The sequence below is a fragment of the Caulobacter sp. genome (genome assembly GCF_965279145.1).
Taxonomy (GTDB): Bacteria; Pseudomonadota; Alphaproteobacteria; order Caulobacterales; family Caulobacteraceae; genus Caulobacter.
Map to the genome: position 1 here is coordinate 1,242,226 of NZ_OZ257139.1, position 112,628 is coordinate 1,354,853.

The 112,628-nt window shown below is 67.9% G+C and carries 98 protein-coding genes, 1 tRNA gene, 4 pseudogenes and 1 riboswitch (2 of these 104 only partly in view); of the genes and pseudogenes, 50 read left to right on the forward strand and 53 right to left on the reverse strand.

What is annotated here, in order from left to right:
* On the forward strand, positions 1-543 hold the 3' portion of the coding sequence (locus ACQY9P_RS05770) for an N-acyl-D-amino-acid deacylase family protein (protein ID WP_421736219.1). 984 nt of this gene lie to the left of the window's left edge; only the last 543 of its 1,527 coding nucleotides appear in the window; its start codon lies off the left edge, out of view; its stop codon occupies positions 541-543.
* A gap of 10 nt (positions 544-553) precedes the next feature.
* Here the strand turns inward: ACQY9P_RS05770 and gyrB are convergent, their stop codons facing one another.
* The 4 genes from gyrB to dnaN all read right to left on the reverse strand — a co-directional run bounded on the left by gyrB (position 554) and on the right by dnaN (position 6,444).
* A complete protein-coding gene (gene gyrB / locus ACQY9P_RS05775; RefSeq protein WP_421736218.1) occupies positions 554-3,046 on the reverse strand; it encodes a DNA topoisomerase (ATP-hydrolyzing) subunit B in 2,493 nt (830 codons plus the stop codon).
* Positions 3,043-4,206: a DNA replication/repair protein RecF gene (gene recF, locus ACQY9P_RS05780; RefSeq protein WP_421736217.1), complete on the reverse strand. Its 1,164-nt coding sequence runs from the start codon at positions 4,204-4,206 to the stop codon at positions 3,043-3,045. Before recF ends, gyrB begins: the two co-directional genes overlap by 4 nt.
* A 747-nt stretch (positions 4,207-4,953) precedes the next feature.
* Complete coding sequence (locus ACQY9P_RS05785) at positions 4,954-5,313, reverse strand: hypothetical protein (RefSeq protein ID WP_421736216.1); 360 nt, start codon at positions 5,311-5,313, stop codon at positions 4,954-4,956.
* 12 nt (positions 5,314-5,325) lie between these two features.
* A complete protein-coding gene (gene dnaN, locus ACQY9P_RS05790) occupies positions 5,326-6,444 on the reverse strand; it encodes a DNA polymerase III subunit beta (protein WP_421736215.1) in 1,119 nt (372 codons plus the stop codon).
* Between the two features lie 174 nt (positions 6,445-6,618).
* Here dnaN and ACQY9P_RS05795 point away from each other — a divergent pair, with 174 nt between their 5' ends.
* Positions 6,619-6,876 (forward strand): DUF2061 domain-containing protein, encoded by a 258-nt coding sequence (locus ACQY9P_RS05795; protein ID WP_421736214.1) that lies wholly within the window; start codon positions 6,619-6,621, stop codon positions 6,874-6,876.
* Here ACQY9P_RS05795 and grpE read toward each other — a convergent pair.
* Together grpE and hrcA are read right to left on the reverse strand one after the other, a co-directional pair.
* Positions 6,816-7,448, reverse strand: a complete 633-nt coding sequence (gene grpE, locus ACQY9P_RS05800; protein WP_421736213.1) for a nucleotide exchange factor GrpE — start codon at positions 7,446-7,448, stop codon at positions 6,816-6,818. The two genes, ACQY9P_RS05795 and grpE, sit on opposite strands and share 61 nt — an antisense overlap.
* 10 nt (positions 7,449-7,458) lie before the next feature.
* Positions 7,459-8,523 carry a heat-inducible transcriptional repressor HrcA gene (gene hrcA, locus ACQY9P_RS05805; RefSeq protein WP_421736212.1) on the reverse strand — a complete coding sequence of 355 codons (1,065 nt, stop codon included), beginning with the start codon at positions 8,521-8,523 and terminating at the stop codon, positions 7,459-7,461.
* 131 nt (positions 8,524-8,654) lie between these two features.
* On the opposite strand from hrcA, the gene rph reads away from it, so the two are divergent.
* Positions 8,655-9,371 carry a ribonuclease PH gene (rph, locus tag ACQY9P_RS05810; protein ID WP_421736211.1) on the forward strand — a complete coding sequence of 239 codons (717 nt, stop codon included), beginning with the start codon at positions 8,655-8,657 and terminating at the stop codon, positions 9,369-9,371.
* 251 nt (positions 9,372-9,622) lie between these two features.
* Entirely contained in the window at positions 9,623-10,612 is a 990-nt protein-coding gene (locus ACQY9P_RS05815) for a S1C family serine protease (RefSeq protein WP_421736210.1), read from the forward strand.
* 133 nt (positions 10,613-10,745) lie between these two features.
* Here ACQY9P_RS05815 and ACQY9P_RS05820 read toward each other — a convergent pair.
* Positions 10,746-10,824 (reverse strand): annotated as a pseudogene (locus tag ACQY9P_RS05820) (integrase); the annotation flags it as partial.
* Positions 10,825-10,934: 110 nt separating this feature from the next.
* Here ACQY9P_RS05820 and ACQY9P_RS05825 point away from each other — a divergent pair.
* The 4 genes from ACQY9P_RS05825 to ACQY9P_RS05840 all read left to right on the forward strand — a co-directional run bounded on the left by ACQY9P_RS05825 (position 10,935) and on the right by ACQY9P_RS05840 (position 14,269).
* A complete protein-coding gene (locus tag ACQY9P_RS05825; protein ID WP_421736209.1) occupies positions 10,935-11,963 on the forward strand; it encodes a helix-turn-helix domain-containing protein in 1,029 nt (342 codons plus the stop codon).
* 127 nt (positions 11,964-12,090) lie between these two features.
* A complete protein-coding gene (locus ACQY9P_RS05830; RefSeq protein ID WP_421736208.1) occupies positions 12,091-12,723 on the forward strand; it encodes a GNAT family N-acetyltransferase in 633 nt (210 codons plus the stop codon).
* Positions 12,720-13,571 (forward strand): hypothetical protein, encoded by an 852-nt coding sequence (locus tag ACQY9P_RS05835; RefSeq protein WP_421736207.1) that lies wholly within the window; start codon positions 12,720-12,722, stop codon positions 13,569-13,571. Before ACQY9P_RS05830 ends, ACQY9P_RS05835 begins: the two co-directional genes overlap by 4 nt.
* Positions 13,568-14,269, forward strand: coding sequence for an HAD family hydrolase (locus ACQY9P_RS05840; RefSeq protein WP_421736206.1), 702 nt, complete (start codon positions 13,568-13,570; stop codon positions 14,267-14,269). The genes ACQY9P_RS05835 and ACQY9P_RS05840 overlap by 4 nt, the downstream gene beginning before the upstream one ends.
* Positions 14,270-14,480: 211 nt before the next feature.
* On the opposite strand, the gene ACQY9P_RS05845 is transcribed toward ACQY9P_RS05840, so the two are convergent.
* Entirely contained in the window at positions 14,481-15,203 is a 723-nt protein-coding gene (locus ACQY9P_RS05845; RefSeq protein WP_421736205.1) for an N-formylglutamate amidohydrolase, read from the reverse strand.
* Between the two features lie 74 nt (positions 15,204-15,277).
* On the opposite strand from ACQY9P_RS05845, the gene ACQY9P_RS05850 reads away from it, so the two are divergent.
* Complete coding sequence (locus tag ACQY9P_RS05850) at positions 15,278-16,207, forward strand: transglutaminase family protein (RefSeq protein WP_421736204.1); 930 nt, start codon at positions 15,278-15,280, stop codon at positions 16,205-16,207.
* A 102-nt stretch (positions 16,208-16,309) separates the two neighbouring features.
* Positions 16,310-17,188 carry a transglutaminase-like domain-containing protein gene (locus ACQY9P_RS05855; RefSeq protein ID WP_421736203.1) on the forward strand — a complete coding sequence of 293 codons (879 nt, stop codon included), beginning with the start codon at positions 16,310-16,312 and terminating at the stop codon, positions 17,186-17,188.
* A gap of 3 nt (positions 17,189-17,191) precedes the next feature.
* Here ACQY9P_RS05855 and ACQY9P_RS05860 read toward each other — a convergent pair whose 3' ends face one another.
* The 4 genes from ACQY9P_RS05860 to ACQY9P_RS05875 form a co-directional block, all read right to left on the reverse strand.
* Positions 17,192-17,416 carry a helix-turn-helix domain-containing protein gene (locus tag ACQY9P_RS05860; RefSeq protein ID WP_108490621.1) on the reverse strand — a complete coding sequence of 75 codons (225 nt, stop codon included), beginning with the start codon at positions 17,414-17,416 and terminating at the stop codon, positions 17,192-17,194.
* A 19-nt stretch (positions 17,417-17,435) separates the two neighbouring features.
* Entirely contained in the window at positions 17,436-17,969 is a 534-nt protein-coding gene (locus tag ACQY9P_RS05865; protein WP_421736201.1) for a DUF2975 domain-containing protein, read from the reverse strand.
* 71 nt (positions 17,970-18,040) lie between these two features.
* A complete protein-coding gene (locus ACQY9P_RS05870; protein WP_421736200.1) occupies positions 18,041-18,157 on the reverse strand; it encodes a hypothetical protein in 117 nt (38 codons plus the stop codon).
* A 141-nt stretch (positions 18,158-18,298) separates the two neighbouring features.
* Complete coding sequence (locus tag ACQY9P_RS05875; RefSeq protein ID WP_421736199.1) at positions 18,299-18,892, reverse strand: glutathione S-transferase family protein; 594 nt, start codon at positions 18,890-18,892, stop codon at positions 18,299-18,301.
* A gap of 25 nt (positions 18,893-18,917) precedes the next feature.
* Between ACQY9P_RS05875 and rdgB the strand changes: the two genes are divergently transcribed.
* The 8 genes and pseudogenes from rdgB to ACQY9P_RS05915 all read left to right on the forward strand — a co-directional run bounded on the left by rdgB (position 18,918) and on the right by ACQY9P_RS05915 (position 26,275).
* Positions 18,918-19,520, forward strand: a complete 603-nt coding sequence (gene rdgB, locus ACQY9P_RS05880; protein WP_421736198.1) for an RdgB/HAM1 family non-canonical purine NTP pyrophosphatase — start codon at positions 18,918-18,920, stop codon at positions 19,518-19,520.
* Positions 19,517-19,609 (forward strand): annotated as a pseudogene (locus ACQY9P_RS05885) (hypothetical protein); the annotation flags it as partial. The gene rdgB and the pseudogene ACQY9P_RS05885, both read left to right, overlap by 4 nt.
* 48 nt (positions 19,610-19,657) lie before the next feature.
* Positions 19,658-20,806, forward strand: coding sequence for a radical SAM family heme chaperone HemW (gene hemW / locus ACQY9P_RS05890; protein WP_421736197.1), 1,149 nt, complete (start codon positions 19,658-19,660; stop codon positions 20,804-20,806).
* Between the two features lie 50 nt (positions 20,807-20,856).
* Positions 20,857-21,744 (forward strand): 16S rRNA (cytidine(1402)-2'-O)-methyltransferase, encoded by an 888-nt coding sequence (rsmI, locus tag ACQY9P_RS05895; protein WP_421736196.1) that lies wholly within the window; start codon positions 20,857-20,859, stop codon positions 21,742-21,744.
* Positions 21,741-22,115 carry a YraN family protein gene (locus ACQY9P_RS05900; protein ID WP_421736195.1) on the forward strand — a complete coding sequence of 125 codons (375 nt, stop codon included), beginning with the start codon at positions 21,741-21,743 and terminating at the stop codon, positions 22,113-22,115. Before rsmI ends, ACQY9P_RS05900 begins: the two co-directional genes overlap by 4 nt.
* Entirely contained in the window at positions 22,115-22,930 is an 816-nt protein-coding gene (locus ACQY9P_RS05905) for a SirB1 family protein (RefSeq protein WP_421738249.1), read from the forward strand. Before ACQY9P_RS05900 ends, ACQY9P_RS05905 begins: the two co-directional genes overlap by 1 nt.
* A 76-nt stretch (positions 22,931-23,006) precedes the next feature.
* Complete coding sequence (locus ACQY9P_RS05910; RefSeq protein ID WP_421736194.1) at positions 23,007-24,542, forward strand: response regulator; 1,536 nt, start codon at positions 23,007-23,009, stop codon at positions 24,540-24,542.
* Between the two features lie 35 nt (positions 24,543-24,577).
* Positions 24,578-26,275 (forward strand): AmpG family muropeptide MFS transporter, encoded by a 1,698-nt coding sequence (locus ACQY9P_RS05915; protein ID WP_421736192.1) that lies wholly within the window; start codon positions 24,578-24,580, stop codon positions 26,273-26,275.
* 122 nt (positions 26,276-26,397) lie between these two features.
* Here ACQY9P_RS05915 and ACQY9P_RS05920 read toward each other — a convergent pair whose 3' ends face one another.
* Complete coding sequence (locus ACQY9P_RS05920) at positions 26,398-27,228, reverse strand: S1 family peptidase (RefSeq protein ID WP_421736191.1); 831 nt, start codon at positions 27,226-27,228, stop codon at positions 26,398-26,400.
* A 25-nt stretch (positions 27,229-27,253) separates the two neighbouring features.
* Complete coding sequence (locus tag ACQY9P_RS05925) at positions 27,254-27,682, reverse strand: DUF350 domain-containing protein (RefSeq protein WP_421736190.1); 429 nt, start codon at positions 27,680-27,682, stop codon at positions 27,254-27,256.
* Between the two features lie 76 nt (positions 27,683-27,758).
* On the opposite strand from ACQY9P_RS05925, the pseudogene ACQY9P_RS05930 reads away from it, so the two are divergent.
* Positions 27,759-27,865, forward strand: a pseudogene (locus ACQY9P_RS05930) (hypothetical protein); the annotation flags it as partial.
* A 17-nt stretch (positions 27,866-27,882) separates the two neighbouring features.
* On the opposite strand, the gene rlmN reads toward ACQY9P_RS05930, so the two are convergent.
* Positions 27,883-29,082 (reverse strand): 23S rRNA (adenine(2503)-C(2))-methyltransferase RlmN, encoded by a 1,200-nt coding sequence (rlmN, locus tag ACQY9P_RS05935; RefSeq protein WP_421736189.1) that lies wholly within the window; start codon positions 29,080-29,082, stop codon positions 27,883-27,885.
* Positions 29,083-29,331: 249 nt separating this feature from the next.
* Here rlmN and ACQY9P_RS05940 point away from each other — a divergent pair, with 249 nt between their 5' ends.
* Positions 29,332-30,582, forward strand: a complete 1,251-nt coding sequence (locus ACQY9P_RS05940) for a UbiH/UbiF/VisC/COQ6 family ubiquinone biosynthesis hydroxylase (RefSeq protein WP_421736188.1) — start codon at positions 29,332-29,334, stop codon at positions 30,580-30,582.
* An 8-nt stretch (positions 30,583-30,590) separates the two neighbouring features.
* Here ACQY9P_RS05940 and ACQY9P_RS05945 read toward each other — a convergent pair whose 3' ends face one another.
* The 4 genes from ACQY9P_RS05945 to ACQY9P_RS05960 all read right to left on the reverse strand — a co-directional run bounded on the left by ACQY9P_RS05945 (position 30,591) and on the right by ACQY9P_RS05960 (position 33,026).
* Complete coding sequence (locus ACQY9P_RS05945; protein WP_421736187.1) at positions 30,591-30,797, reverse strand: Trm112 family protein; 207 nt, start codon at positions 30,795-30,797, stop codon at positions 30,591-30,593.
* A gap of 42 nt (positions 30,798-30,839) precedes the next feature.
* The gene (locus tag ACQY9P_RS05950; RefSeq protein ID WP_421736186.1) at positions 30,840-31,520 is read right to left on the reverse strand and encodes an LON peptidase substrate-binding domain-containing protein; all 681 of its coding nucleotides are present in this window, start codon (positions 31,518-31,520) and stop codon (positions 30,840-30,842) included.
* Positions 31,521-31,530: 10 nt separating this feature from the next.
* Positions 31,531-32,439 carry a tetratricopeptide repeat protein gene (locus ACQY9P_RS05955; protein WP_421736185.1) on the reverse strand — a complete coding sequence of 303 codons (909 nt, stop codon included), beginning with the start codon at positions 32,437-32,439 and terminating at the stop codon, positions 31,531-31,533.
* An 80-nt stretch (positions 32,440-32,519) separates the two neighbouring features.
* Complete coding sequence (locus ACQY9P_RS05960) at positions 32,520-33,026, reverse strand: prolyl-tRNA synthetase associated domain-containing protein (protein ID WP_421736184.1); 507 nt, start codon at positions 33,024-33,026, stop codon at positions 32,520-32,522.
* A gap of 167 nt (positions 33,027-33,193) precedes the next feature.
* On the opposite strand from ACQY9P_RS05960, the gene ACQY9P_RS05965 reads away from it, so the two are divergent.
* Positions 33,194-33,937 (forward strand): DUF6065 family protein, encoded by a 744-nt coding sequence (locus ACQY9P_RS05965; protein ID WP_421736183.1) that lies wholly within the window; start codon positions 33,194-33,196, stop codon positions 33,935-33,937.
* Positions 33,938-33,959: 22 nt separating this feature from the next.
* Here the strand turns inward: ACQY9P_RS05965 and glmM are convergent, their stop codons facing one another.
* Positions 33,960-35,306: a phosphoglucosamine mutase gene (gene glmM, locus ACQY9P_RS05970; RefSeq protein WP_421736182.1), complete on the reverse strand. Its 1,347-nt coding sequence runs from the start codon at positions 35,304-35,306 to the stop codon at positions 33,960-33,962.
* A gap of 155 nt (positions 35,307-35,461) precedes the next feature.
* Here glmM and glmS point away from each other — a divergent pair, with 155 nt between their 5' ends.
* Positions 35,462-37,282 (forward strand): glutamine--fructose-6-phosphate transaminase (isomerizing), encoded by a 1,821-nt coding sequence (glmS, locus tag ACQY9P_RS05975; RefSeq protein WP_421736181.1) that lies wholly within the window; start codon positions 35,462-35,464, stop codon positions 37,280-37,282.
* Between the two features lie 133 nt (positions 37,283-37,415).
* Here the strand turns inward: glmS and ACQY9P_RS05980 are convergent, their stop codons facing one another.
* Entirely contained in the window at positions 37,416-38,591 is a 1,176-nt protein-coding gene (locus tag ACQY9P_RS05980; protein ID WP_421736180.1) for a class I SAM-dependent methyltransferase, read from the reverse strand.
* Between the two features lie 49 nt (positions 38,592-38,640).
* On the opposite strand from ACQY9P_RS05980, the gene ACQY9P_RS05985 reads away from it, so the two are divergent.
* Positions 38,641-39,102, forward strand: a complete 462-nt coding sequence (locus tag ACQY9P_RS05985; protein WP_421738248.1) for an SAM-dependent methyltransferase — start codon at positions 38,641-38,643, stop codon at positions 39,100-39,102.
* A gap of 3 nt (positions 39,103-39,105) precedes the next feature.
* Here ACQY9P_RS05985 and ACQY9P_RS05990 read toward each other — a convergent pair whose 3' ends face one another.
* The 3 genes from ACQY9P_RS05990 to ACQY9P_RS06000 are packed head-to-tail and all read right to left on the reverse strand — an operon-like array spanning position 39,106 to position 40,721.
* Positions 39,106-39,651 carry a DUF1003 domain-containing protein gene (locus ACQY9P_RS05990; RefSeq protein ID WP_421736179.1) on the reverse strand — a complete coding sequence of 182 codons (546 nt, stop codon included), beginning with the start codon at positions 39,649-39,651 and terminating at the stop codon, positions 39,106-39,108.
* Positions 39,652-39,688: 37 nt separating this feature from the next.
* Positions 39,689-40,324 carry a lysoplasmalogenase family protein gene (locus ACQY9P_RS05995; protein WP_421736177.1) on the reverse strand — a complete coding sequence of 212 codons (636 nt, stop codon included), beginning with the start codon at positions 40,322-40,324 and terminating at the stop codon, positions 39,689-39,691.
* Positions 40,317-40,721 carry a YkvA family protein gene (locus tag ACQY9P_RS06000; protein ID WP_421736175.1) on the reverse strand — a complete coding sequence of 135 codons (405 nt, stop codon included), beginning with the start codon at positions 40,719-40,721 and terminating at the stop codon, positions 40,317-40,319. The genes ACQY9P_RS05995 and ACQY9P_RS06000 overlap by 8 nt, the downstream gene beginning before the upstream one ends.
* 54 nt (positions 40,722-40,775) lie before the next feature.
* Between ACQY9P_RS06000 and ACQY9P_RS06005 the strand changes: the two genes are divergently transcribed.
* On the forward strand, positions 40,776-41,558 hold the full coding sequence (locus ACQY9P_RS06005) for an SDR family NAD(P)-dependent oxidoreductase (RefSeq protein ID WP_421736174.1): 783 nt from the start codon (positions 40,776-40,778) through the stop codon (positions 41,556-41,558).
* Between the two features lie 127 nt (positions 41,559-41,685).
* Here ACQY9P_RS06005 and ACQY9P_RS06010 read toward each other — a convergent pair whose 3' ends face one another.
* From ACQY9P_RS06010 to ACQY9P_RS06020, 3 genes are all read right to left on the reverse strand, one after another.
* Complete coding sequence (locus ACQY9P_RS06010) at positions 41,686-42,279, reverse strand: CC0125/CC1285 family lipoprotein (RefSeq protein WP_421736173.1); 594 nt, start codon at positions 42,277-42,279, stop codon at positions 41,686-41,688.
* Between the two features lie 95 nt (positions 42,280-42,374).
* A complete protein-coding gene (locus tag ACQY9P_RS06015; protein ID WP_421736172.1) occupies positions 42,375-43,004 on the reverse strand; it encodes a LysE family translocator in 630 nt (209 codons plus the stop codon).
* A gap of 42 nt (positions 43,005-43,046) precedes the next feature.
* Complete coding sequence (locus ACQY9P_RS06020) at positions 43,047-43,451, reverse strand: MAPEG family protein (protein WP_421736171.1); 405 nt, start codon at positions 43,449-43,451, stop codon at positions 43,047-43,049.
* A 188-nt stretch (positions 43,452-43,639) separates the two neighbouring features.
* Between ACQY9P_RS06020 and ACQY9P_RS06025 the strand changes: the two genes are divergently transcribed.
* Complete coding sequence (locus ACQY9P_RS06025; RefSeq protein WP_421736170.1) at positions 43,640-43,840, forward strand: KTSC domain-containing protein; 201 nt, start codon at positions 43,640-43,642, stop codon at positions 43,838-43,840.
* Between the two features lie 74 nt (positions 43,841-43,914).
* Here the strand turns inward: ACQY9P_RS06025 and ACQY9P_RS06030 are convergent, their stop codons facing one another.
* The 3 genes from ACQY9P_RS06030 to ACQY9P_RS06040 all read right to left on the reverse strand — a co-directional run bounded on the left by ACQY9P_RS06030 (position 43,915) and on the right by ACQY9P_RS06040 (position 47,553).
* Entirely contained in the window at positions 43,915-45,138 is a 1,224-nt protein-coding gene (locus tag ACQY9P_RS06030) for an argininosuccinate synthase (RefSeq protein WP_421736169.1), read from the reverse strand.
* A gap of 72 nt (positions 45,139-45,210) precedes the next feature.
* Positions 45,211-45,573: a hypothetical protein gene (locus ACQY9P_RS06035; protein ID WP_421736168.1), complete on the reverse strand. Its 363-nt coding sequence runs from the start codon at positions 45,571-45,573 to the stop codon at positions 45,211-45,213.
* Between the two features lie 3 nt (positions 45,574-45,576).
* On the reverse strand, positions 45,577-47,553 hold the full coding sequence (locus ACQY9P_RS06040) for a potassium transporter Kup (RefSeq protein WP_421736167.1): 1,977 nt from the start codon (positions 47,551-47,553) through the stop codon (positions 45,577-45,579).
* 184 nt (positions 47,554-47,737) lie between these two features.
* Here ACQY9P_RS06040 and ACQY9P_RS06045 point away from each other — a divergent pair, with 184 nt between their 5' ends.
* The 3 genes from ACQY9P_RS06045 (at position 47,738) to ACQY9P_RS06055 (ending at position 49,903) form a co-directional block, all read left to right on the forward strand.
* Complete coding sequence (locus ACQY9P_RS06045; protein ID WP_421736166.1) at positions 47,738-48,163, forward strand: Rrf2 family transcriptional regulator; 426 nt, start codon at positions 47,738-47,740, stop codon at positions 48,161-48,163.
* 153 nt (positions 48,164-48,316) lie between these two features.
* A complete protein-coding gene (locus ACQY9P_RS06050) occupies positions 48,317-48,922 on the forward strand; it encodes a flavodoxin family protein (protein ID WP_421736165.1) in 606 nt (201 codons plus the stop codon).
* A 180-nt stretch (positions 48,923-49,102) separates the two neighbouring features.
* The gene (locus ACQY9P_RS06055) at positions 49,103-49,903 is read left to right on the forward strand and encodes an SDR family NAD(P)-dependent oxidoreductase (protein WP_421736164.1); all 801 of its coding nucleotides are present in this window, start codon (positions 49,103-49,105) and stop codon (positions 49,901-49,903) included.
* 132 nt (positions 49,904-50,035) lie between these two features.
* Here the strand turns inward: ACQY9P_RS06055 and ACQY9P_RS06060 are convergent, their stop codons facing one another.
* Positions 50,036-50,731: a MarC family protein gene (locus ACQY9P_RS06060; protein ID WP_421736163.1), complete on the reverse strand. Its 696-nt coding sequence runs from the start codon at positions 50,729-50,731 to the stop codon at positions 50,036-50,038.
* Between the two features lie 96 nt (positions 50,732-50,827).
* Here ACQY9P_RS06060 and pyrF point away from each other — a divergent pair, with 96 nt between their 5' ends.
* Complete coding sequence (pyrF, locus tag ACQY9P_RS06065) at positions 50,828-51,517, forward strand: orotidine-5'-phosphate decarboxylase (RefSeq protein WP_421738247.1); 690 nt, start codon at positions 50,828-50,830, stop codon at positions 51,515-51,517.
* A 135-nt stretch (positions 51,518-51,652) separates the two neighbouring features.
* Here the strand turns inward: pyrF and ggt are convergent, their stop codons facing one another.
* The 4 genes and pseudogenes from ggt to ACQY9P_RS06085 all read right to left on the reverse strand — a co-directional run bounded on the left by ggt (position 51,653) and on the right by ACQY9P_RS06085 (position 54,955).
* Positions 51,653-53,344, reverse strand: coding sequence for a gamma-glutamyltransferase (gene ggt, locus ACQY9P_RS06070; RefSeq protein WP_421736162.1), 1,692 nt, complete (start codon positions 53,342-53,344; stop codon positions 51,653-51,655).
* A gap of 126 nt (positions 53,345-53,470) precedes the next feature.
* Positions 53,471-53,586 (reverse strand): annotated as a pseudogene (locus tag ACQY9P_RS06075) (hypothetical protein); the annotation flags it as partial.
* A gap of 328 nt (positions 53,587-53,914) precedes the next feature.
* A complete protein-coding gene (locus ACQY9P_RS06080; RefSeq protein ID WP_421736161.1) occupies positions 53,915-54,889 on the reverse strand; it encodes a hypothetical protein in 975 nt (324 codons plus the stop codon).
* Positions 54,862-54,955: transfer RNA gene (locus tag ACQY9P_RS06085), tRNA-OTHER, on the reverse strand. Before ACQY9P_RS06085 ends, ACQY9P_RS06080 begins: the two co-directional genes overlap by 28 nt.
* A gap of 196 nt (positions 54,956-55,151) precedes the next feature.
* On the opposite strand from ACQY9P_RS06085, the gene ACQY9P_RS06090 reads away from it, so the two are divergent.
* Both ACQY9P_RS06090 and ACQY9P_RS06095 read left to right on the forward strand, forming a co-directional pair.
* Positions 55,152-55,409, forward strand: coding sequence for a hypothetical protein (locus ACQY9P_RS06090; protein WP_421736160.1), 258 nt, complete (start codon positions 55,152-55,154; stop codon positions 55,407-55,409).
* Between the two features lie 103 nt (positions 55,410-55,512).
* Entirely contained in the window at positions 55,513-56,118 is a 606-nt protein-coding gene (locus ACQY9P_RS06095) for a hypothetical protein (protein ID WP_421736159.1), read from the forward strand.
* 198 nt (positions 56,119-56,316) lie between these two features.
* Here ACQY9P_RS06095 and ACQY9P_RS06100 read toward each other — a convergent pair whose 3' ends face one another.
* Positions 56,317-56,532: a DUF1674 domain-containing protein gene (locus ACQY9P_RS06100; protein ID WP_421736158.1), complete on the reverse strand. Its 216-nt coding sequence runs from the start codon at positions 56,530-56,532 to the stop codon at positions 56,317-56,319.
* Between the two features lie 79 nt (positions 56,533-56,611).
* On the opposite strand from ACQY9P_RS06100, the gene ACQY9P_RS06105 reads away from it, so the two are divergent.
* From ACQY9P_RS06105 to ACQY9P_RS06115, 3 genes are all read left to right on the forward strand, one after another.
* A complete protein-coding gene (locus ACQY9P_RS06105) occupies positions 56,612-57,895 on the forward strand; it encodes an RsmB/NOP family class I SAM-dependent RNA methyltransferase (protein ID WP_421736157.1) in 1,284 nt (427 codons plus the stop codon).
* Between the two features lie 104 nt (positions 57,896-57,999).
* Positions 58,000-58,662: a ribulose-phosphate 3-epimerase gene (gene rpe, locus ACQY9P_RS06110; RefSeq protein WP_421736156.1), complete on the forward strand. Its 663-nt coding sequence runs from the start codon at positions 58,000-58,002 to the stop codon at positions 58,660-58,662.
* Positions 58,663-58,670: 8 nt separating this feature from the next.
* Positions 58,671-60,398: a heparinase II/III family protein gene (locus tag ACQY9P_RS06115; RefSeq protein WP_421736155.1), complete on the forward strand. Its 1,728-nt coding sequence runs from the start codon at positions 58,671-58,673 to the stop codon at positions 60,396-60,398.
* A 9-nt stretch (positions 60,399-60,407) separates the two neighbouring features.
* On the opposite strand, the gene ACQY9P_RS06120 is transcribed toward ACQY9P_RS06115, so the two are convergent.
* Complete coding sequence (locus ACQY9P_RS06120; protein WP_421736154.1) at positions 60,408-62,387, reverse strand: oleate hydratase; 1,980 nt, start codon at positions 62,385-62,387, stop codon at positions 60,408-60,410.
* 1,064 nt (positions 62,388-63,451) lie between these two features.
* Positions 63,452-63,532, forward strand: a riboswitch (ZMP/ZTP riboswitch).
* A gap of 32 nt (positions 63,533-63,564) precedes the next feature.
* Here ACQY9P_RS06120 and purH point away from each other — a divergent pair.
* Together purH and ACQY9P_RS06130 are read left to right on the forward strand one after the other, a co-directional pair.
* On the forward strand, positions 63,565-65,154 hold the full coding sequence (gene purH / locus ACQY9P_RS06125) for a bifunctional phosphoribosylaminoimidazolecarboxamide formyltransferase/IMP cyclohydrolase (RefSeq protein WP_421736153.1): 1,590 nt from the start codon (positions 63,565-63,567) through the stop codon (positions 65,152-65,154).
* A 168-nt stretch (positions 65,155-65,322) separates the two neighbouring features.
* Entirely contained in the window at positions 65,323-66,081 is a 759-nt protein-coding gene (locus tag ACQY9P_RS06130) for a dienelactone hydrolase family protein (protein WP_421736152.1), read from the forward strand.
* On the opposite strand, the gene ACQY9P_RS06135 is transcribed toward ACQY9P_RS06130, so the two are convergent.
* The 4 genes from ACQY9P_RS06135 to ACQY9P_RS06150 all read right to left on the reverse strand — a co-directional run bounded on the left by ACQY9P_RS06135 (position 66,078) and on the right by ACQY9P_RS06150 (position 75,044).
* Positions 66,078-67,268 (reverse strand): DUF418 domain-containing protein, encoded by a 1,191-nt coding sequence (locus ACQY9P_RS06135; protein ID WP_421736151.1) that lies wholly within the window; start codon positions 67,266-67,268, stop codon positions 66,078-66,080. The two genes, ACQY9P_RS06130 and ACQY9P_RS06135, sit on opposite strands and share 4 nt — an antisense overlap.
* Before the next feature lie 78 nt (positions 67,269-67,346).
* Complete coding sequence (locus tag ACQY9P_RS06140; RefSeq protein WP_421736150.1) at positions 67,347-68,663, reverse strand: MFS transporter; 1,317 nt, start codon at positions 68,661-68,663, stop codon at positions 67,347-67,349.
* 92 nt (positions 68,664-68,755) lie between these two features.
* Positions 68,756-73,624, reverse strand: coding sequence for an NAD-glutamate dehydrogenase (locus tag ACQY9P_RS06145; protein WP_421736149.1), 4,869 nt, complete (start codon positions 73,622-73,624; stop codon positions 68,756-68,758).
* Between the two features lie 289 nt (positions 73,625-73,913).
* Complete coding sequence (locus ACQY9P_RS06150; RefSeq protein ID WP_421736148.1) at positions 73,914-75,044, reverse strand: AI-2E family transporter; 1,131 nt, start codon at positions 75,042-75,044, stop codon at positions 73,914-73,916.
* Between the two features lie 97 nt (positions 75,045-75,141).
* Between ACQY9P_RS06150 and ACQY9P_RS06155 the strand changes: the two genes are divergently transcribed.
* Positions 75,142-76,674 (forward strand): helicase HerA-like domain-containing protein, encoded by a 1,533-nt coding sequence (locus ACQY9P_RS06155; RefSeq protein WP_421736147.1) that lies wholly within the window; start codon positions 75,142-75,144, stop codon positions 76,672-76,674.
* On the opposite strand, the gene ACQY9P_RS06160 is transcribed toward ACQY9P_RS06155, so the two are convergent.
* Positions 76,671-76,988: a response regulator gene (locus ACQY9P_RS06160; protein WP_421736146.1), complete on the reverse strand. Its 318-nt coding sequence runs from the start codon at positions 76,986-76,988 to the stop codon at positions 76,671-76,673. The genes ACQY9P_RS06155 and ACQY9P_RS06160 overlap by 4 nt on opposite strands.
* Before the next feature lie 46 nt (positions 76,989-77,034).
* A complete protein-coding gene (locus ACQY9P_RS06165; RefSeq protein ID WP_421736145.1) occupies positions 77,035-79,464 on the reverse strand; it encodes a bifunctional diguanylate cyclase/phosphodiesterase in 2,430 nt (809 codons plus the stop codon).
* A gap of 557 nt (positions 79,465-80,021) precedes the next feature.
* Here ACQY9P_RS06165 and ACQY9P_RS06170 point away from each other — a divergent pair.
* The 5 genes from ACQY9P_RS06170 to ACQY9P_RS06190 all read left to right on the forward strand — a co-directional run bounded on the left by ACQY9P_RS06170 (position 80,022) and on the right by ACQY9P_RS06190 (position 87,676).
* On the forward strand, positions 80,022-81,164 hold the full coding sequence (locus ACQY9P_RS06170; protein WP_421736144.1) for a glycosyltransferase: 1,143 nt from the start codon (positions 80,022-80,024) through the stop codon (positions 81,162-81,164).
* Between the two features lie 448 nt (positions 81,165-81,612).
* Positions 81,613-82,284 carry a sugar transferase gene (locus ACQY9P_RS06175; protein ID WP_421736143.1) on the forward strand — a complete coding sequence of 224 codons (672 nt, stop codon included), beginning with the start codon at positions 81,613-81,615 and terminating at the stop codon, positions 82,282-82,284.
* 194 nt (positions 82,285-82,478) lie between these two features.
* Entirely contained in the window at positions 82,479-83,780 is a 1,302-nt protein-coding gene (locus tag ACQY9P_RS06180; RefSeq protein WP_421736142.1) for a lipopolysaccharide biosynthesis protein, read from the forward strand.
* Between the two features lie 8 nt (positions 83,781-83,788).
* On the forward strand, positions 83,789-86,476 hold the full coding sequence (locus tag ACQY9P_RS06185) for an FAD-dependent oxidoreductase (RefSeq protein WP_421736141.1): 2,688 nt from the start codon (positions 83,789-83,791) through the stop codon (positions 86,474-86,476).
* Positions 86,477-87,676 (forward strand): glycosyltransferase, encoded by a 1,200-nt coding sequence (locus ACQY9P_RS06190; protein ID WP_421736140.1) that lies wholly within the window; start codon positions 86,477-86,479, stop codon positions 87,674-87,676.
* Positions 87,677-87,720: 44 nt separating this feature from the next.
* Here the strand turns inward: ACQY9P_RS06190 and ACQY9P_RS06195 are convergent, their stop codons facing one another.
* Together ACQY9P_RS06195 and ACQY9P_RS06200 are read right to left on the reverse strand one after the other, a co-directional pair.
* A complete protein-coding gene (locus ACQY9P_RS06195) occupies positions 87,721-89,475 on the reverse strand; it encodes a heparinase II/III domain-containing protein (RefSeq protein WP_421736139.1) in 1,755 nt (584 codons plus the stop codon).
* Entirely contained in the window at positions 89,472-90,611 is a 1,140-nt protein-coding gene (locus ACQY9P_RS06200) for a glycosyltransferase family 4 protein (RefSeq protein WP_421736138.1), read from the reverse strand. Before ACQY9P_RS06200 ends, ACQY9P_RS06195 begins: the two co-directional genes overlap by 4 nt.
* Before the next feature lie 223 nt (positions 90,612-90,834).
* On the opposite strand from ACQY9P_RS06200, the gene ACQY9P_RS06205 reads away from it, so the two are divergent.
* Positions 90,835-92,139 (forward strand): lipopolysaccharide biosynthesis protein, encoded by a 1,305-nt coding sequence (locus ACQY9P_RS06205; protein WP_421736137.1) that lies wholly within the window; start codon positions 90,835-90,837, stop codon positions 92,137-92,139.
* Positions 92,140-92,361: 222 nt separating this feature from the next.
* Here ACQY9P_RS06205 and ACQY9P_RS06210 read toward each other — a convergent pair whose 3' ends face one another.
* The gene (locus tag ACQY9P_RS06210; protein ID WP_421736136.1) at positions 92,362-94,494 is read right to left on the reverse strand and encodes a GumC family protein; all 2,133 of its coding nucleotides are present in this window, start codon (positions 94,492-94,494) and stop codon (positions 92,362-92,364) included.
* Between the two features lie 313 nt (positions 94,495-94,807).
* Between ACQY9P_RS06210 and ACQY9P_RS06215 the strand changes: the two genes are divergently transcribed.
* On the forward strand, positions 94,808-96,070 hold the full coding sequence (locus ACQY9P_RS06215) for a nucleotide sugar dehydrogenase (protein WP_421736135.1): 1,263 nt from the start codon (positions 94,808-94,810) through the stop codon (positions 96,068-96,070).
* Positions 96,071-96,318: 248 nt separating this feature from the next.
* Positions 96,319-97,563 carry a glycosyltransferase gene (locus ACQY9P_RS06220; protein WP_421736134.1) on the forward strand — a complete coding sequence of 415 codons (1,245 nt, stop codon included), beginning with the start codon at positions 96,319-96,321 and terminating at the stop codon, positions 97,561-97,563.
* A gap of 56 nt (positions 97,564-97,619) precedes the next feature.
* Here the strand turns inward: ACQY9P_RS06220 and ACQY9P_RS06225 are convergent, their stop codons facing one another.
* Both ACQY9P_RS06225 and ACQY9P_RS06230 read right to left on the reverse strand, forming a co-directional pair.
* Positions 97,620-98,933, reverse strand: a complete 1,314-nt coding sequence (locus tag ACQY9P_RS06225) for a Gfo/Idh/MocA family protein (RefSeq protein WP_421736122.1) — start codon at positions 98,931-98,933, stop codon at positions 97,620-97,622.
* Entirely contained in the window at positions 98,930-100,048 is a 1,119-nt protein-coding gene (locus ACQY9P_RS06230; RefSeq protein ID WP_421736123.1) for a glycosyltransferase family 4 protein, read from the reverse strand. The genes ACQY9P_RS06225 and ACQY9P_RS06230 overlap by 4 nt, the downstream gene beginning before the upstream one ends.
* 191 nt (positions 100,049-100,239) lie before the next feature.
* Here ACQY9P_RS06230 and ACQY9P_RS06235 point away from each other — a divergent pair, with 191 nt between their 5' ends.
* The 5 genes from ACQY9P_RS06235 (at position 100,240) to ACQY9P_RS06255 (ending at position 106,244) form a co-directional block, all read left to right on the forward strand.
* Positions 100,240-101,577 carry an O-antigen ligase family protein gene (locus ACQY9P_RS06235; protein WP_421736124.1) on the forward strand — a complete coding sequence of 446 codons (1,338 nt, stop codon included), beginning with the start codon at positions 100,240-100,242 and terminating at the stop codon, positions 101,575-101,577.
* Positions 101,578-101,694: 117 nt separating this feature from the next.
* Positions 101,695-102,693 carry an NAD-dependent epimerase/dehydratase family protein gene (locus ACQY9P_RS06240; protein ID WP_421736125.1) on the forward strand — a complete coding sequence of 333 codons (999 nt, stop codon included), beginning with the start codon at positions 101,695-101,697 and terminating at the stop codon, positions 102,691-102,693.
* The gene (locus ACQY9P_RS06245; protein WP_421736126.1) at positions 102,690-103,784 is read left to right on the forward strand and encodes a glycosyltransferase family 4 protein; all 1,095 of its coding nucleotides are present in this window, start codon (positions 102,690-102,692) and stop codon (positions 103,782-103,784) included. Before ACQY9P_RS06240 ends, ACQY9P_RS06245 begins: the two co-directional genes overlap by 4 nt.
* A gap of 47 nt (positions 103,785-103,831) precedes the next feature.
* Complete coding sequence (locus ACQY9P_RS06250) at positions 103,832-106,012, forward strand: GumC family protein (RefSeq protein ID WP_421736127.1); 2,181 nt, start codon at positions 103,832-103,834, stop codon at positions 106,010-106,012.
* A 4-nt stretch (positions 106,013-106,016) separates the two neighbouring features.
* Positions 106,017-106,244, forward strand: a complete 228-nt coding sequence (locus ACQY9P_RS06255) for a hypothetical protein (protein WP_421736133.1) — start codon at positions 106,017-106,019, stop codon at positions 106,242-106,244.
* Positions 106,245-106,274: 30 nt separating this feature from the next.
* Here ACQY9P_RS06255 and ACQY9P_RS06260 read toward each other — a convergent pair whose 3' ends face one another.
* From ACQY9P_RS06260 to ACQY9P_RS06280, 5 genes are all read right to left on the reverse strand, one after another.
* Positions 106,275-107,381: an endonuclease/exonuclease/phosphatase family protein gene (locus tag ACQY9P_RS06260; protein WP_421736132.1), complete on the reverse strand. Its 1,107-nt coding sequence runs from the start codon at positions 107,379-107,381 to the stop codon at positions 106,275-106,277.
* Positions 107,382-107,752: 371 nt separating this feature from the next.
* Positions 107,753-108,850 carry an acyltransferase family protein gene (locus tag ACQY9P_RS06265; RefSeq protein WP_421736131.1) on the reverse strand — a complete coding sequence of 366 codons (1,098 nt, stop codon included), beginning with the start codon at positions 108,848-108,850 and terminating at the stop codon, positions 107,753-107,755.
* Between the two features lie 118 nt (positions 108,851-108,968).
* A complete protein-coding gene (locus ACQY9P_RS06270) occupies positions 108,969-109,892 on the reverse strand; it encodes a glycosyltransferase family 2 protein (RefSeq protein WP_421736129.1) in 924 nt (307 codons plus the stop codon).
* A 4-nt stretch (positions 109,893-109,896) separates the two neighbouring features.
* A complete protein-coding gene (locus tag ACQY9P_RS06275) occupies positions 109,897-112,077 on the reverse strand; it encodes a GumC family protein (protein WP_421736127.1) in 2,181 nt (726 codons plus the stop codon).
* Positions 112,078-112,124: 47 nt separating this feature from the next.
* Positions 112,125-112,628, reverse strand: the final stretch of a protein-coding gene (locus ACQY9P_RS06280) for a glycosyltransferase family 4 protein (protein ID WP_421736126.1). It continues 591 nt past the right edge of the window; the window shows 504 of its 1,095 coding nt (coding positions 592-1,095); the start codon falls outside the window, past its right edge — the gene reads right to left on this strand; the stop codon is at positions 112,125-112,127.

Here is a 112,628-nt window from a genome sequence, read left to right on the forward strand (position 1 = left end):
AAGACCATCGCCGACATCGCCGCCGAGCGGCAAGCCGATCCCGCCGAGACCTATCTGGCCCTGACCCGGCAGGCGGAGGCCTTTCACCTGGCCCATCCGGAGGTCGATCACGTCGACGCCGTGATCGGCACGGCCATGACCGGCTCCGACATCGACGCCTTCATCGGCTGGGACCATGCCGTGATCTGCTCGGACGGCATGACCCACGGCCTGCATCCGCGCGGCTTCGGGGCCTTCGCCAAGATCCTGCGGGTCTATGTCCGCGAGAAAAAGATCCTGACCCTGGAGCAGGCCGTCCACAAGATGACCGCCCAGACGGCGGCCCAGCTGGGTATCGCGGGGCGCGGGACGATCGTGGCGGGGAACTTCGCCGATCTGGTGCTGCTGGATCCCGACACCGTCGCCGACCGCTCCGACGTCGCCCATCCCAACGCCCTGGCCACGGGCGTGGCCAAGGTCTGGGTCAACGGCGTGATCGTGTTCCAGGACGGCCACGCCACCGGCGCGCGACCCGGATCGGTCGTGCGGCGGGCTGGCTCCTGAACCTCAGTCGCTAGACGTCGACCTCGGCGTCCAGCGCGTTCTCCTGGATGAATTCGCGGCGCGGCTCGACCAGATCGCCCATCAGGCGGCTGAACATGTCGTCGGCGTCGTCGGCGTGGTTGACCTTCACCTGCAGCAGGGTGCGGGCCTCGGCGTCGAGGGTGGTTTCCCACAGCTGGTCGGGGTTCATCTCGCCCAGGCCCTTGTAGCGCTGGATGGACAGGCCCTTGCGGCCGGCGTCCATCACCGCGCCCACCAGGTCCATCGGACCACGGACAGTCGTCGACTTGTCCTTGCGACGGAACACCGCGCGGCCGCTGAAGATCTCGGCCAGGGCCCCGGCGCGCTCGGCCAGGCGGCGGGCGTCGGCGGCGTTCAGCAGGCCATCGTCCAGCACCACGCTCTCGGTAACACCGCGACGCACGCGCTTGAACACAAAGGCCGTGTCGCCGCGTTCGCCGGTCCACAGGCCATCGCCCTCCTCGGCATAGAGGTCGAGACGCGCGGCGGCGGCGGTGATGTCGGGGGTCTCGCTGAGCAGGCCGGCCAGGGCCGTCTGCTCCACGGCGAAGGCCGGCGCCCGGGCGGCGAGGCGGTCGATATTGCCCTTGGCCTGACGGCACAGCTGCACCAGGGCCAGCAGGTCCTTGCCCGTGCGGCGTTCGCCCGAGGGCAGGTCCAGTTCGGCCCCGTCGACGCCCTCGTCGATCAGGAAGGCGTCCATCTCGCTGTCGTCCTTCAGATAGCGCGAGGACTTGCCCTTGGCGGCTTTGTAGAGCGGCGGCTGGGCGATGTAGATATAGCCGCGCTCGATCAGCTCGCGCATCTGGCGATAGAAGAAGGTCAGCAGCAGGGTGCGGATGTGGGCGCCGTCGACGTCGGCGTCGGTCATCAGCACGATCTTGTGGTAGCGCACCTTGTCGGCGTTGAAGTCGTCGCTGCCAATGCCCGCGCCCAAGGCCGTGATCAGGGTGCCGATCTGGTCCGACGACAGCATCTTGTCGAAGCGGGCGCGTTCCACGTTGAGGATCTTGCCGCGCAGGGGCAGCACCGCCTGGTTGTCGCGGTTGCGGGCCTGCTTGGCGGAACCGCCGGCCGAGTCACCCTCGACGATGAAGATTTCGGACTTGGCCGGATCGCGCTCGGCGCAGTCGGCCAGCTTGCCGGGCAGGCTGGTGATGTCGAGCGCGCTCTTGCGGCGGGTCAGTTCGCGGGCCTTGCGGGCGGCTTCACGGGCGGCGGCGGCCTCGGCGATCTTGGAGACGATGGCCTTGGCTTCGGTCGGATGCTCCTCGAACCAGGTGGCCAGACCCTCCTGCACCAGGCCCTCGACGGCCGGGCGCACTTCGGACGAGACCAGCTTGTCCTTGGTCTGCGAGCTGAACTTGGGATCGGGCACCTTGACCGACAGCACGCAGGTCAGGCCTTCGCGGGCGTCCTCGCCGCCGACGCTGACCTTTTCCTTCTTCGTGATGCCCGAGCTCTCGGCGTAGTTGGTGATGATCCGGGTCAGGGCGCCGCGGAAGGCCGAAAGGTGCGTGCCGCCATCCCGCTGCGGGATGTTGTTGGTGAAGCACAGCATGTGCTCGTGGTAGCTGTCGTTCCACCACAGGGCCAGGTCGACCTCGACCTTGTCCTTGCGGCCGCGAATGACGATCGGCATCTTCAGCAGCGGCGTCTTGGCCTTGTCGAGGTGGCGCACGAAGGCCTCGATGCCGCCCTCGTAGTGCAGCTTTTCTTCCCACGGCTCGGCGTCGCGCAGGTCGCGGAAATAGATCGTCACGCCCGAGTTCAGGAACGCCAGCTCGCGCAGGCGGTGCTCCAGCGTCTTGCGGTCGAAATCGATGAACGCGAAGGTGTCCTTCGACGGGAAGAAGGTCACTTCGGTGCCGGTCAGGGTGGTTCCGGCCTTGGGGCCGTCCGACCGCAACGGGGAATCGCCGGTCTGGGCCAGCGAGGTCACGGCGTCGCCGCGCTCGAAGCGCATCTGATAGCTGAAGCCGTTGCGGTGGATCTTCAGCTCCAGCCAGTCGCTGAGCGCGTTGACCACCGAGACGCCCACGCCGTGCAGACCGCCGGAGACCTTGTAGCTGTTCTGGTCGAACTTACCGCCGGCGTGCAGCTGGGTCATGATGACCTCGGCCGCCGAAACGCCTTCGCCTTCGTGGATGTCGACCGGGATGCCGCGACCGTCGTCGGTGACCGTCACCGAGCCGTCGGCGTTGAGGATGACTTCCACCTTGGTGGCGTGACCGGCCAGAGCCTCGTCGATGGCGTTGTCGACCACCTCATAGACCATGTGGTGCAGGCCAGAGCCGTCGTCGGTGTCGCCGATATACATGCCGGGGCGCTTGCGCACCGCGTCCAAGCCCTTCAGCACCTTGATCGAGTCGGCGTCGTATTCGCCGCCCATCACTTCGGGAGCCGCCATCTGCGAGCCGTCGGCGGTGGTCAGACGGTCGCCCGAATTGTCTTCAGCGGGGCCTTTGGTCTCTTCGGTCATACGTCTTCCAAAGCGGTCAGGCCGGCGTCGCACACGCGAACACCAAGAGCCCGACCTTTGAGGTGGTCGAACAGCGACTCGTCCGTGCCGGTCAGGAAGGCCTGGAGCTTGAGCGCCGTGATTTCGTCAGCCAGAGCGGCTCGCCGGGTGAGGTCGAGATGCGCGGCGACTTCGTCGAGCAATACTATAGGATTCGGCGCGGATTCCGCACGCGAAAGTCGCGCCGCCTGGGCCAAAACCAGGTTCAGAATCAGCGCTTTCTGCTCTCCGGTCGAGCATTCCGCCGCCGGACGGTCCTTCTCGACATGCAGGATGTCCAGATCGCCCCGATGCGGGCCGGTCAGGGCCCGGCCGGCGGCCCCGTCGCGGGGCCGGGCGGCGGCCAGGGCGGTGGCCAGGCGAAGCTCGATCTCGGCGAACTCCACGCCATCCAGCGCCAGCTTTTCCCATTCGCCGGTCAGGGAAAGCCGGGCCTGGGGAAAGGGCCGGTCGCCGCGCCCGTCGATCTCGGCCTGCAGGGCGACCAGAGTGCGGGCGCGGGCCTCCGCCATCAGGGCGCCGGCCTCGGCGAGGCGCGCTTCCAGGGCGGTCAGCCACACGGGATCGGCCGGCGCGCCGCTCTCGAAGGCGTCGGTCAGCAGGCGCATCCGCTCGCGCTGGGCCTTGTCATAGGCGTTGGCGTGGCTGGCGTGGGCGGGTTCGGCGGCGAACACCAGGCGGTCGAAGAACTTGCGGCGTTCGGAGGCGGCTTCCAGGAACAGTCGGTCCTGGGCCGGCGTCAGCCAGATCGGACGAATGTGGTCGGTCAGCCGGCCGGGCGGCACGGTCTCGCCATCGATGCGCACCAGCCGGCGGGTCGCGCCGCCCACCTCGACGCCCGCGCCCAGCTGCACCGGCTCGTCCTCTCCCGCCTCGACCAGGGCCGACACGGCCCACGGCCGCCCCGTCGCCTCGCCGGGCAGCCGCCGGCCCACCTCGGCCAGGCTGGAGCCGCGCAGGCCCTTGCCGGGCGACAGCAGGCTGATGGCCTCCAGCAGGTTGGTCTTGCCGGCGCCGTTGGCTCCGAACAGATAGACGCTGGCCCCGCCCGTCTCGAGGCGGGCGTGCGCGTAGGACCTAAAGTCGGTCAGGGTCAGGGTGTTGATCGCGGCCGACGCCATGGGTGGGTTCTTACGGCAGGTTGGCGGTGGCGTCACGTTGGCTCCCTTCCCTCAAGCCAGACGCCCTTCCCCCATCCAAGGGGGAAGGGAGAAGACACAGGCTCTCAGCCTCACGCGATCTCTCGCTGAAGGGATGGAAAGGGTCGCGGAGCGTCCGGACCACGTCCGGATGGGTTTGAAAAAATACCGTTTCGACGAAGCCGTTCGCTCCGCGTGACCGTTCTGGCGAAAGCGCTTCCGGCCCGGCGGTGTTATCGCCTCACCCTCGACGCCCCCGACGGGCAGGCGGGAGAGCGACTCCCCCCTGGACCGCGAGACCTTTCAGCCCGCCTGTTGCTCGCTCGACCCTCGAAGCCACGTCGTTTTAGTTTTCCACGGCCGACCGCCGCCAGAGAACAACGAGGTTGACGGCCCGGAACGCAAGACGCTCCTCCCGCCATCGATTGAGCTTCCCGCTCGATCACCCCCCGCCGCCGCATCGGTCGCTGGCCTTGCGCCCTTTCCTCGCGACGAGGTGGCTACAGAATACGGGAGGTTTGAGCGCGGCTGCGTCGATTGTCTGGATGCTCGTACAGGTCCTCCCCCTAGCGGGGGAGGTGTCGGCGAAGCCGACGGAGGGGGAAGTCCTGCCAAATCAGTGCGGCGCTCCCCCACCGGCCTCCGGCCGCCTCCCCCTTCAGGGGGAGGATTTGCAGCTCTATCCCCGTTCCCATCCGTGGACGGCGCGATCGCTATCCCCTTGCTCGCCTACCCGAAATACCGCCGCGCGATCTCGATATTGTCCTTCTGCCAGACTCCGGCCGCGCCCATCAGCACGCGCATCATGTTGGTCTGGAAGGTGGCGCGCGCCTCGTCGCGGTCGACAAGCGGGTCGACCGGCCCGTCGAACCGGGCGTCGGCCGCGATCGCGCGGTAGACGGCGTAGTTCATGGCGATCAGGTCGATGCGGTGCTCGGCCCCGCCGATGACCGCCTCGACCTGCTGGTGCCGGTCAGACCAGGTGGCGCAGCCGTCGAAGTCCGTCGCCGCCCACAGGGCCAGCATGTTGTCGAACAGCTCGGCGAACAGGTCTTCGCGCAGCCCCTGAGTCATCCGTTCGGGGGTCATCCGTCCGGCGGATCAGACCCGCAGCGGCATCAGCACGTATTTCACGCCCGGATCGGTCGGATCGACCACCAGCGTGGGGCTGGCCGGGTCGGCGAAGCGGAACTCGGCGATGGGACCGCCGATCTGGCCGCAGACGTCCAGCAGATAGCGGGCGTTGAAGCCGATCTCGAAGGGCTCGCCGTCGTAGTCGACCTCGACCTCTTCGACGGCCTGGCCGGCTTCCATGTTGCGGACGGTCAGGGTGATGCGGCCCGGCTCGATGGCCAGCTTCACCGAGCGGCTCTTCTCGGCCGAGATGGTGGCCACGCGGTCGACGGCCTTGGCGAACAGGTCGTTGTCCAGCGTCAGGATCTTGGCGTTGTCGCGCGGGATCACGCGCAGATAGTCGGGGAAGGCGCCGTCGATCACCTTGGAGGTCAGGGCCGCGCGGCCGAACTCGAAGCGCACCTTCTGGGGGCTGACCTGCAGGTCGACCTGCTCGCCGGCCGATTCCATCAGGCGGCGGGCCTCGGCGATGGTCTTGCGGGGCACGATGATGCCGGGCAGGCCGGCCGCGCCCTCGGGCGCGTCCATCTCGGCCAGGGCCAGGCGGTGACCGTCGGTGGCGACGGCGCGCAGCTTGACCACGCCGCCTTCGTTGACCGTGTGGAGATAGAGCCCGTTCAGATAGTAGCGGGTCTCCTCGGTGGAGATCGCGAACCGGGTCTTGTCGATCAGCCGGATCAGCTCGTTGGTGTCGACCGCGATGCGGGCCGACAGGCCGTCGCTGCTCATCACCGGGAAGTCGCCGGCCGGCAGGACCGGCAGGTTGAAGCGCGAACGGCCGGCCTGGATCACCAGGCGGGGGTCATCGCCGCTGAAGCTGAGCGAGACGTCCGAGCCGTCGGGCAGCTTGCGGACGATTTCGTACAGGGTGTGGGCGGGCGCGGTGATCTGGCCGGGCACGTCGATCTGGGCCAGGCCCTCGTCGATGATCTCCATGTCCAGGTCAGTGGCCGAGAAGCTGAGCGTGTCGCGATCGGCCGAAAGCAGGATGTTCGACAGGATCGGGATGGTGTTGCGGCGCTCGACGACGCTCTGCACATGCCCCAGCGCCTTCAGCAGCGCCGCCCGTTCGATCGTAAGCTTCATATTCAGGTCCAGGTTCCAGAGCCGCCGCCGCTGGAGAATCCCCTGCGCGGCCCCGTCATGATTGGACGGACGACATTAGCGAAATCGCGCGCTTGGGGAAGAGGGCCGAACCCCTTGCGGACACGGAAACCGCGCCTATCTTTTGAGAATCATTCTCAACAAGGAGCGCACGCCATGCGCCTCGCCCTCAAGACCCTGACCTACGCCTCGATGCACCTGACCGTGGCGGTGGCCGTCGCCTACGCCCTGACCCGCGACTGGCGCGTGGCCCTGGCGGTGGGGATCGTCGAACCGCTGGTCCAGACGGTGTTCTTCAACCTGCACGAACGGGCTTGGTCACGCGCCGACAGGGCGCGCGACCAGAAGCGCCGTCAGGACTTGATGTCGACCGAACCGCCCGAGCCGTCGGCGTCCGCGCTGGCGCCCGCATAGGGGTTGGCCCCGCCGGACGAAGCCTCGGCCGAACCGGGCGCCGTCGAGCCCTTGGCCGCCACGGCGACCATGGCCGGACGGATCAGGCGGCCCATCAGCTCATAGCCGGCTTGCAGGAACTGGATGACGCCGCCGGCCGCGACCTCGGTCGAGGGCTGCTCCATCACCGCCTGGTGCAGGTGGGGGTCGAACTTCTCGCCCTTGGCCGGCTCGATCTTCTTGAGGCCATTGCGTTCGAAGGCCGCCAGAAGCTCCTTCTCGGTCATCTCGACGCCGATGATGTAGTTGGTCACCGCCGGGTCCTGCGAGTTGCGCGGGCTCATCGCCGTGGCGCGCGACAGGTTGTCGGCCGCGCCCAGCAGGTCGCGGGCGAACTTCTGGATCGCATAAGCGCGGGCGTCGTTCATCTCGCGCTCGGCCCGGCGCTTGGTATTTTCGACATCGGCGGCATAGCGCAGCGCCTGATCCTTCAGGGCCGCGACTTCCAGCTTCAGGGCCTCGATTTCCTGGGCGGCGTCCTCACCTTCCAGGGCCACGATATCTTCAGTCGGCGTCGCTTGATCGTCGCTCATCACCTAGTCCTTATCCGTCCATCATCCGGCCGAGCACGCGGGCGGTATAGTCCACCAGCGGGATCACCCGGGCATAGTTGAGTCTGGTGGGCCCAATCACGCCGATCGCGCCCAAAACCTTGCGTTGGCCCGTCATATAGGGCGCCGCGATCACGGAGGAACCCGAAAGCGAAAAGAGTCGCGTTTCGGCCCCGATGAAAATGCGCACCCCCTGGGCTTCGCGCACATCATCCAGCAGGCCGATCAGCTGTCCCTTCTGCTCCAGATCGTCGAACAGCATCCGGACGCGCTCCAGATCCTCGCGGGCGCCGGCGGCGTCCAGAAGGTTGGCCTGGCCGCGCACGATCAGGGCGCGGGCGTCGCCCTCGCCCCCGCCCCACGCCGCCAGCCCGTCCTCGACCAAACGCGCCGCCGTCTCGTCCAGTTGCCGACGGGCGGTTTCCAGTTCGGCCCGGACCTCGTCCTTGGCCTCGCTCAGCGTGCGGCCGCGCAGCCGGCTGTTGAGAAAATTGGACGCCTCCTGGAAGGCCGACGGCGTCATGCCCGCGGCGCGCTTCATCAGGCGGTTCTCGACCGTGCCGTCCTCGAAGACCATCACCGCCAGGGCCTGGTCGCCGCCCAGGGCCACGAACTCGACGTGCTTGACCCCGCCCTCGCGGACGGGCGTGACCACGATGCTGGCCCCGCCGGCCAGACCCGACAGGATCGAGCCGGCTTCCGCCAGCGCCTCCTCGAACGAACGGCCGCGCGAGAACAGCCGCGCCTCGATGGCCTGGCGCTCCTCCTGGCCCACATCGCCGACCTCCAGAAAGCCGTCGACGAACATCCGCAGGCCCGCGTGGGTGGGCATCCGCCCGGCGCTGGTGTGGGGGGCGTCCAGCAGGCCCAACTGCGCCAGGTCCTGCATGGTGTTGCGGATCGAGGCCGGCGACAGCGGCAGGCCTCCGCGCGACAGGGTGCGCGACCCCACCGGCTCGCCGGTCTCCAGATAGGACTCCACCACCCGACGAAAGATGTCGCGGGCCCGGGCGTCCAACTCCGTCAGACCGGGGGTGCGACCGAACAACTGCGTCATGGCGTGACGTCAATGACCTCGCTAAGCGACAAAAGCGGCGGACCCTCTTTCAAGTTCCCGTCGCGGATAGGATAAGCGGCCCCTTCTCGCATTCAAAGCCCCTCATACTTTCAAGACATCCGGAGTCAGCCATGCGTCCTTCAAGCCGCGCCCCCGACCAGTTGCGCGCCATCACGCTGGAGACGGGCGTCAACCGCTACGCCGAAGGCTCGTGCCTGATCAGCTTTGGCCACACCAAGGTGCTGGTCACCGCCAGCGTCGAGGAAAGCATCCCCGGCTGGATGCGCGGCAAGGGCCAGGGCTGGGTCACCGCCGAGTACGGCATGCTGCCCCGCGCCACCCACACCCGCGGCCGCCGCGAGGCCGCCGCCGGCAAGCAGACCGGCCGCACCCAGGAAATTCAGCGCCTGATCGGCCGCAGCCTGCGCGCCGTGGTCGACATGAAGGCCCTGGGCGAGCGCCAGATCAGCCTGGACTGCGACGTCATCCAGGCCGACGGCGGCACCCGCACCGCCGCCATCACCGGCGCCTGGGTCGCCCTGCGCATCGCCACGCAATATCTTCTGGACGAAGGCGTCATCAAGACCGACCCGATCATCGGCCAGGTCGCCGCCGTCTCGTGCGGCGTGTTCGCCGATACCCCGGTGCTGGACCTCGACTATGAGGAAGACAGCAACGCCGAGGCCGACAGCAACTTCGTCCTGACCGACGGCGGCGACATCGTCGAGATCCAGGCCACCGGCGAAAAGCGCGGCTTCACCCGCGCCGAGTTCGAGGCCCTGTACGGCCTGGCCGAAAAGGGCATCGGCGAGCTGTTCGCGCTGCAGCGCGCGGCGATCGGGAAGTAACTTTGCTGACTTAAATCTCCGTTCTCCCGGCGAAGGCCGGGGCCCAGATTCAGCCTGAGCGTCTGGGGATCACGCGCCTTCCGCCCTCGCTGGAAGTCGCGGCCTCCCTGGGTTCGATCTGGGTCCCGGCCTTCGCCGGGAAGACGGATGGAGCGTTAGGCGCCCACGCGCCAAAACACCCCCGCGACGCCCCGCCCTCTTGCCGCGGCGCCCGACGAGCCCCAGATTCCAATCCAGAGCAGGAGATTGGAATGCCCTCACCGTTCCCCCCTCCTTTTAGGGGCCATGAAGTCGAAGCCCGACTGCGGCCCTCCGCCGAGGCCTATCCGTTCGACCTGGACCGCGCCCTGGCGTCCGTCGTCGCCCTGGAGGCGCGGGTTCCGTCCGACGCCTATACCGCCGCCATCCTTGGCATCGAGCGCATCGGCAACGGCGTGGTGATCAGCCCCACGGGCCTGGTCCTGACCATGGCCTATCTGATCACCGAAGCGCGCGAGGTGATGCTGACCCTTAATGACGGCCGCCGCGTCTCGGCCCGGGTGCTGGGCTTTGACCCGCGCACCGGCCTGGGCCTGGTCCAGGCCCAACAGCCGCTGGACCTGCCGGTGATGCCGATCGGCTCGTCCAAGGACCTGACCGCCGGCTCGGCGGTGATCGCCGCCGGGGCCGGCGGCCGCGACCACGCCTCGGCCGGCCAGATCGTCACCCGCATGCCCTTCGCCGGCTATTGGGAATATCTGCTGGACGACGCCATCATGGCCGAGCCCGCCCACCCGCACTGGAGCGGCGCGGCCCTGATCGGCCCCAAGGGCGACCTGGTGGGCCTGGGCTATCTGAACCTGGAGACGCGCGGCCGCGACGGCTCGGCCAAGCCGATCAACATGTATGTGCCGGCCGAGCTGCTGCCGCCGATCCTCGACGACCTGGCCCACGGCCGCCAGCCCCACGCGCCGCGCCCGTGGCTGGGCGTCTTCGCCCAGGAGATCGGGACCCATGTCGTGGTCGTCGGCGTCTCGCCCAAAGGGCCCGCCGCCCGCGCCGAACTGCGCGCCGGCGACGTGATCCTGGCCGTCGACGGCCACCCGGTCTCCGACCTCACCGAATTCTACACCCGCCTCTGGGCCCTGGGCCCCGCCGGCGCGACCGTGCCGCTGCGGGTGCTGCGCGAACACGACGCGTTCGAGGTGGACGTGCGGTCGATGGATCGCGGGGCGTTGCTGAAGACGGGGCGGCGTGGGTGACAGGGCGTCGGTTGGGCGGCCCTGTCAGGTGTGCTTGAGCTTACAGGCGTCAAGACGCGCATCAAGGCCGCTATCGAGCCGACGGTCGGGAGGCGCGGCGAGCCCTCGCACCACGTGGTGAATTGGCGCCTTGGAGGTCGATCTGCTCGGACATCTCCAGCGCGTCGCCGACCTGTAACAACCGTGCTGTCGAGCTTCCTGTGTCCGAGTAGACGTTAGCGCGCCCGCAAGTTGGCGCGAGCTGGCGGCGCCGCGCCCTGACCCTTCTTCCAGACGGGACGCCGGACTGGACAAAGCGCCGCTTTTCGAGTTGAGGCGATGCATGAGCCAAGAGAATCCAGAAGAGAAAGTCCAAGGTTCGTTCTTTGACTCGCGCGGCATGTCGACCCGCGAGGCCGCGGTGGGCTGGGCCCAGGCCCTTAACGTGATGTTCGACGTCCGGATCGGCGAGGGCGTAGACCACTTCCAAGGCCAGGCCGGCGGCTATGCGCTAGATCAGCTGCTCCTCGGACGCAGTCGGTCAACTGCCCAGGCCTTCGACCGGTCTCGCTATCGCACCGCCCGTGACGGGCTTTCGAACTATCTGCTGCAGTTCTACGTCGAGGGCTCCTGCGGGCAGCGCAACAGCGCATCGGAGGCCTGGACCAGGCCTGGGGATTTGCTGATCATCGACCTTGCCCAGCCGCTGGCCACCGCGACCAGCGACTTCGAGAACCTCAACCTCTTCATTCCCAGGCGTTTGCTGGCGCCCCTGCTCACAGCCCCGGATACCCTCCACCTGACTGTGCTGCGCCGGGAAGAGCCGCTCGTTGCGCTGCTGCTGGGGCACCTGCAGATGCTGATCGAACTGGCCCCGTCCCTGACGCGCAGCCAGGCCGCCAAGCTGGTGCGCCCCACCGTGGAGTTGGCCGCGGCCACGATCAATGGCCAGATCGATGACACCCTGGCGACGAGCGCCAACCAGTCTCTGCTGGAACAGATTTGCCACTCCCTCGAAACCCAGCTGACAGACCGCTCCCTTACGGCCGAAACTGTCGCCGGCCGGTTCGGCATATCCGAGCGCAAACTCTACTACCTGTTCAAGGAGTTGGGCGGATTTTCCGGCTATGTCCGCCAGCGCCGGCTGCACGCGGTGCGCGCGCGGCTGGCCGAGCCGGAGGCCGGGCCCGAGACGATCGCCAGCATATCCGAGGTCTACGGCTTCACCCATCGGTCCAGCTTCGTCTCGGCGTTCCGCGGCCTCTATGGCATGACGCCACGCGAATTCCGCGGCTTGGCGGCCGCACGCGCGCCCATGCTCGACGCCGGCTCGCCCGCCGACTGGCGGCGCTGGATCGCCGAGCTGCGCTAGACCGCACAAATCGCCCGGTGAAATTGCGCTCCGCCGTACATTGAGCCGCAGGCGCCCGGCGTTCACTTTCCTTTCCCCCAGAGCTCCTTTCCTTCCACGCCTGAACAAGCGTTCAAGGCAAAGATCGATGAGCATTTCCGGGTCCAAAACCTATGCCAGCCGTGATGGCGTTTGCCTGTGCGACTGGGACAATGACGCCCGGAACGACTACGCCCGGCTGGTGTCGGACCCCCGCGTGATGGCCTTCATTTCGGATGGCAAGCCTCGGTCGTTCGAGCAGGCCGCCGGCGAGGTAGACGCCTTCAATCTGGAACTTCAGACGCGCGGCTGGTCACGCTGGGCGGTGAGGCGCGAGGAAACCGGCGAGTTTCTTGGCTATTCGGGGTTCGCGCAGAAGGAATACGGCATCAATTTCGGCCAGCGCTTTTTTCCCAAGCTGTGGCGCTCAAGGGCGCCGATGGCGGCGGCGCATCTGGCCCTGGAGTACGGGTTCCTGAAGCTGGGCTTCGATCAAATCCATACCTTGACCAACCTGAACCACACGATGGCGATCCGGCTGAACCGCAATTATCTGGGCGTCGACGATGACTATGGCGTCGTCTGCGACACGTCGTTTGGTCCTCACCTGCGCATTGACGTCACCCGCGCCATGTTCCTGTCCGGGCTGCAGCGTAACCGTCAGCGGATCTTCGCCCGTGCGGTCAGCGCCGCTGGGCAAGACGCGACCCCAGACTTCAGTCCCCCGGCGACCTTGGCATGACGCGCACGCCCCCCGAGGTTCCGGTAAGCCGCCTGTGCGACCTGGAGACGTGGCGCGCCGGAGCAAGCCCGCCCCTATGGTATTGGCCGCTCGGGATCGCCCTGGCGGCCAGCCGGCTGGCGCTGGCGATCCTGGCCGCGCCGCTGGCCATGGCGTTGCCCCCCAGCGCTTCCTCGCGGCTGTTTCCTCTGATCCGCCGGGCGATGGGCGTGCGCGTCATCACCAACCTCCCCCGCGAAGAGGTCGTCCGCCTGACAGACGGCTGCGTGGTGGCCCTCAACCATGTCAGCGTGTTCGATCTGCTGGCGGTGTGCGGTCAGCCCCAGGCCTGTATCGCAATTGGCCAGGACGGCGGCGCGCTGGGCCGGGCGAGCGTCATGCCGCTGGCGCGCGGCTCGGGCGCTCAACTGTGGCGTGTCGCCGACCGCAAGGCGCTGGCCCGCCACATCGCGGCTTGGCGCAAGCATCCCTCCGGAACCAGCCTCTACGTGTCGCCGGAAGAGACCATCGGCAACCAGCAGGGCCTGTTCCAGTTCCAGCCGAGCTTTCTGGGCCGCGGGTTCCCGGTCGTACCGACGGCCCTGCGCCTGAGCACGCCCTTTGGCCTGAACGCCGATCCGCTGTTGTCGTCCAAGCCGGCCAACTTCCTGCGCTTGCTGGCCATGCCGGCCGTGACGTTCAAGCTGGACTACCTGCCCCGGCTGGCGCGCGCGCCGGACGAGTCCAGAATCGCCTTCGCCAAGCGCGTCCAGCAGGCGATCGCCGACCGTCTGGGCGCCGCCGCCACCGACTGGCGGCCACAGGACAAGCACGCGCTGCGCGCTCGACTGAGGGGTGGCGAGACATGAACCGCCCGCTCTCGGGCTACAATGTCATCTTCGACTATGACCAAACCCTGGTTCCCGAAGAGAGCTTGCAGGAAGTGCTCAAGCTCAGTCTTCGCCGTCGCCGCGATGGTGAGGCCAGACTGGCGGCCCTGCAGGCCCGCTCGCAGCGGTTCATGGCCGGCGCCGCGCGCCCGGAGGATCCACTGATACTGCTGGGGGCCCTGTTGTCGATCCGGCGAGAAGCGATCGACGACTATATCGCCGGGGCGCTGGATCGGATCACGCCGTTCCGCCCCCTGTTCCGGTCGCTGCGCGACCAGGGGGCGCGGCTGTTCATTGTTTCGGCGGCATTCCACGACTGGCTGGGACCGATCGGGGCCGCCTGCGGCTTTCCCGCCGAGGCCATCGCCGCCAACCGCCTGCGCTGGATCGGAAGGCAGGCGATCGGGGTGGACGACTGGGCTCTGCTGACGTCCGTCGACAAGACCGCCCTGGTTCGGCGATGGCGGCGTCGGGGCGCGATGAGCGGACCCACGGTGATGGTCGGCGACGGGGCCAGCGACTTGGCCATCCACGCCCGCGGCCTGGCCCAAGGCTTCGTCTCCGCCAGCCACTACGCCCATGGCGTGACCGCCAACGGAGACCTCGCGCGGCGCGCATCGACGATCGAGGATCTGGAGCCCATGATCGTGGACCTCCTAGTTCGCATCTCCCGATAGAGCTCATCGATCATAAGCCGCCCGGGCGTGCTGGCCCTACGGGTCGCGCGAGTTGACGCGCCCGCCCAAGCGCTGGTTCGGCTGACCTGGCGAGTCTTCTCCAACGTCGTCGATCCGCCGATAGTCGGTCACCGTCCGCCTTCCGGAGGGAAATTGAAGTCCGACGACCACTCATCCTCGCTGATCTCCGAGTCCGGCGTCCGGCAAGGCGTCAAATTGCCCCCACCGCCTCCGCCAGCCTCGGCGCCAGCCACTCGGCCATCTCCCGCTGCCCGGCCTCGTCGGCCAGCAGGTCCTGGCGGACCTCCAGTTCCAGATAGTCGAGGCCGCGCGGGTCGGCGTGGAGGGGGATGGTGTTGTCGGTGTCGTCCATGGCGTAGGGGGCGTTGTCGCCGACCAGGTCGCCCCCAAGGGGACCCAAGTCGGCGCGCAGCCGCGCCAGCACCGCCGACGAGAACGGCGAGTCGTTACGATGCAGGACGCCCAGCGTCCACGGACGGTCGACGCCGCCCATCGACGGGGTGAAGCTGTGCAGGGCGACCAGCACGGTCGGGCGGCCGGCCCGGGCGTCGAGCGTCGCGGCGATGGCGTCCTGATAGGGCTGGTAGATCTCGGCCATGCGGGCCGCGACGGCTTGCGGGATAAGGTCGCGGTTGCCGGGGATGGGCGTGCCGTCGCTGACCGCCGGCATGGCGCCCGGCGCCCCCGGGCGGCGGTTGCAGTCGACGACCAGGCGCGAATAGGCCTGCGCTATGAAGGTGGCGTCCAGCAGGGCCGAAAGGCGCTGGCCCAGCGCCGCGACGCCGATATCCCAGGCGATGTGGCGGTCCAGGGCGTCGCCGGTCAGGCCCAGCTGGCCCAGCGCCCGGGGGATCGTGCGGCCGGCATGGTCTCCCAGAAGCAGAAAGGGCGACGGGGCGCCTTCATTGAGCACAATGACCGGGTGCGGATCACCTGCGACAAGAAGGCGGCTCGACCCCGCGCTCGAATCCACGCCACTTGTGGTCAATGCCTGTGCTTTCGGTCCGCCACCTCACGCGCTACCGGTATCGCAATCCCGTGGCGTTCGGCGACCATCGCATGATGTTGCGGCCGCGCGAAGGTTGCGATCAGCGACTGCTGTCTTCCGAACTGGTGATCGCGCCGACACCCGTCCAGCTGCGCTATGTGCAGGACGTGCTGGGCAACTGGATCGGTGTGGCCCGCTTCAACGGCCGGTCCAGCGAGCTGAGCTTCGAGAGCCAGTTCACCCTGGACCACACGCCCCTGCCCGCCTTCGGCGACGTGCCCGGCCATATCGACGCCTGGGACGCCGGCCGGCCGTTCGCCTATTCCAGCGACGACCTGCCCGACCTTTTGCAGTCGATCACGCCGCAGCACGAGGACCCCGACGGCGTGCTGACGCGCTGGGCCCTGGGCTTCGTGCGGCCGACCGGTGAGACCAGCCTGCAACACCTGCTGGCCGAGATGACCCAGGCGATCTATGCCGACTTCCGATACGGCAAGCGCTTCGAGCACGGGGTGCAGACGCCGCTGACCACCCTGGAGAACCGGGGCGGCACCTGCCGCGACTTCGCCGTGCTGATGATCGAGGCCGTGCGCCGCCTGGGCCTGGCCGCCCAGTTCGTGTCCGGCTACATCCACAGCCCCTCGCGCAAGCAGGCCGCGGCCGAGCGGACGGGCGGCGGCCACACCCATGCCTGGCTGCGGGTCTATCTGCCGTCGTGCGGCTGGGTGGAGTTCGACCCCACCAACGGCATCGTCGGCAATACCGACCTGATCCGCGTGGCCGTGGTGCGCGATCCGCGCCAGGCCCCGCCGGTGCATGGCACCTGGGCGGGCTTTCCGACCGACTATCTGGGCATGGACGTCGAGGTCGACGTGACCAGCCTGGACGGCGAGGACTATCAGGCGCCGTCCTTCAGCGCCTTCGGCTGATCGCGCCGCATCCTCCGGGCCGTTCGCGCGTTGACGTCGAACCCTCCCCCTAATTCCGGCCTCGCCCGCTCGGCGCCCCGGCTCCCTCGCGAGACGACGACGATGCTCATCCGCTACGGCTACGAGATCACGGTCCACTGCCAGCAACCCACCGCCATGGTGACGCTGCTGGGCCTGAGGGACGGGCGCGAGGCCGATGTGCGGATCGCCGAATCCTTCTTCACCACGCCGTCGATCGACACCGCCACCTATCGCGACATGTTCGACAATCCCTGCCGCCGCTTCGTGGCCCCGACCGGCCTGCTGACCCTGTGGAGCGACAGCGTCATCGAGGACAGCGGCGCGGTCGATCCCTATGCGCCCGACGCCCAGTTGCACGACGTGGCCGACCTGCCCGACGCCTGCCTCGTCTATCTGATGGGCAGCCGCTATTGCGAGACCGACCGCCTCAGCCAGATCGCCTGGGACCGCTTTGGCCATATCGAGAAAGGCTGGGCGCGGGTGCAGGCGGTGTGCGACTTCGTGCACGACCACATCACCTTCGACTACAAGACCGCCAGCTCCACCCGCACCGCCTATGAGGTGTATGAGGGCCGCATCGGCGTGTGCCGCGACTATTCCCACCTGGCCGTGGCCCTGTGCCGCTGCCTGAACATCCCGACCCGCTATGTGAACGGCTATCTGGGCGACATCGGCGTGCCGCGCGTCGACCCGATGGATTTCAGCGCCTGGATGGAGGTGTATCTGGGCGGCCGATGGTGGGCCTTCGACCCCCGCAACAACATCCCGCGCATCGGCCGGATCGTGGTGGCCCACGGCCGCGACGCCGCCGACGTGGCGATGCTGACCTCGTTCGGACCGCACCAGCTGAACGGCTTCCGGGTGTGGGCCTATGAGACCGAGGCGGCCAGCCTGCCGGGCCATGTCACCGACACCACCGGCGCGCGGGGCCGCGAGGTTCGGGCGCTGTCGCCGCTGTAGGGCCTAGTCGTCGCTGTCGGGCGGGCCCGACTCGAAGGTCAGCAGGTCGCCCGGCTGGCAGTCCAGCTCGCGGCACAGAGCGTCCAGGGTCGAGAACCGCACCGCGCGGGCCTTGCCGGTCTTGAGGATCGACAGGTTGGCGATCGTCACGCCGACGCGGTCGGACAGCTCGGTCAGCGACATGCGGCGCTCCAGCAGCACGCGGTCGAGGTTCACGCGGACGGGCATGGGCTGGTTCTCCGCGGGATCAGATGGTGAGTTCGGCTTCGCGGCGAAGGCGGGCGCCCTCGCGGAAGACCTCGGCCAGCACGAACACCACCAGGACCGAGAACCAGGCGGTGAGCGTGAACGAGTCGTCGATGACCTTGTTGTTCGGGGCCAGCCAGTGGGCCATGCCCGAGAAGATGTAGCGGCCCACTTCCAGGCCGGCCAGGATCAGGCCCACCACCCGCAGGCGGCGCACATTGTCGGGGTGGAACGGGTCGCCGGCGGTCAGGGTGGCGAAGATCCGGCGCAGGCGCTCGACGATCACCATCCAGCCGCCCAGCAGCAGGGCCCAGGCCGCCAGGGCCCCGGCGAACAGCGGGCCGTCGCGGGTGACGGTCTCGACCGCGTCGCTGATCGGCATGATCTTGGCCAGCAGCTCCGGATTGAAGCTGAAGAGCAGCGCCACCAGGGTGAACAGCGACAGCAGGCTGACGAAGATCCACAGACCCACGTAGATGACGTCGAGAATGATCTTCAGAAAGCTCGAAACCGAGCCGGGCCCCAAGGCGCGCATGGCTGCTTCCCCCTCGCCCTCCCCAGGGCGATCCTTGAACCTGCCCCGCGTCCTGGCGAGGCTTCAAGCCCCTACAGAGTCTGGACCACGAAGGTGATCGCCGAGACCGGAACGCCCACGATGAGGGCGGCGGTGATCAGGGTCATCAGGACCTTGTCGGCGATCTGGAACAGCTTTGCGGCGGGCATCGAGGTGGATCCGTTGAGGTGGCCGGACGACGTCGGAAGATCGGCGTCGTCCATGCTCAACAGATAGGCGGCGATTTGGGTTCCAACAATGCTGAATATCGATAAACGATATTAAACTTTAGCAATGATGGCGCGATGGCATCAGGTGAGTTGCACGGAAGTCACAACCATCGAGTCCCGCCGGCTCGCGGCCTCGAACCAGGCGGCCAGAGCGGGGCGGCCATCACGCCAGTCCAGCACCTGGCGGGCGTCGAAATAGGACAGCTGGGCGGCGACGGCGATCTGCGCGATCGTCCATTGATCGGGGGTGAAACCCGCAACCTCCAGCAGGTCGAGACCGGCGACGATGGCTTTCAGCTGGCGCTCGATCAGCTCGGGCCGCTGGTCATCGGCCGGCCGCATGCGCTCGCGCACCACGGCGATGGCGGCCGAGCCCATGCCGTCGGCCAGGGCTTGCAGGGTCAGGGCGCGCCGGCGGTCCTGGCCCGAAGCCGGGATCAGGCCCGCGCCGCCCGCGGCGTCGAGATGGTCGCAGATCACCGCGGAGTCGAAGAGGATCTCGCCGTCGTCGAGGATCAGGGTCGGCACCTGGCTGAGCGGATTGATCGCGCGCAGGCTCTCGTCGGTGAACGGGGCGACGGTCTCGAGCGTGATCGCAGCGGTCAGGCCGTTTTCGTGAGCCACGACGCGAACCTTGCGCGCAAACGGCGACAAGGCGGAGTAAAGGAGCCGCATTGATGATTTCCTCAAGGAGCCGACGATGGCGCTGAGACTGGAGCCTGGGCTTAAGCTCGTAGTGGCCACGCACAATCCCGGCAAGGTCCCCGAGATCGCCGCCCTGCTGGATGGCCGGTTCGAACTGGTCTCCGCCGGCGCCCTGGGCCTGCCCGAACCGGAAGAAACCGAACAGACCTTCGTCGGCAACGCCCTGCTCAAGGCCCGCCACGCCGCCGACCTGTCGGGGATGATCGCCCTGGCCGACGACTCGGGGCTGTCGGTCGCGGCGCTGGACGGCTCGCCCGGCGTCTATTCGGCGCGCTGGGCCGGCCCCGGCAAGGATTTCGCCCTGGCGATGGCCAAGGTCGAGGAACGGCTGGAAGAGACCGGCTCGGACGACCGCGGCGCCTGGTTCACCTCGGCTCTGGCCGTGGCCTGGCCCCATGGCCCGTCGGTGGTGGTGCAGGGCGAGGTCCACGGGACCCTGGCCTTCCCGCCGCGCGGAACGCAAGGCTTCGGCTACGATCCGATCTTCGTGCCCCAGGGCTTTGACACCACCTTCGGCGAGATGGAGCCAGCCGCCAAGGACGCCATGAGCCACCGGGCCCGCGCGTTCGAGAAACTGAAGGCGGCGTTGTTTGAGTGACACTGCAAAAACCTTGTCATCCCGGCCGCAGCGACGCGGAGAGCCGGGACCCAGGGGCAACCGCGATGCGCAGGCACCTGGGTCCCGGACAGCGCTACGCGCTTCCGGGATGACAAGGGAGGGGAACGGGCGCTTCCATGGCTGAGCTCCTTCCCCTCGGCGTCTACATCCACTGGCCCTACTGCGCGCGCATCTGCCCCTATTGCGACTTCAACGTCGTGCGCGACCGGGGGCGGAGCGCCGAGCAGGCGCAGCTGGCCGACGCCACCGTCGCCGACCTGGTGGCCCAGCGCGCCCTGACCGGACAGCGCCGGCTGCTGTCGATCTTCTTCGGCGGCGGCACGCCATCCTTGATGGATCCCGCCCAGGTCTCCCGCGTGATCGAGACGGCCAAAAGCCTGTGGAGCGCGGCCGACGATCTGGAGATCAGCCTGGAGGCCAATCCCACCGACGCCGAGGCCGGCCGCTTCGAGGCGCTGGCGGACGCCGGCGTGGCCCGGCTGTCTCTGGGCGTCCAGTCGCTACACGACGACGCCCTGGCCCTGCTGGGCCGCAACCACGACGCCGGATCGGCCCGGCGGGCGATCGCCGTGGCGGCCCGCGCCTTTCCGCGCCTGTCGATCGACCTGATCTATGCCCGCCCCGGCCAGACCGTGGAGGCCTGGCGCGCCGAGCTGGAAGAGGCCCTGGCCATGGGCCCCGAGCACGTCTCACCCTACCAGCTGACCATCGAGACCGGCACCGCCTTCGACCGCGCCGTCGGACGCGGCAGGCTGGTGGTCCCCGACGAGGATCGAGCCCACGACCTGTTCGAGACCACCCAGGCTGTTCTGGAAGCGGCGGGCTTCGACGCCTACGAGGTCTCCAACCACGCCCGGGGCGAGGCGGCGCGCTCGCGCCACAACCTCGTCTACTGGCGCGGCCACGACTATGTCGGCGTCGGCCCCGGCGCCCATGGGCGACTTACCCTGCCCGAGGGCCGCGTCGCCACCACCGCCCATCGCAAGATCGCCGACTATGTCGCCGCCGTGCGAGACACCGGCGTCGGCTTCGAATGCGAGGTCCTGACCCCCACCGACGCCGCCGAGGAGCGGCTGCTGCTGGGCCTGCGGATCGACGACGGCGTGGCCTTCGACGAGGTGGCGATCCTGGGTCTGGCGCCCGACGCCGGCAAGGTGCGCCGCCATGTCGAGCTGGGCCTGCTGGTCGATGATCCGCGCCGCTTGCGCGCCACCCGCGCCGGGCGTCTGGTGCTGGACCGGCTGACAGGCGCGCTCGCGACCTGATAGGAGTGGCCGCGAACCCATTTCGCGCATCGCGCGGTCAGGATCTCTTTTTGAGCCGTCTTCTCGCCCCGCCCCAGCTGTCCGACGCCCCGCTGGCGCCGGGCCTCTATCTGGTGGCGACGCCGATCGGCAATCTGCGCGACATCACCCTGCGGGCGCTGGACACCCTGCACGGCTGCGACGTGCTGCTGGCCGAGGACACCCGGGTCTCGGGCAAGCTTCTGGCCGCCTATTCGATCTCCAAGCGCCTGGAACGCTATGACGAGCACGTCGCCGACCGGGTGACGCCGAAGATCCTGGAGCGCCTGGCGGCCGGCGAGCGGGTGGCCATGGTGTCGGACGCCGGCACGCCGATGGTCTCCGACCCCGGCTTCCGCCTGGCCCGGGAAGCCATCGCGGCCGGCCATCAGGTGTTTCCGATCCCCGGCGCGTCGGCGGCCCTGGCGGCCCTGACCCTGGGCGGCCTGCCCACCGACCGCTTCCTGTTCGCCGGTTTCCCGCCGCCCAAGAGCGCCGCCCGCAAGACGTTCTTCGAGGAACTGGCGCCGGTGCGCGCCACCCTGATCTTCTACGAAGGCGCCTCGCGGGTGGCCGACAGCCTGGCCGACATGGCCGCCGTGTTTGGCCCGCGCGAGGCCGCCGTGGCCCGCGAGCTGACCAAGCTCTACGAGACCTGCATCCGCGGTCCGCTGGACGTGCTGGCCGCCGACCCGCGCTTCGAAAGCCCCAAGGGCGAGATCGTCATCCTGGTGGGCCCCGGCTCGGAGGCCCCGATCCAGGCCGGCGACGCCGAGAGCGCCCTGCGCGAGGCCATGGCCCGGCTGCCGCTGGGCGAAGCGGCCTCCGAGGTCGCCAAGGCCCTGGGCCTGCCGCGCCGCGATCTCTACCGCCAGGCCCTGGCCCTGAAGGACGCGGCCAGCGCGGGCGACGCGGGATGACCGCCGCCCGCCGGACCCGGGGCGCCGCGGCGCGCCTGTCCGGCCGACGCGCCGAGGTGCTGGCCGCCGCCTGGCTGATGCTGAAGGGCTATCGCATCCTGGGTTTCCGCCTGCCCACACCGCTGGGCGAGATCGACCTGCTGGCCCAGCGCGGCAAGGTCCTGGCCGTGGTCGAGGTCAAGCGCCGCGCCACGCTCGACGCCGCCCTCGACGCGGTGACCGCCGAGCAGCGGGCCCGCCTGCGCCGCGCCGCCGCCCATATCGTCCAGCATCGCACCGCCCTGCGGAACGCTTCGGTGCGCCTGGACCTTATCGCCTTGGCGCCAGGCCGCCGTCCGCGCCATCTGCGCGACGCCTGGACGGAGGCATGATGACCCGGGACGAGGCCGAAGCGATCCTGACCCGGCTGGGCGAAGGTCCCGACGCCGGCTTTCAGCTGTTCGAGGCGGCCTTGGCCTGCGCCGTCCACGATGATCCCGATCGCGACCCGCAGCCGGCCCTGGCCCTGGCCCGGCAGGCCGCCGAGCGCCTGGCTCAGCGGCTCAAGACCGAGTCCCCCGAAGAGGCCGTGGCCGAGGCCCTGGCCGGCGATCTGCAGCTGACCGGCGACCTGATCACCTACGACCACCCCGACAACGCCGACGTCATCGCCGTCGCCCAGCGCCGCAAGGGCCTGCCGGTGGCCCTGGGCGTCTTCTACCTGCACGCGGCCCGGATGACCGGCGTCGAACTGCACGGCGTCGACTTTCCCGGCCACTTCCTGCTGCGCATCGAGACCGAGGAGGGGCCGCTGGCCCTGGACCCCTTCAGCGAGGGTCGGGTGGTGTTGCCGTCGGAACTGTCGCGCCGCGCCCTGCGGACCGGCCTGATGCCCGACGTCGCCGCCAAGCTGGAACTCTTGATGGCTCCGATCTCCGACCGGGCCGTGCTGATCCGCCTGCAGAACAACATCTTCGCCCGCGCCCAGCAGGCCCGCGACTGGCCCCGCGCCGAGCGCTCGGCGCTGCGGCGGGCCCTGCTCAACCCGTCCGACCACCGCCCCTGGCTGGACGTCGCCGCCGCCCGCGAGGGCCAGGGCGCCCTGGCGGGCGCGCTGCAGGCCCTGACCCGCGCCCAGATCCTCGACGGCGGGGCCGCGATCGCGGCGCGGGCGGCGCGGGAGCGGGTGCGGCTTCGGCTGAACTGAGGCGGGTCGCATCCGCGTGCGCGTCAGCCGGCGTCTTTGACCGGCCGTTAAGTCGTACACGCTAGGGTCGCTGCCCATGACCACTCCCCGCGCCCCCGCCGGCATCACGCCTGAACAGCTCGGCACGCTGAGCCACGAGTTCCGCACCCCCCTGAACGGCGTGCTGGGCATGGCCCGTCTGCTGGAGGGCACCCGTCTGACGGCCGAGCAGCGGTCGTATGTCACCGCCCTGCGCGAGAGCGGCGATCACCTGCTGTCGCTGGTCAATGACGTTCTGGACTTCGCCCGCCTGGGCGCCACGGACATCGAGCTGACGCCCGCGCCGACGGACCTCGAGGGCCTGCTGCGCCAGGTGGCCGAACTGATGAGCCCCCGGGCCCACGAGAAGGGCGTCGAGATCGCCTGGGCCGTGTCGCCCGACCTGCCGATCGTGCTGGCCGACGAGGGCCGCCTGCGGCAGATCCTGCTGAACTACGCCGGCAACGCCGTGAAGTTCACCGAGGCCGGCGGCGTGTTGCTGAGCGCCACGGCGACGTCCGAAGGCCGCGTGCGACTTTCCGTGACCGACACCGGGCCAGGCGTGTCGCCCGACGCTCGCGACAGGATCTTCAAGGCCTTTGTCCAGACCGACGCGACGCACCACACCCAGCTGGGCGGGGCGGGCCTGGGCCTGGCCATCGTGGCGCGGCTGGCCCGCGCCATGAACGGCGAGGTCGGGGTCGGCGGCGAGGTCGGCCAGGGCGCCGACTTCTGGTTCGAGGCCCCGTTCGAGATCGCTTCGCACGCCTCCGCTGACCGGCCGCTGGCCGGCAAGTCCGTGGCCGTCGCCTCGCCCAACGCCATCGTCCGCATCGCCACCGCCCGCCAGGTCGAGGCCGCCGGCGGCCGGGCCTTCGTCGCCGCCGACGTGGCCTCGGCGCTGAAGCTGGCTCCCGCCGACGCCGTGCTGCTGCACGACGCGGCCCTGGCCGGCCCGCGCGGAGCGCTGAAGCCGCCGACCGACCGCCCGGCCGTGGTGCTGCTGACGCCCGACCAGCGCGGCCGCATCGACCGGCTGAAAAGCGCCGGCTTCAGCGGCTATCTGATCAAGCCCCTGCGCGCCGCCTCGATCGTCGCCCAGGTGCTGCAGGCCACCACCCAGAGCCCGCTGCGGGCCGAGCGTCCGGCCGAGGACGACCGCATCGCCGACGCCCTGGCGCCGGGCGTGCGCGTGCTGCTGGCCGAGGACAATCCGATCAACGCCCTGCTGGCCCGCACCCTGCTGGAACGCGAGGGCTGCAAGGTCGATCGCGTGGCCGGCGGCGACCAGGCCGTCGCGGCCCTGTCCAGCAACAGCTACGACCTGATCCTGATGGACCTGCGGATGCCGGGCCTGAACGGCGTGGACGCCACCCGCGAGCTGCGCGCCCGGGGCGTCACCGCCCCGATCGTGGCCCTGACCGCCGACGCCTTCGACGAGGACCGCCGCCTGTGCCTGGGGGCCGGCATGAACGACTTCCTGGTCAAGCCGCTGACCCACGGCGCCCTGCGCGACATGCTGACCCGCTGGACCGGCCCCGCCGCGCCCGGCGTCTGGACGAAAGCCGCGACGCGGGCCAAGGTCGCCGGCTAGTCGGCGGGCCTGTCACCGCCTGGGCGGGGGACGACATGACCGACGACACTCAGGCCGCGCCGAAGAAGACGCTGCTCCAGACCCTGGCCTTCTTCGGCGAGCGTCGCAGCCTGGTGATGCTGGGCCTGGGGTTCAGTTCCGGCCTGCCCTACATGCTGATCTTCGACACCCTGTCGCTGTGGCTGCGCGACGCGGGCCTGTCGCTGGCGGTGATCGGCTTCTTCAGCCTGGCGACGCTGTCGTTCTCGTTCAAGTTCCTGTGGGCCCCGCTGATCGACCGCGCCAAGGTGCCGGTGCTGCACAGGCTGGTGGGCCATCGCCGCGCCTGGATGCTGGTCTGCCAGGCGGTGATCATCCTGGGCCTGCTGGCCATATCCGGGGTCAATCCGGCCGCGAACCTGCCGCTGATGGCCGCCATCGCCGTGATCGTCGGCTTCGCCACCGCCAGCCAGGACATCGTCATCGACGCCTGGCGGATCGAGGCGGTCGATGTCGAGCAGCAGGGCCCGATGGCCGTGGCCGTGCAGTGGGGCTATCGCGGCGCCATGGTCATGGCCGGCGCCGTGCCGCTGCTGCTGGCCGAGCGCTTCGGCTGGAACATCTCCTACCTGGCCATGGCCGTCGCCATGTCGATCGGGGTGATCTCCACGCTGCTGGCCCCGCGCGAGGCGGCCCACGCCATTCGGCCGATCCACACCGACGGCGTCGCCCAGCCCAAGGCCCTGGAAGTGGGCGAATGGCTGCTGCGGCTGGCCATCCTGGTGGTCGGCGCCCTGATCGTCGGCTCGGGCCTGTCGGGCGACGCCAGCCTGCTGTCCAAGTTCGTGGGCGGCGAGGCGCTGGAGGCGGCCTGGAAGGCCAAGCCCAACGGCGTCTGGCTGCAGCTGGCCGGGGTGGCCGTCGGCATCGGCGTGATCCTGGTCGCCGCCTGGCCGATCCCGAAGGTGAAGACCAAGCCCGGCGTCTATCTGTCGACCGCCCTGGGCTCGCCGCTGCTGGAGTTCATGACCCGCTTTTCGGGCGTGGCCGGCCTGATCCTGGCGACCATCTGCGTCTATCGGGTCTCGGACTTCGTGCTCAACATCATGAATCCGTTCTACCGCGACATGGGCTTCTCGCTCACCGAGATCGCCGAGATCCGCAAGGTGTTCGGCATCATCGCCTCGATGATCGGCGTGTTCCTGGGCGGGGTGATCGTGGCCCGCTTTGGCCTGATGCGGGCCCTGATCATCGGGGCCTTCGCCCAGCCGATCAGCAACCTGTTCTTCGCCTGGCTGGCCATGAGCGGCCACAATGTGCCGGTGCTGTTCTGGGCCATCTGCATCGACAACATGGCCGGCGGCGTCGCCGGCACGGCGCTGATCGCCTACATGTCCAGCCTGACCACCGCCGGCTTCACGGCCACGCAGTACGCGCTGTTTTCCTCGCTCTACGCCCTGCCCGGAAAGCTGATCGCCTCGCAGTCGGGACGGCTGGTCGAGGCCTCGGCCATCGCGGCCGAACATGGCGGCCCGATCGGCGCGCTGAAGGGCCTGTTCACGCGCCTGCCGCCGGAGAGCTTCACCGCCGCCGGCGCCAAGCTGGGCGTCAGCGCCCCGGCCATGGCGGCGGGCTATACGGCCTTCTTCATCTACACGGCCCTGATCGGGGTGGTGGCCATCGTGCTGTCGTTCATGGTGGCGGCGCGGCAGGGGGATATCGGCAAGGCGGCGGCGGAAGAGGCGGCGGTTTAAATCCTCCCCCTGAAGGGGGAGGCGGCCGTCAGGCCGGTGGGGGAAGTGCGCAATGACTCAGCAGTACTTCCCCCACCGTCGCCTGCGGCGACACCTCCCCCGTTAGGGGGAGGACCTTGCGATCAAACTCCCAGGCACACCACCTGCGCCACGCGCAGATCCCGCCGCAAACCATCCGCGACGCGGCCATAGTTCTCGGTGGTGATCGCCTCGCCCATGGCGGTGTCGGCGCCGTGGCGGCGGCGGGGGCCCAGCAGGGTCTTCAGGGTCTCGGGCGCCGTGGTGTAGATGCGGCCGCGACGCGGGCTCTCGGCCACGGTCACCCCAATCACCCGGCCGGCATTGTCGAGCGCGGGCGCGCCCGAAAGACCGGCCAGGGTGCCCTTGAGATTATCGGTGCGGCCGACCTCGGCCCAGACCAGCACCGGCTCGGTGCGGGCGCCGCGACCATGCACGACCAGGTTCTCGCGGCCCAGCAGGCGCGAGGCGGCCTCGCCCGGATGGCCCTGCGGGAAGCCCGGATGATAGGCGCGGGCGCCGCGACGAAGCGGCTCGTTCAGGCCCAGCGGCACGGCCGGCGCCCCGCCCTCGGTGGTCAGGATGGCCGCATCGGCGCGCGGGTCGATGGTGATGCGCGCGGCCACGCCGCGTCCGTCGGCCACGACGATGGCGGCCGACTTGCAGCCGTCGACCACATGGCGGGCCGTCAGCCAGGTGCCGTCATCGCCCACCGAGAAGGCGGTGCCCGATCCCGGCTCGGGCTTGGCCGGCACCTGCACCACGATGGCGGGGTCGAACGGTGAGGCCGGGCCCAGCGGCAGGCCCTCCTCGCCCGGCACCGGCGGCGGCGGCGGCGGGGCGTCGGAGCGCTCCTGCCGGCCGACCGCGACGATCAGCAGGGCGCTGACGGCGGCGGCATAGACCAGCCAGTCGGGAAGCTTGGGGAAATGCACGGGACGTCGCCCTCGCTTTTCCGGATCAACCGGCCACGGCGGCGGCGAGGATCAGGGCGGTGGCCAGCTTGGCGCCCACCAGCAGGGCGGCGGCGGCGACCTCGCCCTCATGGATGCGCTCGGGCAGGCCCTGCAGGACCATGTCGGTGACGCGGAACACCAGCAGCTGCACGGCGATGGTGGCCGCGCCCCAGATGACGATCTCGATCACCGAGGTCGAGGCCATCAGCGACACCGCCAGCGGAATGGCCAAGCCCACCATCACCCCGCCCAGCGACAGGGCGGCGGCGGAATTGCCCTCGCGGATCAGCTTGATCTCGCGATGCGGGGTCAGCATCGCATACAGCGTGGTGCCGATGATCAGCATGAACAGCGTCACGCCGGCGTGCAGCAGGGTGACGGGGAACCCCGTGGCGAAGGCCTGGACCTCGGGCGACTGAAGCTGGGACGGCATGAACGCGATAACCCCCGGAACTGATGGGTGATGACTATCACGGGTTTGGGAGGGTGCGTAGAGGGGGCTTGGCGGCCAGCGCCATGCGTCCTTCGAGGCTCGCCTTCGGCTCGCGCCTCAGGATGAGGACGGTTCTGAATCCCTCATCCTGAGGCGCCCGCGCAGCGGGCCTCGAAGGACGCACGGTTCGAGCCGCTTGCTTACGCCCCCTCGTCCTCGTCATCATCCAGCACACCCGCCATGGCCGCCATCGACAGCTGGCGCAGGGCCGAGGCGCGGACCTTCTCGCTCTCGCTCTTCAGCTGGCCGCAGGCGGCGAGGATGTCGCGGCCGCGCGGCGTGCGGATCGGCGAGGAATAGCCGGCCTTGTTGACGATGGCGGCGAAGGCCTCGATCGCGGCCCAGTCCGAGCACTGGTAGTCGCTGCCGGGCCACGGGTTGAACGGGATCAGGTTGATCTTGGCCGGAATGCCCTTGATCAGCTTGATCAGGGCGCGGGCCTCGTCCGGGCTGTCATTGACGCCCTTCAGCATCACATATTCGAACGTCACCCGGCGGGCGTTGCTGATGCCTGGATAGGCGCGAATGCCGGCGATCAGCTGCTCCAGCGGATACTTCTTGTTCAGCGGCACCAGCACGTCGCGCAGGGCGTCATTGGTGGCGTGCAGGCTGATGGCCAGCATCGCTTGCGTCTTCTCGCCCAGGGCCTGGAGCTGGGGCACCACGCCCGAGGTCGAGACCGTGATGCGGCGACGCGAGATGCCGATGCCCTCGTTGTCGCTGATGATCTCGATGGCGTCGGCGACCGAGCCCATGTTGTAGAGCGGCTCGCCCATGCCCATGAACACGATGTTGGACAGCAGGCGATCGTCCTTGTCGGACGGCCACTCGGCCAGGTCGTCCTTGGCCACCTGCACCTGGGCGACGATCTCGGCGGCGGTCAGGTTGCGCACCAGGGCCTGGGTGCCGGTGTGGCAGAAGCTGCAGTTGAGTGTGCAGCCCACCTGGCTGGAGACGCACAGGGCGCCGGCCCGGCCGACCGACGGGATATAGACCGCCTCGACCTCGATACCGGGGGCCATGCGGATCAGCCACTTGCGGGTGCCGTCCTTGGACACCTGGCGCTCGACGATCTCGGGCCGCGCGATGGTGAACACCTCGGCCAGCCGGGCGCGGGTTTCCTTGGCGACGTCGGTCATCATCGCGAAGTCGGTGACCCCGCGATGGTGGATCCAGCGGAACACCTGCGTAGCCCGCATCTTGGCCTTGCCGTGCTCGGCGACGCCCGACTCGGTCAGGGCGGCGATCATCTGCGGCCGGGTCAGGCCCGACAGGTTGATCAGCGGCTTGGGGGCAGGCGCCGCGCCGGAGACGCGCGACAGATCAAGGGTGACGCTCAAGGGGCGGTCCGGGGTCGGGGATTTATGGGGTCGGGGGCGGGATATAGCACTTGGCGGGGGTTTTTCCAAAATCAGGCTCCCTTCCCCCTTGATGGGGGAAGGGTTGGGGATGGGGGTGACTGCTGAGCTGGCCGCAAAGCGCCGCGCTCACGATCATCCGCCGTATCACCCCCACCCCTGCCCCTCCCCCATCAAGGGGGAGGGGTGACAAGACTAGACACCCTCCCCGCTCAGGCCCATATCCGCCTCATGCGCACGCACGACGCCGATGTGATCATCGCGGGAGCCGGCATGGCCGGTTCGACCCTGGCTCTGGCCCTGGCTTCGGGGGGGCTGAAACCCCTGCTGGTCGACCCCCAGCCGTTCGAGGCCCAGCTGGCCCCGACCTTCGACGGGCGCTCCTCGGCCATCGCCTATTCCAGCTTCCGCCAGTGGCGCGCGATCGGCGCGGGCGAGGCGCTGGAGCCTCACGCCCAGCGGATCGAGCAGATCCTGGTCACCGACGGCCGCACGCCCGGCGCCGCCGCGCGGGGCGCCTCGCCGGCCTTCCTGCGCTTTGATTCCAGCGAGATCGCCGACCGCTCGGACGGCGAGCCCCTGGGCTATCTGATCGAGAACCGCCAGATCCGCGCCGCCCTCTCCCAGGCCGTGACCGACAAGGCCATTCCGGTGATCGCGCCGATGGCCGCCAAGGGTCTTGAGGTCGACGCCGCCGGCGCCCGCATCACCCTGGCCGACGGCCGGGTGCTATCGGCCCCCCTGGCGGTCAGCGCCGAAGGGCGCGGCTCCGTCCTGCGCAAGGCGGCCGGGATCGGCGACATCGGCTGGGGCTATGGCCAGAGCGGCGTGGTCGCCACCGTGAAGATGCAGCGCCCGCACGAGGGCGTGGCCCACGAATATTTCCTGCCCAGCGGCCCGTTCGCCATCCTGCCCCTGACCGACAACCGCGCCAGCCTGGTGTGGACCGAGAGCACCGCCCGGGCCGAGGCCCTGCGCGGTGCGCGGCCCGAAGCCTTCCACGCCCACCTGATGCGGCGCTTCGGCGAGTTCCTGGGCGATGTCGAGATCGTCGGGCCGATCTTCGTCTATCCGCTGTCGCTGCTGCTGGCCGAGCGCATGGTCGCCCCGCGCCTGGCCCTGATCGGCGACGCCGCCCATGGCGTGCACCCGATCGCCGGCCAGGGCCTGAACCTGGGCCTCAAGGACGCTGCGGCCCTGGCCGAAGTGCTGGTCGAGGCGATGCGCGGCGGCGAGGATATCGGCTCGGACGTGGTGCTGGAGCGCTACGCCCGCTGGCGGCGGTTCGACACCGTGACCAACGCCCTGGCCTTCGACGGCTTCGTGCGCCTGTTCTCGAACGACAACCCGATCCTGCGTCTGGCGCGGGGCATCGGCCTGGCGGCGGTCAACCGCATCGCCCCGGCGCGGCGGTTCTTCATGCACGAGGCCGGCGGCGCGGTGGGCGACCTGCCCAGGCTGCTGCGCGGGCAGGCGATCTAGCCTCGCGGCTACTCGCCGTCTTCCAGCGCGCGGGCTTCTTCCGGCAGCATGATCGGCACGCCGTCACGGATCGGATAGGCCAGCTTGGCCGTGCGGCTGACCAGTTCGCCGCGCGCGCGGTTGTAGTCGAGCGACGCGCGGGTGACGGGGCAGACCAGAACCTCAAGCAGGCGCGGATCGATCTCGGCGGGCGGCGGTGTGGGGGTCGCGGTCATGCGTCATCTCTACCGGCGAGCCTTCCCTCTGGATAGAGGGGGCTACTGAATGGAGGGGGGATCGTCGTCGTCGCCGACGGCCGCGTCGATCTCCAGCAGGGCCACCAGGGTTTCGCGGCGGTCGGCCATGGTGGGGGCCTCCAGCAGGGCCTGCTTTTCCATGGCGTCGAACGGCAGGGCCATGGCCAGGCTGTTGATCAGGGCGTCGGACGGCGCGGACTCGGCGCTGGTCCAGTCGATGGCCAGGCCGCGATGGTCCAGATAGCGGCGCAGGGCGGCCAGCAGCACCTTGGGATCCATCGGCGGCGCGCTGCTCTCGGAATCCTCGCGCAGGTCGGCCTCGAAGGCGGTGAAGTCGGCGCGCACCTGGCGATAGGGCGTGCGAACGGGCAGTTCCTCGCCCGCGCGGAAACGGCAGACGCCGGTCAGGGTGATCAGATAGCGGCCGTCGCTGGTCTCGGCGAAGCTGGTCACCCGCCCGGCGCAGCCGATCGGGGCCAGGCCCGGATGATGGTCCTCCCCGCTCCCGCCGCCCAGGGTGTGGCGGGTCTGGATCATGCCGATCATCCGCTCGCCCGACATGACGTCGTCCAGCATGTTGAGATAGCGCGGCTCGAAGATGTTGAGCGGCAGCTGCCCGCCGGGCAGCAGCAGCACCCCGTCGAGCGGGAACACCGGGATCACCAGCGGCAGGTCGCTGATCCTTCGAAAGGCTCCCGGCATGGGCATGTCCCTAGCTGAACAGGATGGAGGACAGGCGCTTGCGGCCCGCCTTGGCGACTTCAGACATGGCGCCGGCGGCCTCGAACACGGTCAGCAGCTGCTTGCGGGCCGCCTCGTCGTTCCAGGCGCGGTCGCGGGCGATGATCGCCAGCAGGTGGTCGGACGCCGCCTGCAGATGACCGGCGCCGGCCAGGGCCTTGGCCAGCTCGAAACGGGCCTCGTGGTCGTCGGGATCGGCGGCCAGGCGCGCTTCGAACGGGGCGGTCTCCGATGGGGCGTCGGCGGCCAGGGCGAGGGCGGCGCGCACGCTTTCCAGCTGGGCGTCCTTGGCGCCCACCGGGGCCATGGCGGCCACCTCGGCGGCGCGTTCCAGATCACCGCCGTCCAGATAGCAGCGGGCCAGACCGCCCAGCGCCTTGACGTTTTCCGGGTCCATCCGCAGGGCCTCGGCATAGGCCTGAGCCGCGCCGCCCAGGTCGCCCAGGTCCAGCGACTCCTGGCCCATGGCCAGCAGCGCATCCAGATCGCTGGGAGCCGGCGGGCCGGAGATGCGGGCGATGAAGGCCTTGATCTCGCTCTCGGGCACCGCGCCCTGGAAGCCGTCGACCGGCTGGCCGTTGACGAAGGCATAGACGGTGGGGATCGACTGCACGCGCAGCTGGCCCGAATAGCCGGGGTTCTTGTCGACATCGATCTTGACCAGCTTGACCGCGCCGCCGGCGGCGGCGACGTGCTTTTCGAGCGCCGGGGTCAGCGTACGGCACGGGCCGCACCAGGTGGCCCAGAAGTCGACGATGACCGGCTGGGTCTTCGACGCCTCGATGACGTCGGCCATGAAGCTGGCGTCCGTGCCGTCCTTGATGTGCGCGCTTTTCCCGCCGGCTTGAATGGGGGCGGGCTTTTCGCCGATCAGGCTCATCGGAAGTCTCTCATGCAGGCGGAAACGCGGTAACGGGGAAGATGGTCCCTCGAGGCGACAACCGCAATCGGGGGGAATGCTTAAGACGCGACGACCATCGCCTCGAAGTCGACGATCATCGGCTCGACCCCCAGGGCGGCCAGGAAGGCGCGCAGGCCCGCCTGGCTGACCGCCGTGGTGGCGTCATTGCCCAGCGGGTGGAAATTGACCGGGTCGGCTTTCGCCAGGGCCGCGTCGAGCACGAAACGGACGCGATGCTCGGTGTCGTTGATCAGCCCGAAGGCGGTGACCGATCCAGGCCTCACGCCCAGCGTCTCCACCATCAGCGCTTCCGGCCCGAACGACAGCCGGCCCGAGCCGATCACGTGGTGCAGGCGCTTCAGATCGATCACCGTCTCGCCCAGGGCCGAGATCAGCCACAGCTGGCCCCTGGCGTCCTTGAGGAACAGGTTCTTGGTGTGGCCGCCGGGCATGGCGGCCTTGATCTCCAGCCCTTCCTCCACGCGGAACACCGGCGGGTGATCGAGGGTGGAATGGGCGACGCCATGGGCGTCGAAAAAGGCGAACAGGTCAGCGCGGGTCTTCATGGGAGGGTTTTAGGGGGAGATGACGCAACGTTGAATACCCCCTGATCCGTCTCCCCGGCCTTCGCCGGGGAGACGGAGGGGGCTGGACTGGGCGTTCGGGAAACTGGACGACGTCGCCTCGCGAGCGCTAAGCAGACTCAAGGGTCAGGAACAGGAAGACAATCGGCATGGAACTGGAGTGCTATCCCACCGAGAACCGCCCGCCCGAGATCGTGCCCGGTCGCCCGCAGCGCGCCTGGATGGATCACTTCGCCGACCGCCACCCCTATCGCTGCCTGCCGCTGTCGATGGCCAACACCTCGGGCTGGGAAATCCTGTGCCCGGTCGGCTTCTCGATGACCTGGGACGGCGGCGCCCACCAGAACTGCATCACCTTCCGGCCCGACCATCCCTATCCGGGCTTTACCGATTTCGTGAAGTCGCACTTCTCGCGCGGTACGGTGACCTTCCACACCGGCTATCTGTTCCGCACCCCGCCGGGCTGGTCGACCCTGACCATGGGTCCGCCCAACCACATCAAGGACGGCATTCAGCCCTTGGCCGGCCTGGTCGAGACCGACTGGCTGCCCTTCCCGTTCACGATGAACTGGCTGTTCACCCGCCCCGGCACGGTGCGGTTCGAGAAGGGCGAGCCCTTCTGCTTCATCATGCTGATCCAGGACAAGGCGATGGACAACGTCCAGCCGGTGATCCGCTCGATGAACAGCAACCAGGACCTGCGCCGCCAGTACGACGCCTGGGCCGACAAACGCACCGAGTTCAACAGCCTGATCTTCAAGCGCGACCCCGAGGCCACCAAGGAGGCCTGGCAGCGCTACTATTTCAAGGGCGAATACCCCGAGGAAGTGCAGGCCGAGGCCCCCAGCCACCACGTCAACAAGCGCCGGCTGAAGGCGCCCAAGGTGGGGTGAAGGCGGGCGCCGCCGGGCGCCGCTAGGCCGCCTTCACGGCCGAGACGATCGACTTGACCACCTTCTTGACCAGGGCCGGATCGTCGCCCTCGGCCATGATCCGGATCAGCGGTTCGGTGCCGGAGGGCCGCACGACGATGCGGCCCGAGCCGTTCAGCTGGGCCTCGCCGTCGGCGATGGCCTCCTTGACGCTCTTGGCCTCCAGCGGCTTGCCGCCGGCGAAGCGGACATTTTCGAGAAGCTGCGGCACCGGCTCGAACTGACGGCCCAGGGCGCTCATCGGCCGCTGCGTCTCGATCATCACCGCCAGCACCTGCAGCGCGGCGATCAGGCCGTCGCCCGTGGTCGAGAAGTCCGACAGGATCACGTGGCCCGACTGCTCGCCGCCCAGGTTGAAGCCACCCTCGCGCATCCGGGCCATCACGTAGCGGTCGCCGACGCTGGTGCGCTCCAGATTGAGCCCCTTGTCGGCCAGGAAGCGCTCCAGACCCAGGTTCGACATGACGGTGGCCACCACGCCGCCGGCCTTCAGCGTACCGGCCTTGGCATAGGCGGCGGCGATGATCGCCATGATCTGGTCGCCGTCGACGACCACGCCCTTCTCGTCGCAGATCACCAGCCGGTCGGCGTCGCCGTCCAGGGCGATGCCGATATCGGCGCGATACTCGCGCACAAGCTTGGCCATGGCCTCGGGATGGGTCGAGCCGCAGTCGGCGTTGATGTTGGTTCCGTTGGGCGCGATGCCCACCGGGAAGACCTCGGCGCCCAGCTCATACAGCGCCTGGGGCGCCACCTTGTAGGCCGCCCCGTGGGCGCAATCGATGACGATGCGCAGACCCGCCAGGCTCATGTTGCGCGGGAAGGTCGCCTTGACGATCTCGATGTAACGGGCCTGGGCGTCATCGACGCGCTGCACGCGGCCCAGGCCGCGCGGCGGGGCCAGGCCCTCCTGCAGGCCCTCGTCCATCAGGGCCTCGATCTTCAGCTCCTGGGCGTCCGACAGCTTGTAGCCGTCGGGACCGAACAGCTTGATGCCGTTGTCGGCGAAATCATTGTGGCTGGCGCTGATCATCACGCCCAGATCGGCGCGCATCGAGCGGGTCATCATCGCCACGGCCGGGGTGGGCAGAGGACCGAATAGCCGCACGTCCATGCCCACGCTGGCGAAACCGGCGACCAGGGCTGGCTCGATCATGTAGCCCGACAGCCGGGTGTCCTTGCCGATCACCACCAGATGGCGGCGGTCGTCCTGAGACCGAAACAGCTTGCCGGCGGCGAGGCCGACCCGAAGCGCGACCTCGGCGGTCATCGGATGCTGGTTGGCCTGGCCGCGGATGCCGTCGGTGCCGAAATAGGCGCGCTTGCTCATGGTCGTCTTCTGGTCTCGATTTAGCCGTGCTGGAACGCGAAACGATCCGAAATGCAGATTTATGAGGGACGGGTCTGCACGAATGCTAAAGCCCGACCTCGAAATCCCGCGGTAGCAATAGTCCCACCGCCGCGTTCTACAAAGGATCATGGCCCATGTGCGGCATCATCGGCATCGTCGGAACCAGCCCCGTCTCGGTCCGGCTGATCGACAGCCTCAAGCGGCTGGAATATCGCGGCTATGACTCGGCCGGCGTCGCCGCCGTCGTCAACGGCAAGGTCGAGCGCCGCCGGGCCCAGGGCAAGATCAGGAACCTCGAGGCCGTGCTGGCCGAACAGCCCCTGGTCGCCCAGAACGGCATCGGCCACGTGCGCTGGGCCACGCACGGGGCGCCCAATGTCAAGAACGCCCACCCCCACACCGCCGGCCGGGTGACGCTGGTCCACAACGGCATCATCGAGAACTTCGCCGAGCTGAAGGCCGAGCTGGCCGCCGCCGGCCGGGTGTTCGAGAGCGACACCGACACCGAGGTCATCGCCCACCTGATCGACGCCGAGCTGGCGACGGGCCTTGAGCCGCTGGACGCCTTCAAGGCCACGCTGGACCGCCTGACGGGCGCCTACGCCCTGGCCGTCCTGGTCGAGGGGGCCGACAACCTGATCCTAGGCGCGCGCCGGGGCAGCCCCCTGGTGGTCGGCGAGGGTGACGGCGAGATGTTCCTGGGCTCCGACGCCCTGGCCGTGGGCCCCTTCACCAACCGGGTCACCTATCTGGAAGAGGGCGACTACGTCGCGCTGGACCACACCTCGGCGCGGATCTTCGACGCGTCAGGCGCGGCCGTGACACGGCCGGTCAAGGTCGTCGCCACCTCGGCCGTGATGCTGGAAAAGGGCAACTACCGGCACTTCATGGAAAAGGAGATCCATGACCAGCCGGAGGGCTGCCAACGCACCATCGCGGCCTATGTCGACGCCCTGACCGCCCGCAGCGCCATGCCGGGCGATATCGACTTCAAGGCCCTGGAGCGCATCCAGATCGTCGCCTGCGGCACCTCCTATATCGCCGGGGTCATCGGCAAGTACCTGATCGAGCAGTTGGCCGACCTGCCGGTGGACGTCGAGATCGCCTCGGAGTTCCGCTATCGCCAGCCGGCCCTTCGGCCGGGCTCGCTGGTGATCGCCATGTCGCAGTCGGGCGAGACCGCCGACACCCTGGCCGCCCTGCGCTATTGCCAGGCCCGGGGCATGAAGAGCGCCGTGGTGGTCAACGCCCAGGAATCGACCATGGCCCGTGAGGTCGACGTGGTCTGGCCGATCCATTGCGGCGTCGAGATCGGCGTGGCCTCGACCAAGGCCTTCACCGCCCAGGTCAGCGTGATGATCGCCCTGGCCGTGGCCGCCGCCAAGGCGCGCGGTCGCATCGACGACGCCGAGGAGCAGCGCCTGGTCCGGGTGATGCTGGAAGCCCCGCGCCTGATCGCCGAGGCCATCGGCCTGGAAGACGCCCTCAAGGAGATCGCCGTCGACATCGCCAAGGCCCGCGACGTGCTGTTCCTAGGGCGCGGCCCGATGTCGGCCCTGGCCCTGGAAGGCGCGCTGAAGTTGAAGGAGATCAGCTATATCCACGCCGAGGGTTATGCCGCCGGCGAGCTGAAGCACGGCCCGATCGCCCTGGTCGACGACCAGACCCCGATCATCATTCTGGCGCCCTATGACAGCTGGTTTGAAAAGTCGGCCTCGAACATGAGCGAGGTCATGGCGCGCGGCGGCCAGGTGGTGTTCATCACCGACCCCGAAGGCGCCAAGCACGCCCCGGCCGGCGCGCGGGTGGTGGTCACCGCCCCGGCCAGCGACCCGCTGGTCTCGGCCCTGGTGATGTCGGCCCCGATCCAGCTGCTGGCCTATCACGTGGCGGTGGTGAAGGGCGCGGATGTGGATCAGCCCCGGAACCTGGCCAAGTCGGTGACGGTGGAATAGGGGCTCCAGATCCTCTCCCTGTGGGAGAGGGGTCGCCCGAAGGGCGACGGAGAGGGGATGCCATGAACATCTAGCGACTTCCCCCTCCGGCGCTTCGCGCCACCTCCCCCGCTAGGGGGAGGATCCAGGCCTCCTAAGCCATATAATCCCGCGTCAGCGGCGCCCCGTCCCGCCGCTTCGCCAGCTGGATCTGGAACACCATGTGGCCGCCGTGCCGGAAGCCCATCTCGGCGCCGGCCAGATAGAACTCCCACATCCGCCGGAACCGGGCGTCGAACAGCGCCGGGATCTCCGGGTCGGCCATGAACCGCAGCCGCCAGTGCTTCAGCGTCTCGGCATAGTGCAGGCGCAGGATCTCGATATCGGTAATCCACAGGCCCGCGTCCTCGATCGCCCTGACGATCTCCGACAGGCCCGGGATGTAACCACCCGGGAAGATGTACTTGTTGGTGAAGGCGTTGGTCGCGCCCGGCCCCGAGGCCCGGCCGATCGAATGGATCAGCGCCACGCCATCGTCAGCCAGCAGCCGCTTGATCGTCTGGAAATAGGTGGCGAACTGCGGCGCGCCGACATGCTCCAGCATCCCGACCGAGACGATGCGGTCGAAGGTCTCGTCCAGGTCGCGATAGTCGGTGAGCCGGAACTCGACCTGGTCCTCCAGCCCCGCATCGGCCACCCGTTCGCGGGCCAGGGACAGCTGCTCGGTCGACAGCGTCACCCCGGTCATCCGGGCCCCATGGTCCCTGGCCAGGGTCATCGACAGCCCGCCCCAGCCCGAGCCGATGTCCAGGGTCTTCATGCCGGGCTGGATCAGCAGCTTCTTGCCGATATGGGCCTTCTTGGCGACCTGGGCCTCTTCCAGCGTCATGTCGGGACGCTCGAAATAGGCGCAGGAATACTGCATGTCGGCGTCGAGGAAGCGCCGGTAAAGGGCGTTGGAGACGTCGTAGTGGTGAGCCACATTGCGGCGCGAGGCCACGCGGTCATTGACCTGCTGCACGCGCCGCTTGATCGCCTTGCGAGTCCGCGTCGCCCATGAGCCCCGGCCCTTGAGGCCCCGCGAACCGCCCTCGCCAACGATGCGCAAAAGGTCCCACATCGAGCCCTGTTCGAGCACGATGTCGCCGTCCATGTAGCCTTCGCCCAGGCCCAGGCCGGGATTGGCGACCAGCCTTCGCAGGCCCCGGCCGTTCAGCCGCATCACCACCGGCGGGCCCGTACCGTCGCCCGCCTTGAGAACGCGCCCCCCGGGCAGATGCGCCGTGAGGTCGCCGGTCCTGATCATCTTGCGCAGGAGAGCTTCGATCATGATCCCGATTATGGGTATCCTGGCCGCCAAGGAAAGCCGGGAGGAAAACATGGCCTTCACAATGACGCCGGTTGGCCGGGTCGAGGGCGGTCGCGATGTTCCCGAGGATGACGACTGGGGCGCCAGCCGCGCCCGGATCGCTCTTGACCCGGAGCAGTTCGACGGCGAGGCGCTGATGGGGCTCGAAGCCTTCAGCCACGCCGAGGTGATCTATGTCTTCGACCGCGTCACCGACGCCCAGATCGTCACCGGCGCCCGCCATCCGCGCGGCAACACGGACTGGCCCAGGATCGGCATCTTCGCCCAGCGCGGCAAGAACCGGCCCAACCGCATCGGCGTCACCGTCTGCCGCATCGTGGCGGTGGATGGCCTGAACCTGGAGGTCGAGGGTCTGGACGCCATCGACGGCACGCCGGTTCTGGACATCAAGCCCGTGATGGCCGGCTTCGCACCACGGGGCGAGCACCGCGAGCCCGACTGGTCGCGGCAGATCATGGAACGCTACTGGTAGCCCTCAGTCTTCCGCCTCGAGGTCGCGAACCTCCAGGGCGCTGAGGATTTGCTCGGGATCAACCGGCCGGGCCATGGCGTCGGTCTCCGCATCCGTCCGATCCCGGATGGACGGCGAGTCCTGGCGCAGGGCCTCCAGCAGTTCGACGATCTTGGCGGTCTTCTTGTCGGCGACGATGGCCATCTCCAGTGTCAGCTGCGCGCGGCGCTCCGACAGCTGGTCGCTGCGCCTCTGGGTGACCAGGATCAGCACCGCGACGAACAGGGCCGCCAGGGTGGCGCTCAGCTCCAGCCAGGCGAAGGCCGCGCCATGCACGCCTTCCGGAGAGCGGCGGGCGTACAGGATCCAGGCCGCCACCCCGGCCGCCAGAGACAGGGCGAACAGCGGACGGCCCAGCAGGTCGGTGACGCGGTCGATGCCGTGCTGAAGTCCGGAAGACCCCTCGTGGTGCTGGCGGTGCAGGGCGGCCAGCGAGTCGACCGACGCCTCGACATGCTGGTCAAGGTTCTCGTCCGCCGGGGGTTTTCTCTCGACCTGGGCTTGGCTCATGCCTCGAAAACGCGCGCGCCGGCCGGACGATCCCGGCTCAGGCCCCCAGCATGCCCCAGCAGATCCCGACCTGGCCGCCCCAGTAGAGGAACCAGATGGCCCAGGCGGTCAGTCGCGGCGAGCCGAAGAGCTTGGCCCCCTTGAACAGGTCCAGCGACAGGATGGCGTCGGAGGCCATGAAGGCCAGCGCCCCCGCCGTGGCGGGCCAGAAGCGCAGCGGCAGCAGCAGGGCGGCCAAAACCATGCAGACGATGGCCGCGACATAGGCGAGCACCGCAAGACGCAGCGGCCCCAGCGACGCCCAAAGGGCGCGCAGCATCAGGCCCGCCGCCGCCACCACCGCCAGGGCGCTGATCCAGAACACCGTGTCCGGCGACGCGCCATGGGCGCCCAGCAGCGGAACATAGATCCCGTGACCGATCAGGAACGCGGCCAAGCCAAAGGGCAGCCAGCGCTTGGGGTCCCCGGCCAGGAAGGCGTCGCCCAGAGTGCAGAAGGCCAGGGCGATGGCCAGCAGCGGCGAGCCGCCTTCCAGATAGGCGATGACCGCCAGCGCGCCGACCGCGCCGCACTTGACCAGGGCGCGCGGGGCCGACGGGGGGCGTTCGACGAAGATCAGGCCGTAGGCCAGGGCGCAGGCGGCCGACAGCCCCCAGAGCCAGGGCTCACTCATCGGCGGACAGCTTGGCCAGGAACGCCTTGGCGGCGTCCTTGTGGCGGGGCTTGAGGTTCTTGCCGACGATGGCAATGACGGCGGCGATCACGGCGGCGTCGTCGGTCAGACCCAGGGCCGGCAGCACGTCGGGGATCACGTCGGTGGGCAGGACGAAATAGGCCAGGGCCGCCATCATCATGCCCTTGGCCGCCGTAGGGGTGGTCGGATCGCGGGCGCACCACCACACCGACAGGGCGTCGGCGGCGAACGGGATCTTCGCGGCGGCCTTGCGGATCTTGGGCAGGAAGCCGCGTTCGACGCGCTCCTCGTTCAGCTTCACCGTCGCCGGAACCAGGGCCTTGGACGGATCGAGGATCTGGTTGACGTCGGGGGACGGTTTGGCGTCGGCGCTCATCGGTCTAAACCTTCTGCAACAGCGAACTTAAACGCAAACCTCGAGGGAACGTCCATGAAACTCGACAACACCGTCGCCGCCGTCGTCACCGGAGGCGCTTCGGGCCTCGGCGAAGCCACCGCCCGCGCCCTGGCCGCCCAGGGCGTCAAGGTCGCCATCTTCGACATGAACGAGGCCACCGGAGAAGCCGTCGCCAAGGATATCGGCGGCGTGTTCTGCAAGGTCAATGTCACGTCCGACGCCGATGTCGACGCCGGCTTCGAAAAGGCCCGCGCCGCCCACGGCCAGGAGCGCATCCTGGTCAACTGCGCCGGCACCGGCAACGCGGCCAAGACCGCCAGCCGCGACAAGGCCACCGGCGAGACCAAGCACTTCCCGCTCGACGCCTTCGACCGCATCATCCAGATCAACCTGGTCGGCACGTTCCGCTGCATCGCCAAGTCGGCCAAGGGCATGCTGGACCTGGCGCCGCTGGAAGACGGCCTGCGCGGCGCGATCGTCAACACCGCCTCGGTCGCGGCCGAGGACGGCCAGATGGGCCAGGCGGCCTATTCGGCGTCCAAGGGCGGCGTTGTGGGCATGACCCTGCCGATCGCCCGCGACCTGATGAGCGAGGGCATCCGCGTCAACTGCATCCTGCCGGGCATCTTCAACACCCCGCTGATGAACAATGCGCCCGAAGCCGTGAAGGCGGGCCTCGCCGCCTCGGTGCCGTTCCCCAAGCGCCTGGGCAACCCCGAGGAATACGCCCACCTGGCCCTGACGATGATCACCAACGACTATTTCAACGGCGAGGACGTGCGCCTCGACGGCGGCATCCGCATGGCGCCGCGCTAGACCGCATAAAAAAGCCCTCCCCCTTGATGGGGGAGGGTTGGGTGGGGGTGACCTCGGCCGTGCAGCTGAACCGCCGCATCACCCCCATCCCCGGCCCTTCCCCCATCGAGGGGGAAGGGAGATGTTTCTACTTCTTCGGCGCCGGCATCACGATGCTGCTGGCCAGGTTGCTCATGATCTCGCGGGCGTCATAGGCGCGCGGGTCGCCCTCGGGCTTCTTGCCCTTGTGCATGACGATCTCGGCCCCGGCCTCGAACTTCTCGATGGTCCGCACCTCGGCGCGGTCGGCGAAGAAGGGGTCACCCCAGAAGGGGTCCCAGCTGCGCCAGCCATAGGACGGGCCGAAATAGCGCCAGGACGGACGCCAGTAGCCGTAGGGATAGCCATAGCCAAAGCCGGGGCGCGCGAACGGATCGGCGTCGACCACGGTGCGCGCCGTGCGGTCGGTGCGGCGGTCGGCGGTCTCGAACCAGTCATAGCCCTGCTGGGTTGTCAGCTCGGCGGCGCGATACAGCAGATAGCGTTCGACCGTCTCGCGGGCCGTCAGGCTGTTGCCGGCGAACGACACGCGATAGCGGTCGGCCTCCAGGCGCTGTTCGGAAAAGCCACCGGTGACCGCGCCGGAGACGGCCTTCGGCTGGTAGGGGGTAGCGGTGGCGCAGGCCGACAGACCGGCCGCGAGGGCCAGGGCGCCGACCAGGGCGAGTTTCTTGAGGGACATTTGCGGCGCTCCTTGACGCAGAGTCGTGGGCCTAGATCTTAACTCTGGCGACGCTTTGTGGTTTCGCCAAGGCCCGTTTGATTTCCGTCCTGAAATCAGCCGCGCGAAACGATCAGGATCGCGGCCGAAATCAGCAGTCCCCCGACCAGGAACGCAAAGCCCCGGCGAAAGCCCGGCTCGTTCATGCGGGTGGACAGCGCCGCCCCGCCCAGACCGTAGGAACTCATGCTGATCAGGTCCATGCCGATGGTGGCGCAGGCGAACATCAGCAGCTGCGGGGCCAGGGGCCGCTTCACGTCGATGAACGGCGGCAGGACGGCGGTGAAGAACAGGATGGCCTTGGGATTGGCGATCTGCACCATGAATCCATCGACAAAGGCCGAGCGCCCGGCCCGCACCACCGCCTTGGCGTGGCTCTCGGCGTTCCTGATCCCGGCCAGGATCGACTTCAGCCCCAGCCAGACCAGATAGGCCGCGCCGGCCAGCGCCAGGATGTGGAAGGCGGCCGGGAAGGCGATGATCAGCGCCCCCAGGCCCAGGGCCGAGCCGGCGAACCACACCAGGGTGCCGCAGTTCATGCCCAGCACCGAGACCAGCGCCGCTCGCTTGCCGCGCTCCATGCCGGTGGCGATGGCGAACAGGTTGGCGGGCCCCGGCGTGATGGCCATGACGAACATCGTGGCCAGGAAGGCGCCGTAGCGGGCGGGATCGACGGGCAGGGTCATGGTGACGCTATAGGATGAGCCCCGCCCGTCGCAAAGGCGCGATCAGGCACCGACCACCGCCAGCATCCAGATCGCCCGTCCCAGGGCGCCAAACAGCAGCACCGCCGTCGCCAGGGCCTGGATCATGAAGCCCAGCTCGCGCTTTTCCGGCGCCTGGGCGTAGCCGAGGGCGTAGATCACGCGGCCGACGATCCAGATCACGCCCAGGATGGCGGCGACCATGTCGTTCCAGTAGATCGCGAACAGCCAGATCGACGGCAGAAAGATCGGCAGCCATTCCAGCGTATTGGCCTGAACGCGGATGTGGCGCTCCAGCTCCGGATCGCCGGTCATGGCCGGAGCGTGGATGCCGCTTTTCTTGCGCGCGCCGCCAACCCTCATGCCCATCCAGACATAGGCGAGCAGCGCCAGCAGCGTGACGATCGTGACCCAGGAATGCGGATGCATCTTCGGTGGTTCTCCCCTTTTTCGCGAACCGCTTTTGCGCCAGCGCAAGGCCGGTTCGTCGTGAAGGGGCTAGAGCATCATCAATCGCCGCGCGAGGCCAGAGCCCAGCCGCCCCCGGTCAGGGAACCGGATCGGGCGCCCGCTCGCTTTAGCGGCGACACGACCCTTTCGCGCGGAGGCTTCGAGCCATGCGAGTTCAGTCCACGGCGATCACCGAGATCGATTACCGCCCCGAACACGGCAAGCTGTTCGTCACGTTCCATGACGGCGACGAATACGTCTATGTCGGCGTGCCCGAGCGGATCAGCCAAGCCTTCGCGCGCTCGGCCTCGAAGGGCCGGTTCTTCCAGCGCGTGATCCGGGATCGCTATCCCTACAACCGGGTGTGACGGGAGCGGAATGAGAAAGGGCGCCGCGAGCTCAGCCCGCGACGCCCTTCCGATTTCAGCTCAGAAACCTGATCCTAGCGCTTGTCGCGCTTGGCCAGCACGCGCAGGCGCAGGGCGTTGAGCTTGATGAAGCCGCCGGCGTCGCGGTGATCGTAGGCGACCTTGCCTTCCTCGAACGTCACCAGGTCCTGATCGTACAGGCTGTAGGGGCTGGTGCGGCCGATGATCGAGACATTGCCCTTGTAGAGCTTGACGCGAACCTGACCGGTGACCTTGGCCTGGCTGTAGTCGATGGCCGCCTGAAGCATCTCGCGCTCGGGGGCGAACCAGAAGCCGTTGTAAACGAGCGATGCGTATTTCGGCATCAGCTCGTCCTTCAGGTGCATGGCGCCGCGATCCAGGGTGATGCTCTCAATGCCGCGGTGGGCGGCCAGCAGGATGGTGCCGCCCGGGGTCTCATAGACGCCGCGCGACTTCATGCCGACGAAGCGGTTTTCCACCAGATCGAGGCGGCCGATGCCGTTGTCGTGGCCCAGTTCGTTGAGCTTGGTCAGGATCGTGGCGGGCGACATGGCCACGCCGTCGATGGCCACCGCGTCGCCGCGCTCGAAGTCGATCGTGAAGACGTGCGGCTTGTCGGGCGCGTCCTCGGGCGAGATCGTGCGCATGTGCACGAACTCGGGGGCCTCGACGGCGGGGTCCTCCAGGACCTTACCTTCCGACGAGCTATGCAGCAGGTTGGCGTCGACGCTGAAGGGCGCTTCGCCGCGCTTGTCCTTGGCGATCTGGATCTGGTGCTTCTCGGCGAAGTCCAGCAGGGCCTCGCGCGACTTGAAGTCCCACTCGCGCCACGGGGCGATCACGTGGATGTCGGGCTCGAGCGCGTAATAGCCCAGCTCGAAGCGCACCTGGTCGTTGCCCTTGCCGGTCGCGCCGTGGCTGACGGCGTCGGCGCCGACCTTGCGGGCGATCTCGATCTGCTTCTTGGCGATCAGCGGGCGGGCGATCGAGGTGCCCAGCAGGTACTGGCCCTCATACACCGTGTTGGCGCGGAACATCGGGAAGACGTAGTCGCGCACGAACTCTTCGCGCACATCCTCGATGAAGATGTTTTCCGGCTTCACGCCCGCCGCCAGCGCCTTGGCGCGGGCCGGCTCGATCTCTTCGCCCTGGCCCAGGTCGGCGGTGAAGGTCACCACCTCGGCGCCGTACTCGGTCTGCAGCCACTTGAGGATGATCGAGGTGTCGAGGCCGCCAGAATAGGCGAGCACGACCTTCTTCACGGGCTGTTTGGCCATGAGCGGGGATCCTTGGTCGAAAACACGAAAAGTTCGGCGCGTTCAACGGCGCCGGGGGCGGCGGGTCAAGCTTTAAAGCCTGCCCTCGTCCTGTAACGTTCTGATGGCGAAGCGCAGATGCAGCAGCTGGGCCAGGGCCAGCACCGCCGCCAGGGTGGCCCTGACGCACAGCAGCATCAGCGCCTCCAGCCCCTCGACCTTGAAGGTGGCCCCCGACAGGGTGAAGGCGAAGATCAGCGCGATCGAGACCAGCGGGATCAGCAGCAGCCCCGCCGTGCGCGGCGCGCGCCAGGTGGCCTGGCCGTTCAGGCCCCACTGCATGGGCACCGCCACGCCCTTGGGAATGCGCTTGAAGGCGCCCAGGGCGGTGGAGGCGATGATCGCCATGGCGGCGATCGACAGGCCGTCGCCGATGACGCGCAGAGCGGTGCTCATCGCCTAGACCGTCACCTGCGCGCCCAGCTCGACCACGCGGCCGGGCGGGATCTTGAAGAAGTCGGTCGGGTTGGCGGCGTTCTTCATCAGGAAGATGAACACCCGGTCCTGCCACAGCGGCATGCCGCTGTTGGCCGACGGCACGATCGAACGACGGCCCAGGAAGAAGCTGGTGGCCATGATGTCGAACTTCAGGCCCTGCTTGCGGCAGACGGCCAGGGCCTTGGGCAGGTTGGGGCTTTCCATGAAGCCGTAGGTGATGACCACCTTCTTGAAGTCGTCATTGACCTTCTCGATGAACACCCGGTCGTCCTCGGCGACGCGCGGGGTCTCGGCGGTGCGGACGGTCAGCACCACGTTGCGCTCGTGCAGAACCTTGTTGTGCTTGAGGTTGTGCATCAGGGCCACGGGCGTCATGTCCGGATCCGAGGTCAGGAAGATGGCCGTGCCGGGGGCGCGATAGGGCGCGCGGGCGCGGAGGATCTCCATCAGGTCGACCAGGGGCACGCTGTCGCGGCGGGTCTTGTCGGCCAGGATCTGCGAGCCGCGCACCCAGGTGGCCATGATCGTGAACAGCGCCGCGCCGATCAGCACGGGCAGCCAGCCGCCGGTGAAGAAGCGCAGGGCGTTGGCGCTGAGGAAGGTCAGGTCCAGGGCCATGAACGGGATGATGAAGCACAGGGCCACCGGCAGGCTCCAGTTCCACAGGCGGCGCATGACGATGAAGGCCATCCAGGTGGTCACCACCATGGTGCCGGTCACGGCGAGGCCATAGGCGTGGGCCAGGGCCGACGAGGTCTGGAAGGTGAACATGATCGCCATGACGCCGACCAGCAGCATGGTGTTGAGCTGCGGCACGAAGATCTGGCCCGACTGGGTCTCGGAGGTGCGGCGCACGTCCAGGCGCGGCAGCAGGCCCAGCTGGATGGCCTGCTGGGTCAGCGAGAAGGCGCCGGTGATCACCGCCTGGCTGGCGATGACGGTGGCGGCGCCGGCCAGCAACACCAGCGGCAGGCGCAGGAATTCCGGCGCCATCTCGAAGAACCAGTTCAGTTCGGGGAACGGCACGCCGGCCTTTTCGGCGGCGTCGAAGGTGGCGAGGGCGAAGGCGCCCTGGCCCAGATAGTTCACGGCCAGACACGGCAGGACGAAGAACAGCCAGGCCGACTGGATGGGGCGCTTGCCGAAATGGCCCATGTCGGCCGACAGGGCCTCGGCCCCGGTCACGGTCAGGAACACCGCGCCCAGCACCACGAAGCCGGTCAAGCCATGGCCCGCCAGGAACTGCACCGCGTAATAGGGGCTGATCGCCTTGAAGATCCCGGGATTGTCCAGCAGATGATAGGCGCCCAGGGCGAACATCACGCCGAACCACAGGGCGCAGATCGGGCCGAACAGGGCGCCGACCTTGGCCGTGCCGCGGCTCTGGATGAAGAACAGGCCCAGCAGCATGACCGTCGCGATCAGCAGCACCACCTGATTGGTGACGCCGTGCTCCAGGGCCGGAATGGTGCGCAGGCCCTCGACGGCCGACAGCACCGACATGGCCGGGGTGATCACCGCGTCGCCGTAGAACAGGGCCGCGCCGGCCACGCCCAGGCCGAAGATCAGCATGGTGCGGCGACCGACGGCGTGTTGCGCCAGGGCCATCAGCGACAGCACCCCGCCCTCGCCCTTGTTGTCGGCGCGCATGATGAAGAACACGTACTTGATCGTGACGATCAGGATCAGCGCCCACAGAGCCAGCGACACCACGCCATAGATCTCGCCGCGCGTGACCCCGTCATGCGAGGCCGCCGCCAGGGCTTCCTTGAAGGCGTAGAGCGGGCTGGTGCCGATATCGCCGAACACGATGCCGACCGAGCCCAGCGCAAGCGCCAGGAAGCCGTGACCCTTGGGGCCATGGCCGTTCTGATGCGGGATGTCGGAAGAGGCGGGGGCGCAATCCGGGGTCGGCGCGCTGGAGGCTTCGGAAGCCATTCAATGTCTCCGGGCGCGCCCACTCGCAAAATGCGCTGAGCGGACCCATATCGATCAAGCGCGGCGCGATACACCCAATCCGATCCGGGTTCAATCGTCACGCTGCGTCCGCGCTACCAGTCAAATGGGCCCAAGGCGAGTTTTTGATTGAACGCCCGCATATCGCCCTTAGGTTCCTGACGAGATGTCCGACAGTCAAAAGTTTCCCGTGGCGGCTCACGCCCTCGCCTATCTGGCGCACAAGCAGGCCTTTTCGGCCGATCGTGCGGTGGCGAGCGCCGAGCTGGCCGCCTCCGTGCCGACCAATCCGGTCGTGGTGCGACGGGTCACCGCCATGCTGGGCAAGGCCGGCCTGATCGGGGCCCGCGCCGGCGCCAATGGCGGGGCCTGGCTGCTGAAGCCGGCCAGCGAGATCACCCTCGACGTCGTGCTGCGGGCCGTGAACGGCTGCGCCCACCTCGGCGTGGCTCCTCCGGGGGTCAAGGGCTGTCCCGTCGGCGAGAAGATCCCCGACGCCGTCCGCGCCGCCATCACCGCCGCCGACACCGCCGCCGCCGAACGCCTGGGCCAGATCACCGTGGCCGACCTGCTGGGCGACGCGTCGCACTAATTTCCTTCTTCCCTTGTGGGAGAAGGGATTTATCACAACTGAACCGCGCCCCAGAAAAACTGCACCAGCTTTTGTTGCCGATCCCCCTGGCGAAACCGGATGGCGATATTAGGTAACCGCTACAGGTTCAGTTTCTAAACAGGGGATATCCCAATGACCACCGTCGCCATCGTCTATCATTCGGGTTACGGCCACACCGCCGTCCTGGCCGACAAGGTCGCCCAGGGCGTCCGCGACGCCGGCCAGACCGCCGTGCTGCTGCCCATCGAAAGCGCCGCCCAGGACTTCGCCCCGCTGATCGAGCAGGCCTCCAAGGCCGACGCCATCATCTTCGGCGCCCCCACCTACATGGGCGACGTCTCGGGCGTGTTCAAAGTGTTCGCCGACGCCACCGCCGGCGTCTTCTTCACCGGCGGCTGGAAGGACAAGCTGGCCGCGGGCTTCACCAACTCGCACAGCTTCGCCGGCGACAAGGGCCACGCCCTGGAAAGCCTGACCATCCTGGCCGCCCAGCACGGCATGAACTGGATCAATCTGGGCCTGGCCCCGCCGAACGTGACCGCCGCCGAGCGCGGCCCCGACACGATCAACCGCGTCGGCTCGTTCATCGGCCTGGCCGCCCAGTCGGACAACGCCTCGCCCGAGATCACCCCGCCGGCCGGCGACCGCGAGACCGCCCGCCTGCTGGGCGAACGCGTCGCAAAGGCCGCCCTGCGCTGGGCCAAGGGCGCCGACGCGGCGCTGGACAAGGCGGCCTAAAGTATCTGGCTCGTCGCCCCTCCCCGACGAGCGAGCCGTCACGCAGCGCGAGCCCGCGCCGTGACCCGAAGGGGCGCCGATCCCCCCGGCGCCCCTTCCCCCCTTTCCGGGTTCTCTTGAACCAAATCGCCCGCCGTGCTGGTCTCCCGCGACGTTTCGCTTTCGTATTGGACACCTCGCATGGCCCGCCGTCTCGCCCTGGTCACCGGCGCCTCCGCCGGCATCGGCGCCGCCTTCGCCCGTATCCTGGCCAGCCACGGCTATGACGTGGCCCTGACCGCGCGCCGCGCCGACCGCCTGGAGGCCCTGGCCGCCGAGATCCGCCTGCGCTACGGCGTCGAGGCCTACGCCATCCCCGCCGACCTGGCCGATCCGGCCGGGGTCGACACGGTGCTGGCCGGGGTCGAGGCCCAGGGCCGCGTCGTCGACGCCCTGATCAACAACGCCGGCTACGGCCTGCCCGGGACCTATGCGACCACCGCCTGGGCCGACCAGGGCAAGTTCCTGCAGGTGATGCTGACCTCGGTCTGCGAGCTGACCCACAAGGTGCTGCCGGGCATGGTCGAGCGGCGGTTCGGCCGCATCGTCAATGTCGCCTCGCTGGCGGGCCTGGTCCCCGGCGCGGCCGGCCACACCCTGTATGCGGCGACCAAGGGCTTCCTGGTCAAGTTCTCGCAGAGCCTGCACCTGGAGAACCTGTCGACCGGCGTGCACGTCAGCGCCCTGTGCCCGGGCTTCACCTATTCGGAATTCCACGACGTCAACGGCACCCGCGCCCAGGTCAGCCAGTCGCTGCCCGAGTGGCTGTGGCTGGGCGCCGACGAGGTGGCCGCCACCGGCTACGAGGCCGTCGAGGCCAACCGCCCGGTCTGCGTCCCCGGCGCGCCCAACAAGACCATCGCGGCGATCGCCAAGGTGCTGCCCGACGACTGGGCCCTGGCCCTGATGGCCAACCAGGGCGGACGGTTCAGGAAGGTCTGATTCTCTCATCCTCCCCCTTTTGGGGGAGGGGGACCGCCGAACGGCGGTGGAGGGGGCTCAGCGGGCAAGGCGTCTGCCTCTTGCCCCCTCCGCGCTGCGCGCTCCTCCCCCGGAAGGGGGAAGATGAAACGCCTACTTCGCTTCGGCGTACGGCGCCTTGGCGTCCTGACGCACCAGGCCGCGCGTGGCGTCGCCGACGCCGATCAGCACGAACTGCACCGCCAGGGCGCACAGGATCAGGCCCAGCACCCGCACCACGATGCTCATGCCGATCCGGCCCAGCACCTTGCTGATCAGGGGCGAGGCCCAGAACACCGCCACCAGCACCAGCGACACCGCCGAGATCACCCCCACGCCCAAACCCAGGCCCGCCCAGCCGAACGGCTTGGCCTCGGCGGCGTAGATGATCACCGTCGAGATCGCGCCCGGCCCGATCAGCAGCGGCATGGCGAACGGCACGATCAGGCGCTCGAAGCGCTTCTGGGCGTAGACCCGCGCCGACTGGCCCTCGATACCCTCGGCCGCGTCGGCGAACATGGTGGTGAAGTCGTCGCGCAGCATGTCGAGGCCCAGGATGAACAGGATCACCCCGCCGGCGATGCGGAAGGCCGGCATCGAGATGCCGAAGAAGGCCAGCAGACCCACGCCGGTGAAATAGAAGAAGATCAGGAAGGCGGCGACGAACAGGCCGATATAGACGGCCACCATCCGCCGGCCCGCCGCGGCCGCGCCCAGGGTGGCGGCGGCGAACAGCGGCACATTGCCGATCGGGTCGATCAGGGCGAACAGCGCGACGAAGAAGTTGACGGCGAGTTTGGCCTCGGTCATTCGACGTCCTTACCTTTCAAAGCGCCCGATCAAGCCCTTTCCTAGGGTGATCGCCCGCGCGCGCCAACCCCTGGGGCCCCGACCATGACAGAGACCATGACCGCCGACCCGCGCCTGATCGTCCCGCTGGACCTGCCCACCGTCGATGAGGCCCGCGACATGGTCGAGCGGCTGGGCGACGCGGTCAGCTTCTACAAGATCGGGCTGGAACTCTTGGCCACCGGCGGCATGGGCCTGGCCGGCGAGCTGAAGAAGAGCGGCAAGTCGGTGTTCCTCGACTGGAAACTGCACGACATCGGCGCGACCGTGGAGCGCTCGGCCCGCGTGCTGGCGCAAGCCGGCTGCGACCTGCTGACCGTCCACGCCGAGCCGCAGGTGATGCGCGCCGCCGTGCTGGCGCGCGGAAGCTCCGACCTGAAGATCCTGGCCGTCACCGTGCTGACCAGCCTGACCGACGCCGACCTCAATGAGATGGGCTACGCCTTCGGGGCCCGCGACCTGGTCGAGCGCCGCATCCGCCAGGCGCTCGACTGCGGCGTCGACGGCGTGGTCTCAAGTCCCCATGAAGCGTCTTTGGCCCGCGAGATCGCCGGGCCCGACTTCCTGGTGGTGACGCCCGGCGTGCGCCCCTTCTGGTCGGCCAAGAACGACCAGGCCCGCGCCGCGACGCCCGAAGCCGCCCTCCGCGCCGGCGCCAGCCACCTGGTCTGCGGCCGCCCGATCACCGCCGCCAACGACCCGCGCGAAGCGGCCCTGAAGGTGGTCGCGGAGATGGCGGGGGTTTGACTTCACCCCTCCCCCTTGATGGGGCAGGGGCAGGGGTGGGGGTGATACGGCGGATGATCTTGAGCGCAGCGCTCTACGGCCAGCTCAGCAGTCACCCCCATCCCCGACCCTTCCCCCATCAAGGGGGAAGGGAGATCATTTCACCACCAGCGCCACGCCCCGCGCCCTGGGATCGGCCACTGGACCCGGCGTGCGGCCCACCACCTGGATGGCTTCGATGTCGCCATTGTAGTCCTGGGTCTCGGCCACATAGCCCCGCGCCGCCAGCGCTGACTTCAGCGTCTCCGACGGCGGAGCATAGGGCTCGAAGAAGATCGTGTTTTCCGGCAGCAGCTGATGGTGGAAGCGCGGCTGCTTCTGGGCGTCCGCCAGGGACAGGCCGTGATCATAGACGTCGGCCAGCACCTGGAACACCGAGGTGAAGATCCGCGAGCCGCCCGGCGTGCCGATCACCATCGCAACCTTGCCGTCCTTGGTCAGGATCGTCGGCGTCATCGACGACAGCGGCCGCTTGCCCGGCGCGATGGCGTTGGCCGCGCCGCCCACCACGCCGAACATGTTGGGCGCGCCGGGCTTGGCCGAGAAGTCGTCCATCTCATCATTGAGCAGGAAGCCCGCCCCCTCGACCACCACGCCCGAGCCGAACCAGCCGTTGAGGGTGTAGGTGTTGGACACCGCATTTCCCCATCGATCGACGATCGAGAAGTGCGTCGTCTGCGGCTTTTCCAGCCCCGGAACCACCGCCTTGGTCGGCGAGGGTTTGGCCGGGTCGATCTCGCCCGCGCGGCGGGCCACATAGGCCGGGGCGATCAGGGCCGCGACCGGAACCTTCACAAAGTCCGGATCGCCCAGATATTCGGCCCGGTCGGCGAACACCCGCTTTTCGATCTCCGAGACCAGATGCATGTATTGCGGACTGTTCAGCGCCACGCCCTCGAACAGCTTGCCGGCGTCCTGCTTCATCAGCAGCAGCTGCATCAGGGCGATCCCGCCCGAGCTGGGCGGCGGGCCGGTGATCACGCCATAGCCGCGCCAGTCGGCCCGCAACGGCTCGCGCCACACCGCCTTGTAGGCCGCCAGATCGGCCTTGGTGATCAGCCCTTTCACCGGGCCGCGCGCCATCTGGGCCACGATCAGGTCGGCGGTCTGGCCTTCATAGAAGGCCTTGTCGCCGTCCCTGGCGATGCGGGTCAGGGTGTCGGCCAGGGCCGGCTGGCGGAACATCTGGCCCGCCTTCAGCCCGCCGAAATGGGCCTCGAAATTGGTCTGGGCCAGCGGTCCGCGACTGCCGTCCAGAATGCCGATCAGCTGCGGCGTCACCATAAAGCCGTCGCGGGCATAGCCGATGGCGGGCGCCAGCACGGTGGCCCAGGGCAGCTTGCCGAACCGCTTGTGGGCCACGGCCATGCCGCGCACCGTGCCCGGCGTACCGACGGCCAGATTGCCATACATCGACCGCTCGGCCACCGGCTCGCCATCGGCGCCCAGGAACATGTCGGCCCGCGCGGCGGCGGGTGCGGTCTCGCGGTAGTCGAGGAAATAGGGCTTGCCGTCGACCAGCAGGGTCATGAACCCGCCCCCGCCCAGATTGCCGGCCTCGGGATAGGTCACGGCCAGGGCGAAGGCCGTAGCCACCGCCGCATCGACCGCGTTGCCGCCGGCCTTCAGGACCTGCTGGGCGGCCAGGGCGCCGTAGCGGTCAGGCGAGGCGACCGCGCCGGCGGTAAGGGCGGGTTGCGGCTTGGCGGCGGGCTTGGCGAGCGCCGGCGGCGCGGCGAACACGAAGGCGGCGGCGAGCGCCGCGCAGAACCGGGCGAACAGACGCAAGACAACGGCCTCCCTCGTATGAGACCCCGACGTTAGTCGATACTGGCCGCGCTAGAAGCCCTGGCGACGAAACACGCCGCGAATTTCGGAGGGCAGGACGGAATGGAGCACATCCCCACAATCAACCGTCATTCCCGCCCTTGTGGCGGGAACCCCTGGTTCAGCTGAACCGTGAGCCGCCAGCGAAGTGCGCGCGCACTTCGCCCCTCCCGCACCTGCGGCGGACAGAGGGGTTCCCGCCACCTGGCTTGCCCTCGGGCCGGTAAAGCCGGTCCCGGGGGGCGGGAATGACGGTGATGTATTGTATGGGCGCAAGCCCGCCTTCGCCCTCCGCGAAGGGAGCCATCCTTACATCTCACGGCGAGACGATCGCCGGACTGTAGAGGTCTCTCAAGGACCGGTCTTCGACCGGCCGCGCGCGGCGGCCCGGAGGGCCGTCCTTGACAGACCTCTACAGTCCGGCACGCTACAGCCTCCAAGAGATGTAAGGATGAGCGGGACGCGAGGCGTCCGCTTTCTGAATAGGAGCGAACGTCAGCTCCCGACCCTTAGCGGACATTCGGAGGTTGCTCAAATGGACCAGTCCGCAGGCTGAGCCCAGATGATGACGGATTTAGGCGTCTGTTGCTGAAGCTCCTCAACGAGATGGCCGGGGATCTCCAACCCAGCTTTGCGCTTCGGTGGTACCTTCGAAAAACCCTGTTGAGCTAAGAACCTCAACACCGCTTCACGTCGATCACCTGGGTCCATGCCCCAGACGCTGACGGAGCGGCGCTTTCTTGCATGCTCAACGAGCTCGTTCGGCTTCTTGGTGTCGCCCAGAGATACCCAGACGACGTCCTTCAAAAACCGCTCGATGTCCAAAGACGAGAACAGCAGCGCGTCCAGTTCGGCCACAAGGTGGTGAGCCGCGTTAATCAGGGACGCAACCTCCTTGAATGTTGCCGGACGCATAGCGTCATACCCACCTAGGAGCATCTCGACGTCGAGACCACTAAACCGAGCCGAAATTTCCGCTCGGCTGGACCGCAGCACCTCGAGATGCCGCTCGGGTGCATCCCGATCCGCTTCAGCGTGGGCGCTCCGATTTCGCCAAGCCACCATCAAGAACACTATTGCTAGTGGGATGGGGTCGAGGCTCTTGAATTGCCGCTCAGCGGCTTGCAGCTTCGCAAAAATGCTTAAGCCTGCAGAGTCTAGTTCCTTCCGAAACTCGGCTGATTGCACCAGCGCCGGTTTACGCACCGCATCGCGAAGATATACATCCACCGAATCAACGGCGCGGATCAGCGCCATGTCCAAAATCAACCGCCGGCTCCGCTTGGCTGAGCTTACGGCATCCTTTGGCGACCACACCGTTCGGAGATCTTTGGGAACTTCAGTCACGACGCCGCGCTCGACCCCATCCAGGCCTACTAACGCCGTAATAATCAAATGATTGGCATGGCCGAGGAGGCTCTTGAACGCGCTTCTGGGTTGGCTGCGCGCGAGGTAAAGCGTCATGCGGTCCTCAACTGTGGTGCGCTCGGCGCGTTTTGAACGCACATCATCCGCTCTAAGAAAGCCGAAGCTTGATGAAGGCGGCTGCTCTACCACTTGAGCTACGAGCGCGGGCCAAACGTTGCGGCACAACCTGGTATTGTCAAGACGGTGACAGCTCAGCCTAAACGCTGGAACACCCCTCGTAGCGTCCGCCTCCCACCCTTCAGGGATGTTCGTTGCGACGGCTTGTGAGCGGCTTAGCTGCGATTAAGCTATCGGCATGACGGACGTTAGACACGTACGGGCGCGATGGCCCGATCCAGAAGTGCCCAAAGGTTCGCCGGAATGGCTGCTCGACGAACGAGGCGATGCGGTCACGAGAACGATCGAGTTCTTCGTTGATGGCAGGATCACACGCAACAGCATCGAGATCGAGGAACGCGGGGGCGTGCGACGCCCCTCACTCATCGACACCTCCCTGGCCGAGGGTTTCGACGGCGTCGATCTTGAACCCATCGCGAGCGACGAGTTCGAAAATGCTTGGGTCCTAGGCAAGGACACGCCCTTCTGGAACGTCCGTTAGCCACCCCTTGTTGACATTCGAAAGGTCCGCTGCCGGGCACCCTCATTCGTTGCGTTATTGATGGCGGGCGTCAGCAGGCGTTCCTAAAGCGGCATTTGCCGGGATGTCTCCGAGCGCCGTATTAGCTTACGTTCGGCCGATGATCTGGTCCCCGCCCAAGGAACGTTCGACGACACTTCTCAACGCCGTCCGTGTTTTGAGGATTTTCTCGCGCCTCGTTGAAATGAAGCGTTCCCTAGAGGCGGCCAGTCCAGATCCCAGGTTAAATTTCTGGAATATTCAGTACGGCGGGTTGATGAACCTGAGCGTGATCGAATGGTGCAAACTCTTCGGTAGCGACAATAATAACGACCTTCACTGGAAGAACGTTTACGCCAATCGCATCGACGATTTCCGAAGCCGAATGATCAAAGCAAGCGGCGTTTCGCCCTCGGTTTGGACGGCTTACCACAGTCACCTTAAAAGTTGGCGTGACCAAGAATTCGCGCACCAGGATATTGATGCGCCACCTCGCGAGAATTACCCCCATTTCGATATTGCTCTGGCCGTAGCGCGCTTCTACCACGCTGAACTCATCGCCGAATTGGACGACCTGAAGGTGTCGTCACTGCCGAAAGACTTGGACCAATGGCGAAAACGCTATCGGGCAGAGTTCGACCTCGCGGCCCCCGTTGCACTTGCCTCAACTGCTCACTTGGCGAGACGTTAAGAACGGGACTGCCTGCGCGGCATCGAGCGAGCGCTAAATGCGGACTGTGGGCTCGGACATCCGTGCATGGTGGAGCGCAGCGAAGCTCGAAGCAACCTCCGCGTCCCACCCTTCTCAGACCCTCGCCCTGTCCGGTTTCGGGCGGCCGCCTGATTTCCGTTCCCGCCTTCGAGAGCAGAGACGCCCGGGCGCCCTCCCTCAGAAATCCACCGCCACGCCCTTGCGCTCCCAGTCGCCGAAGCGGGTCGGCTCGGGGCCGTCGCGGCCGCCTTTTTCTTCGGCCATGGCCACGGCCTGCGCGGCGGCGCGGCGGGCGGCGGCTTCTTCCAGCGCGCGGCGGGCGGCCGGGGTCAGCGCTTTGTCGGGCGCGGCGCCCAGGGCCTCTGGAATCGGGGTGTTTTCGATCTCGGACATGGCGGTTTCATAGCATGAAGCCTGCGCCAAATCATCCAAGCCCCTTGCGCTCCGTCGCGTCACAAGGCACGGCGGAGCGGTGACTCAAGAACTCAATGACGGCCTGCCCGCCCGGGAAGCCGCGCTTACCCTCATCGACGCGGCCCTGTCGCGTCGCGGCGGCATCGACGAAGCCGCTTCCGCCCACGGTTTCCGCTTCCTGGAGCCGCGCGAGCGCGCCTTCGCCCGCGCCCTGGCCATGGCCGCCCTGCGCCGCCTGGGACCGATCGACCGCGCCCTGTCGGCCAAGCTTCAGAAGGAGCCGCCGCCGCGCGTGCGCAACCTGCTGCGCCTGGGCGCCGTGCAGGCCTTCTATCTGGAGGTGCCGGCCTTCGCCGCCGTCGCCACCAGCGTCGAGATGGCCGGGGCCAACAAGGCCAGCCGGCCGTTCAAGGGCCTGGTCAACGCGGTGCTGCGCGGCCTGTTGCGCGACGGTCCGCCGTCGGATGATCCCGAACACCTGGCCCCGCCGTGGCTGATCTCGCGCTGGACCAGCGCCTGGGGCGTTGAAACGGCGCGCGCCGTCGCCTCCGAGATCGCCAAGGAACCGGCCACCGACCTGTCGCTGAAGGACCCCGCCCTGGCCGAGTCCTGGGCCGAGCGGCTCGAGGGCGAGGTGCTGCCCGGCGGAACCCTGCGCCTGGCGCGCAAGGGCGACGTCGCCGCCTGGCCGGGCTTCGAGGAAGGCGGCTGGTGGGTGCAGGACGCCGCCGCCGCCGTTCCCGCTCGCCTGCTGAACGTGAAAGCCGGCGAGACCGTCGTCGACCTGTGCGCCGCGCCGGGCGGCAAGAGCCTGCAGTTGGCCGCCGCCGGGGCCGTCGTCACCGCCGTCGACCGCTCGGCCGCCCGGCTGGAGCGCTTGAGCGACAATTTCCGGCGCATGAACCTGACCGCCGAGGTCGTGGCCGCCGACGCCGGGGCGTGGGACGACACCCGCACCTTCGACGCCGTGCTGCTGGACGCCCCCTGCTCGGCCACCGGCACCTTCCGCCGCCATCCCGACGTGCTGTGGGCCGCGCGGCCCGGCGACGTGGCCAGCCTCGCCAATGTCCAGGCCCGGCTGCTGGACGCCGCCGCCGACAAGACCAAGGTCGGCGGTCGCCTGGTCTATTGCGTCTGCTCGCTGGAGCCCGAGGAGGGCGAGGCCCAGGTCGAGGCCTTCCTGGCCCGCCGGCCCGACATGCGGCTGGACCCGATCACCTCGGGCGAGGCCGGCGCGCCCGCCGCCAGCCTGACGGCGCGCGGGACGCTGCGCCTGCTGCCGCATCAGCTGGAAGGCGGCCAGGACGGCTTCTTCGCGGCGCGGTTCGTGCGAGCCTCCTAAATCCGTTCTTCCCGGCCTTCGCCGGGGAGAACGGGGTTTGAAACGGGGGCGCGAAGCGAGCGCCCCGCCTTGTCCCACGCCGCGACCCCGGTTAAGCCAAGGGCATGACCGCCGCACCGCTCATCGCCCCATCCATCCTCGCCTCCGACTTCGCCAAGCTCGGAGCCGAGGTCGCCGCCATCGAGGCGGCCGGCGCCGACTGGGTGCATGTCGACGTGATGGACGGCCACTTCGTGCCCAACATCACGCTGGGCCCCGACATCGTCAAAGCCATCCGGCCGCACGCCAAGATCCCGTTCGACGTGCACCTGATGATCAGCCCGGCGGATCCCTATCTCGAGGCGTTTCGCGCCGCCGGGGCCGACATCATCAGCATCCACCCCGAAGCCGGGCCGCACCTGCACCGCTCGCTGAAGCGCATTCGCGAGCTGGGGGCCAAGGCGGGGGTGGTGTTCAATCCCTCGACCAGCCTCGACCATGTCGAGTGGATCCTCGAAGACGTCGACCTGCTGCTGGTCATGTCGGTGAACCCGGGCTTCGGCGGCCAGAGCTTCATTCCCGGCCAGCTGCGCAAGGTCGAGGCCCTGCGCAAGATGGTCGACAGGGCCGGCCTCGACATCATCATCGAGGTCGACGGGGGCGTCACCCCGGCCACCGCCCCGCAGTGCGTCGCCGCCGGCGCCACGGCGCTGGTGGCGGGCTCGGCGGTGTTCAAGGGCGGCCCCGACGCCTATGCCGACAACATCCGCGCGCTCAAGGGCGGCTGAACAGCCCGATGGTCGTCGAACGCTTCGCTCGCGGCTTGAAAGCACTTCCCGCCCCGCCGCGCCCCGGCGTCCTGGCGCGCGCGATCGGCGCCAATATCAAGGCCCATGTCGAGCGCGAGTGGTTCGGCTCGCCGCCGCACCGGCTCATGCTGTCGACGCCGCGCCCCCGGGGCCTGGCCGCCCATCCGCATGACCCCCGGCCGGTCAATGTCGAGCATGGCCGCAAGATCCTGTCGGGCGTCATGACCCTGTCGGGCGGGGCCCTGCGCATGGGCGAGGCCGGCGACCCGTTCGACACCCCCAGCCCCAGCCGCCGCTTCGCCGTGGCCCTGCACCGCTTCGACTGGCTGCCCGACCTGGCCGCCGTCGGCCCCGAGGGCGCGCGCCGCGCCCTGCGGCTGATCGACGACTGGCGCCGCGTGTTCGGCCGCTGGAACGCCTTTTCCTGGAGCGGCGAGTGCCTGGAGCGGCGGGTGTTCCACCTGGCCTGCGCCGCCCGCGCCCTGGCCGCCGGGGGGTCGGACGCCGAGGTCGCCGACCTGACCATGGACCTGGCCCGCCAGGCCCGCCAGCTGCTCAAGGCCTCCGACGCGCCCGACCGCGCGCTGGAACGCGCCGTCGCCGCCGCCATCGCCGGCTGCGTGCTGGCCGACCGGCCGGGCGATGGCCTGATCGACGCGGCCCTCAAGGTCATCAAGGCCCGGATCGACCTGATCGTGCTGCCCGACGGCGGCCACGCCAGCCGCTCGCCCGAGGCCGGGCTGGAACTGCTGTTCGACCTGATGACCCTGGACGACGCCCTGGGCCAGCGCGGCCGGCCGTCGCCCGAGACCGTCACCCGCGCCATCGACCGCCTGGCCAGCGCCGCGCGGTTCTTCACCCTGGCCGACGGCGAGCTGGCCGCCTTTCACGGGGGCGAGGCCGTCTCGGGCCGCCGCATCGCCGCCGCCCTGGCCCATGATGACGGCGGCCCCCGCCCGCCCGACCAAGCGCCGCACAGCGGCTATCAGAAGATGCAGGGCGCCAGCATCCAGGTGATGGCCGACGCCGGCCCGCCCCCGGTCGGCCCGCTCAGCCGCGCCGCCTGCGCCCAGCCGGCCGCCATCGAGATCGTCTGCGGCAAGGACCGGCTGATCACCAGCTGCGGCTGGAGCCCGGAAGCCGCCGGGGCCCACGCCTTCCGCCTGACCGACGCGGCCTCGACCGTCTCGGTGGGCGACGGCTCGGCCGGCCGGCCGCTGTCGGGCTTCCGCGCCCACGCCCTGGGTCCCTGGCTGATCGACGGCGCGACGGATGTGCAGGTCAAGCGCCACGACGGCGACAACGGCGTCTGGCTGGACATCGTCCACGACGGCTGGCGCCGCCTGGGCCTGAGCCACGCCCGCCGGCTGTTTCTCGATATCAACAGCGACGAGCTGCGCGGCGAGGACAGCCTGATCCCCCTCACGCCGGGCGACGCCGCCGGCCCGCGCCGCTATCTGCCCTTCGCCGCCCGCTTCCACCTGCACCCCGACGCCCGCGCCTCGATCGCCCGCGACGGCAAGAGCGTGCTGATCCGGGGGCCGTCCAACATCGGCTGGTGGCTGCGCAACGACGCCGTCGACGTCGAGATCGCCGCCTCGGCCCACTTTGACCACGGCCAGGCCCGCAAGGCCGGCCAGATCGTGCTCAAGAGCCAGGTCCGCCCCGAGGTCGGGGCCAAGATCCGCTGGAAGCTGACGCGGGCCGAGGGCTAGGCGCCCCCTCTAGGTCTGTCCCTTTCCCAACCCGTCCCGTACGCGATCAAGCCAGCCGACAACGGCGCCCAAAGCCTGGCTGCCCTTGCCCAGGAGCGTCGACAGTTCGACCTCCGCGCGCTCGTGAAGCGTCTCTTCAGGCTCGGGCAGCGGCGGCAGGATATGGGCGTAATAGCTCTTGCCCAGCAGTCGGTGCAGCAGTCGCTCGCCGGGAAACGGCGCGTTGTTGTTGAGCGCGCGGGCGGCCTTCAGCATGTTGCGGATGTCGTATTGCGTTGGACTGATGTCGGCGACCTGCTTGGGCAGACCCAGCAAGGTGTAGACGCCGATGCGAGCCGTGCGCACCGAAGCTTCCATCGTGAAGATGATGTCGTTGCTGGTCTCCACGAATTGACCCATCAGGGCAAGATTCGTGCAGCCCTCGGGCACGACCCGGGGACGGTCGCCTGCCGCGCGGGGCATGAACTGCGCGGTGATATAGGGCATCAGGGCCAGACGGACCTTGGTCTGGGCCGCGATGGCGTCGAGCTGATCGACAATGCCCAGATGGAAGCACAGCTCGGCCAGAACCTCCCGGCCCGTGCAGGCCGGCATCGGCTTTTTGACGTGGTTGCCGTCCTTGTCCATCAGCAGCGCATAGACCCACAGCACCAGCACATCGTCCGGCTGGGTCGGGAAGTGGGGCTGGCGGTTGCAGGTGAAGCTCAGCACCCAGTTGGAATCGGTGAAGGTGATCACCCCGCCCGTCGCGGTCTTGCCCGAATAGGGGTCGTTGACCGAGAGTTCCTTCAGCTTGTCGATCAAGGGCGACGGCCTGCAGGTCAGGGTCGCTGATTCCCAGATCGAGCCCGCGACATTGCCGTAGAACTTTTCGGGCTTGCCGAAGATCGGCGATTTCTGGGCCAGGTTCTTCCATAGCGCCCAGTCACTGTCCTCGCCCGGCTCGGCATTGCCCCGATCCAGAACCGGAGCTGTGTCCATGTCGCCATAGGCCGTGCCCTCGGTCATCGAGCCGGTGAGCGCGAAGACCAAATCCCTGGGACCGACGGTGATCGTCTCTGCCTTGCCACCGACCCTGCACTGGATCGCGGTGACGGTGCGATCGCCCCCCTGCCCGGTCATGTCCAGGTCATGGGCCCGGGTGTCGAACTGCACCTTGACGCCCTTGTCTTTCAGAAGACGGATCAGCGGGACGACGAAGCTGTCATATTGATTGTATTTCGGGAAAACGAGGGTCGACATGTCGGCCATGCCGTCGAGCGCATCGAGAAAGCGATGCATATAGAGCTTGACCTCGAGCAGGCTCTGCCAGTTCTCGAAGGCGAACATCGATCGCCAAAGATACCAGAAATTGGTCTCCAGAAAGCTGGCGCTGAAATACTGCTCGATCGTGATGTCGTTCAGATCCTCCTTGCGCTTGAGCAGAAGCTTCAGGATCTCCCATTGGTGAGACTTGCTCAGACCCATGGTCGAGAAGTCGCGGATCTGCCCCTGCTTGTGCATCAAGCGGGCCTTTGACCAGTTCGGATCGTTGTCGTTCACCAGCCGGTATTCATCGAGCACGCTGTAGCCTTCAGGCAGTTCCAGCGCCGGCACGTCCTGGAAGAGATCCCAGAAATTGTCGTAGTTGAAGTTCATCTCGCGGCCGCCGCGGATGATGTAGCCACTTTCCGCGTCGCCGGCGCCGTCGAGCGAGCCGCCGACGATCTCCATCGTATCGAGGATCGTGATGTCCTCGCCCTTCATGCCGCCGTCCCGGATCAGGTAGAAGGCGGCCGCGAGGCCCGCTATGCCGCCGCCGATGATCCAGGCCTTGCGGCCCTCGACCGACTGGGCCGCAATCGGACGATTGCGCATATAGGGGCCCATCATGTCGGGCGGCGGCAACGTACCGCTCGGGCCCTTGCGCCAGAAGCCGGCGCCCGCGTCGGCTTCGATACGGAAGGCGGTTGCGTCCGCTTGATGCGTGCTGGAGATTTTTTCGGTCATGATCTTCCGGCCCTTCGGCGTGACATCTGCGATACCGGCGGCTGCGATGCCGGCTGCCTGTCTACCGATGATGGTACCGGCCGATACTCGACTTGGGTTTGATCTGGCTCACGCGACTCGGAGAAGGGCGCCCCATTCGACGACGACGGCCAGCGAGGCCCCGGCGCCGGCGTGCGGGAAGCCGCGTCTGTCGATCATGGTTCTTGAGTCCCCGCGTGGCGGGATGATCAAAGCCGGTGTGGCGCAGCGGGAAAATCGGGCGCGGCGGCGCCGTGCGCGGCCGATTGTCCGATCGTTGGGCGCCGTTGGACGCAAGCGCAACAGATCCTCCCCCTAGCGGGGGAGGACTTATCCTCGGCGTTCAGCGAATAGAACGATGCAAAATCAATCGCTTATAACTTTCTCGCCCTTGCGTATCCCCGGGTCCGAAAGCTGAGGGATACTGTTCCTACCCACAAGCAAGGGAAGGGACGTCGGCCGGCGACCTGACGGGCTTGTGGGGGTGGTCGAGCGGGAAGCGCCCGTCGGCCGTCGTTTAAGGCCCGGCAGGGTCTGGTGGAGCGGATCGGTCCTTGCGGGGGTCGGACGTGATGAAGCCGGACCGGGACCGCTGGGAACACCCTTGGGCGACGCCCGTCGATGCGCAGCAGGCATGGGCTGAAATCGCCCATGCGGTCTGGACGGGGTCGTCAGCCCCTCCACCCGTCGGGGGCCTAAGGTCGGGAGCGGGTTAAAACCCCGCGTCTCGCAGGCTCACCGGATAACGGATCACGCGGAGCGTTCGTCTTCGTCGAAACGGTAATTGCTATCCCATCCTCCGGGCGAAGCCCGGACGCTCCGCGACCCTTCCCCTCAACTCGGCGGTTTTCGCGCGAGGTCGTAAAGCCGTGTCCGCCAGACTCGCCCCCTACGGATCGCTCCGCGATCGTCTTCCCCCGGAGGGGGAAGATGAAGGGCGGCGATCCCATCTTCCCCCTCCGGGGGAAGACGGCTGCGCAGCAGCCCGTAGGGGGCCAGTGGCCGAGACGCCGCATTGACTCCCCGGCCCCCGCCCGTATTTTCCGCCCCGTTCGTGTGACTGGCGTTGAAGGTGGGCGACCACCGGGGAGCGCGAACCTCATCCGCCGCGCGCCTGGGCTCCCATACCGTCTCGTTTCACCAGACCCGGAGTCCCGCCGTGCCCGCCGCCCCCGACTATCCGTCCGCCCCCGATCTCGTTTCGCCCAAGCGCGCCCTGCTGTCGGTCTCCGACAAGACCGGCCTGGTCGAGGCGGCCAAGGTTCTGCACGAGGCGGGCGTCGAGCTGGTCTCGACCGGCGGCACCAAGGCGGCCATCGCGGCGGCCGGCCTGCCGGTCAAGGACGTGTCGGACCTGACGGGCTTCCCCGAGATGATGGACGGCCGGGTCAAGACCCTGCACCCCATCGTCCACGGGGGGCTCCTCGGGGTTCGCGACGCGCCCGACCACGCCAAGGCCATGGCCGACCACGGCATCGGCGGCATCGATATCCTGTATGTGAACCTCTATCCGTTCGAGGCCACGGTCGCGAAGGGCGGCAGCTACGCCGAGTGCGTCGAGAACATCGACATCGGCGGCCCGGCCATGATCCGCTCGGCGGCCAAGAACCACGGCTATGTCGCGGTCTGCACCGATCCCTCGGACCTGGCCGAAGTGCTGGACGCCCTGAAGGCCGGCGGCACGACGCTCGCTCTGCGCCAGCAGCTGGCGGCCCGCGCCTATGCCCGCACGGCGGCCTATGACGCGGCGATCTCGGCCTGGTTCGCGGCCGCCCTCGGCCAGGACTTCCCGGCCCGCAAGGCCATCGCCGGCGAGCTGCGCCAAGTGATGCGCTATGGCGAGAACCCGCACCAGAAGGCGGCCTTCTACGCCTTCCCCAACCCCCGCGTGGGCGTGGCCACCGCCACCCAGCTGCAGGGTAAGGAGCTGAGCTACAACAACATCAACGACACCGACGCGGCCTTCGAGCTGATCGCCGAGTTCGACCCGGCCCAGGGCCCGGCCGTGGCGATCATCAAGCACGCCAATCCGTGCGGCGTGGCCGTGGGTGGCTCGCAGCGGCAAGCCTATGAGCGGGCCCTGGCCTGCGACCCCACCTCGGCCTTCGGCGGCATCGTGGCGGTCAATTCGCGCCTGACCAAAGAGGCGGCCCTGGCGATGGTCGAGATCTTCACCGAGGTGGTGATCGCGCCGGAAGCCGACGACGACGCCATCGCCGTGTTCGCGGCCAAGAAGAACCTTCGCCTGCTGGTGACCGGCGGCCTGCCCGACGCGCTGTCGACCGGCGACACCTTCAAGAGCGTGGCCGGCGGCTTCCTGGTGCAGTCGCGCGATGACGCGCGGATCACCGCGTCGGACCTGAAGATCGTCACGAAGCGCCAGCCGACCGACACCGAGGTGCGCGACATGCTGTTCGCCTTCACGGTGGGCAAGCACGTCAAGTCCAACGCCATCGTCTATGCCCGCGACGGCCAGACCCTGGGCGTCGGCGCCGGCCAGATGAACCGCAAGGACTCAGCCCGCATCGCGGCCCTGCGCGCCGCCGATTTCGGCCTGAACCTGGACGGCTGCGCCTGCGCTTCGGAAGCCTTCTTCCCGTTCGCGGACGGTTTGATTCAGGCCGCCGAAGCCGGCGCCACGGCGATCATCCAGCCGGGCGGCTCGATGCGCGACGGCGAAGTGATCGAGGCCGCCGACAAGCTGGGCCTCACAATGGCCTTCACGGGGGTGCGGGTGTTCCGGCACTAGCACCTGTCTCTCCGTCTTCCCGGCGAAGGCCGGGACCCAGATCGAACCCACGAGCGGGTGGGGCTTTGAGCGCTATCGAGGGGCGCATCATGCCCAAATGCTCAGGCTGAATCTGGGCCCCGGCCTTCGCCGGGGAGACGGGGGAATATCGAATTGAAGGAACGAGCCATGCAAAGCCTCGCCTGGGGAGCCAAGGTCGCCGACGCCTCGAAGGTGTTCAAGCCGGCGGGCAATGGCCCGTTTCCAGTGGCGCTGATCCTGCACGGCTGCGGCGGCAAGACCCCGTTCCTCGAGGCCTATGCGCAGACGGCGGTGAAGGCCGGCTACGCCGCCGTCGTCGTCGACTCGTTCCGGCCGCGCGGCATGTCGACCCTGGACGGCAAGCTGTTCGTCTGCACCGGGACGACCCTGCAGGGGCTGAAGCGCTCGGCCGACGTGTTCGGGATGCTGGCCTGGCTGGAGGGCCAACCGTGGGCGGACCACCAGCGGGTCTTCCTGGCCGGCTGGAGCCATGGCGGCTGGACGATCATGGACGGCTACGCGATCGGCGTGAACGCCGCCCGGGCCACGGGCCTGACGGACGCCGATCCGATGACGCTGCGGACCCGGGTCAAGGGCGCGCTGCTGGTCTATCCCTATGCCAGCTACCCCTCGCTGACCAGCAGCCGGGGGTGGGGCGCCGGCGGGCCGCGCGTCTGGTCGGTGATCGGCGGCCGGGACCAGGTGGTCGGCTGGAAGGCGCCAGGCAAGGCGCTGGAGCGGCTGAAACGCGACGGGCTGAGCGTGGACACCGTCTTCCTGCCCGACGCCACCCACGCGTTCGACGACGACCGCGCCAATGACCCTCGGGCGAAGTACCGCCCCGACCTTCTGGCCCAGACGCGGGACTATTTCGGAAGAGCCCTGACGGAGACCCTGAGAGCCTAGGCCGCGACGCGCCGGATCGGGGTCGGCCCCCGATAGAGCCGGCGCCACAGCCACTCCAGCGGGCCCATGCTGAAGCGGTCCATCCACCACCGCGACCACAGGATCTGCAGGATCCAGACGCCCACCACGATCAGGGCCAGTACCGGCCGGTCGACCTTGCCATGCAGGCCCAGGCCCCGGCCGCCATAGAAGATCGAGGTCATGATCAGCGACTGGGTCAGATAGTTGGTGAAGGCCATCTGCCCGACCGGCGCCAGGGCCTCGGGGATCGCCTTCCAGAAGCCCGTCGACCGCGAGGCGAAGACCATCAGGCTGACATAGGCCAGGGTCGTCAGCGGCGCGGTGGCCATCTGCACGACACCGCCGATCAGGCCGATAGGCTTGGGCAACCCCGTGACGGCGAAGGTGATCAGCAGCGCCCCGGTCACGGCCAGGGCCAGCAGGCCCACCACGGTGAGGATGACATAGGTCTTCTTCGAGGCCTCACCGGTGAAGACGCCGGTCTTGAAACAGCCCAGGCCGATCATCATCAGGCTGCAGGTCATCAAGGTGATGATCGGCTCGGCCGGCAGCAGACCCAGGCGGTCCCGGGCGTTCTGGATCAGCGACTGCATGAACGTGCCGGCATACTGGGCGGCGGCGGCGCTGTTCCTGGCGGCCTCCTCGGCTGTCTGGGCCGCTTCCTTGGCGGCGTCGTGCGGCATCAGCAGCGAGACCCCCATGCCGACCGCCATCAGAACGGAGAAGCCGATCCAGATCCCGACCCCGACCCTCAACAGGCGCTTGGGCGCCCAGGATCGGGCGAACATGACCAGAAAGCCGGCCAGGGCGTAGCTCAGCAGCACATCGCCGAACCAGATGGCGAAGCCGTGCAGCAGGCCAAAGGCCACCATCCACATCAGGCGCTTGCGCAGGATCAGGCCCTTGCCGGCCTCGGACCGCTCGCCGCCGACCAGGAAGATCGACACGCCAAACAGCATCGAGAACAGGGTCACGAACTTGCGCTGAAACAGCCACTGGGTGATCACCCAGACCGACACCGTGTCGGTCCCGGTTCCATGCGGCCAGCTACGCACGGATTCGGCCAGGCCCGAGGTCACGGCGAAGTCTGGCGCGTTGCACAGCAGAATGCCCAGCACCCCCAGTCCGCGCAGGGAATCCAGCAGGACGATACGGTTCTTGGTCATGAGCCCCCCGGCGTTGAGGCCTCAGCCTAGTCCGGTCCGGCCCCGCCCCACAATCGCGACTTCGGCGTCCGCCGCGCTTCAGGCGTCCGGCGCCCGCTCCGGCACGCCGCGCAGCACCAGGGCGCCGCCGATCATGAACAGGGCCGAGACCGCCACCGCCACCCGCTGGTCGCCGATGGCGCGGGTTCCGACGGCGATCACCAACGGCGCCAGGAAGGCCGTGGCCTTGCCCGAAAGCGCGTAGAGCCCAAACCACCGCCCGCTCTCGCCCGGTGGCGCCAGCTGGGCCATCCAGGCCCGCAGACTGGCCTGGGCCGGTCCAAAGGTCAGGCCGACGAACAGGCTGAAACCCAGGAACATCCGCTCGGAGATGCTGGCGAACAGGCCGCCGCCGGCCAAGGCCGGCGCGACCTTCACGGTGAAGAACAGCGTATCCCGGCCCACGCAGCCGACGCCGAGGGTGCCAAACAGGACCACCGCGACGGCGATCAGCACCGTGGCCTTCGAGCCCAGCTTCTGGTCGACCCGCCCGCCGATGAACGTGCCGATCCCGGCCATCACCGACAGGGCGATGGCGTAGAGGCCCAACTGCGTCGTCGTCCAGCCAAACAGGCCCGCGGCCAGCACGCCGCCAAAGGCGATGAAGCTGGAAATGCCGTCGCCCAGCAGCATGCGACCGATCAGGAACCTCAGCATGTGCGGCTTGGCCGGCAGACCGCGAAGGGTCTCCCACAGCTGGGCCAGCGGCTTGGGCCCGCTGGCGGGCGGCGGGGTGGGTGCGCTGATCATCAGCGGCCAGCTGAACATCAGGAACCAGACGGCGACCATCGGCCCCACGATGCGGTCGGGCTCATGCAGCGCCTTGTCCAGGCCCAGAAGCGGCCTGTCGGGCAGGGAGAAGGCGAAAAGCACGATAAACAGCGAGATCAGCGCGCCGACATAGGCCAGCGCCCAGGCGGTGCCCGACAGCCGTCCCACCTGCCCCTCCCTGGCGACGACGGGCAGCAGGGCGTTCATCACCGATCCGCCCAGCTCGGCGGTCACCCCGGCCACGACCAGGCAGGCCAAGATCGGTAGAATCCGCGAGGCGTCGCCCGGCGTCGCCAGCCACAGCCCCGCGCTGGCCAGGACGAAGGGAACAGCCAGGGCGATCAGCCAGGCGCGAGGATTGCGTCGCGTATCGACGCTGGCCCCGACCAACGGGCTGAAGATGGCGATCAGCAGGCCGGAGAGCGCGCCGGCATAGCCCAGCAGGCTCTGGCCGCGCGCCGCGTCGCCCACAAAGCCGGCGGCGAAGTAGGGCGTGAAGATAAAGGTCGCGATCAGCGCCCAGTACGGCTGCTGGGCCCACTCATACGCCGCCCAGGCGACGCGCCGCCGATCACCCTGGTCCATCTGGTCCCGCCCCGTTCGCGCGCACTCTTATCGCAGGCGCCGGGGCCCTGGATACACGCCCTCTTCCGCCGGAACGGAAGAGGGCGTGTAAATCAGACCGCGTTGGCCAGTTCGCGCAAAGCGGCGTTGGCGATCGTCAGCTTGGCGAAGGTCCAGCCGCCGCCGGCCTGCTCGATATCCTCCACCGTGCGCTTGGCGGCGCGGACACGCTCCATGCGCAGCGCCGCCCACGAGGTGACCGCCGCCTTGGCCGACATCTCGTCCTCGCCGGCCTGGGCGTTGGCCGAGAACTTCAGCACGGCCTGGGTGATCATGGTCTGCTCGCTGAGCAGGTCCTCGATCAGACGACGCACGGCCAGACGTTCGAAGGCGTCGCCGCCGACGAACGAACCGGCCGCGCCCCGCAGCCGGTCGAAGCCAAAGGCCGCGCCGGTCTGGTGATACAGGCGCGCCACGTCCTTGACCGTCCAGCTTGAGGCGCTGGCCAGATCAACGAGGTCGGCCGCGATGGTCAGGGGCTGCAGGGCGGCAACCGCCTGGGCCAGGGCCTCGGGCGCGCCGTCGGCGACATAGGTCTTGACCCGCTTGGCCACGACCTTCTGTTCGAAGGCCGACAGGACAGCGGGCGTGATGCCCCGCAGTTCGGCGACGGAGGGACCATAGTTGTCGACCAGGGTCTTGACCGAGGCCTTGTCGCGGAACGCCCGGCGGGCCAGCCAGAACGTCAGGCTGCGCAGGGCGTAGGCCAGGGCCTTGTAGAGCGCGGTCTGACCCGAGGCCGAGGCCTTGTTGTCGAGGGCCGAGACCTGGTCCCACAGCGCGTCGACACCGAGGATCTCGCGGGCGGCGGTGAAGCCCGTGACCAGGGCGTCGGCGTCGCAGCCGGCGGCGGCCTTCAGACGCGTGGCGAAGGTGGGGCCGCACATATTGACCATCTGGTTGCCGACCACCGTGGCGATGATCTCGCGCTTCAGGCGATGCTTCTGCATCTGGCCGGCATAGCGGTCGAGCGCGGCGGGGAAATAGCCGCGCAGGGTGGCCTCGAACCAGGGATCGTCGGGCGCGTCGGAGGCCACGATGTCGTCGAACAGATCCAGCTTGCCATAGGCCAGAAGCACGGCGAGTTCGGGTCGGGTCAGGCCCTTGCCGGCCGCGCCGCGTTCCAGCAGCACGGTATTGCCCGGCAAGCCCTCGACCTTGCGGTCCAGTCGTCCCCGGCTCTCGAGATCGGCCATGTAGCGGGCCTGGCTGTCGACCTCGGACGCGGCGTCGCTTTCCAGCAGGGTCAGGGCCAGGGTCTGGTCGTAGTTATGCTCCAGCACGTGATGGGCGACATCGTCGGTCATCGAGGCCAGCAGCGTGTTGCGATCCGGCCGGGTCAGTTCGCCCGAACGTTCGAGCAGGCCGGTGAGGATCTTGATATTGACCTCGTGGTCGGAGCTGTCGACGCCGGCCGAATTGTCGATGGCGTCGGTGTTGATATGGCCGCCGGCGCCCCCGGCGCCCAATTGGGCGAACTCGATCCGGCCCGCCTGGGTCAGGCCCAGATTGGCGCCCTCGCCCACCACCTTGACCCGCAGATCCGAGCCGTTGACGCGGATCGCGTCATTGGCCTTGTCGCCGGCTTCGGCGTTGCTCTCGCCCCTGGCCTTCACATAGGTGCCGATGCCGCCCAGATAGAGCAGCTCGGCCCTGGACTTGAGGATCGCGGTCATCAGTTCGGCCGGCGAGACGGCCTCGGCCTTGATCTCGAACAGCGCCCGGACTTCCGGCGACAGCGGAATGCTCTTGAGGCTGCGGGGGAAGACGCCGCCGCCGGCCGAGATCTTGGACTTGTCGTAATCGTCCCAGGATGACCGGGGCAGCCTGAACATCCGGTCGCGCTCGGCCCAGGACACGGCGACGTCCGGGTTGGGATCCAGGAAGATATGACGATGGTCGAAGGCGGCCAGCAGCCTTGTCTGCTTGGACAGCAGCATGCCGTTGCCGAACACGTCGCCGCTCATGTCGCCGACGCCGACCACGGTGAAGGGCTCGGTCTGGATGTCCTTGCCCATCTCGCGGAAGTGGCGCTTGACCGCTTCCCAGGCCCCGCGCGCGGTAATGCCCATGACCTTGTGGTCATAGCCCACCGAACCGCCCGAGGCGAAGGCGTCGCCCAGCCAGAAGCCATAGTCCTCGGCCACGCCGTTGGCGATGTCTGAGAAGGTGGCAGTACCCTTGTCGGCGGCGACGACCAGATAGGGATCCTCGCCGTCATGAATGACCACCGACGGCGGCGGCACGACGTTGTTGTCGGCGTCGATATTGTCGGTCAGGTCCAGCAGACCGCACAGGAAGGTCTTGTAGGCCCGGATCGCCTCGGCCTGGACGGCGTCGCGATCGCCGCCGCGCGGCAGTTGCTTGGGATAGAAGCCGCCCTTGGAGCCGACGGGCACGATCACCGCGTTCTTGACCTGCTGGGCCTTGACCAGGCCCAGCACCTCGGTGCGGAAGTCGTCGCGGCGATCGCTCCAGCGCAGGCCGCCGCGCGCGACGGGGCCAAAGCGCAGATGGACGCCCTCGATGTGCGGGGCCGAGATGAAGATCTCGCGATAGGGCTTGGGCGCCGGCAGGTCTTCCAGCTCGCGGGAGGCGATCTTGAAGCTGATATAGGGCTTGGGCTGACCGTCAGCGGCCGGCTGGTAGAAGTTGGTGCGCTGAATGGCGCCGACCAGGGCGGCGATGCGGCGCAGAACGCGGTCGGCGTCCAGGCTTTCGACGGCTTGCAGAGCCTCGCTGATCTTGGTCTCGACCGCCGCGGCCTGTTCCCGGCGACTGGCCAGATCGGCGACCACCGCCGGATCGAACTTGGTCTGGAACAGATCCAGGATCAGGCGGGCGACGCCGGGATGGTCAGCCAGGGCCTGTTCCTGCACGCCCTGGCTGGGATCCAGGCCCGACTGCTGACGATAGCGGGCCAGGGCGCGGATCAGGGCGGCTTCGCGCCAGCCGATGCCCAGTTCCAGCACCAGGCGGTTGAAGCCGTCGCTCTCAGCGCGACCGGTCCAGATGGCGACAAAGGCGACCTCGAAGGCCAGCTTGATGTCGGCGAAGGTCAGGTGCTCGCCCTGCTCGTCGCGCAGCACGAACTCATGCACCCAAACCGGCTCGCGGACGCCCTCTAGGGTCGAGGGAGAAACCTTGTGCCCGTCCTCGATCAGGGCCTTCAGGCCCATGTGCTCGAGGATCGGCAGGACATCGGCCAGAGGCGCGGCCGCGCCCGGGCGATAGAGCTTGAAGCGGAAGGTCACCGCGCTGTCGCCGTCGCGGCGGAAGGCGCGCACGCGCACCGCCTCGTCCGGGGTCAGGGCGTCGACCACTTCGATGTCGGCCAGGGCCTCGGCGGCGTCGTACTGATCGCGATAGCCTGGCGGGAAGGCGCCGGCGTAGCGGGCCAGGGTCTCGGCCACGCGGCCCGGCGCGCCGCCGTCGCGGATCGCCGCCTCGAAGCGGTCTTCCCAGGTGCGCGCCGTCTCGGCGATGGCGGCTTCAACCGCCGCCAGATCCGGCTCGCGATGATCGCCCGGGGTAACGCCGACGATGAAGTGCACGCGCGCCAGCGGCGCGTCGGAGAAGCTGGGATAGTAGGCCGAGACGCGACCGCCGAAGGCGTCGGCCAGAAGCTTTCCTGCCCGCTCGCGGACACCGGAATCGTAGCGTTCGCGCGGCACGAACAGCAGGGCCGAAATGAAGCGATCAAAGGGGTCGCGGCGGGTGAATAGCTTCACGCGCGGCCGGTCATAGAGGTGCAGCACGCCCAGGGCCATGGACAGCAGAACCTCTTCATCGGTCTGGAACAGCTCGTCGCGGGGCCAGGTCTCGAGAATGTTGCGCAGGCGCTTGCCGTTGTGGCTGTCGGGATCCTTGCTGGCGCTGTCCAGGACGTGAGCCACCTTGCGGCGGATCAGCGGGACGTCATGGGCTGGGGTCTCATAGGCCTCGGCCGTGAACAGGCCAACGAACCGGACCTCGCCGGAGGGCTTGCCATCGGCGCCATAACGCCGGACGCCGACATAATCCATGTATCCGCGACGGTGAACACGCGAACGCAGGTTCGACTTGGCCACCACGATCGGATCGCCGACCTCGATATGGTTGCGGATCTGGCTCGACAGGATCGCCGGCTCGCTGCCCCGGCGCAGCACCGTGCGGGCCTGGTCGCGCAGCACGCCCAGGCTGCCCTCGGGCTGATATAGCGGCTCCTCGGGCGCGTATCCGCCATCGGCTGTGCGGGGATATTCGTAGACCCGGGCGCCCAGGAACACGAAATGGTCCGAGGCCAGCCAGTCGAGGAAGTCCATGTCCTCGGCGCGGGCCTCGGCCGGGATGGCCACCTTGGTGTCACGCAGTTCGGTGATGGTGCGGCGCATCAGGGCGCGCATCGCCTCGAAGTCCTGCACGGCGAGACGGACGTCGGACAGGGCCTCGGTGACGGCGGCGATCAGGGCGGCCTCGCGGTCCTCGCCCACCGGCGCGAGATAGATCTGGATCATCGAGCGGCGCTGGCCGCCGGCCTCGACCACCGGGTGGAACATGGCGCGGACCTGGAAGCCGGCCTCGGCCACCGCGCCCATGATGCTGTCGACCAGGAAGGGCCGGTCCAGCTGGATGATTTCAAGCAGGTCGCAGCGCAGGTCGGCGCCGTCGGCTCGGCGCGCCCGGCGCAGGCGGATGGCCGGCTCCGAAACGTCCGTGGCTTCCAGCCCAAAACGCCAGAAGTCCGCCAGGGCGTGGGCTGTGTCGCCGGCCTCGAAGCCCGGCAGTTCGTCTGCCGACCAATCGTCCTGCGCCTGGGCGACGAAGTCGCGGGCCTGATCGGGAAGGGTATTGATCGCGTGGCCCGAAGCCTGCGCGAAGGCCGTCACCAGGGGGCCGATGGCCGCCTCCGAAGCCTGGAGGTCGGTTTTTGCATCAGCCATGGCATTTCCTCGCGAATTTTTGGCGACAAACTAGACTTTTCGGGCCGTCGTTCAACCTGGCCGTCGAAAGTACGCAAAGAATCTTGCTGAATTACGACGCGCTGGATCAGCCAGGGAAGTCGGGAGCATCCGGGGAAGCGGAAGCGCCGCCGGTGGGGGGAGACCGGCGGCGCAGACCCGCCTGGGGGGAAGGCGGGCGTCTTCCGCTTCGGACGCGCTGGCAAAGGCCGGCCTCGTCTCGCGGGGTCCGGCTGGGGTGTGTCGGACCCGTCAGAGATAGGGGCCGCTTTCAGGATTTTAAGTCCCCCCCGGCGACTTTCCGTCGGGAGGTCGACTTTGGTTTTTCAGCCTTCGACGTCTCGTCCCCCGGTGTCGTCCCTACCCCCTGGGGATCACCATCCTCCGACAGCAGAATGGCGATCCAGCGCGAGCCGTCGAACTGGGCCAGGATGACCATGAAGGCCACGGTCAGCGGCGTGGACAGGAACATCCCGGGCACGCCCCACAGCGCGCCCCAGACCGCCAGCGACAGCAGGACCACGGTCGGATCCATGTTCAGGCTGTCGCCCTGCATGCGCGGCAGAACAATGTTGCCGACCACGAAGAAGATCGTTTGCAAGGTCACGAACAGGATGATGGCCGGCCAGAAGCTGTCGGGGAACTGCACCAGGGCGAACAGCGGCGGCAGGAAGCAGCCGATGGCGCCGCCCAGAATGGGGATATAGGCGGCCAGGAAGATCAGGAAGGCCCAGAAGAAGGCGTTGTCGAGCCGCAGCGCCGCCATCGCCACCCATGCGCCCACGGCGATCATCAGGCCGGTTACGGTCTGGATCCAGAGATACTGCTCGACGCCGTCGCGGATGCGATGGAACAGCACCATGGCCTTGCCGCGCTCTCCGCCTTGCGGAAACAGGGCCACGATCTTGCGGTTGAAGCCCCGGCGGGACGCGATGATGAAGCCCAGATAGATCAGCACGAGCACAGCGCTGGCGGCGAAGTTCTGCAGGCTCTGGGCCGCGGCGCCGATATAGCGCTGCGGATTGAGCTGGGTGATCAGGTCACCCAGGGTCGGCGCGACATGGATACCGACCGCGTGGGCGAGTTTGGCGATCACGTCGTTGAGCCTGGGGGCATAGGCTTTCAGCTGATCGACAAAGCTGGCGCTGTTTTCAGCCACCACCCAGACCGAAAGGCCAAAGAGCACGGTCAGCAGGATGATCGCCGTCGGCAAGGCCACGCGCTTGGGGAAGCGCGCCTTGGTCGTCAGGACCCGTGAAAAACTGTCGATCATCACCGCCAGGAAGACCGCCAGGGCCAGCGGCGTGAGGATGTCGCGCATCCACAGCAGCGCCGCGCCGCCCGCGATGACCGCCAGGAAGACCACGGCGTTGCGGGTGGCGGCGGGCGACGAAACAGTCATTCAGGGGCTCCAGGAGATCGTAACACTTTGCCTACCGTGATTGGCGCGGCGCAATAGCGCGGTTAGGCTCGGCGCTTCAGTTTAAAGGATGTTGCATATGACGCTGTCGATTGGAGAAGGCGAGATCCTGATCGGGCTGGGCGAAGGCCCTGTCACCCAGAGACTGGATCGCTCCAACCGACATGGCGTCGTGGCCGGCGCGACCGGCACCGGGAAGACGGTCACCCTTCAGATCATGGCCCAAGCCTTTTCCGACGCCGGCGTGCCCGTGTTCGCCGCCGACGTGAAGGGGGATCTGTCCGGCATCGCCATGAATGGCGCGCCCAACGAGAAGATGCTGGCCCGCGCCGCCTCGATGGACATCACCCTGACCCCGGCCGCGCCGCCGACGGTGTTCTGGGACCTGTTTGGCCAGAAGGGCCATCCGATCCGGACCACCATCTCCGAGATGGGCCCGCTCCTGCTGTCGCGCCTGCTGGAGCTGAACGACGTCCAGGAAGGCGTGCTGACCATCGTCTTTCACGTGGCCGACAAGGACGGCCTGCTGCTGCTGGACCTGAAGGACCTGCAGGCCTGCCTGAAATATGTCGCTGACCACGCCGCCGATATCGGCACGCTGTATGGCAATGTCTCGCCGGCCACGGTGGGATCGATCCAGCGCAAGCTGCTGACCCTGCAGAGTCAGGGCGCCGACAACTTCTTCGGCGAACCCGCCCTGAAGCTGGCGGACATCATGCGCACCGACGTCGCCGGGCGAGGCTATGTGAACCTGCTGGCCGCCGACAAGCTGATCCAGTCGCCCAAGCTCTATTCGACCTTCCTGCTGTGGCTGCTCTCGGAGCTGTTCGAGGAACTGCCCGAGGTGGGCGATCCGGAAAAGCCTCGGCTGGTCTTCTTCTTCGACGAAGCCCACTTGCTGTTCAACGACGCCGAAAAGCCGCTGCTGGAAAAGATCGAGCAGGTCGTGCGCCTGATCCGCTCCAAGGGCGTGGGCATCTATTTCGTCACCCAGAATCCGGCCGACATTCCCGACGCGGTGCTGGGCCAGCTGGGCGCGCGCATACAGCACGCCCTGCGCGCCTATACCCCGGCAGACCAGAAGGGACTGAAGGCCGCCGCCCAGTCGTTCCGCGTCAATCCCTCGTTCGACACGGCCGAGACGATCCAGGCCCTGGGCGTGGGCGAGGCGCTGGTCTCGACCCTCGACGCCAAGGGCGCGCCCTGCGTCGTCCAGAAGACCCTGATCCGGCCGCCGGCCTCGCGTCTCGGTCCGCTGACGCCCGAGGAGCGCACGGCCCTGATCGCCAAAAGCCCGGTGGCCGGCCTCTACGACATCGCCCAGGATCGCGCCTCGGCCTATGAGATCCTGCAAGGCCGCGCCCAGACCGCCCAACATCAGGCCGAGCTGGCGCAGGAGGCCGCGGACGAGGAAAAGCAGCGCGCCGCCGAGGAGAAGGTTCGCGCCCGCGAGGAAGCTCGCGAAGCACGCGTCGCGCCGCGTCCCCGCGCCTCAAGCCGCCAGGGCATGGCCGAGACCTTCGCCAAGTCCCTGATCCGCACGGTGGCCACCCAGGCCGGACGCGAGATCATGCGCGGCCTGCTGGGCAGCCTGCGGAAGAGCAGCCGCTAGGCTTCCCCCGGCCGCCTGTCCAGGACGGCGACAAGCGCTTCGCCCAGCTGCTCAACCCGAAAGGGCTTGCGCAGCAACGGCCATGGCAGCTCGGCCGGCGTCATGGACAACCGGTCGCCCGCATAGCCGGTGGTCAGCAGGATCGCCATGCCCGGATCGCGGGCCGAAGCGGCATGGGCCAGATCCACCCCGCTGACGCCCCCCGGCATGATGATGTCCGACATCAGAAGGTCGAACGGCGCCTCCCGGTCCAGGGCCGCCAGGGCGCTGGCTCCGTCCAGGGCCGTGACCACCGAGCAGCCGAAATCCAGCAAGGCCCCTGATCATCTCATCGGTTGCTCGACGGGATGGCAAGCCTTCTTACGCCGCGGTGCGGCGCGAACGCTTGGCGGGCGCCACGACCGGCGCCGCCGAGGGCGTCTTTGCGCCAGTGAGCGTGGTCCACGCGTCCAGAGCCCCCATCGGCGCGGGCCGCCCGATGGCGTAGCCCTGCAGTTCCGCGCAGTCCTCGCCCCGTAGGAAGCTGATCTGCTCTTCGGTCTCGACCCCCTCGGCGACGACCGGGATCTCCAGGCTGCGGCCCAGGCCCAGCACGGCGCGAACGATGACGGTCGCCCGATCGTGGCGATGAATGTTCTCCACGAAGCTCTTGTCGATCTTGATCTTGTCGAACGGGAACGACTGCAGGGTGGAAAGCGACGAGAAGCCGGTGCCGAAATCGTCCATGGCGATCCGCACGCCCAGGGCCTTCAGCCGGCGCAGATTGTCGAGCGCGCGCTGATAGTCCTTGAACAGGGCGCTCTCGGTGATCTCCAGTTCCAGCCGATGCGGCGAGAGGCCGGACTCGATCAGCACTTCATGCACCAGCGTCGGAAGAGTGGGATCGTTCAACTGCAGCGGCGAGAGGTTCACCGCGATGCGCAAGGGCTTCTCCCAGGACGCGGCGTCACGGCAGGCGCGACGCAGGACCCATTCGCCGAGCGGAGCGATCAGGTCGTTCTCTTCGGCGACCGGAATGAAATCCAGCGGTGGAATCATGCCGCGACTCGGATGCTGCCAGCGAACCAGGGCCTCGAAGCCACAGACCTCGCCGTCGGACGCCCGGGCCAGGGGCTGGTAGTGAACCACCAGTTCCTCGTCGATGATGCCCTGCTTGAGATCGCGCGCCAGGGCGCGGCGCTCGCGGATGGACTCGTCCATCTCGCGCTTGAAGAAGCGATAGACGCCGCGGCCGCTGTCCTTGGCGCGGTACAGAGCCATGTCGGCGTTGGCCATCAAGGATTCAGCCGTGCGGCCATCATCCGGGAACAGGCTGACGCCCAGGCTGGCGCACATGGCCAGTTCCTGCCCGTCAAACGTCACAGGGGCCGCCATCACTTCGAGGATCCGGCCAGCGAGTTCGGCCGCGGCTGCGGGTTGGTCGCCGCCCGCCACCTGCACGACGATGAACTCGTCACCGCCGAGACGCGCGGCGAAGGAGGGCGCGCTGACCAGGTCCTGCAGCCGTCTCGCGGTCTCGACCAGCAGGGCGTCGCCCGCCAGATGGCCGTGCTGGTCGTTGGCTTCCTTGAAGTGATCAAGATCGATGCAGATGACCGAAAGGCTCTCGCCCGACGCCTCGACCCGATCGATGGCGGCCGCCAGACGGGCCTGCAGGGAATTGCGGTTGGGCAGGCCGGTCAGGCCGTCATGCTCGGCCAGATAGCGGATCTTTTCCTCGGCCGAGCGGCGCTCACGCAGGTCGCGAACGGCCAGGACGGTCAGGCCGGAGGTCTCGGTGCGGGCGCCGTCGTCCATCAGGCGCGAGAACACCTCGACAGGGATCTCTCGGCCGCCCTCGACAGGCTGCAGCACGCCTTCGCGACGCACGCCTTCGCGCGACGCTTCCTCGGTATTGTAGGTCAGGATCTCGCCGAACAGGGGCTTGCCCGTCAGCTCGTCCAGGGGCGCGCCAACCAGGTCGCAGAAGGCGGCGTTGGCGTCGTTGATGCGACCGTCCTGGACCACCACGATGCCTTCATAGGCGGCGTTGGCCAGGCGGCGAATGCGCTCGAGGGCCGAGCGCGTGGTCTGGGACTCGATCGCCACCGCGCCCAGTCCCCCAAGGATGATCAGGCCGGTGATGCTGGTCACCGCCAGGGTCAGGACGCCTCCGGACAGCATCTGCTCAGGCACCACGGCGGCGGCGTCGGGCACGATGGTGATCGCCCCCATGCCGGTGAAGTGCAGGGCGCAAACGCCGAGGGTCAGGACCCCGCCGCCGATCAATTGCTTGCTCAGAGAGCGGGCGCGGCCAGCAATGACCAAAGCGAGCGTGGCGCCGACAACGCCGAGGAGGACCGAGGCGCCGACCGTGGCGTGTTCCCAGACCACGTCGCCCTGGGTCACGAAGGCTGTCATGCCGGTGTAGTGCATGGACGCCATGCCCAGACCCAGAACCAGGCCGCCAGCGACATCGTTGGTGCGGGTGCGCTGGGCCGAAGCCACCACGAAACCCGAACCCATGAAGAGCACGGCGATCATCAGCGACAGCAGGGTGCCGGTCGGGCTGTAGCCGGTCTTCAGACCCGGGTCATAGGCGACCATGCCGATGAAGTGCGTCGCCCAGACGCCCGATCCGCAGACAAGGCCAGTCAGCAGCAGCCAGGCGGCCCGCACAAGACCCTTGGCGCCGCGCATGCGGGAATAAAGTCTGAACGCCGTGAAGCAGGCCGCGAAGCAAACCGCCGCCGCCACGGCGACCAAGCGATAGTCATGCTCGGCCGTCAGACAGGTCAAAACCTTCAACACACGCGGTCCCCCGGCTCACTGACCTGGGACACTATCGCTTGAGTTACAAATAAACCGTTTCAGCCCCTATGACGTGACCCCCTGAAACTCCTCCAGAAATAACTAGAGACCGCCCCAGGAGATGGGCGGAAGAATGAAGCGATCACGGTTCACGGAAGAACAGATCATCGGGATCCTGCTCCCGCCGACCCGGCCCACATCTTATCCACGGCCCTTGTCGTGATTGGCAGTGTCTCTCTGGCTGTGGTTCCACGGCCAGAGATGGTCAATCGTCCGATTGCCAATCTTAGGTGTTTGGCCAAGCGCTCCTTCAGCGCGCGCCGGCCGATCGCGACGGAGGGTCATGATCGAGGCGGTCCTGGTTTCGCAACGCCGCGAACGACCCAAAAAAGCGACGTTTTAAGTGCTAGCGTTCCTTTCGGTCGATGCAAGAACGCCTGCAACTGGGTCGATCTGAGATTTTGAGGGAATTGGCTGTTGGGTAGGCTATTTTTTAGTGATTTATGGGGTGAAAGAGCGCTTGAATATCAACTCTTGTAGCGCTGGAAACCCCGCCGATGACCGGAGCTCTATGGCTCATTGCGACGATCTGCTTTGTCCTGGCGATCTATCCGGTCACTCTCTATCCGCTGACCCTGTCGTTCGCGCGCAAGCGTATTCCCAACAGGACCTCGCCGGTTGACCCTCGCCCAACCTTAGCGATCTGCATGTCGGCCTATATGGAGGAGCGGACGATCGTCTCGAAGATCGAAAGCCTGCTCGCCATGGCCAAGCTTTATGGGCCCGCCCGAATCTATGTCTATGTTGACGGCTCCTCCGATCGCACCGCCGAATTGCTTGAATCCTATCGGGACCGCATCGAACTTGTCGTTTCCGAGGCGCGCAGCGGCAAGACCGCAGGCCTGAACCGCCTCGTCGAGCTGAGCACGGAAGAGATGCTGACGTTCACGGACGCCAACGTGAATGCGCCGCCCGACTCGCTCGTCACCCTGCTGCAACGCTTCACCGACCCGATGGTCGCCGCCGTGTCCGCCCGGCTCATCTTCGCCAACAACAGCGAATCGGGCACCAGCGGCAGCACGGCGCTGTACTGGGACATGGAAGAGACGGTCAAACGCATGGAAAGCGACACGATCGGACTGGTCGGCGTTGACGGCGCCTTGTTCATGATCCGTCGCTCGGCCTATGTCGCCGCGCCCAATGAACTGATAGACGACCTCTATGTCTCGCTCATGGTGACGCTGAACGGCGGCCTCGTCGTGTCCGAAGGTTCGGTGCTTGTGGAGGAACGGAACGCCAGCCGCTGGCAAGAAGAGTTCCAACGCAAGCGGCGAATCGCCTGCCAGGCGATCAACGTCCACCGCACGCTCTGGCCGCGCCTGCGCAAGCTTCCCACCGGCCAGCTCTACGGCTATCTCGCCCATCGGGTCCTCAAATGGATCGCCCCGTTCAACATCGCTTTGAGCGCGCTGCTGTTCTGGGTGGGATTCGCCCTTTGGGTGGGTTTCGCTCCGGCGATGAGCCTTGTGATGGCGGGCTTAGCCATCGTGCTGGCCCTCAGCGCTGCGGGCCTACGCTATGCGAGGGGCGTGCTCAGCGCGGTGACGTCGCTGATCGGCGTTGGTCTTGGCGTCCTAGACTCCGTGGCCTTGGGTCGCACCTACACGACTTGGACGCCGGCCCCGTCGATCCGCGTTTAGGACGCGGGCGCCTGGTTGGACCAGCTTCGAGGCGTGCGCCGCGAGCCCATAGGGAACAAGTGTATCATTCCGGAGCGATGCGGCGCCAACAGACGGAAAACAACTCAACCATGTCCATGCGCGCCGGCACGCTCACCCAGAGCGTTAATCAACGTCCTATCGAACAGAGAAGCGGCAATTCTCCTGCGCGCAAACACGCCCGCGCCCTTCGTGCTTGACCAATCCCGGCGCACACTCCCCACCTATGGGGATTGAATTGCCATAATATCCGATCGCTTCATGTTTTTGGCGCTCGTTACCGAGACGCTTGTGACATAACACGCCGGAAAGTTTGGCGACACACCACGGCTACGATAAACCGTCTTGCTCCTGGCATACAGTTTTCTGGCCTACAGCTTGCAGATAGGCTCCGCAGCACGACGGTGTGCGACTTGAGGGGACGTCGTCCATGACGGATGTTTGGGGGTACCAGTTGCACGAGCCCGCGCCGCAGACTTGGTCCAATCGCTTGGACGAGATGGCCATCCGCGCCTGCGATATCGCCTTCTCCCTCGTCATCCTGGTCTTCTGCGCGCCCCTCATGCTCATCACCGCCCTCGTCGTATGGGCCCAGGACGGCGGCTCTCCCCTCTTTGGTCACCTGCGCATCGGCCGCGACGGCAAGACCTTCCGATGCCTGAAGTTCCGCAGCATGGTCACCGACTCCGCAGAACGCCTGGCTAGGCTTCTGGAATCCAGTCCCGCCGCGCGCCAGGAGTGGGAGCGCGACCACAAGCTCCGCAACGACCCTCGCATCACCGCCTACGGCGCATTCATACGCAAAACCAGCATCGACGAGCTTCCCCAGCTCTTCAACGTCCTCCGTGGCGAGATGAGCCTCGTGGGGCCCCGCCCCATCGTCGCCAGCGAGGTCCCTCGCTACGGCCGATACATCTCAAGCTACTATTCCGTCACACCCGGCATCACCGGCCTGTGGCAGGTCAGCGGACGCAACAACACCACCTACCGGCGACGCGTCGTCCTCGACGTCACCTTCGCTCGCTCCAGGACCTTCGTCCTCTACATGAAAATACTCTTCGCAACCGTTCCCGCCGTCTTCCTCTCTCGCGGCGCATTCTAACCCCCCTCCCTTCGGCCAAGCGCCTCCAGCCGCGCCCCCTCGGCGAGGCCAGAGGCGCCTCGCCGTCGGGCGAACCTTCCACCAGCATCTCGACGGGACCACCCCCACTCGAAAGTCTGGCCACGGAGACCACAGTGTTCCCAATCGACGCATGGGTCGATGACATCCTGAGGCGTCTTCCCGGCGGTGGTCGCTTGGCCACCATAAAGGACCGTCTGGCGACGTTCGCGGACCAGGGCTTCCAGGGCCTGGGCAATATCCTGGCGGCGTCCCTGTTCGCCCACGCCCTGTCGCGCGACGACTTCGCGGCGATGGGCGTCGCCATCGGAATCTACTATTTCGTGGCCGGCCTGCTGCGCGCAGGCCTGACCCTGCAGTTCATCGTCATCACCGCGCGGCCGGGCGGTTATGAGACCCAGGACCGACAGGCCTGGTTCTGGCTCAACGCCCTCGTGGTGGCCGGCATCACTGTCCTCTTGGCGGCGATCGCCGCCGTGATGATGGCGCTGCGCGGCGGCGCCTCGCCGACCTTCCAACTGATCGCCGTCGCGATGGCCCTGACCGCGGCGATCACGCCCCTGATGCTCCTCGCCGAGTTCGCTCGCCGCCTGCTCTACCAATCCCGGCTCACGGTCGCCGCAGCCCTCGCGTCGGCCGCCCAGTGCGTCGGCATGGTGGGTCTCGCCCTTGTGGCCTGGCGACTCGGGGGCGGTCTTGGACATGTGGTTGCGGGATGGGCCATCGGCGGCCTAGCGGCCACGCTCATCGCAGTCCTGGCTCAGCCCCCCGGGCGCCCCGGCGGCCTGCGTCGCGGGCTGGACCAGTGGTTCGAGAATCCGAGCCTCGTATTCTGGCAGACCCTGAACCACGTCCCCTATTCCATCGCCAGCAGTTCGCTGATCGTCCTGGTCGGCGCGATCGGCGGAGCCGGGGCCGCCGCTGTGTTCAATGTCGCCCGCACCCTCGCCAATCCCGCAGTCGCGGTGGTCAGCGCCATCGACGCCTTGGACAAACCTCGCGCCGCACGAGCCCTCGCTCATGAGGGACTTGGCGCCGTGGTCCACTCCATCCATCGCACCCGACGGCTGCTGGTCGTGCTGACCGGCGGCTATCTTCTGGCTGTCAGCCTTCTGGCGAGTTGGATCATTCCCTTCGCTTTCGGCCCCCAGTACGCTGGCGCCGAGACGACCGTGCGCATCCTCGCCGTAGCCTTCTTCATTATCTGCCTCAACCAACCCTCGGAAAGCCTGTTGATCGTCCTGGGCGAAAGCCGCCTGATGTTCACGATGCGGTGCGTGGCGGCCGTCGTCACCCTGGCCGGCCTCGTCGTCGCGGCACCCCACGGAACGGTCGGCTTCGGAATCTCGGTGGCCGCCGCCCAGGCCATCAACCTGATGCTGCTGGTGTTCGCCGAGAGGCTGGCGCGGCGCCGCTATGCGATCCGCAACGGCGGCGACGGCGGCCGCGACCCTCGCACACTGCTGGCGATGAACTGAGACGAACCATGCTGCTGGACGCCAAGGACAAGCTTCCTGACCTCGACGGCGCCGACGTGTGCATCGTGGGCGCCGGCGCCGTGGGGCTCAGCATGGCCGCCGATCTCGTCCGGCGCGGCCTCAGGGTCCTGTTACTTGAGGCGGGCGGCGAGACGTTAGATGAAGAGGCCAGCAAGGCCGCCTACGCGGGCGAGGTCGCCGAGGGCTCGGCTCATTGGCCGCCCGATACCTATCGCGTTCGCACCCTGGGCGGCACCAGCACCCTTTGGGGCGGCAGGACCATCCCCTTTGATCCGATCGATTTCGAGCGCCGGCCCTGGGTGCCTCATTCCGGATGGCCGATCTCTTATGAGGACGTCGCCGCCTACTACCCCGCCGCCATGGCTGCGGCGGAAGCCGGCCCCTTCGACAGGCGCCCCCCCGGCCCGCTGGTTCCTGGCCTGGACGGCGAATGGCTGGAGACCACGATCGAGCGATTCAGCCGCCCGACGAACTTCTGGTGGCGTTTCCACGGCGACATGACCGGCTCGAGCCGGGCCAAGGTCGTCATCAATGCGCCGCTGAGCGCCGTCCGCCTGACATCAGACGGCGCGGCCGTCGATCACCTCGAGGTCCGCATGCCCGACGGCGCGCGCCGTCAGGTCCGCGCCAAGACCTACGTGCTGGCCGCCGGCGGGTTGGAGTCGGTGCGGCTCCTGCTGGCTTCAAACGATGTGCGTCCCGAAGGCGTCGGCGCCGCCAGCGGGTGGGTCGGCCGAGGCTACATGTGCCACATGTCCGCGACCTTCGGCGAAATCGAGTTCGCCGCGCCGCCCGAGACCATCGCCTGGGGGTACGAGCAGGATCCTGGCGGCGTCTACATGCGACGGCGCATCGCCTTGACGCCCAAGGCCCAGCGCGAACTGGAGGTGATGAACTTCACCGCCCGCCTCCACATCCATGAGGCCAAGGATCCCGCCCACAAAGACCCGATCCTGTCGTTCATCTTCCTGGCGGCCTACCTCGTGAAGTACGAATACAGCCGCGAGAACCGTGAGGCGGATCGCTCGCTGGCGATGATGACGCGCCATCTCGCCAATATCGCCAAGGACCCCCTGCGGCTCGCCCGCTTCCTCGCGGACTGGGGGCCCAAGCGCTACCTTTCCGACCGCCGCATTCCGTCCATCGCCCTATCGTCCAAACTCAATCGTTACCCGCTCGAGTTCCACGCCGAGCAAGCGCCCAATCCCGACAGCCGGATCCTGCTCTCCGAAGCGCGCGACACTTTCGGCATGCCGCGGCTGAAGATCGACTGGCGAGCGACGGATCTCGACTTCAAGACCATCCGAGAATCCTACCGCCTTTTGGGGCGCGAACTGGAGCGTGCGGATGTCGGCAGGCTGACCTTCGACGACGCGCAACTGGAGTCGGTGACCCTGAAGGCCGGAGCCTATGGCGGTCACCACATCGGCGGCCTGCGCATGTCAGCCAGCCCGCGCGACGGGGTCGTGGACGCCGACTGCAAGGTGCACGGCGTGGCTAACCTTTTCATCGCCGGCAGCGCGGTGTTCCCAACCTCCAGCCAAGCCAACCCAACCCTGACCGCCGTGGCCATGGGCCTGCGGCTGTCGGACCATCTGGCCAGGCTGAACGCGCCCGTGCGCCGCGCGGCGGCTCTGGTCATGCCCGCCGCGCGCGCCGCTCCGGACGGCGCCGTGCTGGTCACCGGCGCCACTGGCTTTGTCGGCAAGTCCGTGGCCCGGCGGCTCGCCGCGAGCGGAATTGCTGTCCGAGGCGGCGCGCGCGGCGCGCCGGAGCGGCTGAAGGCCCAACCCTTCGAAGGCGTCGAGTGCGACGTGCTGGATTCGGTGTCGACCCGCGCCTCCCTCGACGGCGTTTCGACCGTCGTGCATTGCGCGATCGGTCCCGCCGGAGACTCGCGTGTGACCCTGGAGGGGACCCGGACGCTGCTGGAGGCCGCCAAGGCGGCGGGCGTGGCGCATTTCATCTTCTTCAGTTCGATGGCCGTGTACAGCGACACTGCGGGCGTCATCGACGAGGACAGCCCGACCGACGCGCCGCAGGGCGACTACGGGCGGGCCAAACGCGCCGCCGAGGACCTTTGCCGCGCGGCGGCTTCGGAAGAAATGGCCGTTACCATCTTGCGGCCGACCCTGATCTATGGGCCGCGGAGCGCTCAGTGGAGCGACCTGTACATCGAACGCCTGGAGACCCGCCGCTGGCGCGCGCTGGGCCACGGCGGAGACGGACTGTGCAACCTGATCTACATTGATGATCTGGCGGACTTCGTGGGCCTTCTGGTGCGCAAGCCTCCGCAGGGTATTGCGGTCTTCAACGTCAACGGAGCCGATATTCCCGACTGGAACAGCTACCTGGAACGCCTGAACGCCGCGCTCGGCCTGCCGCCCCTGCCAACGCCAAGAGGCGTCGGGCGCGGGACCCTGCTGGCGCGCAAGGCGGCGCGGGCGGCTCTGGCGGTGCTACGACGCGTCCCGCTGATCGATAGGTCGCCGCCCTACCAATGGCTGCGGGACTTCGGACTGTTGACGCCGTCAGGCGATGAGCTGGCTCGCTTCCGCGCCCACGCGACGCTGAAGATCGACCGCATGATCGCCTATGGCTATGTCCCCGCCACGACTGTGGACGACGGTGTCTCGGCCATCGTGCGCTGGCGTCAGAACGGCCGGCCCGACTAGATGACCGACACCTCCGTCCTCTGGCTGACGCGTTGGGCCCCCTACCCGCCTCTGCATGGCGGTGACATGATCTATTCGCGCGACCTGCTGGAGAGCCTCGCAAACACGACGCCGGTCCATGCGCTGGCGGTTCGGCGGGACGGCATCTCACCGCCCCAGCGCGCGGGTCTGACATGGTCGTTTGTCGACGCCTCGCCGCCGCATCGGGCCCTGAGCCTCTTGTCACACCTGCCGAACGTCGCCTTTCGCCACAACGCCCGCGCCTATCTCGAGGCGGCCGTGTCCCTGGCGCGACAGTCGCGCGCCGTGGTGGTCGATTTCCTGGGCCTGTTCGATGTCGGCCTGAAGCTCATCGCGCGACTGGACGCCGAGATGGGCCACGCCCGCCCCCCGGTGATCCTGCTCCAGCACAATCACGAATACGCCGTCCGCAGCCAAATGACGGCCGGTGAACGCGCCCTGGCCCTGAAGGCCGCGCTGGCGCTGGACACGGCCAAGGCCCGGCGCCTGGAGTACGCTGCCCTGCGCGCCTGCGACGGCGTCATCGCCTGTACCCCGGCGGACGCCGAGGTCTTCGCGCGGATCGCGCCGCGTACGCCCTCGGTGGTGGCCATGCCGCCCTATCGCGGCGAAAGCGCGCCGCCTCGTATGATCGGCCCGGATACGCCGCGTCGCATTCTTCTGCTCGGCTCGCATGAGGCGCATCATAAGCGCATGGTGTTGCTTCACACCCTAGAGGCCTTGCAGCAAGCCGGGTTGCAGAACTCGGCGACGATCGACGTCGTCGGTCCTGGCGAGAAGGATAGTCTGGAAGCGCGCTTTTCCGGCTTCAACTTCATGGGCTATGTCGATGACCTCGACGCCTACCTCGCCACGGTCCGTCTGGGCCTGATCCCGGATGAGATCGGCGGCGGATTCAAGCTTCGAGCCCTGACCCACGCCTTCCGCCGCGTGCCGATGCTCGCGGTTGAGAGCGCCCTCAACGGCATGGGCTTCAAGGCCGACCGCGACTATGTGGCCGCAAAAAATGTCGTCGAGGCGGCGCGGATCGCCCCGGCGGTGCTCGACGACTTCGATCGCCTGAACGCGGTGCAGGCCTCAGCCTTCGACACCTGCACCGCAGCCTTCGACTGGGCCAGCCGAGGTCGCGACATCGCCGCATTCCTCGACACGCGGGTCGGCCGGCGCGGGCTCGGCTAGAGCCCTTCCGTCCGCCTTTGTGAACAGATCAGGCGGCTTGGGCTCTAGCCAAGCAACCGCCCGGCCAAGGCCACGAGTTCGGCGTGAGCTTCAGCGACGGCGCCCGGCGCGCCGACGGCCAGGACGCTGGCGCGCCCGGCGCCATGCGCGCGCGGAATAACCATCAACTGGTGGGCGGGGCTAGACCGCCCTGCGCCCAACGGCCAGTAGACCGCCTCGGTCAGGCTCACGCCGTCACCAAACAGCGGTTGGATCCTCGCCGTGGCCCCGCCCTTCTCATTCAGGTTCAGTCCGCCGTCCGCGTCCAGACGGCAAGTCCAGTCCGCAGGGATCAGGAAGGTAGGCGAAGCCGGCTGTCCGCGTCCGATCCACCGGTCGACGATCAGGAACACATCCGGGCTGAAAAGCAGCACGTCGCGCTCCAGGCGCGCGCCGCCGTCGAACCACGGCTGGCACCACGCGGACAGGCCCTTGAGGTCCTGCTTCCGGCTCTGGACGACGCCCGCGCGGGACGAACGCCCCACCCTGAACGCGCCTGAGAACTCGATCAGTTCCCGCCCCTCGAGGCGAGGTCCGTTGTGCGAGACGCCGCCGCGTGTGAGATCCCGCTCGCGTCCCGCCACGTAAGAAGACACGCCATAGTCGACGATCAGTCGACGCCCCCCCCAGGACGCCTCGATCGACAGGTAGTCGCTGTGGCCGTGGCCCGGATTGTCACGCGGTCCGGGCGCGCCACCGTCCAGGATCACGGCTCCTCGACCGCTGCGGATCTGGCCGTAGCCTGTCTGCGGAAGCACCGCGTAGAGCTCCTGCGGCGTTTCGACGAAGGCCGAAGCCGGCGGCGCGTCGAACAACGCCGCGTCATTGAACAGCGCGATGTCGCCGTCGGGGTGGCTCATCACCGGAAGGGCCGCAGCCATGCGCGCAGCAGCCTTCGCCAGCCAAGCCGATAGGTCGTCGCCCACGCCAGGCGTGGCGGCGATGAACTGGATCATCGACAGAACATGCGCGTGATAGGTGGCGCTTCGTTCCGCATGGCCGCCGTCGGCCAGGATCTGATCGTCCAGGGTCGCCTTCAAGGTCCGCAGCGCCTCATTGGGCAGGGCCTTGCCCGTGGCCGCGCGCCAAAGCAGGACGGCGACGATGTTGAAGACTAGGTGATTGTACTGGAGGTGGTCTTCCCGCAGCGCGGTGAGCAGCCCTTCGCAGATGTCGCCGTGACGCATGACGGCGGCCAAGGTCTCGGCGTCGGCGTTCCCACGCGTCAGAGCGGCCAGCACGGGGACCAGATTGATCAGGCGGTTCGAGGCCGCGATCGGCTTCCACCCAAGGTTCTTGCTCCAGGAGCCAGCTGCGCCGACCGCCTCAAGCCCCGCCAGGGCGCCGATCAGTTGCGCCTGTGTCTCGGGCGCCGCCAGGTTCGGGACCAGGAAGCCGACATAGGACAGTTCGTAGAACCAGTTGACGTCGGCTTCGGCGGCTCGGCTCAAGACCGACCAATCGAAGCGGTCGAGCGGCGCGATCTCGCGCGCCTGCCCCCGCAGGGTGACGCGCCCCGCCGCAACCTCGCTGGGCGCATTGCTGAAGGTCAAGGCGCGCAGGCGAGCAATCGCGTCCGCGACCTCGTTGATCGCGGGATCGTAGCGCGCGGCGGGAACGTCGATCACGCTGGCGAGATCGGCCACCGGCCGACCGGCCCAGGCGCGCATCGCCTTGCGATGCGCCAGACGCTGCCAGAGGCGCGAAACGGGAACCCGGGCCGAGTGGCGCGCGGTGATGATGAGGTCCGCTGGCTTCACGCGTTGCCTCCCGAGCCGCTCAGGCCAGCGCCAGCCAGGATGTCGTTCACGTGCTTGCGCCAGGAGAAATGATCACGCGCGAAGACCTGGGCGGCCCGACCCAGTCGGGCGCAGGCCTCGGGATCTGCCAACAGCTGGGACAGTCGCGCGCGGATCGCCGCGGTGTCGTCGCCATCGACGACAAAGCCCGTCTCGCCGTCGATGATCAGCTCTGCAGGTCCGCCGGCCTTGCCCACGATACACGCGCACCCCGCCGCCATCGCGTCAGCGATCACGATGCCGAAGCCCTCGACATCCTTGCCCCCTTCGGTGGCGATCTGCGGATGAAGGAAGATATCCGCGTCCAGGAAGAGACCCGGCATCGCGTCATCGGGCACGAAGCCCAGCATCTTGACCTGCTCGGCGGCGCTACCCGCCTCGATCCGGCGATTGATCTCGGCGGTCTGGGGGCCGCGCCCGCCGATCTCGTAGAGAAAGGGGGCCGCGCCGGCCTTGGTGCAGTCGGCCGCCGCTTGGACGGCGCCGGCGATGTTCTTGCGCTCGACCAGACGACACAGGCTGAGCAGCCGGGTCGGGCTGTGGACCGGCCTTACGCGGTTGGGCAGATTTTCGGCCCAGTCCGAAAGGCCGTTCCAGGCGACGATCGTCTTGGACGCGGCGCTGGGCACGCGTTCGGCCAGCATCTGCTTGGTGAAGTGGCTGACGGCGACGAGAAACTGCGCGCGGCGCATCAGCAGGGCCATCAACGCCTTCATCGGACCCTTGACGAAGTTGATCTCGCGTCCGTGCACTGAAATCGCCAAGGGCTTGAGCCCCAGCGCTTCGCCAGGGATCGACAGCCGCCAGGTGATGGCGTGGGTGAAGTCAGGCCGCCCCCCCTTCAGCTCCCGACGCAAGGCGGCGACGAGGCGCGCCATGACCACGGGTTGCGAAGCGGCGCCGACGTCGACCACCTCGACCGCGCCGTCATGGAAGCGGCGGGGACCGGCGCTGGTCGGCGCGAAGACGACCACCTTCCAGCCTGCGGCCGCATAGGCGTGCCCCACGGCGCGGCCATAGGTTTCGAGCCCGCCTTCATCGGGCGTGTAGCCGCGCGCGAGAATCCAGACGGTGGGCTTGCGGTTTGGGCTAGGCATGGAGGAGCGGGTCTCGCGAGGGTCTAAGGGCGCCGTGACGCGGCGGAGTGTTGGCGGCGTTTGAACCAGCGGGGCCGTCATCCGCGCATCAGGGCGTTTTTCGTCGCTGCTTTCCACCGCTTCGCAGGCTGTTTCTTTTAGCGGCCCTTGACGGCGAAGGCCAGTTGGCTAAGCACTCCGGCCGTTCGCCGGCTCCCCAACGGCCAGAAATTGGAAGCATTTGATGGCCCGCAAAGCAAACATCGCCTCGACAGCGGGCGGCGCGGTGGTCAGCCGTTACTTGGGTATGGCGCTCACATTTCTAACCTTCAGTATTCTTTCCCATATGTTCGGGAAGGAGGGTCTAGGCCACTATGCCAGCGCCTTCGGCCTGGCCAGCACGCTGTGCTATTTTCTGGGCTTTGGCGCGCCGGAGGGCGTGGCGCGGCTCGCCGCCGCAGGGGGCCGTAAGGACGCGGCTCACCGCCAGCGGTTGGTGCGCTCGGCCCATGGCCTCGCATTGCTGAGTGGCGCAGGAGTCATCGCGGTCGTCGTGGCGGCCGCGCTCCTGGCTCTGCCCGCCTCGCTACGCTGGAACACCATCTGGACCGGCGTCTGGGTCGTGGGCTGGGGTATTAACATCTCTGCATCGCTGTGCCTGATCGCGTCGGGGTCCGAACGAGCGGGCTCCTTCTTCTTCTATACCGCCGGCGCCTCGCTCAACTTTGTGCTCGTGCTTCTGGCGATGGCGTTGGGCTGGGGGCCGCCGGCGGTGCTGGCGATTTCCGCCAGCAGCTATCTGGCGCTGGGCCTGATCGGCTCGGTTCAAATCTGGCTTGTGTTGAGGCGTGAACCCATCGCCCCACGCGGCGAGAGTCAGGCCTTGGCGCTCGTGAAGGCCGGCGCGCCGTTCTCGGGCGCCCGGATCATCCAGTCAGCTGCGTTGTGGATCCCCGTTTGGGGAGCCGGATTGCTGTCGGGCGTGGCGGCCGCAGGGGTGATCGGCGCGGTGATGCGTCTTGCGGTCGCGGCCGCGGCCGCGATGGCCGCCATTCGCCTGGTGCTGCGGCGGGTCATCGCCGACCAACTGACCTCGGGCCACTACCGACGCCTGGCGATCATGGCCTCGGTGTCCGGGACCATCTTCGCGGGCTTGACGCTGGTCGGGGTGGTGCTGGTCTGGTTTTTCGGCGACTGGGGGCTGTCGCTCCTGTTCGGCAAGAGCTTCGCGGGCAACCGCGCCTTGCTCTGCCTGGCGCTGATCGCGACAGCCGCCGAAAGCCAATTCGGGATCGCCGAGGACATTCTCAAGAACAAGGGCGCGGGCCTGAAGGTCATGGCGGTCCAGGCTGCGGCGATCGTGCTGGCCTTCGGGCCCATGTTCGTCCTGCGCTTCCAAGACATGACGGCCTATGTCGGGGCCTATGTCGGTTACGTGGCGATCACCCAGGCGGCCTATGTGGTCTGGCTAGGCCGCGCCCGTGGCATCTGGATCCGACCGATGTTGAGCCGTCGCGTGCTGAAGACCTTCATGCGCATCCGGCATTAGGCGCTTCTGGTCGGGCGCAGGCGCTCTGACCGCGCCCGAACGTGCTCTGACCTTAGGCCGCGACCGTGGCCCCAGGCCCTGCGGACCGACTTGCGGGCCGTGACAGATACCGCGACAGCCTAGATATCGCGCCTCCGCGTTGCTGTCCCCCAGGATACGCCCCGCGCGTTGGCGCGAGGTCTATCCTGGGGGTTGCTGTGGTTTATTGGGCGAGAGGGATGGCTACTCGAGATAGTATCCCTTGAAATCCCGATAGTAGTAGTGGGGGTCGCCGTAGCCGGATCGCGCCTGGGCGTTGAGATCCACGAGGCTGAGGGCGACCCCTGAGACGATGCCCTCGACGGCGGTGATTTGGTGGATGGCGGCCTGAACGGCGCGCATGGGGGTTCCACGCCATTTGACGATGAGGGCCACGGCGTCGACCTTTGCGGCGAGGATGCGGGTGTCGACGATAGGCAGGACGGGCGCTGTGTCGATGACGACGGTGTCGAAGCGTGCGCGCAGGTCTTCGAGGAGGGCGTCGAAGGCTGGCGAGACCAGGGGCGACTTCATGACGTTGATGTCGCTGCTGAGCGGCAGGAACCAGGCGCCGGATTCAGTATCCTGAACAAGGACCTCGTCGAGCGTGGCCTTTCCGGCGAGGACTTCGAGGAGGCCCGTCTTGGCGCCTGGGGCCATGTTGGCGGTGGCCGACCGGCGGCGCATGTCGAGGTCGACCAGGAGGACCTTTGAGCCGCCGAGGGCGAGCACGCGGGCGAGGCAGATGGAGGTGGTGGTCTTGCCTTCGCCGGGAAGTGCGGAGGTGACTGCGATGATTTTGACGTCGGCGGACTTGTCGCCATGGATGAGGGCCATGCCCAGACCGCGATAGGCTTCGGCGAAGCTGGACATCGGGTGCTTAAGGATGGCCTCGGTCGGCGACTTGGTGGCGGGCTTTTTTACGGCCGAGGTGAGGGTGGGCAGGCTGCCGAGGAAGGCCAGGTTCAGGCGGCGCTCGACGTCGTCCATGGTCGAGAGGCGGACGTTCCAGCGCTCGATGATGAAGGCGACGGCGACGCCCAGGCCCATGCCGAAGATGAGGCCCAGCGCCATGTTGATGACGATGTTGGGCGAGCTGGGCTTGGAGGGCGGCAGGGCGATCGAGTTGATGCGAGCGTCGGCGGTCGCGGTCGACTGCTGGGCCGTGTTTTCCTTAGCGCGGGCCAGGAAGGCTTCATAGAGCGACTTGGTCGCGTCGGCGTTGCGCTGCAGTTGAGCCAGTTCGACGGAGGCGGAGTTGCCGTTGGCCAGTTCGCCGCTGGCGCGGCCGATGCTGCGCTGGACGCTGGCCAGACGCTGTTGGGCGACGTCGACATTGGTGCGCAGGTTGGCGTTGATGCGGCCCAGTTCTTCCTGAATCTGGGCGTCGGTGTCGGCGACGGCTTTGCGCTGGTTGATGACCTGGGGGTGGAGGGGGCCGTAGCGGCTTTCCAGCTCGGCCAGGCGACGGCTGGCGTCGGCGCGCTGCTGGCGCAGGTTGCTGATGACCATGGAGCCGAGGGCGCTGGCGCCGCTTTCGCCGTTGCTGCTGCGGCCTGCGCCGCTCTCGCCGGCGCGTTGCTGGGCGTTGGCCTCGGCCAGCTGGACGCGGGCGATGGCTTCCTGGGTCTTGAGGCTGGAGAGTTCCTGCTCGGTGAGGGTGGAGCCGGAGGCGCTGAGCAGGTTGTTGGCGGCCTTGAAGGCCTGGACGGCGCGGTCGGCGTTTTCGACGTCCTTGCGCAGCTTGTCCATCTGCAGCAGCAGCATGCTGTTGGCCTTGCGGGAGGCGTCGAGCTTGTTGGTGACCTGGTCTTCCAGGTAGGTCTCGGCGAAGGTGTTGGCGATCTGGGCGGCCTTGATCGGGTCCTTGTGGGTGAAGGCCACCTCGAACAGCATGGTCTGGCCCACACGCTTGACGCGCAGGTTCTGGGAGACCGCAGCGATCACAGTGTTGCGGGTGGTGTCGGCGTCGGCGGCGCCCTTGCCGTCCAAGCTCGGATTGAATTGAGGGCTCTTGTCCAGGCGCAGCTTGGTGATCACGTGCTGGACCAGGGCCGGCGACTGCAGCACTTCGGACTGGGTGTCGACCGCAGTGTCCTTACCGCTGTCCTCGACGCTGGCGTCCGTGCCGAACTGCACCTTCTTCGGGTCGAAGAGGATGGTCGTCTTGGCCGTGTACATAGGCGTCTGGAGGAAGGTCAGGCCCGCCGCCAGCGCCAGGACGCCCCCGGCGATCGCCCCGACCAGGGGAATATAGCGGAGCAGGCGCCCGGCCATCCCCGCCAGGTCGTTGGGCGCGGTGGTGGCTTGGCGGTCAGCGGTGGAAACGTCGGTCATCGTGTCCTCAAATGCCACGGGGCGAGCAAGCAGCGAGCCAGAGAAGCAAGTCGCGTGCCGGGCGTGCGACGTCTACCCTAGCCAAACTTCGTAAAGAATATTTTTGCGTCCTGTCATTGGGGCCGGCATCTTCGTTGGAGTCGCCACAAATCGGGTCATCCCATAGTCTGAACGCCTGCGCGTACGCAAGGTCGCGCTATTGTTGTTGCAATGGCCAGAAGGCATTTGTTGACAGATCAGACTTATGCCAAATGACACTCGGCGCTACTCGTACGCCAAGCTCTCGTGACATATTGGTAGAGACGGGGATTTTATGAAGATCGGTATTTTCGGTCTTGGCTATGTTGGCTTGACCGCCGCAGCCTGCCTCACCAAGAGCGGCCATGAGATCGTGGGTTTCGATGTCAGCGAACAGAAGCTGGCGACGGTCATGGCCGGCAAGTCGCCGATCAGCGAACCGGGCCTGGAGGAGCTGATCGCCACCGCCGTGGCCGACGGCAAGCTGACCTGCTTCTCGGCCATCGAGAACCGCCTGGCCGATTGCGACATGGCCATCGTCTGCGTGGGCACGCCCAGCGCCCCGGACGGTTCGCACAACATGAGCTATATCGCCGAGGTGTCGCGCCAGATCGCCACGGCGGTCGACAAGGACCGCAGCCGGCCGCTGACCGTGGTCTATCGCAGCACGATCCGCCCCGGCACGCTGGAAGAGCTGGTCTATCCGATCTTCAGGCGGGTGATGGGCGACAAGGTCGGCGTCATCGAGCTGGTCTACAATCCGGAGTTCCTGCGGGAATCCAGCGCCATCAAGGACTATTTCTCGCCGCCCAAGATCGTCATCGGCACTCATGACGGCAAGCCCAACAAGAACATGGACATCGTCAACGAGGGCCTGGACGCCCCGGTGTTCTACGTGGGCTATCGCGAGGCGGAGTTCACCAAGTTTGTGGACAACACCTTCCACGCCCTGAAGGTGGCCTTCGCCAACGAGGTCGGTCGGGTCTGCGTGCGCCTGGGCATCAGCGCGACCAAGGTCCACGAGATCTTCATCTCCGACACCAAGCTCAACATCTCGCCCTACTACATGCGTCCGGGCGGCGCCTTCGGCGGCTCGTGCCTGCCCAAGGACGTGCGGGCGCTGCAATATATCGCCGGCGATGTCGGCGCCTCGGCCCACGTGGTCGACTCGCTGATCCGCAGCAACGAGGCTCACAAGCATTTCCTCTTCGAGATGTGCGTCAAGGACCTGGCCGAAGGCGCGCGCGTGCTGATGCTGGGGGTGTCCTTCAAGAAGGACAGCGACGACCTGCGCGAGAGCCCCAACATCGACCTGGCCCGCAAGTTCCTGCAGGGCGGCTACAAGCTGTCGATCCTGGACCCCTTCGTGGAGCCCAAGAACCTGCTGGGCCAGAACCTGGGTTACTCGTTCCAGCACCTGCCCGACCTTGGCGAGCTGCTGATCGACCAACAGACCGCCGAGGCTACGGAGTTTGATCTGGTCGTCGACACCTCCGCCCGCTCCAAGGGCTTGGCGCTGAAGACCAAGCGTAAGATCGACATCGGCGCCCTGGCCTAGACGGCGCTCCCGGAAGGCCATCCCGGGGGCCTTGGATCAGATCACGAGACATTTTCGGTGCGACAGCCTTTTCTGGTCTGTCGGAAAAGGGACCTGGCGCGTTAGGGTCGTCCGCACAAGCTTGACCCAGACGCGCTCTGGAACCGGTTCTTTCAAGGGGGCGGCGGTCGTTGCCAACGGACCTACCAAAGCAGATGTGCTGCGACGCGGCTCCGCGACCGCTGAACATTGCGTTCGCCTATAGCCGCGTGCCTTTTCCGATGATGCGGGGCGACCAACTGACGGTCGCCCACCTGCTCAGCTTCCTCAAGGCGCGCGGCCATAACGTCGATTTTTTCACCCTGAACGTGGGTGGGGAGATGAACGACAAGCAGGAGGCTTGGCTGCGCGGCGTCTGCCGCAACGTGAACCTCTACTCCCATTCCCTCCTCCGGGCGGCCTGGGGCGTGGCGCGGGCCCTGCTCAGGGGGCAGCCTCTGCAGGTGGGCTTCTTCCGCAACGGCAAGATGGAGCGAGCGGTCTCCAGCGCCGTCAAGCGCGGCGAATACGACGTCGCCTATGTCTACTACATCCGCAGCGCCCCGGTGGTGCGAGGCCTCTTCCACTCCAAGAAGGCCAGCCTCATCCAGGGCCGGCGCGTGGTGTCCTTCCTGGCCATGCAGCTGTCGCAGACGCTGAACACCGAGCGCATCTTCCGCAACGAGACGGGCCTGGCCAAGCGCTTCATCTACTGGATCGAGTGGCGCCTGCTGCGTCGCTTCGAGGCCCACGTCTGGAAGGACTTCACGCGCAGCGTGCTCATCGGGCCGCGCGATGTGGAGGCGATCAAGGACGTCTGCGCCGCCGAGGGGCTGGCGCCGATCGACAACTGGGTCTACGGCGCCCACGGCACCAACACCGACCGCTTCCTGCCCGCAGCCCCCGAGGAGCTGGTTCCCGGACGCGTCGTGTTCTCGGGCAGCATGCTCTACAAGCCCAACATCCAGGCCATCCAGTGGTTTCTCGAGACCTGCTGGCCCCAGGTGCGGGCCGCCGTCCCCGACGCCGAACTGATCATCCAGGGCCGCGACCCCGTGGCGGAAATCCGCGCCCTCGACGGTCGCGACGGCGTCACGGTGACCGGCTCGGTGCCGGACGTGGGTCCGATCATCCGTTCGGCCACCGTCTGCGTTAACCCGGTGCGCGCCGCCGGGGGCATGCAGAACAAGCTGATCGAGTACATGGCCTCGGCCAAGGCCGTAGTGGCCACCAGCGTCTCCAACGAGGGCATCCAGGCCCCGGCGGGCACCCTGGTCATCGCCGACGATCCGGAGGCCTTCGCGGCGGGGGTGATCCGATTCCTGCAGGCGCCGGACCAGGCGGTCGCCATGGGCCAGGAGGCCCGGCGCTACGTTCTGGAGAACTGGACCTGGGAGGCCCATTTCCTCAAGCTCGAACAGGCGCTTTACGACGCCCTGGACCACGACGGCCACACCCCGCCGGCCATGGCATAAGCTGTTGAAATAGAGCCCTTGCCGATCTGATTGAAACCATCAGATCGGCAAGGACTCTAGCGCCGGTGCAAGGCCGCCACCAACCCACCCAGGGCCGCCTCCAGCCGGCGGGGGCGATAGGCGGCCCGATAGTCCGGCTGGCCCGCGATCATGTCGGGCAGGGGCTCGAGGGGAACAAAGCGGGTGGTCGGGATCACCGGACCGGCGCCGGCGCCGGCCCGATGGATCAGCAGGGTGACCTCGTTGAGATGCGCCAGGAAGTCGGGCGGGGTCGGCTGGGGGCGGCCCTCCCGCAGGGCCCGGACCATCTCGGCCACCCCCAGCAGCTTGTCCTGGGCGTAGACCTCGCGGCGGCGCAGCCAGCTGACGAACCGGTGCTTGAGCGAACGCCCCACGCCCCGCTCGGCCTCGACGCCATGGGATTTCCAGCGCCGCACCAGCTTCAGGCGTCGCCCCCCCAGGCCAAACAGGCGGCCGATCAGCGGTTGGGTGCGCAGGGTGTAGGCCTTGCGCGCGCTCAGGCTGACCCGCGAGAACCGCTCCAGGCGCACCGGGGACTGGTCGTGGAACACGTTGTCGACGCTGATCGCCCCGGCCTGGCCGATCACCGTGAAGCTGTGGTCGCGCGGGGCGACCCAGCTGCAGGTCACCCGCGCCGAAACCCCGTCCGCGAAGGTCAGGCACGCCACCGACAGATCGGGGGTGTCGGCCGGGTCCAGAGGCGTGTCGGTCTTGTGCGCGATCAGGCAGGTGGAGAAGGCCGCCACCGACAGCACCGGCCCAAACAGCGCGCACAGCCACAGCAGGTGGTAGCCGACATGTTCGACCGTGCAGCCCTCCTGCAGCTCCTCGACATAGGGGAACGGCGCGCCGGTCGGGCTGCGCACGGTCTCCAGGCCCATCAGGTGGGCGGGATTGTCGTCCAGCTCGGCGTAGACCAGCACCGGTTTACCGACCGCGCCGTCCCGCACGGCCTTCCAGACCGTGGCCACCGCGTCGCTGTAGAGGTTGCAGGGGGCGCCGGTGAACACCAGGCCGCAGGCCTGGGCCAGGGCGAACAGCGCCTGGGTCTGGGCCAGGTCCGTGGTCAGGGGCTTTTCGGAATAGACGTGTTTGCCCGCCTCCAGGGCGGCCCGGACCACGGCGTGGTGCGCGCCGATGCTGGTAAGGTTGACGACGATCTCGACCGCCGGATCGGCCAGCAGCGCTGCGTAGCTGTCATAGACCCTCAGGCCGTAATGGCGGGCGACGACGGCCGAGCGCGCCAGATCGATGTCGAAGACACCGCAGATCTCCAGCTCGGGATGGGCCCATTGGCTGCGCATATAGATGTCGAAGACGTAGCCGCAGCCGACGAAGGCGATTTTCATTCGGGTCTCTCGGAAGGTTGGGCGCCGGCGCGGACGGCCAGGAGGCGGGCGTAGAGATCGGCGAAGGCCTGGGCCTGGCGGGCCGGCGAGAAGGTCTCTTCGGCGAAGCGGCGGCCGGCCTGGGCCAAGGCCGCGCGCGGCTCGGGCGCGGCCAGGAGCTCGCCCAGGATCTTGGCGAAGCCCGCCGCCTCGCCCGCCGGGGCCAGACGGCCGGTCTGACCGTCGTGGACGATCTCGATATTGCCCTCGACCCGCGAGGCCGCCACGCAGACGTCCAGCAGCATGGCCTCGGCCAGGGAGATCGGCAGCCCCTCCCACAGCGAGGGCAGGACGCAGACGCGCGCCTGGGCCAGCCAGGCCAGGGCCTCGGCCCGGGGCATGGCCGGCAGCAGGGTGACCTGGGCCTCCACGCCCCGGGCGAGAATCCGCTCACGCAGAGCCCCCTCCAGGGGGCCGCCGCCGACCACGAGCAGGCTGGGCCGGGCCGGGCGCATGGCCGCCAGGATGTCGGGCAGGATCAGGGGATCCTTCTGGGGGTGCAGGCGGCCGACGAAGGCCAGGTCGAACCGGCGCTGGGCGTCGGGAACGGCCAGGCCCGGCGGAACCGAAACCCCGTTGTGGATCAGGACAGCGCGCCCCGCGCCCAGCAGGCGCTCCTGGCGCGCGCTCGCCTCATCGCCCGAGGACACGAAGGTCGTGGCCTCGGCCCGCCGGATGCAGAAGCGCTCGGCCTCGCGCCCCAGCCAGCGGAGCGGCGCGGGCTTGCGGCGATAATGGAAGCCATGGACCGTATAGACCAGCGGCGGACGCTCCGAGCGCCTCATCAGGGCCGCCGGCAGGGCCGAGCGAGCGCCGTGGGCGTGGATCAGGTCGATCCGCTCCTGCGCCGCCAACCGGGCGATCTGGCCCGCCAGGCGCAGCCCGGCGGCCCGGCTGGCGAAGTCCAGCCCGACGGTCCTCAGGCCTGCGGCCGGTCCCTGGGCGTGCAGAGGGCTGTCGGCCTGGGTGACGATGAGAGGCTCGACGCCCCACGGCGCCATCTGGGCGCAGAGCGTCTGGACCATGGTGGGCCCGCCGCCCGGCGCGCCGTCGGCGATGACATGCAGGACCCGCATCCCCCGGATCCCTGCCTCAAAACTGCTCGACGCCATCAAAACACCACACCCCTCGCCGAAACGGTCGGCGACGCACGCGCAAGATCAGGCTTGGATATACATGGGGCGTCAACCTGTTGCGGCGTAGTCGATAGAGCGCGCGCGAATCTGGTCGCGCGCCCGCCCTTCGATCTTCAAGTGATCATGCAGCCATGAGCAGCGCGCTCCTCAGCACCGAGCCGACGACCGGGGGGCTCCTGGCCGATGGCGGCTGGTCGACGCGGCTGCGCCTTCTGGGCCTGGCGTTCCTGCTGCTGATGATCAGCAACCCCTGGGAATTCCTCATCAAGGGCATCGTCCCCGGCGCGGCCAGCCTGACCGATCCCAGCACCTCGCGCGCCATCTACGCCAACGCCCACCTGCAGATGGCCCTCAAGGGCGGCATCCTCCTGGCCCTGGGCGGCCTGGCGGCCTGGCGATGGCGCGCGGCCCTGCGCATGCCGCCGCGCTTTCCGCTCCTGTGCGCCTTCTATCTCTATGTCGCCTGCTCGGTGCGCTGGTCGGAGACCCCCGGCAACTCGATCACCGACGTGATCTACCTGACCACGGCCCTGCTGGCCGGGGTGGTGCTGGTGGTCTGGTGTGACGAGCTCAGCGTCGCCAGGGTGATCGGCTACACCGGCCTGCTGATCGCCGGCTTCTCCCTGCTGACGATCCTGGCCCTGCCGCTCTACGGCGTCCACGGCGCCGAGGAGGCGTCCCAGGGCGGCCACGCCGGCGCCTGGCGCGGCGTCTACACCCACAAGAACGCCCTGGGCCAGATCATGGCGGTGTTCTTCATCATCTATGCCGTCAAGGGCCGGGAACTGCTGGGCGCGCGCTGGATCCAGTACCTGGCCATGGCCCTGACCCTGCTGCTGGTGCTCAAGAGCCGCTCGGCCTCGGCCTTCGTGCTCGTGGGCCTGTGCGGCGCGGCCTACGGGGTCTTCTTCCTCATGCAAGGCTTGGCGCGCGTGGTCTGCCTGATGCTCGCGCCGCCGCTGCTGGTCATGGGCCTGGCCCTCAAGGACGTTGCGCTCCAGGCCCTGGGGCGCGGATCGGACTTCTCCGGACGCACCGAGATCTGGAGCGCGGCCTACCGGATGTTCATCCAGCAGCCCCTGTTCGGCTACGGCTACGGCTCGGCCAGCGTCGGAGGGCTCACGCCCTACATCATCGCCCGCTTCCACGCCCAGAACACCCACAACGGCTATATCGACCTGGCCCTGAGCGCCGGCCTCGTCGGATCCCTGCTGCTCTATGGAGCCGTAGCCTGGGCCATCGCCCGCGCGGCGACCGCCCGCGGGCCCCATGTGAGCCTGCTGACCCAGGTGTGCGTGATCTTCCTGATCGGCTGGGGCGCGGCGGCGCTGTCGGAGGTGTCCCTGCGCCCGAACCTGCCGATGGGCGCCCTCGGCTTCGCTATCCTCGTGGTGATGTCTACCCTGACCCGACGGCGCGGCGAGAGCGTTGAATATAGGCGCCCCGCCGATGGCGATGGCGCTTTTTAGCACCCGGGCGACCCGCTCCCGCCTCATGGCGAATGGAGCCTCGGTAGAAATAATTTAAGGCATCTATTCTAAGGATTGGGTAAGTCTAAAGCGCTTGACTGACATCGCGGGGGAAAATTGCGCAAGAGAGTCCTGATCTCGGGCGGCGCTGGTTATGTCGGTCGCGCGCTCTCGCGTGAACTCTACACGACCCATGACGTCTGCGTCGTCGATACGCTGACCTTCGGGCCGGACCGCCTGTCTCCGAAAGACCTTGATCACATCCAACTGGAAACATTGGATATTCTGGACCTGCCGGCGTTGACGGCCGTCGTCGAACGCTTCCGTCCCGACGTGATCGTCCATCTGGCCGCCATCCACTTCATCCCCCTCTGCGAGAACCAGCCCGGCTTCTCGACCGCCACCAACGTCGTCGGCCTGGTCAACCTCCTGTCCGCTTGCCCCCCCGACTGCCGATTCGTCTTCGCCAGCAGCGGCGCCGTCTACGCCCCCTCCGACGACCTGCATGACGAGGCCGCCTCCGAGATCGGCCCCCGCGACGTCTACGGCCTCAACAAGCTGCACGGCGAGGGCTACGTGCGCTATTTCGCCGAGACGCGCCGGCTCTCCACCGTCATCGTGCGTCTGTTCAACGTCGCCGGCCCCGGCGAGACCAACCCCCACCTGCTGCCCGAGATCATCGCCCAGCTGAAGGCGGGCCTCACCACCATCCGCCTGGGCAACATGTGGCCCAAGCGCGACTACATCCACGTCGCCGACGCCGCCCGCGGCTTCGCCGCCGTCGCCCTGCGCGGCGAGGTCCCTCCCGGCGAGACCGTCACCGTCAATCTCGGTACGGCGCAGCAATACTCCGTCGAGGAGATCCTCGAGCGCCTGCGCGCGATCACCGGCCTCGACATCGTCGTCGAGCACGACCCCTCCCGTGCACGCGCGGTCGACCGGCCATATCTGGGCGCCGACATCCGGCGCATCGAGGCCGGCTTCGGCTGGCGTCCCCAACACGACATCCAGGACGCCCTGTCCGACCTCTGGGCCGCCCCCGACCTCAGCCCCCAACTGACCGCGCGCTACAACCTGGCCGCCGAACCCCAGCCCCGCAAAGTCGCCGCTCCATGAAGATCGCGGTCTTCACCGAACTCTACGCGCCAAGCATCGGTGGACAGGAAGCCTTCTTTCGCGGACTGGGCGAAGCGCTCCAAGCCCGCGGCCATACGGTAGACATCTACTGCATCGGCCATGAGCGGGGCCTGGCCCCGACCGAGACCATCGGCGGCCTCGCCGTCCATCGCTATCCCATCGCGGCCACCTACAAGCGCCCCCTGTTCTCGGCCATGCGCCGCGACTGGCCCCAGATGTGCCGCTTCGCCCTGCGCACCCGCGCCGTGGCCAAGAAGGGCGAACACGATTTCTACCTGCTCAACGAATGGCCCCTGCTGCATGTGCTGACCCTGCCCCGCAAGGCCCGCGAGCGCGCCCTCCTGCACTGGTGCGAGGTCCGCGCCTCGGCCTTCTACAGTGTCATGCAGAGCCTGCTGCCCCGCTTCGTTCGCCTCAACGGCGCCATCAGCGACTCGGTGGGCCGCATGATCGAGGCCATGTCCGGCTGTCCCGTCATCACCCTGCCCAGCGGCCTGGACCTGACCCGCGCGGTCTACCGTCCGCGCGCCGAGCGGCGCGATATCGTCACCCTGGGCCGCATAGTCGAACACAAGAACCTGCCCCTGCTCATCGAGGCCTTCGAGATCCTCTGCGACCGCGGCTATGAGGGCCGGCTCAAGATCGCCGGCGGCGGTCCGGACCTGCCCAACCTGCAGGCCCGCGTCGCCGCCTCGCCTCGCCGCGACCGCATCGACCTGCTGGGCGTCGTCAGCGACGAGGAAAAATTCGAGCTCCTGTCGCGCTGCGAGGTCTTCGCCATGCCCAGCCGGCGGGAGGGCTTCCCGCACGTGATCTCGGAGGCCATGTGCTGCGGGCTGCCCGCCGTCACCGCCGACTATCCCGAGAACGGGGCCAAGAACGTGGTGCTGGATTTCGGAGCCGGCGTCGTCACCGGTCAGACCGCCCAGGCTTTCGCCGACGGCGTCGCCCAGGCCCGCGACGATTGGGAACGCTATTCCGCCAAAGGTCTTCAAACGGCTAGAACCTTGGCGTGGAGCTCCATCGCTGAGCGCCTCGAGAGCGAAATTCTTCAGACGTTTGCGGGATAATGGCCTGTGGCGTTGCGATACGCCCGCCCCAAGAGAGCTTGAGTGATATGAGCACCATGGCCGACCATATCGGTGACGGCGAAAGACCGCGGGCCAATGTCGTGGGCGCGATCTCGATGCTGCGCCGCCGGATCGCGCTTTTCCTGGTCGCGGTCCTGGTTTTCGAGGGCCTGGCCATCGGCGCGGCCATGATCAAGCAGCCCAAGTTCACCGCCTCGGCCCGCGTCGTCTTCGATCCGCGCGGCAACGCCGTGCTCAAGGCGCCCGCCAACGATCCGAGCCTCGACTCCATGGCGGTCGACACCCAGGTCGAGGTCCTCAAGTCCCGCGCCACCATCGAGCGGGTGATCAAGCAGAACGGCCTGACCAAGGATCCGGAGTTCAACAAGCAGCTCCCGCCCGGTCTGCTCGCCAGCCTGACCGGCGGCGTCCAGCGCCAGGCCACGTCCAAAGGCCAGGACCCGCTCATGGACGCCACCGTCCAGAACCTCTCCGAGCGCCTGAGCGGCAACAGTCTGGGCCTGTCCTCGGTCATCCAGATCAGCTTCCGCTCGAAGTCCCCCCTCAAGTCCGCCCAGCTCGCCAACGCCTTCGCCGAGGCCTACATCGCCACCCAGCTGTCGGTGAAGACCCAGGCTGCGGCCCGGATGCTCGCCGAGCTCGAAAGCCGTCTGGCCGAACTGCGCGCCAACGCCGAACGCTCCGACACCGCCTGGCGCGAGTATCAGGTCGCTAGCGGTCTGGTCACCACCCAGAGCGCCGCCGGCGCCACCGCCCTGCAACAGGAAATCCAGTCCCTGACCATGCAGTTGGCCGAGGCCCGCGCCGGCCAGGCCATCGCCCAGGCCCAGCAAGGCGTCGTCGCCGGCCTCACCGGCGCCCGCGACACCTTCGGCGAAGCCCAGGAATCCCCCGTCCTCCAGGCCCTCAAGCGCCAGCGCAACGAGGTCAGCGCCAAGCTCGCCGAGGCCAATGTCCGCTACGGCCCCCGACACCCCGAGGTCCTGGCCCAGACCCAGGCCCTCAGGGACATCGAGGCCCAGATCAACGACGAGACCGACCGCGTCCGCCGCACCGTCACCTCCCAGTCCCGCGCCGCCCAGAGCCGCACCGCCGCCATCGAGGGCCAGCTGGCCGCCGCCAACGCCCGCCTGCAGCGCGCCAATATCGCCTCCGTCGGCGAGAGCCAGCTGAAAAACCGCGCCGAGGCCGACATGGCCATCTACCAGACCTTCCTCGAGCGCTACAAACAGGTCTCCGCCGAGGCCGGCATGGAGCGCCCCGACGCCCGGATCATCAGCTACGCCGCCGTCCCCACCAAGCCCAGCTCCCTGCCGCGCTCGCTGATCGCCGCCCTGGGCCTCTTGGTCGGCTGCGCCGCCGGTCTGGTGCTCGTCGTCCTCGTCGAGGCCCTGTTCGGCGGCGTCTACAACACCGCCCAGGTCACCAGCGCCTTCGGCGTCCCCTGCCTGGGCTACGTGCCCGAACTCGAATCCATCCCCATGGCCAGCGGCGGCTTCAAGCGCGGCCAGCGCCCCTCGCCCACCGAGGCCCCGCTCGCAGAACCCCTCTCACCCTTCTCCGAAATGCTCCGCAACCTCCTGGCCGCAGAGCCCTTCAATCTGGGGCAGCATCGCAACTTCACCGTCATGCTTTCCTCCTCGGTCGCCGGCGAGGGCAAGTCCACCTGCTCCATCGCCCTGGCCCGGTCCCTCACCCTCCAGGGCGCACGGGTCCTGCTCATCGACGCCGACCTCATCCGCCACGCCGCCACCCGCCATCTCGGCGCCCCCCAAGCCGGCCTGGTGGAGCTGATCGACGGAACCGCCTCCCTCTCCCAGGTCCTGCAGAAGGACCCCCTCTCGGGCCTCTACTGGATCGGCGTCAGCAAACACGTCGCCGCCCCCGGCGCCTTCGCCAAGCCCGCCTTCCGCGACATCCTCGCCGACCTGCGCGCGCGGTTCGACATCATCATCCTTGACGCCGCCCCCATCCTGGCCACCGCCGACGCCCGACGCCTGGCCCAGGAGGTCGATCGCGTGGTCATGGCCATCCGCTGGTCCAAGACCCCCCGCTCGGCGATCCGCGCCGCCTTCAAGGTCTTCCGCGCGATGGGAATCCCCGTCGCCGGCGCCATCCTCACCCGGGTCGACATGCAAAAGCAGGCCCGCATGGGCGACGCCGACCGCTTCGACGACTACTACCAGTACCAAGCCTATTCGGTCTGAGGCCGTGCCAAAGGCCCAGCCCGACAAAACGCCCACGGTCAGCGTCGTCGTACCAGTCTACAACCGCCCCGACCGAGTCGCCGCCATCGCCGGCGTGCGGGCCGCGGTCGGCACCTATGTGGCCTTCCTTGACTCCGACGGCGACTGGGTGCCCGAAAAACTCGCCATGCTCACCGCACGGCTCCTCATCCCACAAACACTCTGGCGACAAATCCAGAAGCTCGCCCCATAATCACTCGCCATACCCCTCGTAACAAAAACATCAGCGACGTGGCGGCGGCGCCAGAGGGTACTCCAGGCGGCAGGTCAGAGGCAGGTGATCGGACCCCAGAAACGGCCCGGCCTGGCAGCCCAGCGAGCGGACGCCTCGCGAGATCAGGACATGATCGATCGGCGCGCCGATGACCCAGTCATCATACCGCATCAGCACGCGGGTGGTGCGCGGCGACCAGCTGTGGTCGGCGTCATAGAGTTCGGTCTGGCGCAGGAAGTTCTGAAAATGCGGCGACCAGCGCGTGGCGTTGAAGTCGCCCAAGGCCAACCGGACCATCCGCGCCGACGGCGGAGGCGGTCCATGACCGGCCCAGCCTGCCGCCGTCGCCACGCGCATGAAGTAATAGTTGCGTTCCCGCCAAAGATCCGGATCTCGAGGGGATGGCGGGTGCAGGATCGTGCTCTCGATATCCTGGCCATCGACGTTCACAATGGCAGTGAGCGCGACACGATTCTGATCGATCCAATAGTACTCAGCAGATTTGATCGGATAGCGGCTCAGCAGGTCGATCGGCGCATAGGACAGATGTGCGACGACGCGCGCCGAATAGGGATGCGTATCCTTCAAGGTCTCGAAAGCGGCGCCCCAGGGATCGGCAACTTCTTGGACTGCGATCAGGTCGGGCGTCGAGCGCCGCGCCCAGAGCAGAAAGGGGCGCACGTCGGTATTGTTGTAGAGAATGTTGAACGTCGCGACGGTCAGGACCCGACCAGTATGCGGCGGGCGATCGAGGCTTCGAAGCCAGGGCGCGGCCATGACCAGCACGTTGGCTGACAGGATGATGCTGGCGATCAGAAGCAGTCGCGTGCGCGCAATCAGGCAGGCAAACATCAGCGCGCCGGCGGCGATGACCAGCCAGGGCTGAAAGAGCGTGACAAGGTCGGCGGACCAAACCCAAGCGGCCGCCACCCAGGACATGCTGAACGCGGCCAAGATCACCAGCAGGCAGGATAAGGTCACCAGCACCGTGACACGCGGCGGCGTTCTCGGCGTCCGTTTCTTGATGGGCTTTGCGGGCCTTCTCACCCGTTGAGGACCGCGCGTCCCGGGCTTCAGCCGCAGTAACGGCTCGAAAATTCTCGAAAGGTGACGCATCGACTCTCCCGCCGGACCTTGGGCTTGAGGTCGAGGCGATCATCAAAACAAAAAGTGACACGCCCCCGAACGACGGGCGCGCATGGATCGGGCGGCGTGGCGCTTCGATTCCAGAGCACGCCTTGAGGCTTCCCTCAGAAACCACGAGCATAGCGCGCATCGGTCAGCGTGAAGGCATCCTCGCGTACGCACAGTCTAGGTAAAATCAGGCGGCGCGCAACTTCACCAAAGATCTTGAACCGCCCCCCAAAAAAGCCTTTGAGGGCGAAGGAAGGTTCAGGACTTGAAGTCGTGGATCCGTGGGAACCGGCCCAACGCCCTCCGACGGCGGCCCGATGCGATTTCAACGCCCGCCCCCGCCGTCTCGCGAATTACCGCTGCGTCGGATTGTCGGCGGCGGCCGATGCCGGCCTCAGGGTGAACTTGCGCAGGCCTTCGGTCATCGGTCGTTCGACAAGCCGATAAACCAGGAAGCCGAGGAGATTGCCGCCGATCAACGCAGCGACAACGAAGCCGCCGACATGAACCGCCCTGGGCAGTCCTGCGACAGGCAGCATGTTCAGCGCCGTGATGGCCAGAGGATGAAACAGATACGTGCTGAACGAGGCGTCCCCGGCCACGACGAGGGCCTTTTGTGGCCACCATGAAGCGTCACGGTCGGTCAAGGTCGCGGCGGCCACCGCGCCGACGCAGAAAACCCCTAGCGCCAGTTGCCAAACGATCTGCAGGGGAAAGCGCAGGTCGAGGATGACGAACGCCGCGGCGCTCAGGCCCAGCGCCCCAATGGCCGTGGCCAGGGGCCAGTCGAAGCGGATCCGGTCGCTGATCGTTCGCTCGACGAGACCGAGAAGCATGCCGCAAGTGAAGAACAGCATGATCGGATCGGTCAAGAACGCCGCCGGGGTGAGCGGATCGGCGTAGGGAACCAACGGCCTGACAGCGAGGCCTGCCAGCACCAACGCTGGCAGGCTCGCCAGAATGACCGGCAGGCCAAGGCGCCGAGGCATCGTCAGGCTGATGGCGAACAGCGCGTAGAAGAACACCTCGAGATTTAGCGTCCAGCCCTGGCCGACGATGGGCCGCATGACGACATCGCCCGGATTGGCGTAGGGCCAGAACAGCAGTGACTTGAGTATCTCCGCAACGGAGTAATGCTCGCCAAGCTTGGACTTCAGAATGAAATAGACAGCGGTCGCCAGCCAGTAGAGGGGGACAATCCGGATGATCCTACGCCATGCGAAATCCAGTGCGGCGCCGGGGCGACCGAAGCGATGAGCAGAAGTGCGGATCATGATCAATCCGCTTATGGCCAAGAAGGCGGCGACGCCCGCCCAACCTAGAAAGTAGCCGGCTTGTTGCGCAGGCGCCCCAACCAAGCCTCGCGTCGCTAGCGCGGTCAAGGCGTGGTCAGCCACTACCAGAGAAGCCGCGATCGCGCGAAGAGCCTGCAAGTGCGGGAGGCGGCGCATTGAAGCAGTCCATCAAATAATAGGCCCGACCTCAACCAAGGCAAACCCTTGGCCTCCTGGCGGAGAATACTTTACGTTAGCACCGCTGATGTCTTTGTTACAAGATTGTGACGAGTGATTATGGGGCGAGTTTCTGGATTTGTCGCCAGAGTCTTTGTGGGATGAGGAGCCGTGCGGTGAGCATGGCGAGGGTTTTGGGAGAGAGGGCGCGGGATAGGAGGGCTTGGGCGGCGAGGCGTGCGGTTTTTATGGGTTGTGCGCGCAACCGCGCGGGCCCCTGGACGCGCAGTTGGAAGGCCAAGGCGGCGCGCTTTGACAGGAGGGGTGCGGCGATGGCGAGGAACTGGTCGCCGCGAGCGGTGTCGTCATGGGCGCTGAGCCGGTCTGGTCGGGCGTCGTTGCGCCAGACCGAGAGGGGTTCGGCGATCACGAGGTAGTGGAGGCCGGCGGCGTGTAGGGCGATGTAGAAGAGGTGGTCCTCATACTGTCGCAGGGTCTCGTGGAAGGGGTGGTCCATGGCGAGTTCGCGGGCGAGTAGCAGTGCGCTGGCCTGGGCGAACCCTCCGTCGCAGTAGAGATATTCAGCGAAACTTTGGCCGGGCGCGGGACTAAAATCAGGCCGCACTCGGACCCAGCCGTCGGGCATGATCACCTGGGTCTGGGTGACGCAGAATACGCATGCGGGATCTGGATGGGCTTGGACGGCCTGGACCTGACGGGCGAGTTTTTCGGGGGCCCAGTCGTCGTCGGAGTCAAGGAAGGCCACATAGGCGCCGACCGCGGCCCGCACGCCGGCGTTGCGGGCTGCTGAGGGGCCGCGGTTTTCCGGCAGGACGACGAGGCGGAACCTGGGGTCCTTGTCCAGGTCGCCGAGGCTGGGCCGACGCGCGGCCTCGGAGCCGTCGTCGACGAATACGACTTCCCAGTTGGCGAAGGTCTGCCGCCGGAGGGTCTGGGCGATGGCGGCGACTCGGTCGGGGCGGTTGTAGACTGGTACGACGACGCTGACCGTGGGCGTTTTGTCGGGCTGGGCCTTTGGCACGGCCTCAGACCGAATAGGCTTGGTACTGGTAGTAGTCGTCGAAGCGGTCGGCGTCGCCCATGCGGGCCTGCTTTTGCATGTCGACCCGGGTGAGGATGGCGCCGGCGACGGGGATTCCCATCGCGCGGAAGACCTTGAAGGCGGCGCGGATCGCCGAGCGGGGGGTCTTGGACCAGCGGATGGCCATGACCACGCGATCGACCTCCTGGGCCAGGCGTCGGGCGTCGGCGGTGGCCAGGATGGGGGCGGCGTCAAGGATGATGATGTCGAACCGCGCGCGCAGGTCGGCGAGGATGTCGCGGAAGGCGGGCTTGGCGAAGGCGCCGGGGGCGGCGACGTGTTTGCTGACGCCGATCCAGTAGAGGCCCGAGAGGGGGTCCTTCTGCAGGACCTGGGAGAGGGAGGCGGTTCCGTCGATCAGCTCCACCAGGCCGGCTTGGGGGGCGCCGAGATGGCGGGTGGCGGCGTGGCGGATGAGGTCGGCGTCGATGAGCAGGACCCGTGCGCCCTGGAGGGTGAGGGACCGGGCCAGGGCGATGGAGCAGGTGGACTTGCCCTCGCCGGCGACCGAGGAGGAAAGCATGACGGTGAAGTTGCGATGCTGCCCCAGATTGAAGGGCTCTGCGGCCAGGAGGTTGCGGAGCATTTCGGAGAAGGGTGAGAGGGGTTCTGCGAGCGGGGCCTCGGTGGGCGAGGGGCGCTGGCCGCGCTTGAAGCCGCCGCTGGCCATGGGGATGGATTCGAGTTCGGGCACGTAGCCCAGGCAGGGGACGCCGAAGGCGCTGGTGACCTGGGCGGTGTTGTAGACGCCGCCGAACAGGGCCTCGACGAGGACGACGAGCACCAGACCGGCGGCGCAGCCGACCAAGAGGCCCAGGGCGGCGATCAGCGAGCGCGGCAGGGAGCTGGGCTTGGTGGGGACGGCGGCGTAGCTGATGATCCGGGCGTCGGGGCGCTCCATGCCGGCCTCGGCGGAGACCTGTTTGTAGCGCTCGAGGAAGGTCTGGTAGATGGCCATGTCGGCCTCGGCGCGGTTTTTCAGCTGGCTCTCGCCGACGGAGGCGATATTGGCGCGCTGCAGGCGGGCGTTGGCGGCGGCCAGCTGGCCCTCGATGGCGGCGGTGCGGCTCTGGGCGGCGCGGGACTGGGAGGTGACGGTGCGGCGGACGCGGTCGGTCTCGTCGTTGATCTGGGCCTCGATGTCCCTGAGGGCCTGGGTCTGGGCCAGGACCTCGGGGTGTCGGGGGCCGTAGCGGACATTGGCCTCGGCGAGCTTGGCGCTGACCTCGTTGCGCTGGCGCTTGAGGGCCTGGAGGACGGGGGATTCCTGGGCTTCGCCGAAGGTGTCGCGGGCGCCGGTGAGGCCGGCGACGACGCCTTGCTGGGCCTGGGCGATGGCCTGGCCGGCGCGGGCCTCGGCCAACTGCATGGTCAGGGACTGGATTTCCTGTTGCAGGGCGGTGGCGCCGGCGGCGCTCTGGGTGGTGACCAGACCGCTAGCGACCTGATACTCGCGCCAGGCGGTGTCGGAGCGTTCGGCGTTGGCGCGCAGTTCGGCCAGACGGCTTTCGAGCTCGGCGAGCATCCGGGCCGCAGCCTGGGTCTTCACCGACAGCTGGGTGGCGATGTAGGCCTCGGCGAAGGCGTTGGCGAGCTGGGCGGACTTGAGGGGGGACTTCGAGCGGAAGCTGATCTGGATGACCGAGGACAGGCCCAGACTGTTGCCGCTCAGGCGCTCGGAGAGGTTCTGGACGGTGGCGTCCATGAGCGGGTCCTGGCCTTTGGACGTGGCCTGGCGCTGGACGCCGCCGGTCAGGCTGGCGAGCAGACCGGGCGGGAGCTGCTTGTTGAACTCCGGATCCTTGGTCAGGCCGTTCTGCTTGATCACCCGCTCGATGGTGGCGCGGGACTTGAGGACCTCGACCTGGGTGTCGACCGCCATGGAGTCGAGGCTCGGATCGTTGGCGGGCGCCTTGAGCACGGCGTTGCCGCGCGGATCGAAGACGACGCGGGCCGAGGCGGTGAACTTGGGCTGCTTGATCATGGCCGCGCCGATGGCCAGGCCCTCGAAAACCAGGACCGCGACCAGGAAAAGCGCGATCCGGCGGCGCAGCATCGAGATCGCGCCCACGACATTGGCCCGCGGTCTTTCGCCGTCACCGATATGGTCGGCCATGGTGCTCATATCACTCAAGCTCTCTTGGGGCGGGCGTATCGCAACGCCACAGGCCATTATCCCGCAAACGTCTGAAGAATTTCGCTCTCGAGGCGCTCAGCGATGGAGCTCCACGCCAAGGTTCTAGCCGTTTGAAGACCTTTGGCGGAATAGCGTTCCCAATCGTCGCGGGCCTGGGCGACGCCGTCGGCGAAAGCCTGGGCGGTCTGACCGGTGACGACGCCGGCTCCGAAATCCAGCACCACGTTCTTGGCCCCGTTCTCGGGATAGTCGGCGGTGACGGCGGGCAGCCCGCAGCACATGGCCTCCGAGATCACGTGCGGGAAGCCCTCCCGCCGGCTGGGCATGGCGAAGACCTCGCAGCGCGACAGGAGCTCGAATTTTTCCTCGTCGCTGACGACGCCCAGCAGGTCGATGCGGTCGCGGCGAGGCGAGGCGGCGACGCGGGCCTGCAGGTTGGGCAGGTCCGGACCGCCGCCGGCGATCTTGAGCCGGCCCTCATAGCCGCGGTCGCAGAGGATCTCGAAGGCCTCGATGAGCAGGGGCAGGTTCTTGTGTTC

Excerpts from the sequence above, each read along its gene's own strand:
- ACQY9P_RS06095 (WP_421736159.1), top strand. The coding sequence starts at position 55,513 with ATGTCTCCGAGCGCCGTATTAGCTTACGTTCGGCCGATGATCTGGTCC.
- ACQY9P_RS05990 (WP_421736179.1), bottom strand. The coding sequence starts at position 39,651 with ATGAGCCAAGCCCAGGTCGAGAGAAAACCCCCGGCGGACGAGAACCTT.
- ACQY9P_RS05840 (WP_421736206.1), top strand. The coding sequence starts at position 13,568 with ATGAACCGCCCGCTCTCGGGCTACAATGTCATCTTCGACTATGACCAA.
- ACQY9P_RS05855 (WP_421736203.1), top strand. The coding sequence starts at position 16,310 with ATGCTCATCCGCTACGGCTACGAGATCACGGTCCACTGCCAGCAACCC.
- ACQY9P_RS05965 (WP_421736183.1), top strand. The coding sequence starts at position 33,194 with ATGGAACTGGAGTGCTATCCCACCGAGAACCGCCCGCCCGAGATCGTG.
- ACQY9P_RS06225 (WP_421736122.1), bottom strand. The coding sequence starts at position 98,933 with ATGAAAATCGCCTTCGTCGGCTGCGGCTACGTCTTCGACATCTATATG.
- ACQY9P_RS06210 (WP_421736136.1), bottom strand. The coding sequence starts at position 94,494 with ATGACCGACGTTTCCACCGCTGACCGCCAAGCCACCACCGCGCCCAAC.
- ACQY9P_RS05950 (WP_421736186.1), bottom strand. The coding sequence starts at position 31,520 with ATGCCGGGAGCCTTTCGAAGGATCAGCGACCTGCCGCTGGTGATCCCG.
- ACQY9P_RS06245 (WP_421736126.1), top strand. The coding sequence starts at position 102,690 with ATGAAGATCGCGGTCTTCACCGAACTCTACGCGCCAAGCATCGGTGGA.
- ACQY9P_RS06005 (WP_421736174.1), top strand. The coding sequence starts at position 40,776 with ATGAAACTCGACAACACCGTCGCCGCCGTCGTCACCGGAGGCGCTTCG.
- rpe (WP_421736156.1), top strand. The coding sequence starts at position 58,000 with ATGACCGCCGCACCGCTCATCGCCCCATCCATCCTCGCCTCCGACTTC.
- ACQY9P_RS06150 (WP_421736148.1), bottom strand. The coding sequence starts at position 75,044 with ATGACTGTTTCGTCGCCCGCCGCCACCCGCAACGCCGTGGTCTTCCTG.
- ACQY9P_RS05995 (WP_421736177.1), bottom strand. The coding sequence starts at position 40,324 with ATGAGTGAGCCCTGGCTCTGGGGGCTGTCGGCCGCCTGCGCCCTGGCC.
- ACQY9P_RS06100 (WP_421736158.1), bottom strand. The coding sequence starts at position 56,532 with ATGTCCGAGATCGAAAACACCCCGATTCCAGAGGCCCTGGGCGCCGCG.
- hrcA (WP_421736212.1), bottom strand. The coding sequence starts at position 8,523 with ATGACGCAGTTGTTCGGTCGCACCCCCGGTCTGACGGAGTTGGACGCC.
- ACQY9P_RS06010 (WP_421736173.1), bottom strand. The coding sequence starts at position 42,279 with ATGTCCCTCAAGAAACTCGCCCTGGTCGGCGCCCTGGCCCTCGCGGCC.
- ACQY9P_RS05925 (WP_421736190.1), bottom strand. The coding sequence starts at position 27,682 with ATGCCGTCCCAGCTTCAGTCGCCCGAGGTCCAGGCCTTCGCCACGGGG.
- ACQY9P_RS06115 (WP_421736155.1), top strand. The coding sequence starts at position 58,671 with ATGGTCGTCGAACGCTTCGCTCGCGGCTTGAAAGCACTTCCCGCCCCG.
- ACQY9P_RS05850 (WP_421736204.1), top strand. The coding sequence starts at position 15,278 with ATGCCTGTGCTTTCGGTCCGCCACCTCACGCGCTACCGGTATCGCAAT.
- ACQY9P_RS05870 (WP_421736200.1), bottom strand. The coding sequence starts at position 18,157 with ATGCCCGCCGCAAAGCTGTTCCAGATCGCCGACAAGGTCCTGATGACC.
- ACQY9P_RS05875 (WP_421736199.1), bottom strand. The coding sequence starts at position 18,892 with ATGCGGCTCCTTTACTCCGCCTTGTCGCCGTTTGCGCGCAAGGTTCGC.
- ACQY9P_RS05905 (WP_421738249.1), top strand. The coding sequence starts at position 22,115 with ATGACCCGGGACGAGGCCGAAGCGATCCTGACCCGGCTGGGCGAAGGT.
- ACQY9P_RS06130 (WP_421736152.1), top strand. The coding sequence starts at position 65,323 with ATGCAAAGCCTCGCCTGGGGAGCCAAGGTCGCCGACGCCTCGAAGGTG.
- ACQY9P_RS06030 (WP_421736169.1), bottom strand. The coding sequence starts at position 45,138 with ATGGCCAAACAGCCCGTGAAGAAGGTCGTGCTCGCCTATTCTGGCGGC.
- ACQY9P_RS06025 (WP_421736170.1), top strand. The coding sequence starts at position 43,640 with ATGCGAGTTCAGTCCACGGCGATCACCGAGATCGATTACCGCCCCGAA.
- ACQY9P_RS05900 (WP_421736195.1), top strand. The coding sequence starts at position 21,741 with ATGACCGCCGCCCGCCGGACCCGGGGCGCCGCGGCGCGCCTGTCCGGC.
- ACQY9P_RS06190 (WP_421736140.1), top strand. The coding sequence starts at position 86,477 with ATGACCGACACCTCCGTCCTCTGGCTGACGCGTTGGGCCCCCTACCCG.
- ACQY9P_RS06050 (WP_421736165.1), top strand. The coding sequence starts at position 48,317 with ATGACCACCGTCGCCATCGTCTATCATTCGGGTTACGGCCACACCGCC.
- ACQY9P_RS06040 (WP_421736167.1), bottom strand. The coding sequence starts at position 47,553 with ATGGCTTCCGAAGCCTCCAGCGCGCCGACCCCGGATTGCGCCCCCGCC.
- grpE (WP_421736213.1), bottom strand. The coding sequence starts at position 7,448 with ATGAGCGACGATCAAGCGACGCCGACTGAAGATATCGTGGCCCTGGAA.
- ACQY9P_RS06230 (WP_421736123.1), bottom strand. The coding sequence starts at position 100,048 with ATGCGGGTCCTGCATGTCATCGCCGACGGCGCGCCGGGCGGCGGGCCC.
- pyrF (WP_421738247.1), top strand. The coding sequence starts at position 50,828 with ATGACCGCCGACCCGCGCCTGATCGTCCCGCTGGACCTGCCCACCGTC.
- ACQY9P_RS05835 (WP_421736207.1), top strand. The coding sequence starts at position 12,720 with ATGACGCGCACGCCCCCCGAGGTTCCGGTAAGCCGCCTGTGCGACCTG.
- ACQY9P_RS05985 (WP_421738248.1), top strand. The coding sequence starts at position 38,641 with ATGGCCTTCACAATGACGCCGGTTGGCCGGGTCGAGGGCGGTCGCGAT.
- ACQY9P_RS06020 (WP_421736171.1), bottom strand. The coding sequence starts at position 43,451 with ATGCATCCGCATTCCTGGGTCACGATCGTCACGCTGCTGGCGCTGCTC.
- ACQY9P_RS06155 (WP_421736147.1), top strand. The coding sequence starts at position 75,142 with ATGACGCTGTCGATTGGAGAAGGCGAGATCCTGATCGGGCTGGGCGAA.
- ACQY9P_RS06055 (WP_421736164.1), top strand. The coding sequence starts at position 49,103 with ATGGCCCGCCGTCTCGCCCTGGTCACCGGCGCCTCCGCCGGCATCGGC.
- recF (WP_421736217.1), bottom strand. The coding sequence starts at position 4,206 with ATGGCGTCGGCCGCGATCAACACCCTGACCCTGACCGACTTTAGGTCC.
- ACQY9P_RS06260 (WP_421736132.1), bottom strand. The coding sequence starts at position 107,381 with ATGCGTCACCTTTCGAGAATTTTCGAGCCGTTACTGCGGCTGAAGCCC.
- ACQY9P_RS06235 (WP_421736124.1), top strand. The coding sequence starts at position 100,240 with ATGAGCAGCGCGCTCCTCAGCACCGAGCCGACGACCGGGGGGCTCCTG.
- ACQY9P_RS06060 (WP_421736163.1), bottom strand. The coding sequence starts at position 50,731 with ATGACCGAGGCCAAACTCGCCGTCAACTTCTTCGTCGCGCTGTTCGCC.
- ACQY9P_RS05945 (WP_421736187.1), bottom strand. The coding sequence starts at position 30,797 with ATGACCGCGACCCCCACACCGCCGCCCGCCGAGATCGATCCGCGCCTG.
- ACQY9P_RS06265 (WP_421736131.1), bottom strand. The coding sequence starts at position 108,850 with ATGCGCCGCCTCCCGCACTTGCAGGCTCTTCGCGCGATCGCGGCTTCT.
- ACQY9P_RS06215 (WP_421736135.1), top strand. The coding sequence starts at position 94,808 with ATGAAGATCGGTATTTTCGGTCTTGGCTATGTTGGCTTGACCGCCGCA.
- ACQY9P_RS05815 (WP_421736210.1), top strand. The coding sequence starts at position 9,623 with ATGCCCTCACCGTTCCCCCCTCCTTTTAGGGGCCATGAAGTCGAAGCC.
- ACQY9P_RS05910 (WP_421736194.1), top strand. The coding sequence starts at position 23,007 with ATGACCACTCCCCGCGCCCCCGCCGGCATCACGCCTGAACAGCTCGGC.
- ACQY9P_RS06145 (WP_421736149.1), bottom strand. The coding sequence starts at position 73,624 with ATGGCTGATGCAAAAACCGACCTCCAGGCTTCGGAGGCGGCCATCGGC.
- ACQY9P_RS05825 (WP_421736209.1), top strand. The coding sequence starts at position 10,935 with ATGAGCCAAGAGAATCCAGAAGAGAAAGTCCAAGGTTCGTTCTTTGAC.
- ACQY9P_RS06250 (WP_421736127.1), top strand. The coding sequence starts at position 103,832 with ATGAGCACCATGGCCGACCATATCGGTGACGGCGAAAGACCGCGGGCC.
- ACQY9P_RS05785 (WP_421736216.1), bottom strand. The coding sequence starts at position 5,313 with ATGACCCCCGAACGGATGACTCAGGGGCTGCGCGAAGACCTGTTCGCC.
- ACQY9P_RS06175 (WP_421736143.1), top strand. The coding sequence starts at position 81,613 with ATGACGGATGTTTGGGGGTACCAGTTGCACGAGCCCGCGCCGCAGACT.
- ACQY9P_RS05960 (WP_421736184.1), bottom strand. The coding sequence starts at position 33,026 with ATGAAGACCCGCGCTGACCTGTTCGCCTTTTTCGACGCCCATGGCGTC.
- ACQY9P_RS06045 (WP_421736166.1), top strand. The coding sequence starts at position 47,738 with ATGTCCGACAGTCAAAAGTTTCCCGTGGCGGCTCACGCCCTCGCCTAT.
- ACQY9P_RS06185 (WP_421736141.1), top strand. The coding sequence starts at position 83,789 with ATGCTGCTGGACGCCAAGGACAAGCTTCCTGACCTCGACGGCGCCGAC.
- glmS (WP_421736181.1), top strand. The coding sequence starts at position 35,462 with ATGTGCGGCATCATCGGCATCGTCGGAACCAGCCCCGTCTCGGTCCGG.
- ACQY9P_RS06120 (WP_421736154.1), bottom strand. The coding sequence starts at position 62,387 with ATGACCGAAAAAATCTCCAGCACGCATCAAGCGGACGCAACCGCCTTC.
- rdgB (WP_421736198.1), top strand. The coding sequence starts at position 18,918 with ATGGCGCTGAGACTGGAGCCTGGGCTTAAGCTCGTAGTGGCCACGCAC.
- hemW (WP_421736197.1), top strand. The coding sequence starts at position 19,658 with ATGGCTGAGCTCCTTCCCCTCGGCGTCTACATCCACTGGCCCTACTGC.
- rph (WP_421736211.1), top strand. The coding sequence starts at position 8,655 with ATGCGTCCTTCAAGCCGCGCCCCCGACCAGTTGCGCGCCATCACGCTG.
- ACQY9P_RS06000 (WP_421736175.1), bottom strand. The coding sequence starts at position 40,721 with ATGAGCGCCGACGCCAAACCGTCCCCCGACGTCAACCAGATCCTCGAT.
- gyrB (WP_421736218.1), bottom strand. The coding sequence starts at position 3,046 with ATGACCGAAGAGACCAAAGGCCCCGCTGAAGACAATTCGGGCGACCGT.
- glmM (WP_421736182.1), bottom strand. The coding sequence starts at position 35,306 with ATGAGCAAGCGCGCCTATTTCGGCACCGACGGCATCCGCGGCCAGGCC.
- ACQY9P_RS05830 (WP_421736208.1), top strand. The coding sequence starts at position 12,091 with ATGAGCATTTCCGGGTCCAAAACCTATGCCAGCCGTGATGGCGTTTGC.
- ACQY9P_RS05980 (WP_421736180.1), bottom strand. The coding sequence starts at position 38,591 with ATGATCGAAGCTCTCCTGCGCAAGATGATCAGGACCGGCGACCTCACG.
- ACQY9P_RS06205 (WP_421736137.1), top strand. The coding sequence starts at position 90,835 with ATGGCCCGCAAAGCAAACATCGCCTCGACAGCGGGCGGCGCGGTGGTC.
- ACQY9P_RS06200 (WP_421736138.1), bottom strand. The coding sequence starts at position 90,611 with ATGCCTAGCCCAAACCGCAAGCCCACCGTCTGGATTCTCGCGCGCGGC.
- ACQY9P_RS06170 (WP_421736144.1), top strand. The coding sequence starts at position 80,022 with ATGACCGGAGCTCTATGGCTCATTGCGACGATCTGCTTTGTCCTGGCG.
- ACQY9P_RS06015 (WP_421736172.1), bottom strand. The coding sequence starts at position 43,004 with ATGACCCTGCCCGTCGATCCCGCCCGCTACGGCGCCTTCCTGGCCACG.
- ACQY9P_RS06035 (WP_421736168.1), bottom strand. The coding sequence starts at position 45,573 with ATGAGCACCGCTCTGCGCGTCATCGGCGACGGCCTGTCGATCGCCGCC.
- ACQY9P_RS06275 (WP_421736127.1), bottom strand. The coding sequence starts at position 112,077 with ATGAGCACCATGGCCGACCATATCGGTGACGGCGAAAGACCGCGGGCC.
- ACQY9P_RS05860 (WP_108490621.1), bottom strand. The coding sequence starts at position 17,416 with ATGCCCGTCCGCGTGAACCTCGACCGCGTGCTGCTGGAGCGCCGCATG.
- ACQY9P_RS05955 (WP_421736185.1), bottom strand. The coding sequence starts at position 32,439 with ATGAGCCTGATCGGCGAAAAGCCCGCCCCCATTCAAGCCGGCGGGAAA.
- dnaN (WP_421736215.1), bottom strand. The coding sequence starts at position 6,444 with ATGAAGCTTACGATCGAACGGGCGGCGCTGCTGAAGGCGCTGGGGCAT.
- ACQY9P_RS05940 (WP_421736188.1), top strand. The coding sequence starts at position 29,332 with ATGCGCACGCACGACGCCGATGTGATCATCGCGGGAGCCGGCATGGCC.
- ACQY9P_RS06140 (WP_421736150.1), bottom strand. The coding sequence starts at position 68,663 with ATGGACCAGGGTGATCGGCGGCGCGTCGCCTGGGCGGCGTATGAGTGG.
- ACQY9P_RS05915 (WP_421736192.1), top strand. The coding sequence starts at position 24,578 with ATGACCGACGACACTCAGGCCGCGCCGAAGAAGACGCTGCTCCAGACC.
- ACQY9P_RS05795 (WP_421736214.1), top strand. The coding sequence starts at position 6,619 with ATGCGCCTCGCCCTCAAGACCCTGACCTACGCCTCGATGCACCTGACC.
- ACQY9P_RS06135 (WP_421736151.1), bottom strand. The coding sequence starts at position 67,268 with ATGACCAAGAACCGTATCGTCCTGCTGGATTCCCTGCGCGGACTGGGG.
- ACQY9P_RS05865 (WP_421736201.1), bottom strand. The coding sequence starts at position 17,969 with ATGCGCGCCTTGGGGCCCGGCTCGGTTTCGAGCTTTCTGAAGATCATT.